The organism is Shouchella oshimensis (genome assembly GCF_002019765.1).
In the GTDB taxonomy this organism is placed as follows: Bacteria; Bacillota; Bacilli; order Bacillales; family Bacillaceae_D; genus Shouchella; species Shouchella oshimensis.
The window spans coordinates 3,116,576-3,231,918 of record NZ_KV917380.1 but is presented as its reverse complement, the minus strand read 5'-3'; the positions used below and the strand labels follow the sequence as shown (position 1 = coordinate 3,231,918).

The 115,343-nt window shown below is 39.6% G+C and carries 123 protein-coding genes, 1 pseudogene and 2 riboswitches (1 of these 126 cut by a window edge); of the genes and pseudogenes, 79 read left to right on the top strand and 45 right to left on the bottom strand.

Annotated elements, in window-relative coordinates:
• From BK583_RS16350 to BK583_RS16310, 10 genes and pseudogenes are all read left to right on the top strand, one after another.
• Positions 1-2,161: the 3' portion of a DNRLRE domain-containing protein gene (locus BK583_RS16350; protein WP_078440226.1), read on the top strand. It extends 4,919 nt beyond the left edge of the window; 2,161 of the gene's 7,080 nt are visible here — the last part of the coding sequence; its start codon lies beyond the left edge, outside the window; it ends in the stop codon at positions 2,159-2,161.
• Between the two features lie 5 nt (positions 2,162-2,166).
• Positions 2,167-2,859, top strand: a complete 693-nt coding sequence (locus tag BK583_RS16345) for a DUF7003 family protein (protein WP_055735779.1) — start codon at positions 2,167-2,169, stop codon at positions 2,857-2,859.
• Positions 2,860-3,173: 314 nt separating this feature from the next.
• Positions 3,174-3,851, top strand: coding sequence for a DUF7003 family protein (locus BK583_RS16340; RefSeq protein WP_055735780.1), 678 nt, complete (start codon positions 3,174-3,176; stop codon positions 3,849-3,851).
• Between the two features lie 308 nt (positions 3,852-4,159).
• Positions 4,160-5,224, top strand: a pseudogene (locus tag BK583_RS16335) (RHS repeat-associated core domain-containing protein); the annotation flags it as partial.
• A 53-nt stretch (positions 5,225-5,277) separates the two neighbouring features.
• Positions 5,278-5,703, top strand: coding sequence for a WapI family immunity protein (locus BK583_RS16330; RefSeq protein ID WP_055735635.1), 426 nt, complete (start codon positions 5,278-5,280; stop codon positions 5,701-5,703).
• Positions 5,704-6,040: 337 nt separating this feature from the next.
• On the top strand, positions 6,041-6,439 hold the full coding sequence (locus BK583_RS20500) for a hypothetical protein (RefSeq protein WP_139366200.1): 399 nt from the start codon (positions 6,041-6,043) through the stop codon (positions 6,437-6,439).
• A gap of 64 nt (positions 6,440-6,503) precedes the next feature.
• Complete coding sequence (locus BK583_RS16325) at positions 6,504-7,436, top strand: hypothetical protein (protein WP_055735636.1); 933 nt, start codon at positions 6,504-6,506, stop codon at positions 7,434-7,436.
• Between the two features lie 244 nt (positions 7,437-7,680).
• Positions 7,681-8,028: a YcnL family membrane protein gene (locus tag BK583_RS16320; RefSeq protein WP_055735637.1), complete on the top strand. Its 348-nt coding sequence runs from the start codon at positions 7,681-7,683 to the stop codon at positions 8,026-8,028.
• A 161-nt stretch (positions 8,029-8,189) separates the two neighbouring features.
• Complete coding sequence (locus BK583_RS16315) at positions 8,190-8,339, top strand: DUF2750 domain-containing protein (protein WP_078440224.1); 150 nt, start codon at positions 8,190-8,192, stop codon at positions 8,337-8,339.
• Positions 8,340-8,350: 11 nt separating this feature from the next.
• On the top strand, positions 8,351-8,773 hold the full coding sequence (locus tag BK583_RS16310) for a hypothetical protein (protein WP_055735638.1): 423 nt from the start codon (positions 8,351-8,353) through the stop codon (positions 8,771-8,773).
• Positions 8,774-8,950: 177 nt separating this feature from the next.
• Here the strand turns inward: BK583_RS16310 and BK583_RS16305 are convergent, their stop codons facing one another.
• Positions 8,951-10,210 (bottom strand): Nramp family divalent metal transporter, encoded by a 1,260-nt coding sequence (locus tag BK583_RS16305; RefSeq protein ID WP_055735639.1) that lies wholly within the window; start codon positions 10,208-10,210, stop codon positions 8,951-8,953.
• Positions 10,211-10,424: 214 nt separating this feature from the next.
• Entirely contained in the window at positions 10,425-11,129 is a 705-nt protein-coding gene (locus BK583_RS16300) for a DUF3270 family protein (RefSeq protein ID WP_055735640.1), read from the bottom strand.
• Positions 11,130-11,282: 153 nt separating this feature from the next.
• Here BK583_RS16300 and BK583_RS16295 point away from each other — a divergent pair, with 153 nt between their 5' ends.
• Positions 11,283-11,960, top strand: a complete 678-nt coding sequence (locus BK583_RS16295; RefSeq protein WP_038477539.1) for a DUF421 domain-containing protein — start codon at positions 11,283-11,285, stop codon at positions 11,958-11,960.
• A gap of 22 nt (positions 11,961-11,982) precedes the next feature.
• Here the strand turns inward: BK583_RS16295 and BK583_RS16290 are convergent, their stop codons facing one another.
• Positions 11,983-13,056, bottom strand: a complete 1,074-nt coding sequence (locus tag BK583_RS16290; protein WP_055735641.1) for a metallophosphoesterase — start codon at positions 13,054-13,056, stop codon at positions 11,983-11,985.
• A 97-nt stretch (positions 13,057-13,153) separates the two neighbouring features.
• Positions 13,154-13,273 carry a YjcZ family sporulation protein gene (locus BK583_RS16285; RefSeq protein ID WP_124741530.1) on the bottom strand — a complete coding sequence of 40 codons (120 nt, stop codon included), beginning with the start codon at positions 13,271-13,273 and terminating at the stop codon, positions 13,154-13,156.
• A 166-nt stretch (positions 13,274-13,439) separates the two neighbouring features.
• Here BK583_RS16285 and BK583_RS16280 point away from each other — a divergent pair, with 166 nt between their 5' ends.
• Positions 13,440-14,156 (top strand): sulfite exporter TauE/SafE family protein, encoded by a 717-nt coding sequence (locus tag BK583_RS16280; RefSeq protein ID WP_055735642.1) that lies wholly within the window; start codon positions 13,440-13,442, stop codon positions 14,154-14,156.
• A 30-nt stretch (positions 14,157-14,186) separates the two neighbouring features.
• Here BK583_RS16280 and BK583_RS16275 read toward each other — a convergent pair whose 3' ends face one another.
• Positions 14,187-14,723, bottom strand: coding sequence for a GNAT family N-acetyltransferase (locus BK583_RS16275; RefSeq protein ID WP_055735643.1), 537 nt, complete (start codon positions 14,721-14,723; stop codon positions 14,187-14,189).
• A gap of 169 nt (positions 14,724-14,892) precedes the next feature.
• Positions 14,893-14,971, top strand: a riboswitch (ZMP/ZTP riboswitch).
• A gap of 41 nt (positions 14,972-15,012) precedes the next feature.
• Here BK583_RS16275 and BK583_RS16270 point away from each other — a divergent pair.
• Positions 15,013-15,855: a bifunctional 5,10-methylenetetrahydrofolate dehydrogenase/5,10-methenyltetrahydrofolate cyclohydrolase gene (locus BK583_RS16270; RefSeq protein WP_055735644.1), complete on the top strand. Its 843-nt coding sequence runs from the start codon at positions 15,013-15,015 to the stop codon at positions 15,853-15,855.
• Between the two features lie 71 nt (positions 15,856-15,926).
• Complete coding sequence (locus BK583_RS16265; RefSeq protein WP_055735645.1) at positions 15,927-16,829, top strand: phosphotransferase enzyme family protein; 903 nt, start codon at positions 15,927-15,929, stop codon at positions 16,827-16,829.
• Between the two features lie 177 nt (positions 16,830-17,006).
• Here the strand turns inward: BK583_RS16265 and BK583_RS16260 are convergent, their stop codons facing one another.
• From BK583_RS16260 to BK583_RS16245, 4 genes are all read right to left on the bottom strand, one after another.
• Positions 17,007-18,311 (bottom strand): acyl-CoA thioesterase/bile acid-CoA:amino acid N-acyltransferase family protein, encoded by a 1,305-nt coding sequence (locus BK583_RS16260; RefSeq protein WP_055735646.1) that lies wholly within the window; start codon positions 18,309-18,311, stop codon positions 17,007-17,009.
• 107 nt (positions 18,312-18,418) lie between these two features.
• Positions 18,419-18,718, bottom strand: a complete 300-nt coding sequence (locus tag BK583_RS16255; protein ID WP_038477557.1) for a hypothetical protein — start codon at positions 18,716-18,718, stop codon at positions 18,419-18,421.
• A 35-nt stretch (positions 18,719-18,753) separates the two neighbouring features.
• Positions 18,754-19,008, bottom strand: coding sequence for a hypothetical protein (locus tag BK583_RS16250; protein ID WP_038477560.1), 255 nt, complete (start codon positions 19,006-19,008; stop codon positions 18,754-18,756).
• A 141-nt stretch (positions 19,009-19,149) separates the two neighbouring features.
• A complete protein-coding gene (locus BK583_RS16245; protein ID WP_055735647.1) occupies positions 19,150-20,022 on the bottom strand; it encodes a LysR family transcriptional regulator in 873 nt (290 codons plus the stop codon).
• A gap of 106 nt (positions 20,023-20,128) precedes the next feature.
• Between BK583_RS16245 and BK583_RS16240 the strand changes: the two genes are divergently transcribed.
• The 6 genes from BK583_RS16240 (at position 20,129) to BK583_RS16215 (ending at position 24,600) form a co-directional block, all read left to right on the top strand.
• Complete coding sequence (locus BK583_RS16240; RefSeq protein ID WP_055735648.1) at positions 20,129-21,115, top strand: YeiH family protein; 987 nt, start codon at positions 20,129-20,131, stop codon at positions 21,113-21,115.
• Between the two features lie 137 nt (positions 21,116-21,252).
• A complete protein-coding gene (locus tag BK583_RS16235; protein ID WP_055735649.1) occupies positions 21,253-21,552 on the top strand; it encodes a lmo0954 family membrane protein in 300 nt (99 codons plus the stop codon).
• Positions 21,553-21,571: 19 nt separating this feature from the next.
• Complete coding sequence (locus BK583_RS16230) at positions 21,572-22,177, top strand: hypothetical protein (RefSeq protein WP_035394879.1); 606 nt, start codon at positions 21,572-21,574, stop codon at positions 22,175-22,177.
• 49 nt (positions 22,178-22,226) lie between these two features.
• Entirely contained in the window at positions 22,227-22,934 is a 708-nt protein-coding gene (gene liaF / locus BK583_RS16225) for a cell wall-active antibiotics response protein LiaF (RefSeq protein WP_055735650.1), read from the top strand.
• Complete coding sequence (locus tag BK583_RS16220) at positions 22,931-23,977, top strand: sensor histidine kinase (protein ID WP_055735651.1); 1,047 nt, start codon at positions 22,931-22,933, stop codon at positions 23,975-23,977. Before liaF ends, BK583_RS16220 begins: the two co-directional genes overlap by 4 nt.
• On the top strand, positions 23,974-24,600 hold the full coding sequence (locus BK583_RS16215; protein WP_055735652.1) for a response regulator: 627 nt from the start codon (positions 23,974-23,976) through the stop codon (positions 24,598-24,600). The genes BK583_RS16220 and BK583_RS16215 overlap by 4 nt, the downstream gene beginning before the upstream one ends.
• Position 24,601: 1 nt before the next feature.
• Here BK583_RS16215 and BK583_RS16210 read toward each other — a convergent pair whose 3' ends face one another.
• Positions 24,602-25,231 carry a copper homeostasis protein CutC gene (locus BK583_RS16210; RefSeq protein ID WP_055735653.1) on the bottom strand — a complete coding sequence of 210 codons (630 nt, stop codon included), beginning with the start codon at positions 25,229-25,231 and terminating at the stop codon, positions 24,602-24,604.
• A gap of 79 nt (positions 25,232-25,310) precedes the next feature.
• Here BK583_RS16210 and BK583_RS16205 point away from each other — a divergent pair, with 79 nt between their 5' ends.
• The 4 genes from BK583_RS16205 to BK583_RS16190 all read left to right on the top strand — a co-directional run bounded on the left by BK583_RS16205 (position 25,311) and on the right by BK583_RS16190 (position 29,791).
• Positions 25,311-26,111 (top strand): GNAT family N-acetyltransferase, encoded by an 801-nt coding sequence (locus tag BK583_RS16205; RefSeq protein WP_055735654.1) that lies wholly within the window; start codon positions 25,311-25,313, stop codon positions 26,109-26,111.
• A gap of 177 nt (positions 26,112-26,288) precedes the next feature.
• Complete coding sequence (locus BK583_RS16200; protein WP_055735655.1) at positions 26,289-27,092, top strand: ABC transporter permease; 804 nt, start codon at positions 26,289-26,291, stop codon at positions 27,090-27,092.
• Positions 27,093-27,106: 14 nt separating this feature from the next.
• Positions 27,107-28,711, top strand: a complete 1,605-nt coding sequence (tagH, locus tag BK583_RS16195) for a teichoic acids export ABC transporter ATP-binding subunit TagH (protein ID WP_078440220.1) — start codon at positions 27,107-27,109, stop codon at positions 28,709-28,711.
• Positions 28,712-28,732: 21 nt separating this feature from the next.
• Positions 28,733-29,791 (top strand): M20/M25/M40 family metallo-hydrolase, encoded by a 1,059-nt coding sequence (locus tag BK583_RS16190; protein WP_055735656.1) that lies wholly within the window; start codon positions 28,733-28,735, stop codon positions 29,789-29,791.
• Positions 29,792-29,813: 22 nt separating this feature from the next.
• Here the strand turns inward: BK583_RS16190 and BK583_RS16185 are convergent, their stop codons facing one another.
• Entirely contained in the window at positions 29,814-30,863 is a 1,050-nt protein-coding gene (locus tag BK583_RS16185; protein ID WP_055735657.1) for a hypothetical protein, read from the bottom strand.
• A gap of 105 nt (positions 30,864-30,968) precedes the next feature.
• Here BK583_RS16185 and BK583_RS16180 point away from each other — a divergent pair, with 105 nt between their 5' ends.
• The 12 genes from BK583_RS16180 to BK583_RS16130 all read left to right on the top strand — a co-directional run bounded on the left by BK583_RS16180 (position 30,969) and on the right by BK583_RS16130 (position 43,895).
• Complete coding sequence (locus BK583_RS16180) at positions 30,969-31,667, top strand: hypothetical protein (RefSeq protein ID WP_055735658.1); 699 nt, start codon at positions 30,969-30,971, stop codon at positions 31,665-31,667.
• A 151-nt stretch (positions 31,668-31,818) separates the two neighbouring features.
• Entirely contained in the window at positions 31,819-33,885 is a 2,067-nt protein-coding gene (locus BK583_RS16175; RefSeq protein WP_055735659.1) for a BglG family transcription antiterminator, read from the top strand.
• 20 nt (positions 33,886-33,905) lie between these two features.
• Positions 33,906-34,382, top strand: coding sequence for a PTS sugar transporter subunit IIA (locus BK583_RS16170; protein ID WP_055735660.1), 477 nt, complete (start codon positions 33,906-33,908; stop codon positions 34,380-34,382).
• Position 34,383: 1 nt separating this feature from the next.
• Positions 34,384-34,668: a PTS sugar transporter subunit IIB gene (locus tag BK583_RS16165; protein ID WP_035394863.1), complete on the top strand. Its 285-nt coding sequence runs from the start codon at positions 34,384-34,386 to the stop codon at positions 34,666-34,668.
• A gap of 67 nt (positions 34,669-34,735) precedes the next feature.
• Positions 34,736-35,995 carry a galactitol-specific PTS transporter subunit IIC gene (locus tag BK583_RS16160; RefSeq protein WP_038477596.1) on the top strand — a complete coding sequence of 420 codons (1,260 nt, stop codon included), beginning with the start codon at positions 34,736-34,738 and terminating at the stop codon, positions 35,993-35,995.
• A gap of 33 nt (positions 35,996-36,028) precedes the next feature.
• Positions 36,029-37,066 carry a zinc-binding dehydrogenase gene (locus tag BK583_RS16155; protein ID WP_055735661.1) on the top strand — a complete coding sequence of 346 codons (1,038 nt, stop codon included), beginning with the start codon at positions 36,029-36,031 and terminating at the stop codon, positions 37,064-37,066.
• A 62-nt stretch (positions 37,067-37,128) separates the two neighbouring features.
• On the top strand, positions 37,129-37,287 hold the full coding sequence (locus BK583_RS20855; RefSeq protein ID WP_166740270.1) for a hypothetical protein: 159 nt from the start codon (positions 37,129-37,131) through the stop codon (positions 37,285-37,287).
• A 3-nt stretch (positions 37,288-37,290) separates the two neighbouring features.
• Entirely contained in the window at positions 37,291-38,349 is a 1,059-nt protein-coding gene (locus BK583_RS16150) for a galactitol-1-phosphate 5-dehydrogenase (protein WP_055735662.1), read from the top strand.
• Positions 38,350-38,775: 426 nt separating this feature from the next.
• Complete coding sequence (gene abc-f / locus BK583_RS16145) at positions 38,776-40,368, top strand: ribosomal protection-like ABC-F family protein (protein ID WP_055735663.1); 1,593 nt, start codon at positions 38,776-38,778, stop codon at positions 40,366-40,368.
• Between the two features lie 343 nt (positions 40,369-40,711).
• Complete coding sequence (locus BK583_RS16140) at positions 40,712-41,719, top strand: ABC transporter substrate-binding protein (protein ID WP_055735664.1); 1,008 nt, start codon at positions 40,712-40,714, stop codon at positions 41,717-41,719.
• A 74-nt stretch (positions 41,720-41,793) separates the two neighbouring features.
• Entirely contained in the window at positions 41,794-42,669 is an 876-nt protein-coding gene (locus BK583_RS16135) for an ABC transporter permease (protein ID WP_309546732.1), read from the top strand.
• A complete protein-coding gene (locus tag BK583_RS16130; protein WP_038477611.1) occupies positions 42,666-43,895 on the top strand; it encodes a quaternary amine ABC transporter ATP-binding protein in 1,230 nt (409 codons plus the stop codon). The genes BK583_RS16135 and BK583_RS16130 overlap by 4 nt, the downstream gene beginning before the upstream one ends.
• A 252-nt stretch (positions 43,896-44,147) precedes the next feature.
• Here the strand turns inward: BK583_RS16130 and BK583_RS16125 are convergent, their stop codons facing one another.
• From BK583_RS16125 to BK583_RS16100, 6 genes are all read right to left on the bottom strand, one after another.
• On the bottom strand, positions 44,148-44,618 hold the full coding sequence (locus BK583_RS16125) for a PaaI family thioesterase (protein WP_055735665.1): 471 nt from the start codon (positions 44,616-44,618) through the stop codon (positions 44,148-44,150).
• A gap of 284 nt (positions 44,619-44,902) precedes the next feature.
• On the bottom strand, positions 44,903-45,829 hold the full coding sequence (locus BK583_RS16120) for a S66 peptidase family protein (protein ID WP_055735666.1): 927 nt from the start codon (positions 45,827-45,829) through the stop codon (positions 44,903-44,905).
• Between the two features lie 80 nt (positions 45,830-45,909).
• Entirely contained in the window at positions 45,910-46,560 is a 651-nt protein-coding gene (locus tag BK583_RS16115) for a hypothetical protein (protein ID WP_055735667.1), read from the bottom strand.
• Positions 46,561-46,576: 16 nt separating this feature from the next.
• The gene (locus BK583_RS16110) at positions 46,577-47,188 is read right to left on the bottom strand and encodes a response regulator transcription factor (protein ID WP_038477621.1); all 612 of its coding nucleotides are present in this window, start codon (positions 47,186-47,188) and stop codon (positions 46,577-46,579) included.
• Entirely contained in the window at positions 47,185-48,303 is a 1,119-nt protein-coding gene (locus BK583_RS16105; protein WP_038477624.1) for a sensor histidine kinase, read from the bottom strand. Before BK583_RS16105 ends, BK583_RS16110 begins: the two co-directional genes overlap by 4 nt.
• A gap of 193 nt (positions 48,304-48,496) precedes the next feature.
• Complete coding sequence (locus BK583_RS16100) at positions 48,497-49,462, bottom strand: alpha/beta hydrolase (RefSeq protein WP_038477627.1); 966 nt, start codon at positions 49,460-49,462, stop codon at positions 48,497-48,499.
• Between the two features lie 201 nt (positions 49,463-49,663).
• Between BK583_RS16100 and BK583_RS16095 the strand changes: the two genes are divergently transcribed.
• The gene (locus BK583_RS16095; protein ID WP_055735668.1) at positions 49,664-50,260 is read left to right on the top strand and encodes a GNAT family N-acetyltransferase; all 597 of its coding nucleotides are present in this window, start codon (positions 49,664-49,666) and stop codon (positions 50,258-50,260) included.
• A 31-nt stretch (positions 50,261-50,291) separates the two neighbouring features.
• Here the strand turns inward: BK583_RS16095 and BK583_RS16090 are convergent, their stop codons facing one another.
• The 5 genes from BK583_RS16090 to BK583_RS16070 form a co-directional block, all read right to left on the bottom strand.
• Positions 50,292-50,678: a TIR domain-containing protein gene (locus BK583_RS16090; protein WP_055735669.1), complete on the bottom strand. Its 387-nt coding sequence runs from the start codon at positions 50,676-50,678 to the stop codon at positions 50,292-50,294.
• Positions 50,679-50,767: 89 nt separating this feature from the next.
• Complete coding sequence (locus BK583_RS16085; protein ID WP_055735670.1) at positions 50,768-51,919, bottom strand: 2-methylaconitate cis-trans isomerase PrpF family protein; 1,152 nt, start codon at positions 51,917-51,919, stop codon at positions 50,768-50,770.
• Positions 51,920-51,931: 12 nt separating this feature from the next.
• A complete protein-coding gene (locus tag BK583_RS16080) occupies positions 51,932-52,366 on the bottom strand; it encodes a tripartite tricarboxylate transporter TctB family protein (RefSeq protein WP_055735671.1) in 435 nt (144 codons plus the stop codon).
• Positions 52,363-53,856 (bottom strand): tripartite tricarboxylate transporter permease, encoded by a 1,494-nt coding sequence (locus BK583_RS16075; RefSeq protein WP_055735672.1) that lies wholly within the window; start codon positions 53,854-53,856, stop codon positions 52,363-52,365. Before BK583_RS16075 ends, BK583_RS16080 begins: the two co-directional genes overlap by 4 nt.
• A 14-nt stretch (positions 53,857-53,870) precedes the next feature.
• The gene (locus BK583_RS16070; RefSeq protein WP_055735673.1) at positions 53,871-54,986 is read right to left on the bottom strand and encodes a Bug family tripartite tricarboxylate transporter substrate binding protein; all 1,116 of its coding nucleotides are present in this window, start codon (positions 54,984-54,986) and stop codon (positions 53,871-53,873) included.
• Positions 54,987-55,128: 142 nt separating this feature from the next.
• Between BK583_RS16070 and BK583_RS16065 the strand changes: the two genes are divergently transcribed.
• The 4 genes from BK583_RS16065 to BK583_RS16050 all read left to right on the top strand — a co-directional run bounded on the left by BK583_RS16065 (position 55,129) and on the right by BK583_RS16050 (position 59,721).
• Complete coding sequence (locus BK583_RS16065) at positions 55,129-55,998, top strand: LysR family transcriptional regulator (protein WP_055735674.1); 870 nt, start codon at positions 55,129-55,131, stop codon at positions 55,996-55,998.
• 90 nt (positions 55,999-56,088) lie between these two features.
• Positions 56,089-57,165, top strand: coding sequence for an isocitrate/isopropylmalate dehydrogenase family protein (locus BK583_RS16060; RefSeq protein ID WP_055735675.1), 1,077 nt, complete (start codon positions 56,089-56,091; stop codon positions 57,163-57,165).
• A complete protein-coding gene (gene tcuA / locus BK583_RS16055) occupies positions 57,162-58,670 on the top strand; it encodes an FAD-dependent tricarballylate dehydrogenase TcuA (protein WP_055735676.1) in 1,509 nt (502 codons plus the stop codon). The genes BK583_RS16060 and tcuA overlap by 4 nt, the downstream gene beginning before the upstream one ends.
• A 202-nt stretch (positions 58,671-58,872) precedes the next feature.
• On the top strand, positions 58,873-59,721 hold the full coding sequence (locus tag BK583_RS16050; RefSeq protein ID WP_055735677.1) for a protein kinase domain-containing protein: 849 nt from the start codon (positions 58,873-58,875) through the stop codon (positions 59,719-59,721).
• 14 nt (positions 59,722-59,735) lie between these two features.
• On the opposite strand, the gene BK583_RS16045 is transcribed toward BK583_RS16050, so the two are convergent.
• Positions 59,736-59,945, bottom strand: coding sequence for a hypothetical protein (locus BK583_RS16045; RefSeq protein WP_038477653.1), 210 nt, complete (start codon positions 59,943-59,945; stop codon positions 59,736-59,738).
• Between the two features lie 56 nt (positions 59,946-60,001).
• Positions 60,002-60,784 (bottom strand): YtvA family blue-light photoreceptor, encoded by a 783-nt coding sequence (gene ytvA / locus BK583_RS16040; RefSeq protein WP_055735678.1) that lies wholly within the window; start codon positions 60,782-60,784, stop codon positions 60,002-60,004.
• Between the two features lie 138 nt (positions 60,785-60,922).
• Here ytvA and BK583_RS16035 point away from each other — a divergent pair, with 138 nt between their 5' ends.
• From BK583_RS16035 to BK583_RS16020, 4 genes are all read left to right on the top strand, one after another.
• The gene (locus BK583_RS16035; RefSeq protein WP_038477659.1) at positions 60,923-61,417 is read left to right on the top strand and encodes a hypothetical protein; all 495 of its coding nucleotides are present in this window, start codon (positions 60,923-60,925) and stop codon (positions 61,415-61,417) included.
• Entirely contained in the window at positions 61,418-62,047 is a 630-nt protein-coding gene (locus tag BK583_RS16030) for an HD domain-containing protein (protein WP_038477661.1), read from the top strand.
• Between the two features lie 131 nt (positions 62,048-62,178).
• A complete protein-coding gene (locus BK583_RS16025) occupies positions 62,179-62,850 on the top strand; it encodes a class I SAM-dependent methyltransferase (protein WP_055735679.1) in 672 nt (223 codons plus the stop codon).
• Between the two features lie 4 nt (positions 62,851-62,854).
• On the top strand, positions 62,855-64,945 hold the full coding sequence (locus tag BK583_RS16020; RefSeq protein ID WP_055735680.1) for a glycosyltransferase family 2 protein: 2,091 nt from the start codon (positions 62,855-62,857) through the stop codon (positions 64,943-64,945).
• On the opposite strand, the gene BK583_RS16015 is transcribed toward BK583_RS16020, so the two are convergent.
• Positions 64,942-65,634 carry a hypothetical protein gene (locus BK583_RS16015; protein ID WP_180316754.1) on the bottom strand — a complete coding sequence of 231 codons (693 nt, stop codon included), beginning with the start codon at positions 65,632-65,634 and terminating at the stop codon, positions 64,942-64,944. The two genes, BK583_RS16020 and BK583_RS16015, sit on opposite strands and share 4 nt — an antisense overlap.
• A gap of 182 nt (positions 65,635-65,816) precedes the next feature.
• On the opposite strand from BK583_RS16015, the gene BK583_RS16010 reads away from it, so the two are divergent.
• Entirely contained in the window at positions 65,817-67,037 is a 1,221-nt protein-coding gene (locus tag BK583_RS16010) for a multidrug effflux MFS transporter (protein WP_055735681.1), read from the top strand.
• 75 nt (positions 67,038-67,112) lie between these two features.
• Here the strand turns inward: BK583_RS16010 and BK583_RS20850 are convergent, their stop codons facing one another.
• On the bottom strand, positions 67,113-67,250 hold the full coding sequence (locus BK583_RS20850) for a hypothetical protein (RefSeq protein ID WP_158318491.1): 138 nt from the start codon (positions 67,248-67,250) through the stop codon (positions 67,113-67,115).
• A 165-nt stretch (positions 67,251-67,415) separates the two neighbouring features.
• Here BK583_RS20850 and BK583_RS16005 point away from each other — a divergent pair, with 165 nt between their 5' ends.
• Entirely contained in the window at positions 67,416-68,267 is an 852-nt protein-coding gene (locus BK583_RS16005) for a methyltransferase domain-containing protein (RefSeq protein ID WP_055735682.1), read from the top strand.
• A gap of 14 nt (positions 68,268-68,281) precedes the next feature.
• On the opposite strand, the gene BK583_RS16000 is transcribed toward BK583_RS16005, so the two are convergent.
• Complete coding sequence (locus BK583_RS16000) at positions 68,282-68,752, bottom strand: NUDIX hydrolase (RefSeq protein ID WP_055735683.1); 471 nt, start codon at positions 68,750-68,752, stop codon at positions 68,282-68,284.
• 246 nt (positions 68,753-68,998) lie between these two features.
• Here BK583_RS16000 and BK583_RS15995 point away from each other — a divergent pair, with 246 nt between their 5' ends.
• From BK583_RS15995 to htpX, 3 genes are all read left to right on the top strand, one after another.
• On the top strand, positions 68,999-69,202 hold the full coding sequence (locus tag BK583_RS15995) for a hypothetical protein (protein ID WP_055735684.1): 204 nt from the start codon (positions 68,999-69,001) through the stop codon (positions 69,200-69,202).
• A gap of 69 nt (positions 69,203-69,271) precedes the next feature.
• Positions 69,272-69,913 (top strand): pentapeptide repeat-containing protein, encoded by a 642-nt coding sequence (locus tag BK583_RS15990; RefSeq protein WP_055735685.1) that lies wholly within the window; start codon positions 69,272-69,274, stop codon positions 69,911-69,913.
• A 96-nt stretch (positions 69,914-70,009) separates the two neighbouring features.
• Entirely contained in the window at positions 70,010-70,918 is a 909-nt protein-coding gene (htpX, locus tag BK583_RS15985) for a protease HtpX (RefSeq protein WP_038477683.1), read from the top strand.
• A 36-nt stretch (positions 70,919-70,954) separates the two neighbouring features.
• Here the strand turns inward: htpX and BK583_RS15980 are convergent, their stop codons facing one another.
• Together BK583_RS15980 and BK583_RS15975 are read right to left on the bottom strand one after the other, a co-directional pair.
• Positions 70,955-71,884, bottom strand: a complete 930-nt coding sequence (locus tag BK583_RS15980; RefSeq protein WP_055735686.1) for an aldo/keto reductase — start codon at positions 71,882-71,884, stop codon at positions 70,955-70,957.
• 62 nt (positions 71,885-71,946) lie between these two features.
• A complete protein-coding gene (locus BK583_RS15975; RefSeq protein WP_051667362.1) occupies positions 71,947-72,777 on the bottom strand; it encodes an N-acetylmuramoyl-L-alanine amidase family protein in 831 nt (276 codons plus the stop codon).
• Positions 72,778-73,155: 378 nt separating this feature from the next.
• Here BK583_RS15975 and BK583_RS15970 point away from each other — a divergent pair, with 378 nt between their 5' ends.
• The 3 genes from BK583_RS15970 to BK583_RS15960 all read left to right on the top strand — a co-directional run bounded on the left by BK583_RS15970 (position 73,156) and on the right by BK583_RS15960 (position 75,275).
• On the top strand, positions 73,156-73,614 hold the full coding sequence (locus tag BK583_RS15970) for a GNAT family N-acetyltransferase (RefSeq protein WP_055735687.1): 459 nt from the start codon (positions 73,156-73,158) through the stop codon (positions 73,612-73,614).
• An 85-nt stretch (positions 73,615-73,699) separates the two neighbouring features.
• A complete protein-coding gene (locus BK583_RS15965; protein WP_055735688.1) occupies positions 73,700-74,272 on the top strand; it encodes a TetR/AcrR family transcriptional regulator in 573 nt (190 codons plus the stop codon).
• Positions 74,273-74,333: 61 nt separating this feature from the next.
• Positions 74,334-75,275: an NAD-dependent epimerase/dehydratase family protein gene (locus BK583_RS15960; protein WP_038477695.1), complete on the top strand. Its 942-nt coding sequence runs from the start codon at positions 74,334-74,336 to the stop codon at positions 75,273-75,275.
• Here the strand turns inward: BK583_RS15960 and BK583_RS15955 are convergent.
• The 4 genes from BK583_RS15955 to BK583_RS15940 all read right to left on the bottom strand — a co-directional run bounded on the left by BK583_RS15955 (position 75,270) and on the right by BK583_RS15940 (position 78,445).
• A complete protein-coding gene (locus BK583_RS15955; protein ID WP_055735689.1) occupies positions 75,270-75,920 on the bottom strand; it encodes a DUF6944 family repetitive protein in 651 nt (216 codons plus the stop codon). The two genes, BK583_RS15960 and BK583_RS15955, sit on opposite strands and share 6 nt — an antisense overlap.
• A 105-nt stretch (positions 75,921-76,025) precedes the next feature.
• Positions 76,026-76,409 carry a thiol-disulfide oxidoreductase DCC family protein gene (locus tag BK583_RS15950; protein ID WP_038485324.1) on the bottom strand — a complete coding sequence of 128 codons (384 nt, stop codon included), beginning with the start codon at positions 76,407-76,409 and terminating at the stop codon, positions 76,026-76,028.
• A 42-nt stretch (positions 76,410-76,451) separates the two neighbouring features.
• The gene (locus BK583_RS15945) at positions 76,452-77,465 is read right to left on the bottom strand and encodes a Gfo/Idh/MocA family protein (protein ID WP_038477701.1); all 1,014 of its coding nucleotides are present in this window, start codon (positions 77,463-77,465) and stop codon (positions 76,452-76,454) included.
• Positions 77,466-77,542: 77 nt separating this feature from the next.
• Positions 77,543-78,445: a helix-turn-helix domain-containing protein gene (locus BK583_RS15940; protein WP_055735690.1), complete on the bottom strand. Its 903-nt coding sequence runs from the start codon at positions 78,443-78,445 to the stop codon at positions 77,543-77,545.
• Between the two features lie 111 nt (positions 78,446-78,556).
• Between BK583_RS15940 and BK583_RS15935 the strand changes: the two genes are divergently transcribed.
• The 5 genes from BK583_RS15935 (at position 78,557) to BK583_RS20845 (ending at position 83,550) form a co-directional block, all read left to right on the top strand.
• Positions 78,557-79,309: a sugar phosphate isomerase/epimerase family protein gene (locus tag BK583_RS15935; protein ID WP_038477704.1), complete on the top strand. Its 753-nt coding sequence runs from the start codon at positions 78,557-78,559 to the stop codon at positions 79,307-79,309.
• A 12-nt stretch (positions 79,310-79,321) separates the two neighbouring features.
• On the top strand, positions 79,322-80,428 hold the full coding sequence (locus tag BK583_RS15930) for a Gfo/Idh/MocA family protein (protein ID WP_055735691.1): 1,107 nt from the start codon (positions 79,322-79,324) through the stop codon (positions 80,426-80,428).
• A 120-nt stretch (positions 80,429-80,548) separates the two neighbouring features.
• On the top strand, positions 80,549-82,114 hold the full coding sequence (locus tag BK583_RS15925) for an acetate--CoA ligase (protein WP_055735692.1): 1,566 nt from the start codon (positions 80,549-80,551) through the stop codon (positions 82,112-82,114).
• 263 nt (positions 82,115-82,377) lie between these two features.
• Positions 82,378-83,352: a mannose-6-phosphate isomerase, class I gene (gene manA / locus BK583_RS15920; protein WP_055735722.1), complete on the top strand. Its 975-nt coding sequence runs from the start codon at positions 82,378-82,380 to the stop codon at positions 83,350-83,352.
• A 27-nt stretch (positions 83,353-83,379) separates the two neighbouring features.
• Positions 83,380-83,550 (top strand): hypothetical protein, encoded by a 171-nt coding sequence (locus BK583_RS20845; RefSeq protein WP_158318492.1) that lies wholly within the window; start codon positions 83,380-83,382, stop codon positions 83,548-83,550.
• A 7-nt stretch (positions 83,551-83,557) separates the two neighbouring features.
• Here BK583_RS20845 and BK583_RS15915 read toward each other — a convergent pair whose 3' ends face one another.
• Entirely contained in the window at positions 83,558-85,075 is a 1,518-nt protein-coding gene (locus BK583_RS15915; RefSeq protein WP_055735693.1) for a BCCT family transporter, read from the bottom strand.
• A gap of 215 nt (positions 85,076-85,290) precedes the next feature.
• On the opposite strand from BK583_RS15915, the gene BK583_RS15910 reads away from it, so the two are divergent.
• The 9 genes from BK583_RS15910 to BK583_RS15870 all read left to right on the top strand — a co-directional run bounded on the left by BK583_RS15910 (position 85,291) and on the right by BK583_RS15870 (position 92,459).
• Positions 85,291-86,133, top strand: a complete 843-nt coding sequence (locus BK583_RS15910) for an ABC transporter ATP-binding protein (RefSeq protein WP_055735694.1) — start codon at positions 85,291-85,293, stop codon at positions 86,131-86,133.
• Complete coding sequence (locus BK583_RS15905; RefSeq protein ID WP_055735695.1) at positions 86,066-86,854, top strand: ABC transporter permease; 789 nt, start codon at positions 86,066-86,068, stop codon at positions 86,852-86,854. The genes BK583_RS15910 and BK583_RS15905 overlap by 68 nt, the downstream gene beginning before the upstream one ends.
• 15 nt (positions 86,855-86,869) lie before the next feature.
• The gene (locus BK583_RS15900) at positions 86,870-87,841 is read left to right on the top strand and encodes an ABC transporter substrate-binding protein (RefSeq protein WP_055735696.1); all 972 of its coding nucleotides are present in this window, start codon (positions 86,870-86,872) and stop codon (positions 87,839-87,841) included.
• 99 nt (positions 87,842-87,940) lie between these two features.
• On the top strand, positions 87,941-88,441 hold the full coding sequence (locus tag BK583_RS15895; protein WP_055735697.1) for a DUF1648 domain-containing protein: 501 nt from the start codon (positions 87,941-87,943) through the stop codon (positions 88,439-88,441).
• 106 nt (positions 88,442-88,547) lie between these two features.
• Entirely contained in the window at positions 88,548-89,417 is an 870-nt protein-coding gene (rfbA, locus tag BK583_RS15890) for a glucose-1-phosphate thymidylyltransferase RfbA (protein ID WP_038485333.1), read from the top strand.
• Between the two features lie 3 nt (positions 89,418-89,420).
• Entirely contained in the window at positions 89,421-89,966 is a 546-nt protein-coding gene (gene rfbC / locus BK583_RS15885) for a dTDP-4-dehydrorhamnose 3,5-epimerase (RefSeq protein WP_055735698.1), read from the top strand.
• Positions 89,967-89,978: 12 nt separating this feature from the next.
• Positions 89,979-90,965: a dTDP-glucose 4,6-dehydratase gene (gene rfbB / locus BK583_RS15880; RefSeq protein WP_055735699.1), complete on the top strand. Its 987-nt coding sequence runs from the start codon at positions 89,979-89,981 to the stop codon at positions 90,963-90,965.
• The gene (gene rfbD, locus BK583_RS15875) at positions 90,962-91,816 is read left to right on the top strand and encodes a dTDP-4-dehydrorhamnose reductase (protein WP_055735700.1); all 855 of its coding nucleotides are present in this window, start codon (positions 90,962-90,964) and stop codon (positions 91,814-91,816) included. Before rfbB ends, rfbD begins: the two co-directional genes overlap by 4 nt.
• A 73-nt stretch (positions 91,817-91,889) precedes the next feature.
• Positions 91,890-92,459: a VanZ family protein gene (locus tag BK583_RS15870; RefSeq protein ID WP_051667366.1), complete on the top strand. Its 570-nt coding sequence runs from the start codon at positions 91,890-91,892 to the stop codon at positions 92,457-92,459.
• Positions 92,460-92,545: 86 nt separating this feature from the next.
• Here the strand turns inward: BK583_RS15870 and BK583_RS15865 are convergent, their stop codons facing one another.
• The gene (locus BK583_RS15865; RefSeq protein WP_055735701.1) at positions 92,546-93,226 is read right to left on the bottom strand and encodes a 6TM ABC transporter family protein; all 681 of its coding nucleotides are present in this window, start codon (positions 93,224-93,226) and stop codon (positions 92,546-92,548) included.
• A gap of 135 nt (positions 93,227-93,361) precedes the next feature.
• Between BK583_RS15865 and BK583_RS15860 the strand changes: the two genes are divergently transcribed.
• A complete protein-coding gene (locus tag BK583_RS15860) occupies positions 93,362-93,613 on the top strand; it encodes an HPr family phosphocarrier protein (protein WP_038477740.1) in 252 nt (83 codons plus the stop codon).
• Between the two features lie 53 nt (positions 93,614-93,666).
• Here the strand turns inward: BK583_RS15860 and BK583_RS15855 are convergent, their stop codons facing one another.
• Positions 93,667-94,539 carry a phosphotransferase enzyme family protein gene (locus BK583_RS15855; RefSeq protein WP_269083161.1) on the bottom strand — a complete coding sequence of 291 codons (873 nt, stop codon included), beginning with the start codon at positions 94,537-94,539 and terminating at the stop codon, positions 93,667-93,669.
• A 242-nt stretch (positions 94,540-94,781) separates the two neighbouring features.
• Here BK583_RS15855 and BK583_RS15850 point away from each other — a divergent pair, with 242 nt between their 5' ends.
• The 4 genes from BK583_RS15850 to BK583_RS15835 all read left to right on the top strand — a co-directional run bounded on the left by BK583_RS15850 (position 94,782) and on the right by BK583_RS15835 (position 98,696).
• The gene (locus BK583_RS15850; RefSeq protein WP_055735703.1) at positions 94,782-96,428 is read left to right on the top strand and encodes a glycosyl hydrolase family 18 protein; all 1,647 of its coding nucleotides are present in this window, start codon (positions 94,782-94,784) and stop codon (positions 96,426-96,428) included.
• Positions 96,429-96,547: 119 nt separating this feature from the next.
• Positions 96,548-97,543: a YdcF family protein gene (locus tag BK583_RS15845; protein ID WP_055735704.1), complete on the top strand. Its 996-nt coding sequence runs from the start codon at positions 96,548-96,550 to the stop codon at positions 97,541-97,543.
• Positions 97,544-97,606: 63 nt separating this feature from the next.
• Positions 97,607-98,371, top strand: coding sequence for a CpsB/CapC family capsule biosynthesis tyrosine phosphatase (locus tag BK583_RS15840; protein ID WP_055735705.1), 765 nt, complete (start codon positions 97,607-97,609; stop codon positions 98,369-98,371).
• 28 nt (positions 98,372-98,399) lie between these two features.
• Positions 98,400-98,696, top strand: coding sequence for a hypothetical protein (locus tag BK583_RS15835; RefSeq protein ID WP_055735706.1), 297 nt, complete (start codon positions 98,400-98,402; stop codon positions 98,694-98,696).
• A gap of 39 nt (positions 98,697-98,735) precedes the next feature.
• Here BK583_RS15835 and BK583_RS15830 read toward each other — a convergent pair whose 3' ends face one another.
• Genes BK583_RS15830 through BK583_RS15815 form a run of 4 tightly spaced genes read right to left on the bottom strand, consistent with a single transcriptional unit; the run spans position 98,736 to position 101,382 of the window.
• Positions 98,736-99,164, bottom strand: a complete 429-nt coding sequence (locus BK583_RS15830; RefSeq protein WP_035398432.1) for a DUF948 domain-containing protein — start codon at positions 99,162-99,164, stop codon at positions 98,736-98,738.
• A gap of 23 nt (positions 99,165-99,187) precedes the next feature.
• Positions 99,188-99,601 (bottom strand): DUF5665 domain-containing protein, encoded by a 414-nt coding sequence (locus tag BK583_RS15825; RefSeq protein WP_236702358.1) that lies wholly within the window; start codon positions 99,599-99,601, stop codon positions 99,188-99,190.
• Between the two features lie 5 nt (positions 99,602-99,606).
• Positions 99,607-100,287, bottom strand: coding sequence for a class I SAM-dependent methyltransferase (locus BK583_RS15820; protein WP_055735707.1), 681 nt, complete (start codon positions 100,285-100,287; stop codon positions 99,607-99,609).
• 57 nt (positions 100,288-100,344) lie between these two features.
• Complete coding sequence (locus BK583_RS15815; RefSeq protein WP_055735708.1) at positions 100,345-101,382, bottom strand: DmpA family aminopeptidase; 1,038 nt, start codon at positions 101,380-101,382, stop codon at positions 100,345-100,347.
• Positions 101,383-101,493: 111 nt separating this feature from the next.
• Between BK583_RS15815 and BK583_RS15810 the strand changes: the two genes are divergently transcribed.
• The 5 genes from BK583_RS15810 (at position 101,494) to BK583_RS15790 (ending at position 107,343) form a co-directional block, all read left to right on the top strand.
• Positions 101,494-102,372 (top strand): ROK family protein, encoded by an 879-nt coding sequence (locus BK583_RS15810; protein WP_055735709.1) that lies wholly within the window; start codon positions 101,494-101,496, stop codon positions 102,370-102,372.
• A 154-nt stretch (positions 102,373-102,526) separates the two neighbouring features.
• Positions 102,527-104,188 (top strand): M20/M25/M40 family metallo-hydrolase, encoded by a 1,662-nt coding sequence (locus BK583_RS15805; RefSeq protein ID WP_055735710.1) that lies wholly within the window; start codon positions 102,527-102,529, stop codon positions 104,186-104,188.
• Positions 104,189-104,352: 164 nt separating this feature from the next.
• Positions 104,353-105,858, top strand: a complete 1,506-nt coding sequence (locus BK583_RS15800) for an MFS transporter (RefSeq protein WP_055735711.1) — start codon at positions 104,353-104,355, stop codon at positions 105,856-105,858.
• 121 nt (positions 105,859-105,979) lie between these two features.
• Positions 105,980-106,987 carry a 3-oxoacyl-ACP synthase III family protein gene (locus BK583_RS15795; RefSeq protein ID WP_055735712.1) on the top strand — a complete coding sequence of 336 codons (1,008 nt, stop codon included), beginning with the start codon at positions 105,980-105,982 and terminating at the stop codon, positions 106,985-106,987.
• A 17-nt stretch (positions 106,988-107,004) separates the two neighbouring features.
• Positions 107,005-107,343, top strand: coding sequence for a hypothetical protein (locus tag BK583_RS15790; protein WP_038477773.1), 339 nt, complete (start codon positions 107,005-107,007; stop codon positions 107,341-107,343).
• Positions 107,344-107,633: 290 nt separating this feature from the next.
• On the opposite strand, the gene BK583_RS15785 is transcribed toward BK583_RS15790, so the two are convergent.
• Together BK583_RS15785 and BK583_RS15780 are read right to left on the bottom strand one after the other, a co-directional pair.
• Positions 107,634-109,160, bottom strand: a complete 1,527-nt coding sequence (locus BK583_RS15785; RefSeq protein ID WP_055735713.1) for a UDP-glucose--hexose-1-phosphate uridylyltransferase — start codon at positions 109,158-109,160, stop codon at positions 107,634-107,636.
• 12 nt (positions 109,161-109,172) lie between these two features.
• Complete coding sequence (locus tag BK583_RS15780) at positions 109,173-110,342, bottom strand: galactokinase (RefSeq protein ID WP_055735714.1); 1,170 nt, start codon at positions 110,340-110,342, stop codon at positions 109,173-109,175.
• Between the two features lie 215 nt (positions 110,343-110,557).
• Between BK583_RS15780 and guaC the strand changes: the two genes are divergently transcribed.
• The gene (gene guaC, locus BK583_RS15775) at positions 110,558-111,541 is read left to right on the top strand and encodes a GMP reductase (RefSeq protein WP_055735715.1); all 984 of its coding nucleotides are present in this window, start codon (positions 110,558-110,560) and stop codon (positions 111,539-111,541) included.
• 56 nt (positions 111,542-111,597) lie between these two features.
• On the opposite strand, the gene BK583_RS15770 is transcribed toward guaC, so the two are convergent.
• The 3 genes from BK583_RS15770 to BK583_RS15760 all read right to left on the bottom strand — a co-directional run bounded on the left by BK583_RS15770 (position 111,598) and on the right by BK583_RS15760 (position 112,909).
• A complete protein-coding gene (locus tag BK583_RS15770) occupies positions 111,598-111,885 on the bottom strand; it encodes a CotD family spore coat protein (protein WP_055735716.1) in 288 nt (95 codons plus the stop codon).
• Between the two features lie 138 nt (positions 111,886-112,023).
• Positions 112,024-112,521, bottom strand: a complete 498-nt coding sequence (locus tag BK583_RS15765; RefSeq protein ID WP_206698863.1) for a phosphatidylglycerophosphatase A family protein — start codon at positions 112,519-112,521, stop codon at positions 112,024-112,026.
• Between the two features lie 28 nt (positions 112,522-112,549).
• A complete protein-coding gene (locus BK583_RS15760) occupies positions 112,550-112,909 on the bottom strand; it encodes a hypothetical protein (RefSeq protein ID WP_055735717.1) in 360 nt (119 codons plus the stop codon).
• A gap of 158 nt (positions 112,910-113,067) precedes the next feature.
• Positions 113,068-113,169, top strand: a riboswitch (purine riboswitch).
• A gap of 76 nt (positions 113,170-113,245) precedes the next feature.
• Here BK583_RS15760 and BK583_RS15755 point away from each other — a divergent pair.
• The gene (locus tag BK583_RS15755) at positions 113,246-114,550 is read left to right on the top strand and encodes an NCS2 family permease (RefSeq protein ID WP_038477787.1); all 1,305 of its coding nucleotides are present in this window, start codon (positions 113,246-113,248) and stop codon (positions 114,548-114,550) included.
• The last annotated feature ends 793 nt before the right edge of the window (positions 114,551-115,343 follow it).

Below are 115,343 nucleotides of genomic sequence, written 5' to 3'. Positions count from 1 at the left end.
AGACGAACTAGGTTTCACAACATCAAGTGTATTTGACACGTACGGAAACGAAACAGAATCCACCGACGCCCTTGGTAAAAAGAAAACATTCACGTATGATCTAGCCAATCAATTAAAGCAGCTAAAGCTTGAAAATGGCACAAGCATTTCGTACACCCATGATAAAAACGGCAATATGCTGACAAAGTCGATTGCGCCATCATCAGGGCAAGCGCAAGTATTCACGTACGAATACGACACAGCTGGCAAGCTGATGAAAACCGTTGGACCGTTTAATGATGTCGTAACGAACCAATACGATGCCAACAGCAATCTCATTAAAACAACAACACCGAACGGGCACACAACCGAATTAACGTACGACGGCACAGACCGGATGGCGACGAAAAGCTACAACGGTCAAATCGCCTACCGCTTTACGTACGATAAAAACGGCAACGAGCTAACGGTGAAAGACGAAAAAGCAAACGGAACGAAAGTCCGCACGTTCGATAAAAAAGACCGCATGGTTACGCTTGCTGAACGAACAGGAAAGCAAGAATGGAATTACTCAGAGACATCCGATAAACTAAATACATTCGTGTTCACCCACGGAACATTCAAACAAACGAACACGTATGAGTACAACAAAAAAGAACAAAACATTCGCATGAAAGACGGCGACGCGACGTACCATTTTGATTACGATGAAAAAGGTAACGTCAAAACGTTCTCATCTGGAAACCGCACAGGCGCAAGCTTCACATATGACCCACGCGGTCTCGTTACCGCCCTGACAGTCGGATCAGAAGCTGGCGCACCATTTTTAGAGGAATTCATGACGTACGACGCGAATGGAAACCGTACATCGATTAAAGATGGTAGCGGTAAGGCGATTTCGTATACGTACGGCGCTCTTGACCAGCTCATGAGTGAAACGTTACGCGACGGCACGAAAAACGAATTCACTTATGACGGCTTCGGCAACCGAACATCAGTCAAAACAACAAAAAATGGGCAAACAACAGAAACAAAAGCAAGTTATAATGTCTATAATCAGCTGACAAGCATGGGCAACGAATCGTTTACGTACGATAAGAACGGCAACCGACTAACAGACGGCACGTACAGCTACACGTGGGATGCAGCCGATCAAATGACCGCTGTCACGAAAAAAGGCGAAACGAAGCCATTCGTCACGTACACATACGATGAAGACGGACGCCGCATTCAAAAAGCGGTAGGCACAACGATTACCAACTACTATTACGACGGCGACAGCCTCAACGTTCTTTATGAAACGAACGGTTCAAACGTCGTTACAAAGTCGTACACGTACTCCGACGCAGGTCAACTCGTCGCGATGAAAAAAGGAAGCGTCAAATACTACTACCACTACAACGCTCATGGCGATGTCATTGGTATCAGTGACAAAGACGGCAACCGACTCGCAACGTATGAATACGATGCGTGGGGCAATCCGCTGAAAGCCGACGAAACCGCAGCGGTCAAAGACAACACGTACCGCTATGCTGGCTACCAGTACGATCACGAAACCGGCATGTACTATCTTATGGCCCGCTACTACGAGCCAAAGCACGGCGTGTTCTTATCCCTAGACCCAGATCCAGGCGATGAAGACGACATCATTACGCAAAACGGCTACACGTATGCGAATAATAATCCGGTGATGTTAGTTGATCCGGATGGGCATTGGGTGTGGCTAGCGGTAAACGCAGGATTTGCGGCATATGACGGATACAAAGCGTATAAAGCAGGTAAGGGCTGGAAAGGCGCTGCTTGGGCAGCCGCATCCAACTTCGGACCAGGAAAAGTATTCAAAGGTGCGAAAAAGGCGTTAGGGTTTGCGAAGAAAGGTAAAAAATATTTTAAACCAGGAGCATACGCTAAAAAGTCTATACCTGCAAGGAGTACAAGTAGTAGATTAAATAAAAAAGAAAGGCGGGTGCTGAATAAAATAGGAGATAAATATGGTTGTCACTCTTGTGGTACTAAAAATCCAGGTACTAAGTCGGGAAACTGGATAGGGGATCATCAGCCAGTCACTGCCCTAAATCGATATCGCAAAAAACAAAAATTATATCCTCATTGTAAAGCATGTTCTAGTAAGCAAGGCGGGTATGCTAGTGCTTATTCAAGAAAAATGAATAAACGTAGGTGATAGTAATGTGTTCAAAAAATCTAAGTGTGTTTGAAGTTCTGGATAACTCAATTAAGGCAGGAGACATAAGTTTATTAGATAATTTTAACTTTGATTTTGCTAAAGGTAAGCTTTCTGTATTTGTGAATGAAAATCATTGGTTAATTACATTTCAATTTCTGGGAATTTCAAAATTAGGGCCAAGCATTGATGTGCAAATTGTTGGTAGTGATGTAACTAGCGGTAGTGATGGAATCTTGTGGGAAGAACCTTTTATTTTTTTAGATAAACAAGGTAACTATATTGACATTGAAGACGTAGAGGCTGGTTTTACAAAAGATAACTTTGAAATTTCAGTGAGAAATAAGACATTTAATTTTAAAGTCGGAAAAGATCTAAAAGAAAGAATTAATGACAAGAATGAGTGGATAACTGCATTGCGTGAAATGGTAAAGAACAAGAATTTTTTAGAGTTGGTATGGTTAACTGAAGAGGAGCAGCTTGAACAAGCTGCTTTATCTTCCAGTTATTATTGTATATATTCAACTGAAAATTGGCCCCATCCTGTAAGTGATACTGATTCAACACAAAATTATTCTTTTTTCAAATCTGTTGCTCATGCAATCTCTAAGAATAATGCAGACTATATAGTGGATAATGAAGAAAGTAATACTTATTGGAAAATATGGGAAAAATTCGATTCTGTTAATTTTTGGTAATTTCAATTACGCAAGCTATTTAAAGGCATTTGTCAGAATCAGTTTGAAGTTTTGTTATTTACAAGTGTGTAAGTTAAGCTTTGTATCTCTTTATTGTTTACTGTAAACTGTATAAGGGTCATATGGCTTGCCTTATGGTATGTTTTTATTGGTATAAAAACAGTGTACCGTATCGGGCTTGTCATATGACCTTTTTACACATTTAAATGGACTCTATCCAGTTTCATCAAAAAAACAAAATTTAATGTTTATAATTAGTTAAAAATCAAGATCTGTAGTGATTTAATATTTTTAGATAAGGGAGAGCTTAATTGATGATTCGTGCTGAAGATGTACTCGAAATATTAGATAGAGAATTTGATGAATTTAATCGACCGATTTTTGAGTGGAGATATACTAATTATATTGGTAGTAGGTGCAGTATTATTAAATTAAGTAATGATGGATGGGTAATTTTAGTACAGTCATTTCTTTTAGATAATAAGGGACCGTTCATTTCTCTCGACATTTACAGTAATTCACTATCAAAATCTTATAAATCTGTTAATGTGGGAGTTAAACTAAAAGATAGGCTTGGACTTGAAATAAATTATAAGCATAGTGAGGTTTCTGAATTATTGAAAATGGACAAAGTTAGCTTGATAAACAAAATCTACAAGGTTAATCAATTTGCACCTCCAACTAATAATTTGAAAGATGAAAATAAAGAAAAGATCCTTACATCTTTTTTCAGACATTTATTTGATACTACGTCTTTAAGTGATTGCTTATGGTACAAACCTAATGAATTACTTAAAGAGATTGGTCTAAATAGCAAGGTCAAAACCTATCTTGAAATTGACGAATGGGAATATCCTGATTATTTGACCGATGCAAGTGAGTCAAAATCATTTCAGTCCTTTGCAAATTTTCTTGAAACAGGTGAAGTACCAGTGGATTTAGGAGAAATAAATAGTGGATGGGAGCAATGGAAAGAGTTTGACATAAATTAGTAGTAGCGTAAAACAATACTTCCATATTTGCGATGGTAAGGATAAAATAGGTACTAAAAACATGCTGAAATATGTGTAATGATAGAGTGAAAGAAGACGGTTACTAATTCAATTAATTTGGAAGAATTTATTAATAGTTGGCTATCTGAATAGAATACTGTTTGTAATGATTAAATTATTAAATTCTGTCGTTTAAAAGTAAAAGGAAAAGTAAAAGGAAAGGTCCGCATGAAGATGCGGGCTTTTGTTAATTAAGGTCTTTTTTTACGTACGGCGCCCTTGACCAGCTCATTAGCGAAACGTTACGCGACGGCACGTACAGCTACACGTGGGATGCAGCCGATCAAATGACCGCTGTCACGAAAAAAGGCGAAACCAAACCATTCGTCACGTACACGTACGATGAAGATGGACGCCGCATTCAAAAAGCGGTAGGCACAACGATTACCAACTACCATTACGACGGTGACAGTCTCAACATCCTTTATGAAACGAACGGTTCAAACGCCGGTACAAAGTCGTACACGTACTCCGACGCAGGTCAACTCGTCGCGATGAAAAAAGGAAGCGTCAAATACTACTACCACTACAACGCTCATGGCGATGTCATTGGTATCAGTGACAAAGACGGCAACCGACTCGCAACGTATGAATACGATGCGTGGGGCAACCCATTAAAAGTTGACGAAACCGCAGCGGTCAAAGACAACACGTACCGCTATGCTGGCTACCAGTACGATCACGAAACCGGCATGTACTACCTCATGGCCCGCTACTACGAGCCAAAGCACGGCGTGTTCTTATCCCTAGACCCAGATCCAGGCGATGAAGACGACATCATTACGCAAAATGGCTATACGTATGCGAATAATAATCCGGTGATGTTAGTTGATCCGGACGGGCATTATGTATGGGCTTTAGTTGGTGGCGCTATTGGAGGAATAAGCTCTTATAAAGCAGCGAGAGCAAAAGGTGCCAGAGGTTGGAAACTGTTTGGTGCAACAGCTGGAGGTGCAGCGCTTGGTGCTGTAGGTGGTGGTGCATTTAGAGTTGGAAAAATATTCTCAGGGGTCACAAAAAAGAGAAAAGCAGTAGCAGGTGTAATAAGAGGGCATACAAAACATGGTCTACATCAATCAATTGGTAGAGATGGTGGAAGAGGAGTGAGCATAAAAGCAAAGTTGGAGGCTGTAAGAAATTCAAAGAAAACTATTAAACAATCAGGTGGTAAAACCAGATATTATGGAAAAAAAGCAAATGTTGTAGTCAATAAAAGAGGACAAATTGTTACGGTTTTTGGTAAATCAAGAGCAAAGGGACCAAAACAAGTTTTTCACAAGTATGGTAAAAGAGAGTGGTATAAAAATAAATAAGGTAAATTACAAGAGAAGCCTTTCTCTTGAATTCTTATTCATAGGAGTATGATATGTCTTTAATCAGAGACGAATTTTTAGAATTTGAACTTACCCCTAGAAAATATTATGAACATGGAGAAGATCCATTTATTGTTTCAAGTTGTAAAATAAGTGATCAAGATAAAGTTATCTTTAAAGACTTTTCTGTACATCTTTTAGAAAGCGAATATAAAGAAATAGTCAGGGGGTTACGTAAATTATTGGTAGGTTGGTCTAAAGAGTTTCAATTTGAATCAGTTGAGCCATTATTAAGGCTAACTTTTTCGAGAATGAAAAAATCAATTATAGTAATTGTTGAAATACTTCATGTGACAGAAAATGATATAGAAGTTGTAAGAGAATTTCAATTAAGAGGTAGTAGTGATTTATTGAAATTATTTAAGAAAGTGCTTCAAAAAGAATTAAAGTTGGTCGAAGATCCCTCCAGCTTACCGTAACAAATCTAGGGATTTTATCAATTTGGTTTTTATACATGTAAGAAGTCCTCACAAAAATGTGCGGGCTTTTGTTTACTCCTACTTCTTCACAAAAAAATGGACCAATATATGCTTAGTATTTTTTGATGTCCTTATGTAAAAGACAATGAAGATGAACGATCAACATAAATTTTTTAGTAATTTAAAAAACTATTGTGTTTTTCTGTTGGTTCAAATAGAATAAAAATGTAATTAATTACAAAAAAAACATTAGTAGGTTTTATATGGAAAAAATGGTGCTGTATTCCGCTTTTGTTTTTTCTTTATCTCTTTTTTGGGTCTTGCCAATGCAGAAGAATTGGGCTCTAAAGATCCTTACGGTGATATCGATTCGCCTGAGTCTATTATAGACTTTTTAGTTAACGAAGCGCATGTGATACCAAACCCACATCATTTTGAGTCAATGGCAACTATAACTGCTACATCACGAGCAGGTGTGTCTGGCGCTATTGGGCAAGTACGTGAAACCGCTACTTCATCGACAACAAGAGTAGTGGATTATGTATACGCAAGAGCTAGAATTTATCAGAGCGGCACGGTTAGAGCTGATGCTTCAGATACTTCAAGAAAAGATAATTATGCTGGAGCTGCAACATCATACGTCAGTAAAAAAAGTTCTGGATACACACGAGGAAACCATGAATACAGACATGCTGGTTATAAGACAATAAATCATGTAACTCGAAAAAATCACTAATATTTAAATAACAGTAAGCGTATAATTTTATGAAATTATACGCTTCTTCTAATAGGAGGCCAAGATGAAGAAACGTTTTCTTATTTTCTGGTTAACAACTACCTTTTTAATCAGTTGTTCCAACAGTATTAATGAAGAAGATTTTCAGCAAGTGCAAGATAATGATTTAAGAAACTATTCAACAGAAAAACAGGACATATTTGCGTTCGGACTTTATGATGATGACAGAAGAATCATTGATACCTATTTAAGCGAAAACCTTAAAGATACGTACCCATTAGAATTCGAGATGGAACAGTATTTTGACGAAGATATTGATTTTGGTTTGCTTGCTTTTGAGAATTTTGAACAGATTCCATTACATTACGAAGGAAAGGATCGTAATTTAATTACATACCATGTACAGTCAAACAAATCAGAAACGGTTGCTTTCAACTTGAAGTTAAAAGCAAATGTGAATAGTGAAATCTCTTTTATTAGTTTTACAGATCCGTATCATTCTTTTGATTCTGAACCTGATAATATAGAAGTAGCTTTCCAATATGAGGATATTTTTTCATTAAGAAGGGCATATAGTTCTTCAGATCCAATAGAAACTAAGTTTATAGAGAATGTTGAAGTGAGTACAAGTCACCTTATAGATGATAACATTATTGAAGGATTAATTATTGATACAGAAGTTGGACAATACAATTACATTACTCAGTTAACAAGTGAAGAAAATGCTTTTATTCATATAGGTAACGGATATGGAGAAGATGTTCCGTATGCGCTAATTGCTTTAAAGAACTGGGAGCAGGTTGATATTAACGGCGAGAGAGTATTGTATTTCACGGTCCCAAAAGATGCTACGAAAGTAATTCAGTTTGAGACACCTAAAGTAAAATCGTTAGAACCTTTTCAGTTTTTTGCCTTCCCATACCCTTACGAGATTGAAGAAGGCTTCTATGAAGCGGATCGTATTTATTCTTCAGCGAGGATATTCGTATCACCTTAAACAAAAAAGTAGTAACATGTTATTCGGACATCTTAACGAGTTAATTGCCAATGTTCTCCAGAAACACTTTTTAGTTTTTTTGATGATATGGTTCATTTATAAATTAATTACAGTCGATCGCGATCGACTTTTTTTGTGAAAACTTTAGAAAAACTTTAGAATTTAGAATTCTAACTGGCTGTATAATGGATATATATTGCTACAAATAGATAATAACCATTTAATCTAGAAAGCAGGAGCCCTAATGAGCCAATTTTGTCCCATTTGCGAAAAGCCCTTTACGGAAGAAGATCTCTACGATGCAAAGACCCCCTTTTCATTTAAATGTCGTGGTTGCCAATCTCGTGTATACGAAGTAAAAACATCACTATTATTGCTTATACCAGCGTTAGGATTTGCTGGACTCCTTATTTTTTTAAGTGAGCAGATTAACGGATGGTTACTGCCTATTCTTCCATTCATTGAAAATTGGCCAATAGCCTTAATTGCAATAGTCTTCTTATTTCCGATTTACTATTTTGGCGAAAATACACTTGTTAAATTAACGTATAAGCACGGAAAGTTTTTCAGCCGAAGAAAACGTGTTGCATAATTCTACTAACAAGTCATGACAAGCCCGCATGTAAGTGCGGGTTTTTAGTGCACAAAATAAGCAGCTTCTCGGCGACCAATCGTTGAATTTCGATTTTATCTTACAGAATCTAATGCAGGAAAACTATCAATCTCTTTAAGAGATTTTATTCTTATGGGGGATTGTTTAGACGATTAACAGAATTTAAAAAAGACTGGCTGCATGGAATGAATGAAGATGGCTTGTTAGTAGGCACGAATTGGAATGCTAAACTAATTGGTCTTGAGGTGGAACCTATGATTTTATATAAAGAGTTAAAAATTGAAACTTAAGCGAGGGAAAAATGGACATTCTCCAATTTAGTAATGAGGAATTATCGATCGCGCTTATACTCGATGATTATCATAAAGAAAAGGGTTTTTCAGCTGATGCTGATTTAACGATAAGGTTAAAGACGAGCACATTAAATTTTTATTGCCATAGTGGACCTTATTATGTTCGAGCTTCTAGCTTGCGGAGATTTCATAAAGAGTTAGTGAAACTGACGGGCACAGGTTGGCTAAATCGCAAAACAACGGCATCATTTAGTGATGGTTCTGGAGAACTGATGCTGACATTTAATGAAGGTGATGAGAATTATGCTGTCGAAATTGAACTAACGCAACATTTACATGAGCAGCGGTACACGGCAACACATGCGCTTTCACTAGAATGTGTAGCTGACTGTAAAGAACAAATTGGTACGTTTTTACAGGTGATGAAATGAGGAAGACGTTCTTGTCACTGGCAGGGCCTAACGTGATGCTCAAAAATTGCAAAGTCTTGGATCTAGTTGTGCATAAAGCGTCTAGTGCCACCTTGTTACTTCCATTGAGACTAATGTAATACTTTATCTGATAGTTGTGCTAAAGACAAAAGCCTTAGTTGAGACTAAAGCTTTTGTTTAAAAGAAACTTATAAACACACGAATGGCGAGTAATGTCACGAGGCCAATTATGAAAAGCGTAATGATGTTGCTTGATGCGGAGTTTTGAAAACGCCCCATACGGTCTTTTTTGTTCGTCAACCTATAGAGTACGACTGTGAGGACAGGTAATAGTAAACCGTTAATCGCTTGGGCCGAAATGATTAGTTCAATAGGTGATCCGCCAAAAGCCCACACAAGTGCAATGGGGAGGAGACCCGTAATAATCAAAATGATGCGGTTAACCGGTGCGTCTGGACTTTCTGATTGGTTAAACGCATGACCGAATAACATTGGTTGCACCGTTAAATTAAATAAGCCAGATGAAAAGCCGGCTGTCCATAGACCGATGGCAAAAAAGATGGTTGCAAATGATCCGAGAATAGGTGTCAGCTGCACAGCCATATCTCCAGCACTGTTAATGGTTTGTCCTGATCCATAGAATGCAGCTGCGGAAGATAAGAGAATCGCAATAGAGATGATAGCTAACAGGGTGAAATTTATTTTTAAATCATTGACTGAGATGCTGCGTATTTGTTCTTTTGTGTAAGCGGAGTGGCGATATTTGTCTTTCATAAAACCTGAAAGTGCTACAAGTGTATTCGGTACAAGGATGGTTGCAATTAGTGCAAGCACGATGAGTAGATCTCCTTGCGGAATGGAAAACGTGAATCCTTGATTGATTGTTGCACCTGCGTTTGGCAGAGCAGCAAGTGCAGTTAAACAAAAGGTTAAGACAAGCATAATCATAACAATTCGGTTAATATTCTCAAGCACTTTGTAGACGCCAAACCAAGCAATCCCCATTGCCGAAACTGAAAGCAAACTAACCCAGGCAAGCATAGGAACGGATGGAAAAATAAGATTCATAGCCATGGAAGCACCGATGAAATTCCCTGCTTGAAAGGCGAGGGCACCGAGCCATAAGCCAAAGAAAATAAGTTTGGACCATAAACTGCTTATTTCATCTCGAATGCCTTCTAATACGCTTGTTCCTGTTGCGACCGTCCAATTAATAACAGGTCGTTGGATAAAGTAGCCAACAAGACAAGCGAGGACAAGAATCCAAGCGACTTGAAATCCAAATTGGGCACCAGCAACGGATACGGTTGTCACAGTACCTGGACCGATAATACATGCAGCGACAATAGCGCCAGGCCCCCACGAACGATACCAAGGAATTGTCTGATTCTCTTCTAACGATGCTACAGTCACTTTCTCTCTAACTACATTCGTCAATCCAACCACTCTCCTCTATCTTGTGATTGTATCAACTAAAACCTAGAATTTTCTGTGTTTTTGTAAGGTAATCTACGATAAATCTTGCTTAAAGATGGCTTCTTTTATGAATGGCTAAAAACAATAAACGGTAAGTGCACCCCTCCTTTGTTTTTATAGAGGTTCCTTATGCTATTAAAAAAAGCCGCTCAACAAAGGTCGAGTGGCTCTTGTATTACCATTGAAAGATGGCTTTTAACGTTAATAGTGAAACTGAAAATAGTAGAGACGCTATTAAAAAGGTTGGTAGGTGAGCATAATCTTCTTCAGGCAATTCTTTACTAATGACGTTAAAAATCATGGCGCCTGAACTAAAGGCGATTAATGAATCGACAAATAGACCAGTTGAAGGGCCAAATGTGCCAGCAATAGCACCTATGAGTGTTGTTGTTGCTAGAATGAAGCGACCGTATTGACGGTGAACGGTTTTATTACCATGACCAATGTGATAGGAGATACCGATAAAGTGAAGCCCAACAGCGACACCATAAAAAAGAGCTTCAACGGTTTTAACGTCTGATGCAAAGACAATATAAGAGATCATAAATGTATAAAAGGCGAAGAAAGAGATTTGTACGAAATAAGATGTATTCGGATGTTGCTCGTGTTTGGTTTTGGCAATTTTATAAACACTGTAATACACAAGTAATCCGAGTAAACCAAGAAAGTAAAGCTCTGAGTCTAATGCAAGATCTCCACCAAGTTGATCCTGCTCTTCATGCATGGTAGGCAAGATGTAGACAAAGACATAAGCAATCGCAACACCTCCTGATAAGGAAAGGATTTTCTGCTCTTTGAAAGGTGTACGATGAATGATGGGTAGTGCAAATAGTTGAATGAGGATAAGCATTACCCCGATAAGAATTGATTCTATTGTCATGTTGTTGCCTCCCCTTGCTTCATGCTTATCTATACCCACTTTTAAACCATCGAAGTTTACAGTTTTGTAAAGAAACCGTGTACAAATGTCTGGGTCTGAAATCGTCGATTTTGGTCTATGCTGTATACGAGTGGTATGAGAGGTGGTTATAGTATGGGAAATTTGTTGCAGACAACGATAGAATTGACGGTAGGACTCTTTGCACTCCTTATTTTAACAAAAGTAATGGGGAAGACGTCTTTTGCGCAAATCACACCGTTTGATTTTATTTCTGCTTTAATTTTGGGTGAACTCGTTGGGAATGCCATTTATGATAACGAAACGAAATTAGGGACCATTCTGTATTCAGTATTAATTTGGGGTATGTTGTTATACATTATCGAATGGTCAACGCAGCGGTTCCGGAAGACGAGAAAGTTTTTCGAAGGAAATCCTTCTATTATTATTCAAAATGGACACTTAAATCGAAGGGAAATGAAACGGAATAAGCTCGACATGAATCAGCTTCAACATCTCTTAAGGCAAAAAGATGCGTTTTCTGTTCGAGAGGTGGCGTATGCGGTTTTAGAAACAGATGGACAAATAAGCGTTTTAAAGAAACAAAAATATGACCAACCGACCTATGAGGATTTTAAACTTAAAGAGGACCCTGTTTATTTGCCTGTTACCTTTATCAATGATGGTGTGGTTGACTGGGAAAATATCAAAAAAGCTGGATTAGACGAAAACTGGTTAGATAAGCAGCTCTATGAGCAACGGATTGATCATTATCGGGACGTGTTTTATTTAGAGTGGAAGTATGATGAAGGGATTTACCTTGAAAAGATGTGAAGAGCCCTCTTCACATCTTTCTTTATGTGCAAGTTTTGGGGATCCAACCGTAATAGCCATCTTTTTTGGCTAAATCATACCCACTGCATTGATCATCAAGTATCGAAACGTGATCACCTTGTTTTACTGTTAAAAAGGAAGCACTGACATCAGTTGTGCACTGCCACTGTTCATCTTGATAGGTTAGATACTCATTTTTAATCCAATAATTCGTCTTGTTCGCTGCACTGTAACAAAGCGTGAAATGTTCTTGTTTTTCTTGTTTTTCTACTAAATAATTCGGCCAATTAATGGTCCCTTGTTTGGATTCATCTGAAAAGGAGTGAACAATTTCTTTTATCTGTTTACACTCATCAACATAGGTTGCTTCAAACAACCCATCTTGGAGGGTGAGGGCATTTAGTTGCCCAATGGATTTGACCTGCAAGCCACCATCTAAACAAATAATACGTCTATCAAAGTCAATGATTGGATTCATGTGACTTTTTTCGCGGCTTAAATAGTTTGATATTGGCCAGTGTCCAACAATGACGGTCTTTTCTTCATCATGCCCATGTTCATAAAAGGATGGGAAGGCATAAGCGTTTGTTAAAGACGTTTCTCTCCAATCGTTCGTTCTCTCGATGCCAGCATGAATGATGATAAAATCCTCGGATTCAAGTGCATGAGGAAGCTGCTGAATCCATTCGAGTTCCGCCTGATAATGGTCTAGGCAAAATTGAGCGATCTCTTTAATAGAAGAAAACTGTTTCCACTCACGATTTTGTTCTCGAAGCATTTCATGAATAAGAGAGTACGGTTGTCGTTCTAAGTAGGGAATCAGTTGTTCGTTTTCTTTTAGAAGATGAAGGAGGATGGCGTCGTTATTTCCTAATGTTGTATAAACGCGATGCGTATGATGAAGATCCATTATATAGCGAATAAGGCCAAGACTATCTTGTCCTTTCTCACAGACATCACCATTAAGAATTAAGGTATCGCTAGCGGAGTACTGTAAGTTGGTGAGCAGTTTTTTAAACAACTTTAAGTTTCCGTGAATATCTGACACCATGTGGGTTTGTTGATTCTTTAAAGAAATGGTTTGCGTGTGTAACATCGAACATTCCACCTATCCACTTTTCTTTCTATTGTGGCAATGTAAATAAAAAAAGACAACCTCGAAAGGTCATCTTTTTACAATCTGGAAGAACAAATTAGCAATATCCGCCACCTACATAAGAAGCTCCGATGATGATAAGCAAGATGAATAATACAACTACTAATGCAAATCCGCCACCAGCACCAGCTCCGTAACCACCGCCTGCGTATGACACTTGGCATGCCCCCTTCCTGCGTTTCTCTATATCAAGGTATGCAGGTGTACCCTAATTGGTTTGTAGTTTCTTAAAAGAAATGAAAAAGTAGGGCAATCGCCTAGACGTGTGCCTACGCATGGAATCATGTTAAAGTTAGTGCATTAGTGAATGGGAGGCAATTAAAGTGGTTAGTATTCTGTATCTTTTCATTGTCTTTTTCGCATCCGTTCTTCAAGCGGCAACGGGTTTTGGATTTTCTATTATCGCAACCCCATTTTTACTGTTTTTGTTTGCGCCAGATGTGGCGATTCAAGTGAATTTATTTGTGTCTATCCTTATTTCCCTTTTATTATTTATTCAAATTCGTAAAGATGTTTATCTGCCACTTATAAAAAGACTTGTTATCGGAAGTGTTATTGGCGCCCCAATAGGTGTCATCCTGGTACAACTTATCAATGAGACAGCCGTAAAAATAAGTGTAGGAACTCTTTTACTTTTTGTTACTCTTCTTCTTGTGTTGCCGGTTAAAATGCAGCAAACAAATAGACGAGATTTGACTATAGGTGGACTTTCTGGAACATTAACGGCGAGCATTGGCATGCCAGGACCACCATTACTCGCCTATTTTGCTGGTGTTAATATGACAAAAGAACAAACACGTGCAACAACACTGGCATTTTTCCTACTCATCTATCCCATTAGTATTGGATTGCAATGGATCACAATAAGCATAAATAGGGACGTGTGGGGGCTTGTAGGTTTGGCACTGCCAGCCGTAATTGCTGGATTAATCGTCGGACATTTTATCTTTAAGAAAATGAATCAAGCTTTGTTTCGTAATGTAACCTACATTCTTTTACTCGTCGCAGGTGTAGGGTTAATAATTGAGTCAATTTGGTGAAAAACTGTAACTAGGCACGAGTGGCAAGCTTTAGAGAAGTCGTTGATAGTGGGTCTGTAGCAATCCCATATAAATAATATCAATCCATTCCCCATTTCTAAAGACGGCTTCTTTTACCCTGCCTTCTTGAACAAATCCTATCTTCTTATATAAATGAATTGCCTTTTCATTTGTTGAGAAGACGCGCAAAGACAACCGGTGTAAATTTAATTCGAGAAATGCGTATGTTAATAGGAGAGACATTGCTTCTGTACCGTATCCTTTCCCCCACTTGCTTTTTTCACCGATATCAAGAATACATTCGGCATTCCGATTTTTGTAATCAATCCCGACTAAAGAGGTTACACCCACCGGAGTGTGTTGTTCAAGCTCTTCGATAATGTAGGATTTTGACTGTGGAGAGGAGAGCATTACGCTTTCAACAAAAGATTGGGTCTCCTCATATGTATAGACGTCCAAGGAAAGGTTAGTAGAAGCCATGACCTCATGGTCGTTTCGCCAACGGTGATAAAGTGATATGTCAGTGCTTTGCATTTTACGCAGTCGTAACCGGGTTGATTCAAACATGGTATTTCCTCCCTTTTTTATTGGCTCTATTGTAACATGAGAAAAAAGCAATCACGGAAAAAATCAAAAATCACGTACAAATAGATTGATAGAGTATATTTTTGTTCGGAAATGGAATGGTTTGAAGTGTTTTTTTTGAAAGTGTATGCTAAAATAAAACGAAAACGTAAAGACTCTATGTAACTGGCGCAATGTGGATAACCACGAGGGAGCATAGAGCGTACTTGCCGTGCGCCTGGGCAAAAGGGTATCGCCCTTTTCACGTTCAAATAACGAAAGGATGGTTTGAATGAAAACGCCCTTACTATTAGATGGAGTAGAAGTATCAAATTGCATAAAGGCTGATCTCGCGAAAAGAGTAACAGCCCTGAATGAGAAAGGCATTACCCCGTCCCTCGCAACTATTTTAGTCGGCGAAGATCCTTCTTCCGCTACTTATGTGCGAATGAAAGGAAATGCTTGTCGTAAGCTTGGAATGGAATCAAAGAAAATTGAGATGCCAACAGAGACAACTACGGAAGAGTTGTTAGCAACGATTCAGCAGTTAAATGAGGATCATACCGTTCATGGTATTTTATTACAACATCCTGTACCTGAACAAATTGACGAACGTGCTGCATTTGATGCGATTGCGATTGAAAAAGATGTAGATGGCGTCACCACTCTTGGGTTTGCGCAAAATGCTTTTAATTTTGCCCAATACCCTTCGTGTACACCTGCAGCCATTATGGCGATTCTCGACCATTATGACTTACCAATTGAAGGGAAGCATGCTGTAATTGTTGGTAGAAGTCCAATTCTTGGTAAACCAGTATCCATGATGTTGCTCAATCGAAATGCAACAGTAACCATTTGTCATTCTCGCACAAGTGAGTTAGAAGCTCATGTCAAACAAGCGGACATTGTTGTTGCAGCTGTTGGTCGCCCTGAATTTATTAAAGGGGAATGGATCAAGCCGGGTGCCGTCGTTCTTGATGCTGGATATAATAAAGGAAATGTTGGCGATTGTGATTACGATGGTTGTGCAGCCAGTGCATCTGCCATTACCCCAGTGCCTGGAGGCGTTGGTCCTGTAACGATTTCAATGTTGTTAAAACACACTGTTGATGCAGCAGAACGTTTAAATCAATAACAATTAAGATCAAGAGGGAAAGATAGATACCCGCTTGGTCTTTTTTTGATAAGATGAAAAAGGGTGATACAATGCAGGCGGTGTTAAAGAAAATCGCACAGTACTATCCATTTACTGCAGATCGTTTTGTATGTTTAGGTGGATTTAATCAGCATGTATTCAAGAACAATTCTTATGTTCTGAAAGTTTTTCGTGAAGATCAAGCTAGTATAGAACAGCTTGAGCACGAAGTGAATGTAACGGCGTTTATGAATCGTGCGGGTGTGCCGAGCGCGAAGATTGTCCAGTCTTTCAATGGGAGGGAAATTGAACATATTCTCTATAGAGGCGTTCATTACTTTTGTTTTGTACAAACGCATATTGCAGGTGATAGTATTCCCATAACAGATTTGAAGAGTACACAAGTTTATCAATGGGGTGCAAGTATTGGGGCCTTACATGAAACTGGGAAATTGTATCCGCATAAGGCAAAAGTACAGCATTGGCATGAAGAATCGCTTTTATCTGTAGCAGAAGGCTTGTTAGAGGAACCTTTACAGAGTAATTGGCGGAACTTGTATAATCAATTAAGCGCTTTATCAACAAATCATCAGTGCTACGGTCTCATCCATCACGATTTCCATCACGAAAACATCCGTTTTTCTAAAAACAAACTGTATATATTAGATTATGAAAGTGCTATCCATCATTGGTATATATATGATCTAGCCATTCCGATCTATCATGCTGCTTTATTTATTGAAAAAGATAAGCGGTGTCAATGGTATGAATCGTTCTCTACAATGTTATTAGAAGGTTATGCTTCAAAAACGACTTTACAGAAGAAGTGGGTAGATAAACTACCTTACTTCGTTTATTATCGACAATGGTACTCTTATCTCTATTTTGAAAAACATCTAGAAAAAAATGAACAGGTTACCCAGATGTTAGAAAAGATGAAGTCTTATCTAGCAGCTGAGAAAACCATTATTTAGAAAAGGATGAAGGATTATTTTTTATGTTGTTGTAATGATAGGACTCATTTGCTACTTTGCTTATCAAATGAGGCAAATAAGAAGAGAAAATGAAGAACTGAAAAAACAGCAGACGCTCATCATTAACATGCTTGAATATCAACTTGAAAGAGATTCGCGTTAAAAAAGACCAGTTGCCTAAGAATAGTGCAAACTAGTCTTTTTCGTATGCTCAAATAAGAAATCTTGCACATAGCGCCACGTTTCTCTGGCGGCATCGGCATTTCCTTTTTTCGTACCACCAAAATCCATTATCATGCCACCTCCAACATGCATATAAGTTGAAGTTGGCATGCCTGGAAGCCCATAGGGGAAGGCAAGGAAATGGCCACCTTCGTCATAATAAAGGTGTTTGTTGTCCGTTCGTTTGCCATGAAGTTCGTGTTGAACCATTCGAGCATAGTCAGCAGATGGCCAACATTCGTCTTTTTCACCTGCTATGGTTAATAAAGGAGCGTTCACTTGCTCAACTGGAATTCGAATAGCATCTAAATCGGTTGCTTTTGCTTGTGAGACAGACCAGATTGGTAAGAAAGAAAAAGGCTTACGGGTAAGTATGCTTTTCCCGATGTTAAGAAAATGCTTTGCTGTGTAAGTAAATTTCAAGTAAGGGAGTGGTGCATTCTGTTGTGTCCAAGCTGGAATGGGTGCATATATCGTGTTACGTAATCCGGATGTTACGTAAGCTCCTGGAGCTCCGGCAATAACCGATTGATACTCGTCGTACGTGGAAGCAAGCAGCAAGGCGAGTTCGCCGCCGCGAGAGTAGCCAATTAGAGAAACAGTATTATCCACAGCATCATGGGCTTTAAGCCAAAGGGTAGCTTTTTGGAAATATTCTAATGGTATGTTTTCAAGGTCTTTCGATACGCCTTCCGTCCCAAAATAAGCAAGAGACAATACGGAATAACCTTTCATTGCGAGGAGTGCAGCGGCATGTTCATTTACACCACCATCGGATCCGCCTACTACTATTACCCCTGGGAAAGCTTGGACGGTATCGGGGTGAAAAAGGGTTCCAACTAGTTCTGCTTCGTGGACAGGCACGCGTTTAACAGTATCATCATAAAATTTTCTATGTACATGAGCTGTATCTAGTAGCTTTCCAGAAGAGTCTTCAAGTGTAAATGAGTAGGTAAGCGGTTCGGCGTTCTGTTTGTTAAAATAATCACCATGCTTTTTTCCAATTCGCTCCATTGACCAGACCAAGCCTTCTGCATCAATGCCTTTGTAACTTCCGGACAAGGGCGCTGTTGAAGCAAGGTGGAGATTCCCGTCTTGATTTGCTTCATATAGAGCACTAGCCTCGAAGATTGCACCAGTGTCATCTGTCGTTTGTGCTTTTATTGTTACGCTTTGCTTTGGCATTAAGTCGTAAGCAGATAATTGTAAGGGTTGATCAATAAGTGCACGAGTAGGTGTTACAACAATACGAGGGGTCATTGTTAAACTCCTTTCAAATGGTCTTTAATCCATCTATACGTTAGGAAAAGTAAAAAAGTTCCCAATACTAAAAAAGCCTAAGTGCTTGGACACTTAGGCCTTCTTAATTAGACTTCTACAGCAACGATTTGGTCACAGCAGATGGTAATGATGCGTACTTTTTTCTTATCACATTTACAGTGATCGTGAGAGTGGCAGTCAGCATTTGCTAATTCAACAGTATCGCCATCAATACCTACAAAGCTACCTGTTACTTTGTCTCCACCTTTTAAAATAACTTTTACATGTTCACCACGCGCGATGTTTCTGAAAAATGTTTCACAACCGCAGTCGCCTGAACCGTAGTTATTTGAACCATAATTTCCGCAGCCACAAGAATTGTAGCCATAATTATTTCCATAACCCATTTTCAAATTGCTCCTTCCGCATTCTCTTATTTTTTTTAAACTTCTACAGCTGCAATGTCGTCACAACAAATTGTAACGATTCTCGCTTTTTTACATTTGTCGTCACAATCAACGTTTGCTAGATTAACAACGTTGCCACGTACATCTACAAATTCACCTTTAATTTTACCGCCGCCTTTAAGAACCACTTTTACGTGTTCTCCACGAGCGATGTGTTTGAATAAAGTAGAGCAGTCACAACCGTTTGAATAAGAATAATCAGAGTAACTTCCTCCGTATCCATAACCCATTAGTGTCGCCTCCTTTCGCTTTGCTATGTTAATACTGTATGTAGAGAATTCATTCATGCATAGGCAATAGAAAGGGGACAAACGCTCGTTTTTACTAGATTAGGTCAAATGCATAGAGGAGAAAGTCGGAATGTAGCGGAATCATTTTGAGGGTAATGCATGTTTGAGAAAGAGGTTTGTGTTTTTCGTAACAGGAACGCCTTGACGATGGATAAAGGAAAATTGTCTTGCTGTATTCATATGTAAATGATTTAACACTTGAAGAGAACCATTACGGAGTTCTTCTTGAATAGCCGATTCCGAAATAAGAGCCAAGCCTAGTCCGTTTTTAACCCCTTCCTTAATACCTTGAGTGGAACTGATGGTAATGGAAGAGTGTATCGTGAGTTGAAAGGTTTCGATTAATGCTTCAAATGATTCTCTAGTGCCCGAACCCTCTTCTCGTATGACCCACCGTTGATTTTGAAGGTCATGTACGGTTTGATAGTTCTCAACATCGTGGGTTGAACAGATGATGACAAGCTGATCATGTTTAAAAGGTGTTTGTTCAATGTTTTTTGCTTTAATGGTCCCTTCAACAAGGCCAAAGTCGACGTCGAAGTGCTGTACCTTTTGCATAATCGTATCCGTATTGGCAATTGTAATAGCAAACGTCAGGTTCGGATAAAGCCCTTTTAAAGAGGCAATCATCTGTGGCAATAGATATTCGCCAATCGTGAAGCTAGCACCAATCTTTAATAGTCCTGAAGCTTCATGGTGACGGGCGTACAAGCTTTCATGGATAGTACGGTAAATGTTTTGGATCTTTAATGCTTCTTTATAAAAGAAATGACCATCCTCTGTAAGAAAGATTTGTCTCGTTGTTCTACGAATAAACTGAGTTTGGAACTGATTTTCTAGATTTTTGATCTGCACGCTCACAGTAGGTTGTGAAAGGGATCGTTTCTCAGCCGTCTTTGTGAAATTTTTTTCTTGGACCAGTGTAATAAACGTCTCTATTTCATCTATATTCATTGTTTGACCTCATTTTTATTAGTTTTTTTAATAAATGTTATTATACTTATTTATTTTACAAATAGCGAGGGGGTTCTTATGATTAAGTAGTTAGGGAGTGAACAACATGACTAAACAGAAGGCTATCGGAGTTGGGTTGACCGCATTACTTGCGACGATCGCCACTTTGCTAGCAAAAGTGCCAGGATTAACAATGGTGGGATCGTTGATTCTAGCAATTGTAATTGGAATGGTTGTAGGGAATTACACAAAGGCAGCTCAGAATGGTGGAGAGGGGATTGCGTTTTCTTCAAAAATTCTTTTGCGGATAGGAATTATTTTACTTGGACTACGGTTAAATTTTTTTGCTATTCAAGGTTTGGGTTTAACCGGTTTTCTTTATGCCATCGTTTTAAGTTCTATTGCTTTTTTTACTGTATATGGACTAAGCAGGAAATTAAAAATTGATCCTTCATTTGCCGTTTTGCTTGCAGGAGGAACAGCCATATGTGGTGCTGCGGCAATTGCTGCTATAGCGCCAGTAGTGAAAGCACAGGAAAAAGCAGTTGCTCTATCCATTGCGACAATCGCGTTGATAGGAACGTTGTTTACACTTATTTATACAGGTCTTTATCCACTTCTTGTACCAGAAGATAAACCGTATGGCATTTTTGCAGGTGGTACGTTACACGAGATTGCCCATGTCGTTGCTGCTTCTTCCATTGGGGGTGCTGAAGCCGAAAATCATGCCATCATTGTAAAAATGCTTCGAGTTATGTTATTACTACCGCTGATGATCTTCATAATGTGGTGGTTTGAACGGAAGAAAAAGGTCGCTCAATCTTTTTCGTTTCGAAAGTTACCAATCCCATGGTTTGTCTTCGGTTTTCTGGCGATGAGTCTTGTGCAAACGTTTGGTTTCTTACATGAAGATGCTGTACAGTGGCTACTTGGCATTGCCTATTTCTTGCTTGCAATGGCCATGGCAGGTCTAGGCTTAAATGTGAAGTTTCGTGCTTTTCAAGAAATAGGACCCCGTTTGTTTTTAGCAGGACTAGGGGGCACAATCGTTTTAGTTCTTTTTGGCGCACTACTTATTCCACTCTTATTCTAAAATCAAACCATTACCATTCAGGTAGTGGTTTTTTCAATATCAGCCTCTAGACTGAGAGCTAAATCGTTCTTCAGCTCGTTTCTAAGGATCGGTCAGAATCGTATGCTAGTAGTAACAAATCGACAGGAGGTGACGTAATGACAACAAAAGGATGGATCATTCTCGGTGCTGTTGCACTTTCTATCATCTTGCTTTCATCACTAGGAGCGATGTTAGGATTAGTAGCAGGTGCTGGACTTGCTTACTTAGGGTGGCGTCAAGCAACATTAAGTGAAGCCATTGTGATGAAGGTACTTTGGTGGTTTGTACTCGTTATTGGTGTCCTAGTAGGCATTAGTAGTTTGCCAGGAATGATTGGAGTCGTAGCGCTTTACTTATTGCTAAAGCTTTATGACAAATGGAAAGAAACAAAAGATTATTCTTATGATAAATTTTAATGAATGCAGGAGGTAGAAGATGTCAATCTTAAAGCAAATAAAAGAGCAAGTATCAGCTGATATTGAAGCAGTATTAGAGAAAAGTAAAAAGAAGCCGGTAATGGATGAAAAGAGAGGTCAAGAAGCTAAGCAGCTTGATAAGCAAATGAAGTTATGGAAAGAAACAGTAAAGAAGCAGCAAGAGCTTGAGCAGTATTTCTATAATGAGTGGCAAGAAGCAGAGACTATGTTAAAGAAGCGAAAAGAACAATTGGTCATTGCTGAACAATCGCAAGCAACGGATTTAATAGAACGAGCGAATTTTGAAATAAACGGCTATCAGGAGTTGGCTCGTGAGTACAAGGAGTCATACGAAGAACAGCGTGAGCGTGTGAATAAGCTCGAAGAAAAAGGAAGAGAGCTTTACTTTCTAAAAAAGAAAATGGAACGAATGAAGCTTACTGATTTTGCAAGAGCTGAAGAATCACGTGCTGAATCGCATGCGTCAAAATGGACGTATTATGCGGAAGAAAACGATGAATTTGAAGCATATGAGGAAGACAAAAGTGACCACGAGCCAAGACAGGTTCTTGATTTTGATAAAGAAATAAAAAAACTTGCTGAAAAGCAGGAGAACGAAAAGTAGTTTGTAGTATACTAAAGGCTGATTATAAACGCAGAGGAGGGCAAAGAGAGTGAAGCGAAACCGAACAGATTATGTTGCCTATATTTTCTTTGCCCTGCTTGCTGCAACGGCATTAGAGCTACTTATTAATGTAGCTCCGTTTATTGTATTAGTAGGATCTGCGGCGATGATTTATTATGGCTTAAAGCGAATGAGCAAGCAAAAAGGAAAAGTCCTGTTCTACGGAGGACTGGTCATCTTTATTTTAACGCTGTTGTCTTCGTTTTTCTTTTTACTAATGGTCTTTGGTGCATTGTTTTACATGCTTTACTTGTTTTGGGAAAAGGCAAGTAAACCAACTAAAATGGAAATAGCGATTAATGAACAAGCTTCGAATGATAATCGAGAGGCGTTTGTTAAAAACACCTTCCTCGGAGATCAGCAATTAAACCATGAAGGGTTTCGCAGTGATGATATTAATATCCACACAGGTATTGGTACAACGGAAATTCATTTTGAAAACACCGTCCTCCCAAAAGGAGACACGATTGTCATTATCCGGGGTTTTATTGGGAGTACCAAACTCTATGTGCCTTATGATGCAGGTGTATCTGTGGAGCACGCTTGTTTATTTGGTCAGACAGATCTATTTGGAAACCATAAAATAGGGTTTAATCAAAACGTAAAAGTCGTAAATGACTCGTATCAAGATGCTCCTCGTCGACTGCGAATTTATACGTCCATTGTTGCGGGAGATATTGAGGTGATGTATCGATGAAGGCTGTCCGTTCTGTTGGTATGATTGTCTTTTTCGTGCCATTACTTCTAGTAGGCTTCCTTTTCTATTATGTTGAAAATAACGGTTTAGTTAAATGGGAACAGCTATTGCTTCGAAATGAATTAACGTATAACGTGCCGATTTTCGTATGGCTTATTCTGTTTTTTATACTCCTTGCACTGATTGTCTACAGCATGCTTGCTGTTATTTGGAAAAAAGACGTTCGTGCGTTACATGCTACGTTAGTGCACGTTGCTAATGGCAATACGAAGGAAAGCAAACAGCAACTTAATCAAGTATCCAGTGATTTTAATGATGCTAAAATGCTCATTGCAGAACTTGAAACAAGAGTTCGTAATCAAGCAGACCGCTCTCAACGTGTGATGGAACAATGGGCGGAGAATGAGTCAAAGCTGAGATCGGAACTTGTCTTTAAAGAGCGACACCGTATTGCAAGAGAACTACATGATTCCGTTTCACAACAGCTTTATGCAGCATCGATGTTATTATCTGCAGCAGTTAATCAAAAGAATGTTGATGTTGTAGCGCTACAAGCTCGATGTGAACAGATTGAAAAAGTTGTGAACGATGCACAAAATGATATGAGAGCGCTCTTGCTCCAGTTACGACCCATTCAACTGGAGAATCAATCGTTTAAAGAAGGCGTGGAACAATTGACATCAGATTTAGCAGAGAAGCACCAGATTGATTTCTCGGTTCGGATTCGTTCTCTTTCTCTTAAACCAGGTGTAGAGGACCAGCTATTCCGCATTACCCAAGAAGCTATTGCTAACGCGTTACGTCATGCAGAAGCAAATGAGATTAGCGTGTTCTATGACCGGTATGATGATTTTGCTTTACTAAAAATTACCGACGATGGGAAAGGCTTTAATCAGACATCTTCGCCACACGGCTACGGTCTACATAGTATGGAAGAGCGTGCAGAAGAAATCGGTGGGATGTTACGAATGATAAGTGTGGAAGGGCAAGGAACGAGTATTGAAGTGAAAGTACCGATTATTGAAGGAGGGGAAACGACGTGATTGACGTATTGCTTGTGGATGATCATGAGACTGTACGCCTCGGTGTTGCGGCTTTTTTATCAACCCAAGAAGACATTTCTGTTGTTGGTGAAGCCAGTAATGGAAAAGAAGGGGTCGAACAAGCGCTGAAACTCAGACCAGATATTATTTTAATGGATTTAGTAATGGACGGGATGAATGGAATCGAAGCAACAAGAGAAATTATTACACAATGGAAAGAGGCAACGATTATTATTGTCACGAGTTTTCTTGATAATGATAAGCTTCGTCCTGCACTAGAGGCAGGGGCGAAAAGCTATGTTCTTAAGACGTCCACAGCGATGCAGATTGCTGATGCGATCCGAAAAACAGCACAAGGGATAGCTGTACTTGATGAAAAAGTTCAGGCTCAAATGATCTCTTCCTTCCGCACCGAGGAATCGTTGCACCAATCATTAACGAACCGCGAAAAAGAAATCTTAAAGCTTATGAGCGATGGGAAAACCAATCAGCAAATTGCCGATACGCTTTTTATTACGATTAAAACAGTAAAAACACATGTATCCCACATCTTATCAAAGCTGGATGTTGATGATCGAACGCAAGCGGTTGTTTATGCTTTTCAGCAGAAGTTATTTAAATAAGCTACCAAAGAATTCTAGTCCCGTGTAGTTCCTTTACACCTGTAGTAGCCGCAATATGAGAAGCATTATCTTTCGTTACACCTCCACCTGGCATGATGACAATGCGTTCGTCTGCATATGTCTCATAAGCGGCTAAAGTTGTAAGGTTTTCTTCAATTTCTTTATGAGGACCATGAGTTAAAATACGTTTTACCCTCCATCGGGAAAGCTGATCAATGGCCTCGAATGGGTTTGCAAGTTGATCAAACGCCATATGAAACGTAACCGTTTGTGGATCCACAAGCTGTAACAATCTTCGCATATGAGGCACGTGAAGTTTATTCTCTGGCGTTAAACAGCCAAACACAAATCCATCCACACCAAATTGTTTAAATGATGAAATGGATGCCTCCATTTCCCTTAGTTCAGCCTCATTGTAAATAAAGTCTCCTCCACGACAGCGAATCAGTGCCATAACCGTTACCCCATTTTCTTTGCATATCGCGACTACTCGTTTACATGTTTCTATTGAAACGGTAGTACCGCCCACATTTAAGTTGTCGCATAGTTCAATTCGTTGTGCTCCAAATTGAATGGCTTTACGAACGTGCGTATCATTCTCAAGACAAACTTCCTTTACCATGTGATTCATTTATCCAAACTCCTTAAAAAAACTAGCTTTACTAACAGAATACTTGTAAACTATAGAATACTTCAAGGGGGGGAGACAAATGATTAGACAATTACATATGAACGATCAAGACATATGCTTAGACTTCGTAAAGAAAAAGCCAGCGGAGAACTTGTTTATTATTGGTGATATTGAAGCATATGGAATGGAAACAGATTTTCAAACGGTATGGGGAGAATTTAATAGAGACAATCAATTAGTCGCTGTTTTGTTAAAGTTCCATACAAGCTATGTTCCGTTTGCAGAAGGCTCCTACGATGCCAAAGGATTTGCCGAAATCATAAACAAGGATTCTTCCTTTAAAGGGTTGTCTGGTTTAAAAGACGTGACAGAACAACTTGAACCGTATTTAAAAAAGTCTCTTCTTAAAAGACAAATGTACTATGCAAAGTGCGCAAGGACAAAGAGTGAGAACGCCCCTTCATTAGAAAAGGTGCAAACAGCCCAACCCCAAGATGCAGCTGAATTACTCATGATGCTGGATCAAATTCCTGAATTTAGTCAGTCCATTCCGAAAACGGCTGAACAAAAACAACGCGAATTAGCGACAGGCTTTTCACGAGCATGCTTCGTACGTCAAGATGATAAAATCGTTTCATCCGCTTCCACTACTGCTGAAAATACTCACTCAGCAATGATTGTTGGTGTCGCCACTTTAGAGGATTATAAAAGAAACGGCTATGCATCGGCTTGTGTTCATCACTTATGTGAGCAATTGTTCACAGAAGGAAAAGAAGCTTGTTTATTTTACGATAACCCAAGTGCTGGGGTGATCTATAAGCACATTGGCTTTGAAGATATTGGTTTATGGATGATGTACAATGAGAAGTCAGAAGCATAAAGCAGAAGGCTTTAAGTATGAAAAACTTGTTAGGACTTTGCTAGCAAGTTTTTTTATTGTCAACAAACGGTAACATCCAAAATAGCGATTTAGAGTTGAAAGTGATATGATAGACAGGTGCAAAAAATGTCGTGCACAAGTTTGAATGGAATTTGAAAAGGTTAAGGAGTACGGATGATGAAAGCCTTATTACAATTGCTGAAAGAGCAATACGAAAATAAGCACTTAATTTGGAGACTTGCAGCGTTTGAACAGAAAAGTAAGTTTCGACTCCATTACTTAGGCGCTTTTTGGCAGTTATTTAGTCCGCTGATGCAAGTCGTGGTCTTTTTTGTTATTTTTGGACTTGGTATAAGACAAGGACAAGATGTTGGCGATACGCCTTTTTTCGTTTATTTAATGTGTGGACTAATACCTTGGTTTTTTATCAGTCCAACAGTACTGCAAGGATCTAACAGCATTCACAAAAAAATTAATATGGTATCAAAAATGAAGTTTCCTGTTAGTGTATTGCCGACCATTACAATTGCTGGTAATTCCGTTAGCTTCTTTGTAATGCTCGGTATATTGTGCATTGTACTTGCCATATATTCGGTTTTCTCAGGGTTGTATTTGCTCCAATTGCCGTATTATTTTCTTTGTTTATATGCATTTCTTTATGTGTTTACCATATTTTCAGCGACTCTAGCTACCGTCGTACGAGATTATTATCAATTTCTTGAAGCAGGAATGCGAATGATGTTCTTTTTAAGTCCAATCATTTGGGCCCCTGATTCAATGCCTGAACGTTTACTTCCAATTTTACAATTAAATCCGTTTTACTATATTTTAAATGGCTTTAGGGACTCATTTATAGGCGGAACGTGGTTTTTTGAAAATATTACGTACATGATTTATTTCTGGACAGTAATACTTTTAATTGGTTTCTTAGGTGCAACAGTCTTTAAGAAATTTAAAAACAGTTTTGTTGATTATTTATAAAGGGGATTTTGTGGATGAATCCTAAAATGAAATTAGACGGTGTAACAAAAAAATATACACTCTTTACAAGCAATAGTGAAAAGCTTAAAGCAATGTTCTTGCCAAAAATGCAAAAAGAAAATCGTGATTTTTATGCACTACGCGACATTTCCCTGGAAATTTTTGAAGGTGAAACCATTGGGATTGTAGGTATTAACGGGTCTGGGAAGTCAACCATTTCCAATATTTTAGCAGGAGTTATTCCTCCTACTGAAGGAACGTTAGATGTGAATGGTGAGACGTCGTTAATTGCTATTAACGTTGGCTTAAACAATCAATTAAATGGTCATGAAAACATTGAGCAAAAATGTCTCATGCATGGTTTCTCAAAAAAAGAAATTGAGCGCTTATTGCCATCAATTGAGGAGTTTGCTGACATTGGTGATTTCATTCAGCAGCCTGTAAAAAATTACTCGTCTGGTATGAAGTCACGGCTAGGATTTGCGATTTCTGCTCATACCAATCCAGATATTTTAATCGTGGATGAGGCGCTGTCTGTTGGGGACAAAACGTTCTATCAAAAGTGTAAAGATAAAATTGATGAATTTAAAGCAGAAGGTAAAACCATTATTTTTATTAGTCATAACATCAAAGAAATAAAAAACATCTCTGATCGGGTTCTTTGGCTTCATAATGGTGAAATGCGCTCGTTTGGCGACAAGGAAAAAGTGATTGAAGAGTACGAAGCCTATATTAAATTTTTTAATTCCTTGTCCAAGCAAGAGAAAAAAGAGCATAAAGAAGAGCTGAAAATGCAGCGCTCGGTTGCCAAAGTCGAACAAAGAGAGAGCGAAGAAGATGGAACAGCTCTAGCGCCACGGGGTACTGGGAAAAAGAAGCATGCTAAACAAAAGGAGCAAAAGAAACATTCCATTGTCTTTTTTAGTCAGCTTGTTCTCTACGCAGCTTTATTTATTGTTGCAGCTTATCTGGTGGCGGTCCGTCCACTTTTTGCTGCTGATGCTGAAGAAAGTTCGACGGTCGTTGAGTCTGATAACCAACCTTCAACAGTTGACGAAGAAGATACGGCGGATTATTGGGTTGATTATGACGAACCAGTACAAGCAGTTATTCATTCAGACGATACTTCTTTATATACGTCGTCTGAAGCGTCTACAGCTCTTATGACGTTACCCTTTGGAACTGAAATCTCTGTACTAAGAGAGAACAGCGATCAAGGGGTCGTCCAAATTGAGAATGAAGGCGACGACTTGTTTATTGAATCGAACGCTTTTCATTTGTTAGAGGATGCTGAGGAAGTGGAGCGGGAACGAATAGAAGAAGAGCTTGTGACCAATGTGGGCTCTTTAGATGAGATTGAATCAATATTGGCTCAACCTTATGAACAGGTCATCCAATCGGTTTCGTTTCAAACAGCAGATGAATTTGGCTATGGGTATTATGCATACTCAGACGAACAAATGTTGAAAATAAACCAGCAAAACGAATTAGCGGCTATCATTCTTCCAATGGATGGGGGATCATTGGTGGAGGAGACACCCTTTTTCATAGTGGATGGAGAGCAGTTTTACTTTTTGTGGAATGAGGAAAGGGAAGAACTACTCGTAGCTGAATTTTAAAAGGAAACGGACTGATGATCAATGAATACGGCGTTTTTGTTTGATCTTCTTAAAACCCCTTCACCTTCAGGGCATGAAGAGGCGATTCAAGAAAAATGGCTGACTTATATGCAAACCTATGTGGAGGATGTAACTACAGATTTAGCTGGAAATGCAATCGCAACGGTTAATCCAAATGCTCCATTTCGCGTACTCCTAGCAGGGCATTGTGACGAAATTGGTTTTATGGTGAAGTCCATTGATGAATCAGGCTTTATCTATGTAGAAGAGCTAGGTCGTTTAAGTCCCTTACCTGCATTAGGGATGGAAGTGGAGATCCATGGAAGGAACGGGGTACTTAATGGCGTGTTTGGGGCAAATGCTCAACACCATGGTGGAGCAAATGCAGACTTAACAATGGATGATCTTTTTATCGATTGCGGTGCTGAGAGCGCTGAAGAGATTCAATCTGTAGTAACTATCGGTGATCCAATTACGTATAAAATAGAACCCTCTCACTTGCGTAATAATCGTGTAGTTGGTCGTGGTTTGGACAATCGAACAGGTGCATTTATCGTGGCTGAAGTCATGAAGCGACTTGCGTCCAGTCTCCCAGAAGTGTGTGTCCAAGGCGTCAGCACGGTTAATGAAGAGACAAATATGGGCGGTGCTTATTTTGCAGGCTCAGCTTTAAAACCGGATTTAGCAATTGCATTGGATGTCACATTTGCAACAGACTATCCCACCGCCGAAATGGGTAGAGTTGGTGATGTAACGTTAGCAGGAGGTCCAGTGCTTGCTAAAGGTGCTCCAATTAATAAAAAGGCAAATGAACACTTGCTACAAATAGCGAAGGAACGAAATATTCCGATACAGTATGAATTAACACCTAGAAGAACAGGTACGGATGCGGATCAACTACGAATAACAGGTGAAGGTGTACCCATCGTTCTCGTGTCTTTGCCGCTACGATATATGCATGCGCCTCGGGAAGTTGTGTCGTTACAAGACATAGAACAAGAAATTGATCTACTTGTGGCATTTATACAAAGCTTACGTCCTGATACAGATCTTCGTCCTCTTATTTGGAACGGACGCTAACTAGGAAAAGCGCGGAGAGCAGTTAGTCTCCGTGCTTTTTCTTTATTATGTCTGGGTTGTTCTCAATCAATGTGCGTGTACAATCCCAAAAATAATCAACGGTAGAAAGAGTCTTTAAGGCAGCTGAATAGAGGTCATCTTCAGTTGTTATACCAATGGATGACAAGACTTGTTTAAAGTAAGGGAGACGTTCCTCATGTAGATGAGGTGCGTCCGTTGCCAAGATGATATGGCAGCGACAGAAAGTGGCGATGATCCAAAAGAAACTCTCTCGGTATTGATTCTTATCAATGAGTGACTGACTCCCTTCAATGACTATAGGTTTCGCTGATGGTGTAATATCACCGGAAAAGAAAAAAGGGGTCTTGGCTTGTTCGGCAGCAAGGGCAAATGTCTCTTCTAACAATTTCAAACTAGATTGAACTGTTGATTTAGCTATTGATTCTACACGCAGTTGCTTAAGAAGTGCTTCATAAACGTCGTCCATGTTAAACCGTTTCAGAACTGCTTGGACTGCTGTATAGCGTTTTCGTACAGTTGGGTTCTCAAGCGCTGCCGTTAAAAACAAATGCGCTAAAACTCCTGTTGGAAAGAGCCAGCTCATCACTTGTTCATGGAATGGAGCAGAGGTTGGTATGGCTGTTAATCCAGCTATGCTTTTTTCTTTTACTTGCTCACAACGACAGTACACCCATTCAATGTGATAAAAGTCTCGCGCTACCTCTTTTTGTAAAGGGACAAGAACGTCGTCTACGTCGTTGAGGATGATCGTATGGGCGAAGCTATAACCTACATGATAGTCTGCGAGTATCGTTTCTTTATGAAGAAATAATGTGTAATCTAACGTCGTCACTTCGAGTAAAAGCCCTTTGTAGAGGAATTTACCTAACTTTTTATCTTGCTTATTTGTTGAGACAATCATCATGTCAATATCCGATGAAAGTGGCCATAGAGCAAGACGTGGATATGTTAGAACAGATCCAGCTAAATATGCCCCTTTAAAGCCACTTTGCTGGGAACCAACATGACGCACCCAGTCACGGGCAATTCCAATCGCTTCCTGCGTATTCATGAACAGTCCTCCTTTCAGAAGGGAGATTGTCATTCAGTTCGACAGCTACTGCGGTGATCCTGCAAACAATCTAAGATTACAGACGAAATAGGGAGGAAAGAAGAGATGAGCGAGTTACATCTTAAACAGATAAGTGAGGAACAAATAGAAGCCTTACTCCGATTGCAGGAAATAGTCTTTATGAATCTTAAACAGAAAGATCAACTCTCCACACTTACGAAGGAAGAATTTAAACGAATACTAACAGGTGAAGGCTATATGGTTGGTGTGTTTTGTAAGGAACAGCTTATCGCCGCTAGAGCCCTTCTAAAACCGAGAAGTGAGGAGTCCGAACATCTGGGACTTGATGCAGGCTTAACGAAAGACCAATTGAATCAAGTCGTATATCAAGAGATTTCACTTGTTCACCCTGAATTTAGGGGGAACCGTCTCCAACAGAGAATGGGCAATTGGTTGATGCAGAATCTTGTTAATGAAGGGAGTTCATACTCGTTCATTTGTGCAACGGTAGCCCCCACCAATTTAGCTAGTTTAATTGATAAGTTCAAACAAGGGCTTGAAGTGGTTGCGTTAAAAGAGAAGTACGGAGGAAAACTTCGATTTGTTTTTTTAAAAGACCTCAATGATACATCTAACTTTACCGTTTTAGAGGAGAAGGAAGTAGAATTGACGGCACTAGAGGAGCAACGCCATTTACTACAGGAGGGCTATCGAGGGAATGAATTAAAAAATGAGGATGGACGACGCTATAGAATTCGTTATCAATTAAGAAGTAAGAACGAGAGCGGTTTTAACATGTTGTAACCAGGTTCACCATTTTCAAGTTTTGGTTAAAGTTGGAATTTGGTTTGTAAAACACAATGATGTACAAAATAAGTTCGATAAGTTGGGATGAAAGCGCATACTTTCCTTTGAGGATCGGTGCTACAATCACATTAAGAAAGGAGGGATTGCATTGGCACTGAATGATCGTAGCCAAAAAATTCTCAATGAGATCATCAGTAATAGGCAAATAACAAGCGGCGTATTAGAGAAAAAACATGATTTAAGTCGACGCCAGCTTGGTTATACCATTCAGAAGATTAATGAATGGCTTGTATCTGAAGATCTGCCTGAGATAGAACGAACAAGGCAAGGTCATTTCATTGTTGATCAGTCTGTTTTTTCAACATTATCACGCCAACCAGCGAGTGTAACAAACACAACACAGGATCAAGGGTTTCTAACGGAAGAACAGCGATGCCACTACATTCTGTTTATGTTACTCGCTAGTGAAGAGGAATTATCGTTATATCATTTTCAATCGGAGTTAGGATACAGCAAGAATACCATTCTTCATGATTTAAAACGTGTCCAAAATCGATTAAAAGACCATAACCTTGATATTCATTATTCACGTCGAAACGGCTATCGTTTAAAAGGAAAAGAGCTTCATATACGGAAGCTGCTCATCTATTTAGTCGATATAGCTGTGCATTCTAGTCAAGATACGACATGGTTGGAAGATGTAGCAAGTATAAAAAAAGAAGAAATTGAAGAGTTAAAAAGAAGAATTGATAGAGTGGAGAAACGTTTAGGTATTCGCTTTACAGATGAAAAATTGTTAGCTATGCCGTACATTTTTCTTCTCGTTTTAAAACGGATTACAAGTGGCTGTGGTCTTGAACCTTTTTCAATTGAATATGAAGAGCTATCCGATACAAAGGAGTATCAGGCAACGGAGTTTATTTTTCAAAACATGACAGACGTACCTAAGCAGGAGCGGCTATTTATAGCCCTACACCTTCTTACCGCAAATGTCCATTGGGCAGATTTAATAGTAGAGGATGATTCTATTCCTGATTTACTACCAGCCCTTTCGACTATGTTACGGTCCTTTGAAAAAAGCGCCTGTATTTATTTACAAGAGCGTGAAATGTTGTTGAAAAAACTTGTTCAGCATACAAAACCAGCGTATTATCGAATCCGCTATCAATTGACGGAGATAGAGACGGTTCAGAATCCGTTTAGCGTTGAATACCGGGAATTGCACCATCTTGTTAAACGTAGTTTAGGTCCTCTTGAAGAGCTGTTTGGCAAAGAGATTCCTGAGACAGAGGCCATCTACTTAACGATGCTCATTGGTTCTTGGATGACGCGTCAAGGTGAGAGCATTTCCAAAAAAACAAAAGCGATTGTCGTTTGTCCACAAGGCGTTTCTGTATCTCGCTTAATGTTAAAAGAATTAAAAGAACTCTTTCCAGAGTTTATCTTTCTTGATTCCTTGTCTGTGAGGCAATTCAATGTCTATGAATTATCGTATGACATTATCTTCTCCCAAACGCCTTTAGCAACCGATAAGCTGGTATATGTGACAAAAGCCTTTTTGAGTCGAGAAGAAAAGCATCGGTTAAAGCAACAAGTGATGCAAGATATTCACGGTTACAAGCCGATGACGATTCAAATTGATCAATTAATGGACATGATTAGCGGCTACGCTACTATTGAAAATGAAAGCGATTTAAAAGAAGCGCTTCATGCATATTTTTTTCCAGAAGATCGTAAAGCGTATCGGGACGAATCCTTTCAGAATGGACTAGAGACTTTTTTAACAACAGACATGATACAGCAAGAGGATACTGTACCGAATTGGGATGAAGCCTTAAAGCTTGCGGCTAAACCCCTTATTGAAAAAGGAATTGTAGAACCTCGCTATGTTGATGCGCTTGTCGCCAATAAAGATCGTGATCCTTATATTATCATTGGACCAGGTTTAGCGATTCCACATGCGGCACCAGAAGAAGGTGTTATCCAAACAGGAATGAGTCTATTGCAGTTAAAAACACCTGTTCATTTTTCAGAAGAAGAACAGATAAGAGTGTTAGTTGTTATCGCTGCTAAAGACAAACATCAACATATTCGAGCATTAAGGCAGCTCATAAAGCTTGCCGCTACAAAAAAAGACCGGGAATTATTTTTAACAGCATCGTCGATAAAAGACATAGAAACGATGATTATGGCTTATTCGATGGATGAGGAGTAGAGAACAGAGGTGAAATCGTAATGCGTTTAGATGAATCAACGATCTTACTCGATATTGAGGCAACGGATCAGGAAAGCGTTTTAAAGCAAATGGCAGACAACCTTGTTCGTGAAGGACTTGTAAAAACAAGTTTCGTTCAAGCGATTATCGCACGGGAGAAAGAGTATCCGACGGGCTTGCCTACTGCTGGAGTGGCAGTTGCTATTCCTCACACAGATGTCGAACACGTCAATGAAAAAAGCATTAGCATTGGTCGCTTAAAAGAGCCGGTTCTGTTTGGGATGATGGGTGGCGATCCTTCTGAGCAAGTGGAAGTTAAGATTGTATTTATGCTAGCTATGAAGGAAGCGCATGCGCAATTATCGCTTTTACAACAATTGATGCAGTTGTTTCAAAATGAACGTAAGCTTATGCAACTTGTTCATGCAGCATCAAAAGAAGAAGTGAAAAAATTAATAGATGACAGTCTAGAATTGACTGCACAAGGAGGAAATTAGTATGGCAAAGAAAAAAGTATTGGTCGCATGTGGCGCAGGTATTGCAACATCAACGGTGGTTAATAGTGCAATTGAAGAAATGGCAAAGGAACATAAAATTCCAGTTGATTTAGTACAAATTAAAATTTCCGAAGTAGGTGCGCATCGTGATACAGCCGACCTACTTGTCACAACAGCAATGACTCAAACAGAATACCCGTTTCCTGTCATTAATGCCCGTTCTTTCTTAACAGGTATTGGAACCGATAAAACGAAACAAGAAATTTTAGACGCGCTAAAGGCGTAAAACAAAGAAGAATGAAAGCGGAATTTCTACCATTTAGAAATTCCGTTTACTTAAAGGAGGACCGACCATGGATGGATTTGTTAACTTCATTCAAGGATTTTTAGACTTAGGTGCAACGGTTATTCTACCGGTTGCTATCTTTATTCTCGGATTAGTATTTGGACAAAAGCCAGGTAAAGCATTTCGTTCAGGTTTAACCATTGGAATTGCTTTTGTAGGTATATTTCTTGTTGTCGACTTGCTTGTTAATAACTTAGGACCAGCTGCTCAAGGAATGGTTGATCGGTTAGGTGTTGAATTAAACGTTATTGATGTAGGGTGGCCAGCTTCTTCATCTATTGCATGGGCATCAGTCGTTGCTGCATTTATTATTCCACTAGGGCTTGCAGTAAACGTTATTATGTTAGTCACAAAAACAACGAAAACAATGAACGTAGATATTTGGAACTTCTGGCATTATACATTTACAGCAGCAATGGTTTATGTACTATCAGGAAACATTTTCATCTCATTACTATCTGCTATTCTATTCCAAGTTGTTTGTTTAAAAGTAGCAGATTGGACAGCACCGATGATGAGCAAATTCTACGATTTACCAGGTGTATCCATTGCAACAGGTAGTACGATCTCATATGCGCCAGGAATCTTTCTTGTAAAAGGGTTACAAAAAATTCCTAAAGTTAAAGATTGGAACGCCGATCCTGAATCCATTGAAAGACGATTTGGTATTTTAGGGGAATCAATGTTCATTGGCCTTGTGCTAGGTGCAACGATTGGTGCATTAGCTGGTTACAGCGTTGGTGAGATTGTTGAGATTGGTATTGCAATGGCAGCCGTTATGGTCTTAATGCCACGTATGGTGAAGATCTTAATGGAAGGCTTATTACCAGTATCTGAATCAGCACGCGAATGGTTAAATAAACGTTTTGGTGATCGAGAAATTTATATTGGACTAGACGCAGCTGTAGCACTAGGACATCCGGCTGTTATCTCAACTGCCCTTATCCTTGTTCCAATTACAGTGGCAATGGCAGTATTGCTTCCAGGCAACGCGCTTTTACCATTTGGTGATTTAGCAACGATTCCATTTATTGTAGCTTTCATCGTTGGTGCTGCCCGCGGAAATATTGTGCACTCTGTTATCGTTGGTACCGTGATGATTGCCATTTCATTATATATCGCGACAGATATGGCACCTCTCTTTACAACGATGGCGCAAGATGCAAGCTTTAATATGCCTGCAGATTCAGCCATGATATCAAGTATTGACCAAGGTGGAAACATCGTGAACTGGATCATTGTTAGATTTTTCGGTCTGTTTTATTAACGGAACGGACTGCTATTAGGAGGATGAACCACTATGAAGGCACTGGTTAAAACAGATCACGGATTCGGGAACTTAGAGATACAAGAAAAACCAGAACCTATACCAGCGGCAGAACAAGTGAAAATTAAAGTACGATATGCGGGTATTTGTGGAACCGATCTTCATACGTATGAAGGACATTATAAAGTGGGTGTTCCTGTTACACTGGGACACGAATTTTCTGGGGATGTGGTTGAAGTAGGCGAAGCAGTTACATCAGTCGCTGTAGGCGATCGTGTGACCTCAGAAACAACGTATTCCATTTGTGGGGAATGTGCCTATTGCCAGACGAAAGATTACAACTTGTGTAGTCGACGAAAAGGGCTTGGCACTCAACAAGATGGCGGTTTTACGAACTACCTTATCGCACGAGAAGCGAGCGTACACAAACTACCTGAGGGAGTCGATTATAAGGCGGCATCAATGACAGAACCACTGGCTTGTACGTATCATGCCGTTGAGAAAACGGAAGTTAAACCAGGAAATATCGTCGTCGTTCTTGGTCCAGGAGCCATTGGGTTGTTAACTGCTCAAGTAGCAAGAAGTAAAGGTGCCAAGGTTATTATTACTGGTTTAAATAGTGATAAGATTCGTTTAGAAAAAGCGAAGGAACTTGGAATTGATTATGTCGTAAATATTCAAGAAGAGAACTTGAAAGACGTTGTTGATAGCATAACTGATGGGTACGGAGCGGACATTGTGTATGAGTGCTCAGGAGCAGTACCTGCAGCGAAGCAAGGGCTCGATCTTCTTCGGAAAAAAGGACAATATTGTCAAGTTGGCATCTTTGCGACGCCGGAAATACCATTTGACTTAGAGAAGATTGTTCAAAAAGAGATTCGTGTGGTTGGCACAAGAAGTCAGAAGCATGCAGATTGGCAGCCATCCCTTGAATTATTAAACCGAGGAGATGTCAATGCAAAAGCACTTGTGACCCATGAATATAACATCACCCAGTGGGAAGAAGCTTATCAAGCCATCAAAAGTGGCGAGGCGATTAAAGTATTACTCACTCCTGTGGAAGAGGGATAACGACAATACGAGGAAGGAAGAGCTTGCTCTTCCTTCTCCCATAATGGATGGAGGAAACAAAGATGACAGATATGTTTTTAGATTTTATGCTTGGACCAATGCGAGGAATCGGTGATTTTTATTTTGAACATCAGATGGTTTTCAACACAGTGGTTGTTGGGATCGCGCTGTTTGCTCTTATTCGAAAGCGTAAAGGAAAACAAGCAAAGGAGCAATCATAGAGGATGGAGTCTTTAAAATTATATGGTGTTCAAGATATTCGTTATGAAGAGGCTCCAATGCCGACGCTTGTTCATAGCGATGATGTACGCATTAAAATCTCAACTGTTGGTATATGTGGATCAGATTTGTCTCGTTATAAAAAACTCGGTCCATACGTTCCTGGTACGATTTTTGGTCACGAGTGTACAGGTATCATTGTGGAAACTGGTTCATCTGTTTCGCATCTTCAAAAAGGGATGCGTGTAGCCGTTTGTCCAACCTTTCAATGTGGCACGTGTCATTATTGTCAAATAGGAGAACCAAGTAGGTGCAGCTCTTTGCACGTTGTTGGTGCTAAGCAGGATGGTGCCTTTGCGGAATATATTGTTTTGCCTTCCACTCAAGTACTTCCTTTACCAGATGAGGTTGATGACGAAACGGCTGCACTTATTGAACCGTCGGCAGTAGTAGCACACGGTTTCTATCGCACGAACATTCAGCCTGGTGCAACGGTGGCAATAATGGGTTGTGGTAGCATAGGACTGTTAGCGATTCAATGGGCAAAAATCTTTGGAGCACGTCAAATCTTTGCGATTGATATTGATGATGAAAAGCTAGAGATAGCGCAACGTATGGGGGCAGATGTGCTAGTTAATTCAAAAGAAAAATTAGCTCATGAACAAATACGAGCGTTAACAGGTGATTTAGGTGTAGATGTTGCAATTGAATCAGCAGGATCTCCTATTACGTCAGCTCAAGTGCTGGCTCTCCCTAAAAAGGGAGGAGAAGTGGTTTATTTAGGCATTCCTTATGGAGATGTGCCAATTGAACGCTTTTATTTTGAACAGATTGTGCGAAATGAGTTAAGTATACATGGATCTTGGAATGCGCTCTCTGCCCCTTTCCCTGGTCGAGAATGGCAAGCAACGATTCATTATATGAAAACAGGCGCCATAAATGGTGCTCCAATGATTAGTCATCGACTTCCCCTCAACGAAGGACCTGACGTATTTAAGAGAATGACTTCTGGAGAAAAGGGCTTCGTAAAAGTTTTGTTTTATCCGCAAGCACAAACGATTTAGTAAGCTGTACAAGCACTGATGTAGAAACGCCCAAAGCGGTGTAAGGGTATATCTTTGTATGGAAAAGGGATCTTATCGAACAAGGTAAGATCCCTTTTCATTATCGGATTTTTCCACGTTACCAAAAAGAGCAATTGACAAAGCGTTTTGCCTATGGCATTATTAGAGCCATCTTATAAGAAAGGAAATTGGTGCCTAATACAATGAAGCAGTAATCGAGTCGACCCAACGTAATGGAATAATCATTTATTCACTCGAATGAGAGTTGGATATTTTTTTTCATGAACGTTAGAGTAGGATTCGTCTGTCTTCATAGATTAGGGTGAAAAAATGCAACCGCCACTAGAAACGGTGGGGTAGTGTCTTTTTGTTGACTAATTTCTTACGGGCGAACTCTCTCTAACTATACTAGAGGGGGTTTTTTGTATGTTATTGCTACAAACAACAAAAATAGAAAAACAGTTCGGTGCCAGAGTCATTTTAGATAGTGAACCATTATTTATTTATAAAGGCCAACGCATTGGATTAGTTGGTAAGAATGGTGCTGGAAAGACAACATTGTTGCACGTTCTAGCAGGCTATAGTAAAGCAGATTTTGGGCAAGTAACTCATTATGAAAAAACAGCCTATATTCCACAACTTCATCAGCAGTCAGCTTCATTATCACCGAAAGAAGCAAATCAATGGCAAGTGTCAGCACACGCTCATAAAAGTGGAGGAGAGCAAACACGAGCAAGAATTGCCAAAGCCCTTGAAGCAAATGCGTTGCTGCTACTAGCAGATGAGCCGACTAGTCATTTAGATTTGGAAGGGATCGAGCAACTTGAACAAGTATTTACCTCATTCTCAGGAGGTCTTTTAGTTACGTCACATGACAAAACATTCCTTAATAATGTGTGTACGTCAATTTGGGAGATTGAAGATGGAAAAATAAACGTATATGAGGGGAACTATGACGCCTATCAAGCTCAAAAGCAAAAAGAATTAGACGAAGCGCACAAAGCCTATCAATCGTATCAATCTGAAAAGAATAGGCTCTTACAAGCTGCACAACAAGCACAGCGTCGTTCCGATCAGATTAAAAAGGCACCGTCAAGAATGGGGAATTCTGAAGCACGTTTGCATAAGCGTAGCAGCAATGTTCAAAAAGCAAAAATAAACCGGGCAGCTGAGGCAATGGTAACACGAGCAAATCAACTGGAAAAGAAAGAAAAGCCAAAAGAAGAAACAAAGATTCAGTTTGACCTAAGTCGCTTTCCAATAGTTCATAGTAAACAGCTTGTTGAATTTAAAGCTTTTCAAGTGTGTATAGAGGGACGATTTCTGAAGGAAGTGAATGGGGTTGTGCCAGCAGGTAGTCGTATTGCCATTTTAGGAAAAAATGGATCAGGAAAATCGACGCTTTTACAGCAAATTGAGCGTCGGCAAATGACAATTGCTAAGCCAGCAAAGCTAGGCTATTTCTCACAGCACCAGCACGATATTTTAGATGATGAAACGATTCTTGAGAATGTAGGGAAAGGCAGTCCTTATTCAGAAACATTTATTCGAACCGTCTTATCTCGGTTAGCTTTTAAACGAGAAGACGTTTTTAAAAAAGGAATGGACTTGAGTGGTGGTGAGCGAGTTCGTACTGCTTTAGCAAAAGTGTTTTTAAGTGATGTAAACCTTTGGCTTTTAGATGAGCCAACGAATTATCTGGATCTAACGACGAAAGATTCTCTTAAAGAAGTGATGAATCAATTTCCAGGTACCATCCTCTTTGTTACACATGATCGGACATTAGTGGAGGATGTTGCGACCCATCAGCTATCCTTCGATGATAAACACGCAAAGATTCGGGAGGTTACTAGAGAGGAGGAAGAATTAGAAAAACCAGACGAGTCTTTATTGACCATCGACTTTAAACTATCAGAGCTGTTGTCACGTTTATCAACTGTGACAGATGAGAGCGAGAAGAATCAATTAGACCAGCAATTTCAAGAACTGTTAAAGAAAAAGCAAGCATTGAAAAGGTAGCTATAGTCAGAGACGAAGCAATCAGTTAGTGTTGTTTCGTCTTTTTTGGTTTAACTTCGACAAAATCCGGGAAAGGGTACCCACGATCTCGTTTAGAGAATTTTTGAAAAAAAGGAGGTTAAAGTCGAATCGTGTCGTAAATGATTGAATCATTGATGATTTGTAAGGGAAAAAAGCCCTACTATTCAATCTCCCCTGTATATGACGGAAAACTCTATAAAACACAAAAAAATCAAGTTTGTGAATAAGTAAACGCTTCACTATAATAAGAAGCAATCTATGCAATCTTAATAGCATCAACACCTATACAAGGTGGAAAATAAAATAAAAAAGGGGTAAATAAATGAAAAAGAAAAGTTTAGGTACGAGTGTAAGTCTAGTAGCGGCAATCGCCCTGCTGTCGGCATGCGGTGATGGCGCTGACAGTGCAAATGAACTCTCGGTCATTACGTTTGCCGATGCAGGGTGGGAGAGTATTCGAATTCATAATGCTATCGCTCAGACTATTATTGAAGAAGGATATGAAATGGATACAGATACAACAATGGGATCTACTGCAGCAACTGTACAAGGGTTACGTGATGGTGATATTAATGTCTATATGGAAGTATGGACAGATAACATTCGAGACCTTTACGATGAATCCATTGAATCAGGCGACATCATTGAAGTATCAACAAATTTTGATGACAATGTTCAAGGCTTATACGTTCCAACCTATGTCATTGAAGGAGATGAAGAAAGAGGGATCGAGCCTTTAGCGCCAGATTTACGTCGAGTGGATCAGCTTGTGGACTATCCAGATGTTTTTCCTGACCCAGAGGATTCTTCTAAGGGACGAGTGTTGAACGCTCCAAGTGATTGGGCGATTTATGATGATATCTCAACGAAATTCGAAACATACGAACTTGGTGAAACGTTTAATTTGTTCGCCCCTGGTTCAGATTCAGGTATGGTAACAGATTTAGTGCGAGCTTATGACGCTGGTGAAGGTTGGGTTGGTTATTACTGGGAACCAACTGGCATTACAGCGAAGTACGATCTAACATTACTTGAAGAAGATGAATACAATCAAGATCAATGGGAAGAAGACCGTTCGACTGAATTTCCGCCAAACGATGTAACGGTTGCTGTGAATCAACACCTTCCAGACCAAGCACCTGATGTTGTTGAATTTCTTGAAAATTACGAAACGAGCAGTGCTTTAACAGAAGAAGCATTACTATATATGGAAGAAGATGGATTGACTGAGGAAGAAGCAGCTATGCGTTGGTTAGAAGAGCATGAAGACGTATGGACAAGTTGGTTACCAGATGATATCGCTGAAAAAGTAGTTAATGCGATTAAATAAAGAAGCGGCTAGCTGTACGCTAGCCTGCTTAGTGTTTTCGAATTTTCCGAAACGAGGTGAATGGATACACCAACGTGTATCGTGAGACGATGAACAATTTTCCAGATATTCGTTTAAATCTAGGGGACTATATCGATGCATTTATTAGCTGGCTAACAGAAGCCGGTGCAGGTGTATTTGATTTTATTTATTTTATAAGCGTCAATACCATTAACGGTATAAATGATTTCCTCGACTTATTTCCATGGTGGCTATTTATATTCATTGTGATTGCACTTGGTTGGTTTTTTCAAAAATGGAGTTCTGGTCTCATCTATGGTGCTTTTATTTTTATCATTGGCGCATTTGGGCTATGGTCTGAAATGATGACGACTTTAGCCATCATAATAGCCGCTGTCTTAATATGCTTAATTATAGGAATTCCACTCGGTATTATCATGGCCTTTAGTCATCGTTTTTCAATCGTGATGCGTCCTATACTTGATGCCATGCAGACGATGCCAAGTTTTATTTATCTAATCCCAGCTATCTTCTTTTTCGGACTTGGGAATGTATCGGCTATTTTCGCAACGATTATTTATGCAGTACCGCCAGTTGTGCGTTTAACTGAATTGGCTATTAGAGGCGTCAGTCCTGCAATGGTTGAATCTGCTCAATCGTTCGGCTCTTCAAAAGCTCAAACATTATGGAAAGTGCAACTGCCGCAAGCCGTTCCAACGATTATGGCTGGTGTAAACCAGACGACTATGATGGCACTAGCGATGGTTGTTATTGCTTCGATGGTTGGAGCAGGTGGATTAGGAGCACAAGTACTAGTAGCCATTAATCGCGTTGACATTTCACTAGGTGCAGAGGCGGGACTTAGTATTGTATTTCTTGCCATTATCATTGACCGAATGACAAATGGATTTGCAAATAAAATTCAAAGACATAGGAGAGTGACGTCATGACCATTCAAATTTCACTTAAGAATGTCTCAAAAATCTTTGGACCAAAGCCGAAATCTGTGATTCCTATGATTAAACAAGGGATGACAAAGGAAGAAATACTAGCAAAAACAAACCATACTGTTGGTGTTTATGATGCTTCTATGGATATAAAGAAAGGAGAGACCTTTGTTATTATGGGTCTTTCTGGAAGTGGTAAATCAACGCTCATTCGATGCTTTAATTTATTAAACAAACCTACAGATGGAGAAATTGTATTAGATGGAGAAAACATTGTCGCTTACTCAAACAGCCAATTAAAAAAAGTACGTCAAAATAAAATCGCAATGGTTTTCCAGCATTTTGGACTGTTCACCCATCGAACCATTTTATCAAATGTCGAGTATGGATTAGAAATTAAACAAATGCCTAAAGCAAAAAGGCGCGAAATTGCGATGAAAAATATCGAAATCGTAGGGTTAAAGGGGTATGAACATAAGTATCCAGACGAGCTATCAGGAGGCATGCAGCAACGGGTAGGGCTTGCTCGAGCATTAACAAATGACCCTGACATTTTATTGATGGATGAACCGTTTAGTGCACTTGACCCACTCATTCGTAGAGAGATGCAAAGTGAGCTTCTTGACATTCAAGAACGCCTTCAAAAGACGATTATTTTTATTACCCACGACGTAAATGAAGCCTTTAAAATTGGTGACCGAGTAGCCGTTATGAAAGATGGAAAAGTAGTTCAAATTGGAACCCCAGAAGAAATTATGGAAAGCCCTGCAAATGATTATATTTCCGAATTCATAAAAGACATTGACCGTTCAAAAGTGTTTCAAGCCTCACATATTATGATGAAACCAAACGCGGTGGTATCTGTAGAAGACGGTTTGAATGTGGCAGTAAAAGAAATGAAGCGAAATGGGCTATCAAGTGTCTTTGTTGTTGACGATCATCAGTTGTTAAAAGGCATTCTTACAATCGATCAAGCTATTAAAGGCATTAAAGAAAAGAAAGCTTTAAGTGACGTTATGTCAAAGGATATTCAACGAGTTAGCAAAGATTGCTATGTGACGGACTTAATACCTAAAGCACTAACATCTGCTTTTCCGTTAGCTGTGGTTACAGAGGAAGGGCAATTAGAAGGGATTATTTTGCGAGTGCATGTATTATCTGGATTAATCTCTGAAGAAGTAGACGAAACAGAAGAGTACCATCCAAGAGAAGAATTAAGCCCGGTATAAGATCAAAAAGAGGCTGGGACAAAAGTAGATAGACAGACCAAAATGACGAACATTCCTGAAAATAGGAACGTTCGTCGTTTGTTTTATATGAACATAAGCGGAAGGAGAATCCGAAGACTCCTGGGGGATCAGCACGTGTCTGAAGACTCTGGAGTGGCGGTTTTCCACGGAGGAGGCTGAGGCCGTGTCCCCGGAAAGCGAAGGATTCTCCTGTAGCGGTGCTACTCAGCATATTTTAGACTATTCCTCTTTTCAAATACTACTTTTATTTATGTCCCAGCCTCTTTTTTTGTTGCTAGTTAACTTTTTTTTCCTTACAGATACAGTACAACGCGAAATACAGATGGTTTCTCCTTCTTCATTTGTTAGTTCAATATGCCAGACCATTGTAGAGCGACCTTTGTGAAAAGGAGTGGCTGTGGCAATAAGGAGACCGTCAGCCATAGTACGAATATGATTCGCGTTTATTTCCATACCAAAACAAACATGGGTTTCTTGATCAATGTTAATGGCTGTAGCAATAGAAGCGGCTGTTTCGGCAAGCACAACAGAGGCGCCACCGTGGAGAACCCCATAGGGCTGATGCACATTTGGCCCTACTGGCATGGTCATAACGACTTTATCTAGGGAAATCTCCTTATATGTAATGCCAAGATGTTCAATTAAGGTATTCTTTGCAAGTTTGCTTAGTTGTGAAAGTTGATCGTCAGTAAAAGTAGTCATGTCTAGCCTCCATTCTATTTTTAAAGCGCTTACATAAAAGTATACAGAAATTGGCTCTATGAAGAAAGAGGTTTACTAACGTATGAGGTTACGAGTGATTAGTTTAAAAAGCAATTTGAGACATTATAAGGATCTTAGACCATACCTGCATAGTGAGTTCACTGCTGTTGCTGAAAAAAGAAAGATGAATCTAGCCCAAATTAGAAGTCCCTTTTTTATAGGTAGGGAGGGTATTCACAGGGCCTATTCACCTTTCGTTTCGCTGTCTCAGCCGTGTTTTTTTATTAGCGGTCGGCTACAGTATTATCTAGGACGGTAATGGTTCCATTGGTACCATCAACTCGAACATTCGCACCAATAGGTAATGTTCCTTTGTAATAATTGTGCGCCGATTGAACATTGGTCACTAAAGGTTTGCCTAAAGGGACAATAAACGTTTCGATTAAGTCTTGGTAACTTGTATTGTAGGAAACTGGACAATCAGTACATGTCCCCATCAGAATAGCTTCACAATCCTCAAATTTCCCTGCTGCTTCTAAGTGAGCTAAATAGCGATAAATCGTATTCGTTGCTTCGTGTGTATCTTCAAGAAAGATGACTTTTCCCCTCGTATTGATTTCATAAGGTGTACCCAACGAATCAACAAAAGACGTTAAATTACCGCCAATGAGTTCACCTGTTCCGACTCCATCAACCTTTCCTTGCAAAGGTATCCCAGGGGGGTTGAGGAATAAGTATGGCGCATTCCCATTCATTGTCGCTGAAAAAAATTGATCAAAATTATAAGCCGGTGTACTATCACGAAAATCAATTAAAAGTAACCCTTGAAATGTAATAAGATTGGCAAATTGATAGAGTGCATTTAAAAGGATTGTTATATCACTGTAGCCAGAAATAATCTTAGGATTATCGCGAATTTGTGTGAAATCAAGATAAGGGATCATACCTGCGACGCCTACCCCCCCTCGGGTTGGCAATATCCATTTTACGTCTGGATTTAACACCATACTCATAAAGTCATTCGCTCTACTCTCGGCAGACCCAGCTAAAAATCCTGTTCGATTAAACACACTTTCGCCTAAAAGGGTGTTAAAACCAAGCTGTTCTAAATAATCAATTCGAGTACGAATGGTGTCAGCTGAAAGTGGACTACCTAACGTAACAATACCTACCGTGTCACCTTGATTGAGTCGTGGCGGCGCAATGCTCATGTGTTGATTTCCCTCCTCGTATCGCTTCTATAATGAAGTATATGGATCGAGAGAAGAAATAGACAGACAAAATAAGACTGCTAAAACGTTTTTGTCTTTTGTGGAAAAAGGGTGTATGACCATGAATAGATCATATCGACGACAAAGACAATGCCCCAAATCATGGAAATACTATAAATGGTTTCATTTGGATAGGGGGTAGATTGAATCGGTGTCTCCCCGTTTAACCAGGACCAATCTTGAAGATAAGAAAAGGCTTCAACAATGGATTCTGTTCCTAATGAAAAGAAAATCACTTGTGCACTTAAGAAAATACCGATATGAATAAAAGCAGTATGTCGATAGTGCTTTGCTTTGTATGCGGGATCTTTTTGTTTTTCAACTGCGCGATGATCGTCAGCCGTTAGTAAGTTGACTCCACGCCATTGACCAATTTTTTTCTTCATCCAACGATCAAGTTTTCGAAAATCTTGGTAACCAAAAGTAACGGCGTAAAGAACAAAGATGGTAATAATAATTTGTAAAGAAGAGATTTCTCCTGTTTCTCGATAAAGTAACCAAGCGAGTACCGCTTCTAAAACCGTAATAAAAATAAATAAAAATATAAAGAGAGTGCTTAAGGCTTTGCGGTTGAACCAATATCGTGTTAAACCGAACAACAACAGACAAAGTAAAGAGAGAACCTCTAGAGTAATAAAAACAATTCCTCCATAGTTCACAATTAAACTCATTCCAACATAACTCCTTTCATGATGTTAACCAACCTTTCTCATTTGCTTTTTGCGCTGCTTCAAATCGATTTGTTGTTTGTAATTTTTGCATAGCAGTAGATAAATAATTTCGGACAGTACCAATAGACAGAAAGTGTTCTTTTGCCATCATTTCGGTCGTTTTCCCAATCAATATGGAAGATAGTAGTTGTTGTTCCCGCTCTGTTAAAGGATTGTGTTGAAGTTGAAACAATTGCTGGTGAAGTGCTTGTGAAACAACGGTGTCACCCCTGTACACCCGACGTATGCCATGAACAAGATCTTCAATCGCTTCATCTTTTAGCAAATAGCCATTTACACCAATTCGCATGGCAGATTCGATATAGCCTGCACGAGAAAAAGTGGTAAGTAACGCAATTTTACCGTTAAAACCAATGTCTTTCAGTTTAGCTGCTGTTTCAAGACCTGTTCCTTCTGGCATTTCAATGTCCATTAAGAGAACATCTACCTTTTGAATGATGGGAGATGCTAGTACCTCTTTTCCAGTCCTAGCTTGACCAATGACGTTCATATCGGCCTCTAAATGAATGAGAGAAGTTAATGCATCCCTCAGAATCGTTTGATCCTCAGCAATGAAAATGTGAATCATAGAGCGTTCCCTCCTTTATCAATTATTGGCAAGAGTAGAGTGATCGTAACACCATTCCCAGTGGTAGGTTGATTCCATTCGCTTTTCCCATTAACGAAAGCCATTCGTTCTTGAATAGATTGTATACCTGTGCCATCAAGATCTCGTTCTTGCGGCAGTCCAACGCCGTCGTCTTTTATTTCACACGTCAGGGTAGCATCTTTTAGTGAAAAATGGACATGAACGCGATCGGCTCGACTATGCTTGTAACAATTTAACAGAGCTTCTCGAATGCTAAGCGCTAGCATGGACTCTGTTACTTCTGATAACTGGGGAATGGAGTGCTGACCAGTAATGAAGTAGTTGATATAGGTTCCTTTGAAAAGTGAATCACCGTGTAGTAGTTCATCTTGAATGCGTATGTGCTTTAATTCTGATACTACCTCTCGTACTTGTTTAGAAGCACCCTTTATTTCCTCTAGCACAGCTTTCATTTCAAGTTTTGCTCGTTTCGAGTCTTGATCCATTAGGCGAATGGCTAGCTCACTTTTAAATTTAATCACTGCCATGGTATGACCAAGAGTGTCATGTAGATCCCTTGCTATTCGGTTTCGTTCTTCTTCTTTAATTAGGGACTCAATTTCTTTATTAACAACAGCTAGATCCCTCTCCAAACTTTGTGTACGCTTAATCATTCGAATAACGTATGGTAATGCTAGCTGAAGAAAGAGAAAGGGGAAGAACATCGTTGTAAGAAAAGCAAAAGGGTCCCCATAGGAAATGCTAGATACGGTTACGTAACTCAATACCAATCCGATTTGGGTAAGCAAAATATAGGGTGTAATCTTTACATTCCCGCTGGCATCTGAAAAAACAAATAAGTAGATAAGCAGATTTGGACTTGTTTGAATAGCTAAAAAGGTGAACAGCAAAATGCCTAGTAAACTACTTAGAACATGTAGCCACTTCTTGAAGTTCAATGTGATAACATATAAGAAGAGGATAAGGATAAAGGCAAGTATGCGAATGAAATAAGAAAGTTCAGACTCATCTTGAAGCAAGATAAACAATAAAAAAGCAAATATACTTAAGTCTAAAAAAAATAATTTGAGCTGATTACGCGGGTAAAAAAACAAAAGCAAGCCATCCTCTCTAGGGTCATCATTCACTCCTTTTAGTATAGCTTGAGTATCAGTATAAAATGTAGCTTTAAGTGAAACTAGACACGGCTGTCATTAAAAATAAATGACATGTGTCATTTAAGTGGTTGAATGAATTTTATGAGAAAATGAAAACAAAACCTTGTTCACCAATTAGGTCAACAAGGTTTTAAGAAAAGTATATCGGATCAGAAATAAATGGTTCATGCTTAATGAAATGACGGTCTAGAAAGTTCAATACCCGTTCTTCGTATTCACTTTCGAAATGAAAGTAACTACGGATATGTCCGCCTTTTTCAGGGAGCCAAAGTTCGCTTCCAGAAGCACTCTGATGAATAGCTTCAGATTCGGAATAAGGAATGGCGCCGTCTTGCATAGAGTGAATCAGAAACAACCCTTTATCTTCTGGATACGACTGAGCAGCGTATAACGGGGTGACATCAGTTGGGTTAAACCCAGGTACCATGACACCGATGGCACGAGTGGTTCCTGTTGCAAATGATTTTGGTAACCCAGTCCAATATTGAAAACTTTCAGCAGCATATTCACTTAAGTTGGCAAAGGGAGAGTCCGCAATAACCGCCTTCACTTGTTCAGACTCTGCTCCTGCCATAATGGAAGTTACGGCGCCCATAGACCAACCCATCAAGGCGATATCCTCTACTTCGTATGTGTCACTTACATAATCAATGGCGCTTAATAAGTCTGTTTTTTCATTCCCACCAAATGTTGTCGGTGCTTGCTCAGACATACCTGAGTTTCGAAAATCAAACATAAACACGTGGTACCCTTCTTTATTTAGGCGGCTGGCTAATTGTAGTGGGCTAAATGGCATTTCAGTACGATTGTATCCATACCCATGAGCAAAAATGACAGCTTTATCCGTATTAAACAAGGAATTATGCTCCGATGGAATCCACCAACCACTTAAGGAGATTTGGTCAAATTTATTTGAGAATTGAACTTCCTCATAGGCAAGATCGTAATGACTAGGATTGCTTTCAAGGAGTCGGATTGCTGGATTCGTTGCTTTATAGCCAACGAACACAAGTGCACCTGACAATAGGACGAGTAGAGCCGCAAAGGTGGTGACAGCGTTCATTAGCCAACTTTTAAAATTGAGGCGTTTCTTCATCCTTTCCACTCCCTAGATGTAGTTCGTTCTTTAGATGGTTTAGAGATAACCAGTTTACTAGATTGGATTGTAGCATTATTATACGTGCTTCGAAAGTTGATTACAAATGCTATCAAATAAATTAATCCTGAGAAAACCCGCTTTTTAGCGATCAGAACGTGAGATTACATTTTCATAACAAGAAGAAATGGAGAGAATGCAATGGAGCGACAAGAACGAGAAAGTGAAAAATCGAATCAAACCTTACCGAACGAGTCGAATCGACAAACTCAGTCTATCCGAACAGTCCAAGAGGAGTTGAAATTAGAAAGACTTCGCAAAGAACATGAAACAACGTTATATTCGTTTGAACAATCGAATCGCATATATTTTGAAACGATGGTACCGAGTCGCGGAGAAACCTTTTATCAAAAAGAAGTATTTCGTCATAGCTTAGTGCAATTATTAAAGGAAGAGGAAAGAGGGCAAGGTCTTTTCTATCTGATTTTCAACAAGGAAGGAACACTTATTGGTCGTCTTAATCTAACGATAAGTGGTGAAACGGCAGATGTAGGGTATCGGATAGGAGAAGCATTTTCAGGTCGAGGTTATGCTAAAAAAGCCCTTGCGTTAGCAATAGAAGAAGCGCAGCGTCATCTTCATTTGCAAAAACTAACAGCGAAAACCACTTCGGCTCATATAGCGTCTCAAACAGTACTAGTAAAAAACGGTTTTTATGAAGTAAGGCGTGACAAAGAAATATTTATGTGGAAAGGGAAGGAACAGCAGTTTGTTTACTACGAGCGATTATTAACCTAGCTAAAGTACCTTAAAAAAGGAAATGGGCTCGTTACGTTGAACGAACCCATTCGTCAATAATGGCAGGAAGATCGTTTAGCTCACTTTCACGATGTGTAACACCGCTAAGATAATAGAACGTTGAAGGGTCGACGACTGTTCCTGGGGGAGAGTAAATCAAAATCGGCTTATGATGTGCAAGCGCAAGCCCTAATTCCACATGGCTCCCCTTTCCTGCAGGCAATAGTAAAATAAAAAAATCGGCTCGTTCAACAGCTTGCTTTTCAAGCTCGCCAATCGCTTTTAACTCATGAACTTCTGAGGCACGCTGGTGCTGAGTCCAGTCGTATGTTTGCGTGTAGCCAAGCTTTTTTAAAGAAGTAGCTAGCATGCGGACAGCTTCCACGTTACGAAACGATGATGCCAAGTAAAATCTCATCAGAACACCCCTTTAGAACAAATGATAGATGTTGACCCTAAGGGCGTCAATGTAAACAAGTGCTATTCATCCTAACATAACAGACAAGCTCATGAGGACTGCCAAAAAATAGAACGAGGGACATACGTATAGCCTTCCATTAACCTTCGAGACGTTCGTGCAACAGCAGCTTGTTTAATAATCGGCTCTCCATATTCCTGTTCTTCCACTTCTGCAGAAAACCCCATCGTGCCAGACGGATGACCAATCGTTATACTGGAGGATGGTTTAGCATGATTCACATCTGCTACTACAGTCCCTTTTAGCTTCGAGGCGATAGCCGTGCATAAACCACCCGTTACAGGAAAGGCATGATGCATTTTTTGCATAGACATAGCACGACTAACAAATGAAACCTCATCTTTTCTAATCATCGCATTTGCTGTGGTTTGATACGCACATGGTTCACGTACAAGAATCAGCTTAGGGCTTGCTGGTGTAACCGCTGTTGCTTCATCTCTCTTTTTAACAAATCCGAGCAGTTTGGCACCCTCGCTCCGAATTTCTTCAAGCTGGTAAAGTTGCTCAACGGTTAATTGTGCCGGCAATTCAGTTCCCTTTAGCCCAATGGACTGAGCATGCATAAAAACAACAGCAGTCGTCACATCGAGAATGCTTACTTCAACATCTCCAGTTGAAATAGAGAGAGTGTCTTTGCGATTTCCTGTTGGAAACAGCGAGCCTGTTACGGCTCCCGCCGCGTGCTCGAATTCAAGCAAAATCTCGGCTCCAGTACCAGGAACACCATCAATGGAGAAATCACCTGTAAAAACAGATCGTCCATTAAAGACAGGAACATGAGCGATAATGATTTTATTTGTATTCGTATTGTAAATGCGAACCTTTGTAATTGGTTCGACTGGAGGAACGAGGCCTTCATCAATCGCATAAGGGCCAACGCCACTTAAAATGTTCCCGCAATTTGTCCCGTAATCAATTGTTTTTGTGCCAATTCCCACCTGTCCAAATGTATAAGCAATATCCGCATCCTCTCTTGTAGAGACCGATACCATTGCGAATTTGCTTGTTAAAGCATCTGCCCCACCTAATCCATCTATTTGGCGCTTATCATTTCCATAGATCGAAAGAATGACTTGGTCACGAACAACGGGATTGCTAGGTAGTTCATGTTCTAATATATAGACACCTTTACTTGTGCCTCCTCGTATGATGGCTGCACGGATACGTTCAAATTCTCTCACATCTATCACTCCTTAAAAACCTAGAATATTTGTTGGCCAATAAACACCGAGCAAACGGCTGGCAGTGGAAATAGCGACAAGCACACACACTACAGAAATGAGCGATTTCCACCAAACCATCGTTGTTTCTATGAGCAGAAAGCTAAGAATAAACAAGCTGGTTGCGATAAACATACCAAAGACGTAAATAACCCCGATATAACCAACGATCCAGCCGATGTATCGCAACGGTTTAATAAAAGCAATCCGTTCGTGTTCGTGACGATTTTTATTGTATTGAATTAGCAAAACGATAAGATAAATAATGGACAGTATGGTCCCGGCTACCGATACATAAAGTGGAAAAAACTGAGCAAGTCGAGAAAATTCTAAAGCAAGAATGGCGGCGCTCCCAAAGACAATGCAGAGAAATAGTGTAAAAACAATATTTAAAATGTCTTTATTCATAGCGACATATCTCCTCCTTTTGACTCAACGGATTTACTAAACCGTTTCATTAACATCCCTCCAGTTAAGAGAAAGGCGATAACAAGACCAATTCCAATAACAATAGGGTTTGTAAGCCATTCCCATCCATAGCGCTCAATGGAAATCCAATAGTATCTTTCAGCTGAAATCGCAAGGACAAACCCAATTAATAATGGAGGTCTTGGCCAGTCTAAAATGGTCATCATATAGCCTAATAGACCGATCGCGATAAAAACGATAATATCGCCCCATGAGAAATTAGATTGATAGGCACCTAGAATAAGCAACACAAGTAAAAACGGCACAATCTTTTCACTTGGAATAAAGCTAATTTTCGATATAGGTCGTATTAAAGCCATGCAAAGTAATGCCCCGAAAATATTTGCGAAAACAAGTGTCCAGACAATGGATAACGTAACAGGCAAGTCGGCACCAAGCATTCTTGGACCTGCTTCTAGTCCCATAAGTGTTAAACCACCTAACAGAATAGCGGTTGTCCCTGATCCAGGTATTCCAAATAATAAAGTAGGTACTAATGAGCCTCCTTCTTTTGCATTGTTCGCACTTTCTGGCGCAATCACTCCTCTTATATCCCCTTGACCAAAGGTATTGTTTTTGACTGTTTTTTGGGCAGCACCATAAGCAATCCAGTCGACAACACTACCTCCAAGACCAGGAACAAATCCAATTAATGTGCCAATAACAGCACTACGAAACACTAAAAACTTATTTCGAAGAGAGTCTATAACACCTTTCATAATTCCGCCTTTAATCGGTCGATTGTTTGTAATGCTTCCTTTACTTGAAAGCATTGTGATCATAATTGGAAAAGCGAAGATAGCAAGAGCTACGACAGGCAATGAAACACCATTCGATAAATACAAAGAACCAAATGTATAACGATACTCAGCCACGGCTGGCGCACTGCCAATAGAGCCTATTAAAAGACCGAGTAAGCCAGAAATGATGCCTTTAATAGGTGATTTTCCAGCGAGTAAACCAGCCATACTTAAGCCAAGCATGGTTAACATAAATAATTCTGGAGAGCTAAAAGCTGAAATTAATGGGCGGGCGAAAGGAATCATTAAGTATAAAGAAATCCCACCAACAACTCCACCTACCATTGAGCAAAAGAAGGATGCTCCCATAGCTCGAGAAGCCTGCCCTTGCTTAGCTAATGGATAGCCATCCATAATCGTAGCTTGAGAACCTGATGTACCAGGGATGCCAAGTAAGATAGAAGGAAAGGTATCACCAGTGTGTACAACGGCGACCATACCAATTAACAAGGCCATACCAACAAAAGGATCTAAACCGAATACGAAGGGAAGGAGTAAAGACATCCCAACTGTTCCACTTAATCCAGGGAGTAAACCGACAAAGATTCCAATAAAAATGCCTAAGAACATAAATCCAATACGTGATGGATGCAAAACAATCAGTAACGCTTCCCAAGCAGCCTCTAGCATGAACAGCACTCCTTTTACAGACGATTAACATCGACGTCATAATTTTCTAACAAAAACTCTCGTACCCAATTAATCGTACTTTCGTTGACGTCTAGCATCGCGTTAATGCGATCTTGTAAATCGTCTCCAATAAACGGTTGATAGTTCTCTAATATTTCTTCGGATTGGGCTTGAAACTGTTCGTCTTCTATTAAGGAAACCATGGAGGAGTGAAGCTCCTGTTTATGGGCTTCTGGTGCGTCATCATGAACCCAAACGGCTTTCTGTAAAGTAAATCCAGCACCGACAAATTGTTTGTATGCTTCCCAGGCCTCACCAGAGGGAACCTCATCATGTAAGTCAATGTACAGCTCTTCAATAGTAGGTAAATCTGGGAACTGAGGATCACGAATAAGCTCGCCATTTTCATCGATTTGACCAAGACTATAAAGGGGAACCGCTCTACCCTCTTCAACAAGTGGCACAACATTTCGGTTATAGGCAGTTGTGGTTTGATAATCAATATTGCTTTCACCTTGTTCAAAGGCTACGCGTGAAGGACCTTTCCCTTCATAGCCAAGAACGGCTTTCACATCTAAATTTAAAACCTCGAAAGAAAGAAGAGTGATAAGGTCTAAACCAGTTGGAGACATTCCTGCATAGAAAAGTTCTCCTGATGTCTTAACAAGTTCATGCACACCTTGAGCGGCTTTTTCCGGATTGGTGTAAACAACGCCACCTGATGGGGAACCAATAATCGGCGTCATATTCGATAAATCGTATTGAACCGATCCTTGACCGAGAATATAAGGAATATGGGATGATCCACTTGTTGTTAAAATGTTTCTGCCATTTGGTTTACGTGTTTGTGCATATTCGTTCGTACCTGTAATGCTGCCTCCTCCAGGAATATTCTCAACTTGAACACGAGGAGAGCCACTAATATGTTCCGAGAAATAGGGGGTCATAAACCGAGCAAATACATCAGTTCCTCCTCCAGCTTGAAAAGGAACAACAAAGGATATCACACTATCCTTGTATAAAGCGCCAGTTGTGGTTTGGTCACTTGCATCGTTTGCTTCTATGGTATTGCATGCGGTAAAGAGTAAACAGGATGAAACAATAAAAAATGGTAGGTATTTTGTCTTCACAGCTGAAACCCCCTTGAATTGGTTCTTGAATCGAATTGTAAGCGATTGCAAAACATAAGTAAAATAGTTGTATTTTATAAAACACTATAAATTTTTTCTATGAGCGGTATAATGAGGACAATTTAAAAAAGGAGTGAAAGTGTTGGATCAAAAAGATTGGCATCTCATACATGAGCTTTATAAAAATAAAAATATTACAAAGACAGCAGAAAAGTTGTTTGTTTCACAACCATCGATTAGCTATCGTTTAAAACGTATTGAGCAAGATCTAGGGGTTTCGCTTTTCTTTAAAACAAAAAAAGGGATTGGCTTCACATCTGAAGGGGATTATTTGGCACAGCAAGCACGTGACATGATTCAATCGTATCAGCAAATGAAAGATCAGCTGCTGAATATGCAAAATGAAGTGAGTGGCACGTTACGAATTGGTGCCTCTAGTAATTATGCACAATATTTACTACCACAAATGTTGAAAGCGTTTTCTGATCAATATGAAAATGTCCGGTTTCAAGTCCGGACGGGGTGGAGTACACAGATTCTGGATCTGTTGCAAAACGATGTGGTTCATGTAGGTATTCTTCGTAGTGATTTTTCATGGCCAGGCATCAAGTTGCTTTTGAAAGAAGAACAACTCGCGCTCATATCGAAAACGAAATTGAAGATTGAGAGCCTGCCGATGCAACCGTATTTAAGCTATCGAACGGATACGTCATTAACGGAGTCTATTAAATCTTGGTGGAATGACCGCTTTGAAGATCCTCCCTATACAGAGATGGATTTAGATCGATTTGAAACGTGCAAAGAGATGGTGAAACAGGGGTTAGGATACTCTATTGCTCCAATGATTTCTTTATCTGAAAAGGACCAACTGTATATTAAACCATTACATTTTAAAAACAAGAAGCCTGTTATTCGCCGCACATGGTTACTTGCCAGTGAAGAAGCTTCAAGATTAGCAGTTGTGGAACGCTTTATTCATTTTATACAGACGATGGAGCTAGATCATAAATAATTTTTATTGAAAATGCAAGAAAATTAATATTTTATTTCATGATCTAACGCTAGTAAGCTAAAAGCATGAACGAAAAGGGGAGGTGCTTTTGTGCTTACGTTAGGTGTACTACATGGTGATGGGATTGGTTACGAAATAGTTGAATCTGCTAAAGCTATAGCTTCCGCAGCTGCTTTGCATGCAGGAGTAGCAGTTCAATGGAAACCGTTACAAATGGGAGAAGAAGCGATCAAACAATTTGGTACAAGTATGCCAGATGAAACAATTTCTTGTTTATCCGAATTAGACGGATGGTTAATGGGTCCTCACGATTCACTTTCTTACCCAGTTGACTTACAGGAACTGAGAAATCCAAGTGGAGAACTAAGGCATCATTTTGATTTATACGCGAATATACGACCGATTCAATCGAATCCATTTGTTCATGGGGTGATAAAAGAAGCAGACCTCGTGATTTTTAGGGAAAATACAGAGGGGTTTTATGTTGATCGAAATATGTATCAAGGTGTAGGGGAAATGATGTTGACGCCAGATGTTGTGCTAACGACAGGCGTATTTACTAGAAAAGCTATTGAACGAATTGCCCATGCTACATTTCAAAAAGCCCAGCAACGACGTAAAAGGGTAACGATTGTGCATAAAGCAAATGTAATCAAATTAGGGAGCGGTTTCTTTTTATCTCTTTGTCAGGAAGTGGGCAAACAGTACCCAGATGTCATAGTGGATGATTATCATATTGACGCGATGTGCGCCCATTTCGTTAGACGTATGGCTGATTTTGATGTGGTTGTGACTGAGAACATGTTCGGGGATATCCTTTCAGATTTAGCAGGTGAACTTGTTGGAAGTTTAGGGTTAGCAGGCTCCATTAATGCAAGCGCTTCAAAAGTGATGGCTCAAGCTGCACATGGTTCGGCACCTGATATTGCTGGGAAGGGCATTGCCAACCCTATTGGGATGATTGACTCTACTGCACTGTTGTTTGAATGGCTTGGTGAACAAAAGAACGACCGTGATTTAACTTTACTGTCTTCCATAATGCGCGAGTCTGTAACAGCCACATTGAAAAGTAGCATAGCAACACCAGACCTTGGAGGTCAAGCGACGACAAAAGAATTCACTGATCACGTAATAAACCTCATGACAGAAGGGACGACATGTAAATGAATAGAATACATCAGAAACAACAATGGCCAGTCGTTGTTGTTGGCGCAGGGAACGCAGCTTTATGCGCAGCGATTGCAGCAAAAGAAAGTGGTCAAGAGGTACTCGTTCTTGAGCGCGCGCCGAAACAAAAACGAGGCGGCAATTCATATTTTACAGATGGTGCAATTCGGACCGCATATGGGGATTGGAATTCTTTAAAAGAAGTATTGTCAGATGACTCAAAGGTAGAAGATAAATTGATTCAAATGCCAAATTACGGAACAGATGAATTTATGGACGACCTGCAACGTGTGACAGAAGGACAAACCGATTCTCAATTAGCACAACAGCTTGTGACTCGCTCATTTGAGACGATTAAGTGGATGAAACGTAACGGTATTCATTTTGAATTAAACGAAAACCAATATTACATGAATGGTGATAAAAAACAGTTTTGGGGTGGGCTCCCGTTAAAAACAACGAATAAAGGTGTTGGACTTATTTCGTCATTGCTAAAGAGAGTAGAAGAACTAGGGATCTCGATTACCTATAACACTCGATTAAAAGATCTGCATAAGCCATCACCAAATGAATTTACATTGATCGTCGACACTGCGCAGGGAGAAGAGACAATTACTGCAAAAACCGTTATCTTAGCGTGCGGTGGCTTTGAAGCTAACGCAGCAAAGCGGAAGGAAGAATTAGGTGACGAATGGGAACATGCCATTGTACGTGGAACGGAATATAACACCGGTGATGGCTTAGAATTAGCTTTAAAACTAGGTGCCGTAAAATATGGTCAATGGGAAGGTTGTCACGCGCATACAACGGATTATTATGCACCGACGACGGGGGATTTCTCTAAACCTGGAGACATTTACAAAAAATCTTCCTATCCATTAGGTCTAATTGTTAATACCGCTGGAGAACGATTTGTTGACGAAGGAGCAGATTTTAGAAATTATACTTATGCCAAATATGGAAAAGAAACGTTGAAACAACCGAAACAAAAAGCGTTTCAACTATTTGATGGAAACGTTTTTCAAAATTTGCGAAAAGAATATCGGCTTGAGGAAGCCTCGGTTTATAAAGCGGATACCATTGAGGAACTAGCTCAAAAAATGGGTGTTGACGGAGATGTATTGGTTAAAACGATCAATAACTATAATCAAGCTGTACAGCCTGGAGAATACAATCCGGCCATAAAAGATGGCAAAGGAACGAAGGGGATACACCCGGCAAAGAGTAATTGGGCACTACCATATGATCAAGCTCCGTTTTTAGCATTTCCTGTTACTTGCGGTATTACGTTTACATTTGGAGGTGTAAGAACAAGTCCAAATGGTCATATTCTTGATCAACATGGAGACGAAATTCCGGGATTATTTGCAGCAGGTGAAATGATTGGAGGACTGTTTTATCATAATTATCCGGGTGGTTCTGGTCTAATGTCTGGTGCGGTATTTGGTAAGCTTGCAGGTGAGCATGCAGGAAAGTATATAAGTGAGCAGTCAGTCGAAATCTAGCTTTTACAGAGGTAACTAGCGATAAGGAAACGCTAGTTGCTTTTTTTTGAAAAGCTTGCTATCCCTTTATCCTGTTGAGATAATAAAAGGGTGATGACTTAACTAGGAGAAGGGAATGTCAGAATATTTCTATTAGGAAGAAAAGAAATTATGACAGAGGATAGTAAACGATTTTTAAAGACTAAATAAATGGGGGAATCATATGTTGCAAGAAGTAAATGGGTATGCCATACAGTTGAAAAAAGCGCATGATTTTAGTTGGCTACAAAGCTACGGTAAGGTCTTTGCCGTTTTTGATCAACAAGACTCTGGCAATATCAGCTTTGGGATTGAAACGGAGAAAAAGCGCTATTTTATAAAGTATGCAGGAGCAGAAACCGTTTATGGTATGAATTCAACAGAAGAAGCCATTCAACGGCTAAAAGAAGCAAGGCGAGTGTACGAAGATTTGCATCACCCTACATTAATTGAGTACGTTGAAGCCATTGAGCGACCAAATGGCTATGCTCTTGTCTTTAGTTGGGCAGATGGCGAAAACTTACACCCACATTGGAAATTTCCTCCACCAGAAAAGTACACCCATCCTGATTCACCCTTTTATCGTTTCAAGCAGCTATCCTTTGAAAAAAAGAGAAAAGCGTTTATACAAATTTTATCATTCCACCAACTTGTAGCAGATAAAGGCTATGTATCTATCGATTTTTATGATGGAAGTTTATTGTATAACTTTAAAACGGATACGTTGAGTATATGTGACATTGATTTCTATCGTAAGACACCATATGTTAATAAAATGGGACAGATGTGGGGATCAACACGTTTTATGTCACCAGAAGAGTTTGTTAGAGGGGCTAAAATTGATCAACAGACGATGGTGTTTACAATGGGTGCAATGGCATTCGCGCTATTTGGAGGAGAGCAAGATCGTTCGAGAGAAAAATGGGATGCTTCAGAAACGCTCTATCAAGCATCTTTAAAAGCCGTGCACACAAATAGACAAGAGCGTTTCGCAACAGTTCAAGACTTCCTTACTTACTGGGAAAAAGAATAAGAGTGTATACGCTCTTATTCTTTTTCCTGTTCCTTTCTTTCTTCTAATGCATCTAAACGGGCAAGAATTTGATCAAGCTTCTGATCAATCTCGTCAAATTCAGGACCAGCACCTTGCCTCATTTCTAATTCTTTCAATTTCATTCGGTTATTTATGAGAGTAGTAAAAACAGGGAATAGAATAGCAGCCAAAGGGATAAGCACCCACCAAGGAAAATCACCCATATTGTAGCCTCCTTATTATATACGTACTCTCTCTACGGATACCATTCAATAATGTTTCATGTTTGATTAAAATAATGACGAAGAAATGATTTTACAGAGCTTGCTGTTTTCATGCCTTTTAATGTAGTTTCTTGAAGACCCACTGATTGTTTAGCGAGAATCGGAGACATGCCTGTTAAGATTGTATCTGTACCTACAAGCTGGATAATATCGCGTAAGCGGAAAATGCCTTCAACAACGTACTCATCAAATTCCTCTAATCCAGATACATCAACAATTAATGTTGATAAGTCTTGCTCGGAAATTTCCTTTGTAACGGTTTCAAACATATGATCAAAGCGTGCTTTCCCAAACTCACCCACTAGTGGGATAACTGCAATGCCGTTTACAAGTGGAACAATAGGCGTCGAAATCGTGTCAATTCGCTGTACAGATTCAAAATAATTTAATTCAACTTCTTTTTGAACCGTAACGTCTTTCTGAATGCCTATAAAGTATTTTACATCTGGTCGATCAAGGGTGACGCACTCAATATTTAATTCGTTCCAAAAATAACTTCCGTCTTTTCGATAATTGATAATTTCTACTGAGATTGATTCTTCATTGTCTATAGCTATCCTAATTTGGTTTACTTTTTCTTGATCGGTCTCTTCCCCTTGAAGAAAACGACAGTTTGTTCCAAGAACGTCAGCCTCTTCATATCCAGTCATATCTGTAAACCCTTGATTTGAGTAAACAATGGGGTTATCTTTCTGAGATGGGTCTGTTACGAGTACCCCTACTTTCGTCCGATCTAGCAGCCGTGTTAAAAGCTGAGATTTATTAAACAAATGATCCATACCATTCCCTCGATTCTATTCAGAGTAGATAAAAAATAGTTCCCCGAAAATGAATGATTTAAACTATGACTGATGAACGCATATTGATTGAAAATCATGTAAAATAGAGAGGAATGTTAGTAGAGTGAGGTACTTAAGATGAAAGACTTTCTTCAGCAAGTAAACGTTAGTGCACAGCTTCCTAAAAAGAAAGCCGTGTTTCAACTGAACCGAGTGAGAATTGGCGTCCCGTTCTTTTACATAGGCATTTTGCTTATTTTTATTTGTATTCCGCTACTGGTTCAATCGTTTTCAAATAGGGAGGGAGCGCTAGGAGATTTAGCATTGCCCATCTACCTAGTCTATTTTATGTTTGTCTTCTTCCCTATTTTTTCTGGCGCTGTTTATTTTTTAATAGCTGCCATCTCTGCAATCGCTTTGTCAGTAGCAAAATTACTAGATCGGAAATTAACATTTCTAATGATGTATAAGTTGGCTTCATTTGCTGCTACATTTCCACTTATCGGCTATGGGATTCTACTTTTACTTAATGAATCATTGGCAACACGTTGGATTTGGCCGAGCGTGATCTTTATTTTCTTTATAGTATGTCGTTCCATTTTTTACTATCCAAAGCAAAGAAGGAGGATTTAGATGATACTTCAACACACAGAGAATTGGGTAAGACAAAGGTTAGAGAAGGATACAACTGGACATGACTGGTTTCATACAGAACGAGTAAGGAATGTAGCCAAAACAGTCGCCCATGTGGAAGAGGCAGATGTATTTATTGTTGAAATGGCTGCATTGCTCCATGATACGATTGATGACAAACTTGTAGCAAACGAAGAACAAGCGGTACAAGCAGTAGAGCAGTTCTTGGAAGAACAACAATTAGAAAAGAAGCAAGTGGATCATATTCTTGAAATTATACAGTCTATCTCGTTCAGCAAAGGGATGGAGCTACGCACGATAGAGGCGAAAATTGTGCAAGATGCTGACAGGATTGATGCGATGGGTGCAATCGGTATTGCTCGTGCGTTTCAATATTCTGGCTCTAAGCAGCAAGCTATCTACGACCCAGCCATTGCAGTTCGTGAACAGATGACGAAGGAAGAGTACCGTAATGGGCCATCATCAGCGATCAATCATTTTTATGAGAAGTTATTAAAGCTAAAAGACGGATTACATACGAATGCTGCCATAGAGATAGCAGAAAAACGCCATCATTATATGGAACAATTTTTAACACAGTTTAGCCTTGAATGGGAAGGAAAGGCTTAAAGAAAACATGTAGAAGTAGAACAGTAAATATGGTTTAAAGTCAAACATCTGCCTAGTGTAGATGTTTTTTTCATGAGAACAAGCAACATGAACATATACTAAAGCACCTGACTAAAGGAAGGGGCTAGAGAATGTCAAATGAAAAAGGCATTCAGTATTACCGCGTGCTAAACCATGCGTTACTTCATTTAATTCCTGTTACCGATACAAGGGTGTTAGATATTGGTTGTGCAGCTGGCTATTTAGGAGAAGCAATAAAAGCAAAGACTGGTGGTGAAGTCGCGGGCGTTGAGCTTGTGCAAGAAGCAGCAGAGGAAGCAAAAAAGAGGCTTGACCAAGTGGTTTGTGCAAACATTGAAACGGAAACATTACCATTTTCACCAGGTTCGTTTGATAGCATTGTTTTTGGAGATGTGCTTGAGCACATGCTTGATCCATGGGGAGTTCTGGAGACAGCTTCGGCCTTATTAAAGCCAGCTGGTTCAATTTATGCAAGCATCCCAAATGTTGGTCATATCACGATTATGGAACAATTGTTAAGCGGTACGTGGACGTACACAGAATCAGGATTACTTGATAAAACTCATTTTCGTTTTTTTACAAAAACAGAGATTTATGCACTTTTTAATAGCCAAGGATTTGATATTAAATCCATTAGTCAATTGATGAACACAGGTGAACGGGAGAATCGAATGATTCGAGCGTTACAATCGGTTGGAGAAGCATTTCAACTTCCTGTAGAAGATTTACTTGAGCGGGCGACTGCATTTCAATACATTGTCCATGCTCAAAAAAAGGAATAAGTTGATGCAGTTAACATACAGTCACACAGCTGCTAATCAACATGCTATTTATGATGTTAATGGGATCATTTCAAGCGGTTGGCAATACCTGATGATGACGTATCAAGGAAATCAGTCTGTTCCAGTTCGCCTTTATTGGGATATTGAAGGAACGTTTCAACTGAATCATAGTGAGGAAGTGGGCTTATTTGATTGTAAAAAAACTGATCTGCATGTTTTTCCAGTCTATATAGCACCACAAACGAAGCGGCTACAGCTCTCATTGGAGTTTGAGATAGCCAGTGAACATAGCATTGAGTTAAAGCAAGTTGAGCAAATGTCATTAGCAACCTTTCTCTCTCTAGCTTGGTCAAAGAAGTATCAATCTTTTTCTTTTGATCTAAACGCTAACAGTTATTCAATGAGCTACAATCGGTATCGCGGACTAAAGTTATTAGAAAATAAACGTGAGCTAACGTCGTTAGAGAATCTAGCAAGTGCTGAAATTAGTGAGGAACAAGCATGTTACTTACTGGATGAAAACGAGCCACCGCTATTCACATCGGGGGAACTTGTGTCAGTCGTTATTCCCGTATCCAATGGGAACAGTAACTATTTACTAGAGTCTGTCCAATCAGTAAAGGGACAGTCGTATAGATCGGTGGAATGCATCGTTGTTGTACATAGCGACATTCCTCAAGAACTAGAAGATTTGTTAAAAAGAGAAGGAAATGATATTCAGCTAGTCATCATCAAGGGAGAAGACCCCGGAACGTTTGCTCATCTAGTCAATCAAGGCATAAAGCAAGCAAAAGGTACACGTTTACTCATTCTTCATCCGGATGATCTTTTGAGTACGAACAGTGTTGCGTGGTTTATGCAAGAAGATGCGGACATCGTCTATTGCAATGAAGTGTATGTCAATTCACTAGGTCAGTTTATGACTAGTTATCAAAAGCCTAATTGGTCGCCCGAACTATTATTGGCGCACAACTATTTAAGCAAAGGCGTCTTATTCAAATTGAGCGTCATTAAAGCGGTGGGTGAGTGGAATTCCCGCTTTGAACACGCAGCTGAATACGATTACTATTTGCGAAGCACAGAACAGGCTTCTTCCCTCGTAAGAATAAAAAGATTCGGATATAAACAACGATTAGCTAACGACTTAACTCAATGGGCAACAGTGACCACTACACCAACAAGTGAACGGGGAAAGCAAGCAATAGAAGAAGCGCTTATTCGAAGAAAGTTACATGGCAATGTGACGATAAAAGATGCTGAAGCCAATTTGTATTCGGTTTCTTATCACCTACAGAGAGAAGAGAAAATTAGTATTATAATCTGTACTAGGGATCAACCACAATTACTCGATCGCTGCTTAACATCTATTTTTGAAAAAACGGATTTTCCAAATTACGAAGTCATTGTGGTAGACAATGGATCTAGGGAAGAGAAGACGTTTCAATTATTCAATACGTGGAAAGCAAAGGAGGAAATGAGGTTTAAGGTTGTGCGAGACGAACGGCCGTTTAATTTCTCAGCCTTAAACAATCAAGCTGTGCGTCAATCGTCAGGCACGATACTAGTCCTTCTGAATAATGATATTGAAGTTATCTCGCGTTCATGGTTAAACGATATGGCAGGCTATGCCATTCAAGAAGATATCGGTGCTGTTGGAGCTTTGCTTTATTACAGTAGCGGCCATGTGCAACATGCAGGAGCAGTTTTTAATGATGTAGCGCCCATTCATTCTTATTATAAGGGGTGGTTAACAAACGATTCGGTTTCAAAACTCGTTCAACTACAACGCAATTTTTTAGCTGTTACAGGAGCGTGTTTAATGGTAAAACGAACACTGTACGAAGCCGTTGGTGGTCTTGAAGAAGCATTTGAATCTTCCTATAACGATATGCATTTTTGTATGGAACTTTATCGTTTAGGAAAAAGAAATTTATTTATCCCGGAAGCATCATTGTACCACCACGAATCGATTTCAAGAGGCCGCTTGCAAACCATTGAAACTCAGGAAGAATGGATGAAAGAATTGGGCCAGTTTCGTTCATTATGGGGCTATTATTTTCAGGAAGATCCTTATGTGGGAACCCATACCTATTAAGAGAGGCGTTGCGATTCCTCTCTTTTCGTATGGTCTGAAAAATTCTCCTCTTTTTCCTCACTATGAGCAATCGTTTCTTTTTGTTCTTTCGTATAACCGTCTCTATGGTCATCTTGATCGGGGTCTGAATGATCTTCACGTTCCCGTTTATCTTTATCACGATTTTGCATCGTTTTTTCTTGAGAGCTTGTGTAAGAACGCTCTTGATTCTTTACATAATCAGATCGCTGACCGTGCCAAATTAAGTCAAAAATCGCTCTTCCGTTCGTTGGTTGCCCATCTGGAAGATAAACGGGTATAAGGTCAAAAAAGACAAAGTAAAAAACATAAAACATGAAAGTGCTCCAAAACATATTGTCGGGAATAAGTTGTGCTGCTAAGAGTGCATTCACAATTATCCCTACGATGGTGCTCGATAAAATAGGAGAAGCGTAGATAAACCCATGCCAAAAACGATTTCTTGGGTTGAGTTCTTCATACTCCATCCAGCTATACATAAAAAAATAACGGCGTACCTCTATGGTTTTTAGGGAAAAAAGCTTAGGTCCACTTCCAACGACTAATTTTTTATTCGAAGCTCCTAATAAAACCGCTGTTAAGTAGTAACCGGACTCACGAATGACGGTGACAATAGGTAAAATAATGATTGCAGACATAATCAGCTGTGCTAAGTCAATGAATGTAAACATTATAATGTACTCCTTTCATTAGTACCCCTACTAACGTACCCGAATGAGAGTGAGAGCAATCTTCTTTTTTAAAAACCAGAAATTAGTTCTTTCTTTTCAGCTACAACAGTGGCAAAATAGAAAGGAATCTACTTACGGTGGCTTTATGAAATCGATTTCATTTCTTGGAGAGAAGGGGTAGCTTGGAACAAACATCCATTATAGGACGTAAACGGTTTGGCTTAGCCTTATTGCTTGGAACATTGGCAGCCTTTGGACCGTTAACGATTGATATGTACTTGCCTAGCTTTCCTTCTATTGCTTCAGACCTTCAAGCACCAGCTTCACTTGTGCAGTTAAGTTTAACTGCCTGTTTATTAGGGTTAGGAGCAGGTCAACTCGTTGTTGGACCAATGAGTGACGCAAAAGGAAGGAAAAAACCGCTTGTAATCTCAATCTTTTTTTATGTTCTTGCTTCTCTAGCGTGTGCGCTTGCACCAAATATAGGGACGTTAATTGTGGCAAGGTTTATGCAAGGCTTTACTGCTGCTGCTGGAATTGTGATTTCCCGGGCAGTTGTTCGTGATTTGTTTAATGGAAGAGAATTAACAAAGTTCTTTTCTTTACTCATGCTCATTAATGGGTTGGCCCCTATTCTAGCGCCTGTTTTTGGAAGTGGAGTGCTATTAATACCGGGAGCAAACTGGAACTGGATCTTTATCTCGTTGGCACTACTTGGTCTGATCATCGTGCTTATTGTTATCAACCGATTAACGGAAACATTGCCAGTAGAAAAGCGAACACAAAGTAGTATCGGTCATACATTGCGAACATTCAAAAGCTTACTTTTAGATCGAACTTTTATGGGGTTTGCTTTTACTCAAGGTTTAATGATGGGTGGGATTTTTGCCTATGTATCAGGAACGCCTTTTGTTTACCAAGGGATTTACGATGTGTCACCGCAAGTGTTTAGCTTACTATTTGGTGTAAATGGTTTAGGAATCATTGTAGGAACCCATTTAGTTGGTAGGTATGCAGGTATTATTCCTGAGCGCTCCTTTTTACGCTTTGGCTTAGTAACCGCTACTGTTGCAAGTAGTGTCTTACTGATTATGACCATAATTAATGGGCCGTTGTTTTCAATTGTTGTTCCTATTTTCTTGTTCGTATCAATGATTGGAATGATCGGGACAACATCATTTTCATTAGCAATGGAGTCACAAGGTGGCAGAGCTGGTAGTGCTTCGGCATTACTCGGATTATTACCTTTTGTCATTGGTGCTATTACGGCACCACTTGTCGGTATAGCTGGTGAAGATACAGCAGTACCAATGGGGGTTATTATGTTTCTTTCTAGCGTTTCTGCTTTAGCAGCTTTCTATTTGCTAGCTAAAGGAGGAAAAGACGTACAAGAGTTCAATTAGCGTACGGAAAAATAAAGAGGCAGGAGGATGGCGTATCCTTCTGCCTTTTGCATGTTAGAAGCATTGATAGCTCCATTATTTCATAGATTGACTATTCTTTTTTGAAAGTTCTTGAAGAAATTTCTTTTCCTCTACTGTTAGCTCTCGATTTAACTTCGCTTCCATATCTTTTTTTAATGAAACAAATAATAATTTTGCTGTTTGATCGAGCATAAGAGGCCTCTTTTCATTCATGCTTTACAGTATATTCGTACTAATTTTAACAGATTGCAACGAAAATAGAAAGATTTTCACTGCTTTTTTAGTCTCAAAAAGAGAGCGTAATATTCTTTTTTTAGAATACATGTGGTACAGTAAATAGTTGAAAGAAGGTGACGTATGGGGGAATTGAAGAGTAAACGAGACATGGCCTCGTCTTTACTAAGACAATTAGAAGGGCGATTAAGATGCCCTTATTGTCAGGAAACATTAGTAGTAGTAGGTATGTATAAACTAGTTTGTGTTGAAGCTCATTCATTTGATTTATCGAAGCAGGGAACCCTTTATACCCTAACTCAATCAGGATCAAGTCAGTATGACAAACCTTTATTCCAAGCAAGACGGTCCATTATACAACAGAAACAATTGTATGCGCCATTGCATGAAAGACTGGTACAAGAGCTTGATGAGGGGAATCTATTACTTGATGCAGGAACTGGTGAAGGATCTCATCTAAATGAGATTAAAAGGCGATTTCCTACTATTCTTCCAGTAGGACTTGATATTTCAAAAGATGGTATTCAACAAGCCGCTAAGGCGTATCAGAATCATGTGTGGATAGTTGGGGATCTTGCAAACGTTCCTTTTTGTAACCAAACCGTCGACATCATTTTAAACATATTATCGCCATCAAACTATGGCGAATTTAAGCGTGTGTTAACATCTGGAGGTAAGCTAATTAAGGTTGTTCCAGGAACTCGCTATCTACAGGAATTACGTGCCTATACTGCTGAAGCGTCAGAACAGCAGTATTCAAATGCAAAAACGATTGACCTGTTTAACCATCATTTTAAAAACACGAAATTGCATACTCTTTCCTATCAAAAAGAGGTTACATCAGAGGAGCGTCAGTGGATTGCTGAGATGTCACCACTTGGCTGGACCGTTCAAAAAGAAGCAAGGTGCGACTATATCAACAATGGATGTTCGTTTATCACAATTGATTTAACGATCTTAATAGCAAGAGCGTAATCCGATTGCTGAATTTATGTGGATTCAGACGATCGGATTGTTGCTAGTATGGATTGGTAGTAAGGCAAGATATAGTCCTTATATTCATCCTTTAAGGTTGAAGGAAGGTTTTTTACAAATCGAACTTCTTTCGATTCATTAGAGTTCACTTTGAGGGTACCACTAAAATGATTCGTCCAATAAACAGCAGTGACGGAGTATAGTTCATCACCGTTGTCGAATGTAAAATGGTATGCTTCACCTGAGAATACGCCAAGAAGTTGAAGATCTTTTACATCTAGTCCAGTTTCTTCTTTCACCTCTCTTATTGCTGTTTGTTCTAAAGACTCTCCTAATTCCATTAATCCCCCTGGTAACCCCCAGCCCCCGTCATTTCGGTTTTCAAGCAGAAGTTCCCCTTGGTTATTCACAATTAGCACAACAGACCCAGGCAAAATTAAAGGTTGTGTTCCCACTTTTTGTCGTAACGATTGAACATAGTCCAATGCAATACCTCCTCTTTTAAGTAAAAGAAACCATGTCTATTTTTCATTTTATTGATTTTGATAGAAACATCGCAGTATAACCCTTTGTTTCTTTATAAAGACTTCATTCTCCTTCCAAGAAGTCTATTTAATTCTATTTGATGAACAATCGAAGAATTAGGTATACATATCAGGACCTTTGTCCACGCAATCCCCTATCCCAATGCATATGGTATACAAGACCCTTAGGTTTGGGAGGTGAATCTTATGAGTTATTATGAATCTGGTAGAGACGGCCACTACAAACCTGCAAAAGGCTTTTCAGCAAGAATTTGTCCAGGTTGTCGCTGTAAAAAACGATGTAAATCTTGTAACGAACGACCAGTAGAACGACCAGTAGAACGGCCTGTAGAGCGTCCAATTCGCCCAATCATTGATTTAAGTGAGCTTATAAAAACAGAGGAGAAGTAATTCTATACAAGGCTAAGCCGTTGTGTAACAATGAGCTTAGCTTATTTTATTGACAGGTGGTGAAACGAAATGAAGAAGGAAACCCCTAAAATTCCAGAAACCCTTGTAGAACAATCACTGCAATGGGTGCTTGATGAAGAAGACCGAGAACTTGTCTGTTCGAACATAAGTCAAGAAGACCTGAGTGATTCATTTTTAGAAAAGCTAATCCTTTCTAAATGTGTCGTTACTCGTTGTACATTTGCACGCTCGCACATGATGAAAGCGGATTGTACCGATGTACGATTTGTAAATTGTGACTTCTCAAATGTAGATCTATCAGAAAGTCTATTTCATCGCGTTGAGTTTATTGACTGTAAATTTATTGGTAGCCAATTTACTAACGCTCATATGTCGCATTCTACTTTTACCAATTGCGTCTTAAACGTAAGCAATTTTATTGATGTCACGCTAAAAGGAACGCAGTTTGTTCGCTCTTCGTTAAGACAAGTCAACGTGGCCCACGCAAAAATAAAACAATTGACTCTTGATACGTGTGATATTGATGAATGCTCCTTTCACGAAACCTCTTTAAAAGGAGTCGACATTAGCACTTGTACATATCATTCTTTTCAAGCCTCACAAGACCTACTTGCAGGATTAATCGTCTCGAAAGAACAAGCCATTGGGTTTGCTCGATTATTAGGGCTTACCGTTAAAGATGAAATGTAACAGAAATGTGAACATCGCTTAAATTGCGGAGATTCTATTCTGCAAGAAGGGGAGCCATGGTAAACTAGATAAAAGAAGTTATTTTGGAGGGGTAGTATGGGGAAACGAATTATGTTGTTCATCGGAACAAACATTCTTGTTCTAACAACGATCTTTATCGTTTGGTCACTCATTATACAATTTACTGGGATTGATGGGTCGTTTGTTTCAAGCGATGGTTCAATTCAATTTGCGGTTATTTTATTATTTAGTGCAATTGTTGGTTTTGCTGGTTCATTCATTTCATTAGCCATGTCTCGTTGGATTGCTAAAATGATGATGAAAGTGAAAGTTATTGATCCAGATGGACCAATGTCAAGAGAAGAACGTGCTGTTGTAGAGAAAGTCCATCGTTTATCGAGAGCTGCAGGACTTGTGCACATGCCTGAAGTTGGGATTTACCAAAGTAGTGAAGTGAACGCATTCGCAACAGGACCGTCAAAGAAACGTTCATTAGTTGCGGTCTCGTCAGGATTATTACACACAATGGATGAGGACGCCGTTGAAGGTGTTATTGCCCATGAGGTGGCTCACGTAGCCAATGGTGATATGGTAACAATGACGTTGTTACAAGGAATTGTAAACACATTCGTTGTCTTTTTCTCTCGTGTTATTGCGATTGTGTTGTCTCGTTTTGTTCGTCCTGAACTGCAGTTTATCGTTCAATTTGCATCCATTATTATCTTACAAATTTTATTCTCAATATTAGGTAGTCTTGTTATTAGTGCGTATTCGCGTCATCGAGAGTACCATGCTGACCGAGGTGGTGCAGATTTGGCTGGGCGAGACAAAATGGTCCATGCCTTGCGTTCACTTCAACAGTACGTAAATCGAGCGAAAGCAAACGATCATACCGATGACACAGCTGTGCAAACAATGAAAATTAATGGTGGGAAATCAATGATGAAATTAATGTCTACTCACCCTGATTTAAATGATCGAATTGCTCGTTTGGAAGAACGTTAGGAAAAAGAAGCCGTCGTATAATCGACGGCTTCTTTTTTATGGGATACGATTTCCTGCAGCGGCATATAATTCTGTCCATTCTCCACGTGTTAACGGGATTGAAGATCCTGCACATGCTTCTTTTACTCTGGTAGGTTTGGTTGAACCAACAATCACTTGAATGTTGGCTGGGTGTCTTGTTATCCAAGCTGTGGCAATAGCTGTTGGAGTAACGTGATAGGTCTCAGCTAAGCGTTCTAAAACAGTATTTAATTCAGGGAAATCTTTTTTATTACCAATAAACGTGCCAGCAAAGAACCCATTTTGATACGGTGACCAAGCTTGAAGCGTTATGTCGTTGAGGCGACAGTAATCAAGCGTACCTGCATCGCGGTTAACAGCTTCGTCTGTTTTCATATTGAGAGACATACTTGAATCAAGTAAGGGTGTATGCGCAATACCAAATTGTACTTGATTCACAACAAGCTGCTGCTCAACGGAACGTTGTAATAGCTGAATTTGATAAGGGGTATGATTCGACACACCAAAATGACGGACTTTTCCACTTGTATGAAGGTGATGAAAAGCTGCAGCTACTTCATCAGGCTCCATAAGTGGATCAGGTCGATGTAATAACAAAATATCGAGATAGTCGGTATTTAAGCGCTTTAAAATTCCATCAACAGAAGTAAGAATATGATCGTTTGAGAAATCGTAGTAACCGGTCGCACCTTTACGAATCCCACACTTACTTTGTAAAATAAGCTTTTCCCGGGAAATGTCTGTATGTGATAAAGCTTTGGCAAATAAGGATTCACATTCTCCTTTGCCATAGATATCGGCATGGTCATAAAAATTAATACCTTGTTCATAAGCGGTTTCTAGCAATTGTTGAATACCGCGATCATCAAGGGAATTAATACGCATGTTGCCTAAGATTAAGTTGGAAACTTCTAAGTTTGTTCCTGGTAAGGTGAACGTCTTCATCTTACACTCTCCTTTCTTTCCTATATTCATAGTTTAAGTGGAGAGAAGAAAAGAGTACAGTATTATTGTTCGACAATGCCTTTTGCAATGGCATGGGCAATGGTTTTTTGGTACGCCTCATCACTTAATTTAACCGCTTCTTCAGAATGTGTGATAAACCCTACTTCAACAAGGACGGCTGGAATTTTACTGTTACGTAGAACGTGAAATGTTTCTGATTTAACCCCTCTATCTATTTCACTTGTAGCTTGAAGTAACGCTTGTTGTGTAGACTGAGCCAACACTTGACTACTTGAACTAGAAGGGTGATAAAAGGTTTCAATTCCTCTCGCTTCTGTATTGGTATGGCCATTTGCATGAATACTAACAAATTGATCGGCTCCCCAAGAAGAAGTGGCGGAGACTCGTTCTTCTAAGGAAAGAAACACATCTGTTTCCCTTGTCATATTGACAACATACCCTAACTCCTCTAATCGCTGTTTTGTCTTATGAGCAATAGCTAGTACGATATCTTTCTCCATTAACCCATTTGCTGCAGCACCACTATCGTGGCCGCCGTGACCAGGATCGAGCATAATGCGCTTTGGTTCTACCTCTGAACTCGTAGACGCTGCTTGTACATCAATTTTTTTGATCCAATCCAGACTAACGTAGCCTGAGCCATTAACAAGACGACCCCAGCCTTGCCCTTCATCAATAAACTCGACGATATCGCCGTTGTATTTTACACCAATAACCTCGGCAGATGTAGATGGGCCACTTCGTACATTTAACGTTGTATTAACAGTCACCTCGCCTTGTTCGACTGCATAGGCCGGTGTGATGGCAAGCAAGATACAAGCAAGGGTGAAAATAAGTAGAAAACCATTGAGTTGCCTTCTATTTGTGTTCATAAGAATGTCCTCCTCACCAACGGTATAGGAGACATTCTGACCAAACTAGTAATCTTTTAAACACAGGATTGAAGTGAATCTTGCAAAATAGGGTAATTTCACCAACCGTATTGGTTTTAAGTAGATACGTAAGAAATGTCTATTGGTGGAACTATGACTGAGCCACAATTGATGAATGGTTGATTATACGAATCGCGAGCAGTGACATACGTAAATGTTTTATTCTTTTAGCCTGAAATGGAATCGCGTTAATTGCAAACCTAGTATAAAATGGAGAAAAACCATAAAGAAGGGATTTGAAGGAAACAACATCTGTTAAAAGAGCGTCAAGAAAATGGACAGTTGAAGAATTCGTTGCCATTTAGTTGGGGGTAGAAGATGATACGTGAACTACAAGTGAAAAATAATGAGCAATCAAAAGCTTTATACCGACTGCAAAAGGTAGCTTATCAAATTGAGGCAAATATGCTAGACTTTCATGAAATTCCTCCATTGATGGAGTCGTTTGCACAATTTCTTAAGACGACAGAGGTTTTTTATTTATACATAGAAGAGGATTCTATTCTAGGAGCAGTTTCCATTGATGATAATTCTGACAAAGTGATTGAAGTCACAAGGATGATGGTCGACCCGAGGTGTTTTCGTAGAGGTATTGCAAGGAGGCTACTACAGCATATTGAAACACTTCCGAATGAGCCCTGTGTGTTAAAAGTGGCAACAGGCGCAAAAAATGCACCGGCTATTCAGCTTTATCAATCTCAAGGCTATCAGCTTATGGAACGTAAAGTTGTTAAAGGCGGCGTTGAATTAGTTTATTTTGAAAAAAACGTAAACTAACCTTTAATTTTCAGAAAAATATTGACAACAGTTAATCGTAACGATAAAGTATTATTTAACCAGTGGTCAATTAGGTGGGGTAAGAATGACGCCAAGACGAACAACAGTTAACGAATTGACAAAAGAGATGATCATAGAAGTTGCTAATCAACAGTTTCAAACAAAGGGCTATCAACATGTGTCGATGCGTTCACTTGCAAAAGAACTTCAGTGTAGCCACGGTGCACTTTACTATCATTTTAATAATAAAGCTGAGCTTTTTTATGAGGTTGTGTCTCGTTATTTTGAGCTATTAAATGGCATGATAAAAACGGTACATACCAAACCAATTAGAAATGAAGAGAAACTAATGGAACTGCTTTTTAGTTACCTGAAGTTTGGGCTGCACTATCAAGTTCATTATGAATTCATGTTTATGATAAAAGATCCAGCTATTGACGCACTATCCAAACGAGCGGCAAATGAAAGCTATGCTCTCTTTTCTGAAGCGTTAGGAAATTTCTCTAATAACGATGCGTCAATCGGAGATGTCTATTCAACATTTGTATCTCTTCATGGATTTGTTGCACATTATATACATCGTGTGAACGACTTCACGGAGGTAGAAGAAGCTGCTAAGAAACATGTTCAATTTCTAAAGAAAGCGATTTTGTCATAAGAAAGCCGTGTAGGCTTTTTTATACCATTAATTGACCAGTGGTCAGAAAAGGGGATGTAGGATGAAACAAGTAACGGTTTTAGGGGCAACAGGAGGAGTTGGCTATGCTTTAACAAAGGAATTGTTAAGTCGAGGAATAGAAGTGGTCGCATTTGCAAGAACAAAAAGCAAACTAACTGCTTTGTTTGGGGAGGAAAAAAAAGTAAAACTTATTTCAGGAAATGTATTAAATGAAACCGATCTCATTGAAGCGATTAGAGGATCAGATGCCGTCTATCATGCCGTTAATTTCCCTTATCAGCAATGGGAAAAAAAGCAGATGGTCTTTCTTAATCGGTTAATAGCTCTTGCTGAAAATATAAACATAAGCTTAATACTTTGTGACAATATTTATGCTTATGGTGATAAAGATAGCTATGTAGCAGAAACGTCAAAAAAAGAGCCTTCCACGAAAAAAGGAAACATTCGTTTGGAAATGGAGCAACGGTTATTGGAGAGCACTATACCGACACTTATCGTTCATCTGCCTGACTTGTATGGTCCCAATGCAGTAAATACGCTGTTGCATGAAACACTGCGCAATGCTGTGATAGGAAAGAAAGCCAACTACATTGGCTGTCCAACAGTCGAACGAGAATTTCTTTATACGCTTGACGCGGCTAAGGCGATTGTCGAACTCTCCTTGCGTAGCCGTGTGTACAATCAAGTTTGGAATGTAAGCGGTGTGTTAATAAGAGGGAAAGATCTATTTCAGCTTATTCGGAGAGAAACTAGGACCACAAAAGAGTTTCGCGTTGTAAAGAAAAGAATGATCCAGTTTTTAGGTATTTTTTCACCTCAAATGAGAGAGCTTGTTGAAATGATGTATCTAACTGAACGTCCTGTTTATTTGAACGGTGAGAAATTAGCTAAAGAGTTGGACTCTTGGCTGCCAACATCCTTTAAAATTGGCTTGAGAGAAACGATTGATGGATTAAGGAACGAAAGCATTCACACATTATAAAAAGCGCTCGCCTCCCTCATAAAAAAGCCCAGTTAAGACTGCACCGATTGCTTGAAGGATTGTGCCAATTTCGTAAAAGGCTTCGCCATTTCCTTCGCGAAGCTCTGTGATGCCAGCAAAGGCTTCAAAGCCGTTCCCAAAAAGTTGTAACAGTGCAGAATAGATTGTGTAGATTTGAAAGCGCGTAGGATTTTCCGGTGGATCAACACCAAAAAGAGCATAAGAAGTACCAAGCGCTTCTGTGAGTGAACCTTTGACTTCGGTCTGTAAGACTTCCGTTTCTGTTAAGTTGCCAATATCCGCATAGAGAGCAAACAACGCACCAATTGTTATAATATAGCTTCCATATTTATCGGGTCCGCCTGTTACAAACCCTTCTGCGACTAATGCATTACCTGTTGCTTCAAGAGTGTTGCCATAAATAGAGAAATTCGAACGAAGTGCGTCTTCTAAGTCTGCTTGTGTTGTGGATGCGATCGCATTGAAGATCGTTCCAACTGCAGTCACCCATAACCCAAAAAAGATAAGAGAATGATTGTCTTCAAGTTGATTGTCATTGGCAACTTGAGGTTGATCAGGGTAGCGCCTTTTCTTTTCATCTCGAAGTAAATCAAAAAGAGACGAAGAGCGGTTATCTGTAGACAAGGAATAACCCCTCCTTGTGTTTATAGGCTGATGAGCTATTATATGCAAAATAGGAGGAAGGGTAACGATAAAAAACGGTTTGGCACAAAATGTGCTAACCGTTTTTTAAATCGTATCAGGGCGTCTATATTCAGTTTGACCAAACCATGCGTGTCGTCGATGGGAAACAAATTGGTAGACGATCTGACCGATTGCTTCAACTGCTGCTGGTCTCATTAACACGGCAACCCATATTAGACTAGGTAATGACGAAAGGATTTCACGAATGGCTGGGAAACCAACGAGCACATGGCCGTGTTTTGTTAATACATAGATTTCTTTTTCCATATCAGCAAAAAAAGTACGAGCCTTTTGCCTTGTTGAAGGTCGGACTTCTTGAACAGGGATCCAACGTAGACAATTGTCTCGATCCAAAAAACGTAAACTTTTTTTGATGTTCTGGCATAAAGGGCACTGTGCATCGTAGAAAACGGTATGTTGCTGGCTCATAATTTTCACCTCATCCATCCTGTTTCCCTTAGGGTGTTTACTTTAAACAGTCGTATGCTTTTTATTCCCTAATTCAATCCGTTTACCAGCTTCTGATGATTGAATAGCTGCTTCGTTTATACGTGTAAGTAAGCGCATATCCTCTCGAGTTATGCGTGGTTCTTCTCCGTCCTCAATGTGCGCAACCCATTGGCTCATAGCACTTGGAGCTTGCTCAGGTAAATCAGGCGTGATCCAGCCATTTTCATCTAGATGAGTAGATTGGATGCGTAATGAACGCTCTTCAACGAGAATCGTTCCATCTGTACCATGTAGTTCAAGAATAAATGGACTCTTTGATGCGATAAAACCAGCTTCAATTGTTGCGGTCGCTCCTGAAGTATAGCGAACAATTACCGTTGCATGATCATCTACAGGTCTATCTGTGTAGGATGCCATATCGGCATAAAGGGATACAGCATCGCCACCAAATCGGTTCGTTAAATAAATGGGATGCGCGCCAAGGTCAATTAAAGCACCGCCGCCACATTGTTCTTTATTGAAAAAGTGAGCAGGGAGCCATCCGTCAGGGTTTGATTCTGTAGGAAGCGCTCCACCATGCTCAAGGCGACAGCGAATCGAGGTTAGCTTCCCAAGTAAACCTTTTTGTACCGCTTGTTCTGCATAGAGATAGGTTGGATCATTTAAACGTGGTAAAGACAGCATTAACGAAACGTTGTGCTCATCCACACTAGCAAAAATGTCTTCAACATCTTCCTCCGTAAGCGCTAACACTTTTTCGGAAAAAATATGCTTCTTTGCTTTAGCTGCCGCAAGAATGACTTCTTTATGCATGGCGGTAGGTGTATCGACGATAACGGCATCAACATCTTCTCTTGATAAGGTGTACTCTAGACTGTTTTCAAAATCGACACCAAGCTCATCGGCCCATCTTTTTCCTCTGGCAGGGTCTTCATCCCAAACGACTGTAATAGCAATTGATGGATTCTTACTTGCTTCTCTAGCATAGTCATCAGCATGAACATGCCAACGGCTTAATAAGGCAACTCGTATCATTATAACTCCTCCTCGTTTTGAATTACCATTCATACTAGCTATCGATATCAAAACTGTCAAGACAAAAAAGTTTTATTTTATAATGACTTACTTGTAACTTTTTTGAAGCGCAAGGGAGATATGTGCTTTGCTTGCTTAAACTGTGAAATAAAATAACTTGTGTTTGTATAGCCAACAGAAGTGGCAATATCCGTAATCGATAAATCTGTAGTTGTAAGTAGTTTTTCGGCTTCAGTAATACGAACGTAGTTAAGTAATTCAGTAAACGATCGCCCAGTAGTGGCTTTAATTTTTCTTGAGAAATAGCTATAGCTTAAGTTACAGGCAGTTGCTGCTTCTTTTGCTGTTAAAGGAGTATGGTAGTGACTTTCAATCAATTGAAAGGTTTGTCGCATAAGCTGAAGGTCATCTTCACTCAAATCATCGTTTATGCCGACGGTTATGCCAACATTCCGCCAATGTCTTAGGACAGCTAAGAAGATGGAACAAATATGAATACGGATAGCAAAATCAAACCCGAAGTCTTGCTTCGAAAACTCAGTCATAATGTTCGTAATGCTTTTAGGAATACTTGTATTAGCAATTTCTCCTTTTTGTAGAAGGGTTTGTGGGCTTGATTTACCCATTGTAAACGGTAATACATATTTAGATTCAAATAAAGAACGAGATGTAGAATATAACACTTCAGGTTCAAGTTTGATAACGATGTATTTTACGTTTTCCCCTTTCTCAGCGTAAATGCCATGGACTTCCTGAGCATTGATAATAATTAAATCACCAGGTTTGAGCCTAAATGATTGGCCACTAACAAACACATACGCAGTTCCAGAGAAGCCATAAAGTAATTCGATGGCATCGTGAAAATGGGGACTTGCAATACGTCGATCTGGGAGGCTTTCTTCAATGTGACAATGAATCGGTTGTTTGATTTCATTTTCAAGTAATTTTTTTTCCTTGTATGCTTTACTTTGATCAAACATAAAAAGACTCCTTCATGACAAAAATTTTATATAATTGAATAGTTTTAGTATATAATCAATTAGTGAGACATGGTAGTCTAATATTAGATTCAGTACATTGGAGGTGGATTGATGCCAAAAATTGGGCTGCAACTTTATTCTATAAAAGAACGATGTGCAGAGGATTTTTTTGGTGCGTTAGAGAAGGTTGCGGAAGCAGGCTATGATGGCGTTGAATTTGCAGGGTATTATGAGAAAACAAGCAAAGATCTCTTTAATACGTTAAAAGGTATCGGTTTACAAGCAGCAGGCAGTCATATATCAATTGAACAGCTTGAATCAAATCTAAACCATGTGATTGAGTACTCACACAAAATTGAAAGCCCTTACATCGTTTGTCCAGGTTTACCTGATTCGTACCGAGATAGCGCCGATGCTTATAAACGAACGGCAGAGTTATTTACTAAAATAGGTGAGAAAACATCAGAGGCAGGCATCGCATTTGGCTATCATAATCATGATATTGAATTGAAGAAATTCGAAGGCGAATACGGGTTAGATTTGCTCTTTCGCTATTCAGATCCAAAAGCTGTATTTATGGAATTGGATACCTTCTGGCTAGAAGCAACAGGGTTAAAATCTGTTGATTGGATTCGCAAATATAAAGAACGTGTGAAGTTACTTCATATGAAAGATATGAATAATGCCGAAGACTTGAAAAATGTAGAGGTTGGATCAGGCATAATGGATTTTCATGCTATTCACCAAACGGCAAAAGCATACCAAGTTGACTGGTATACAGTGGAGCAAGAGGAATTTGATAAAGATGAGTTTGTCTCAATAAAAGAAAGTGCTACATTTTTGCAACAACTACTTAAAGCATAGAGGTGATGTTGAATGGAAAACCGCACGATTCGAATTGGAATAATTGGTTGTGGTGGTATTGCGAATGGGAAACAAATGCCAAGCCTGGTTAAGCAAAAAGGAGTTGAACTTGTTGCCTTTTGCGATATTGTGAAAGAAAAAGCAGAGAAAGCGGCTGCTGATTATGGTGTTGAAGGCGCAGATGTTTACACGGATTACCAAGAATTATTAAAGGATACATCAATAGAAGTTATTCATGTATGTACACCAAATAAATCTCATGCACCTATTTCCATCGCTGCTCTTGAATCAGGGAAACATGTTCTTTGTGAAAAGCCTATGGCTAAAACAGCCGCTGAAGCAAGGGAAATGGTTGAAACGGCAAAACGTACAGGTAAGAAATTAACAATTGGTTACGACAACCGCTATCGTCCAGATTCACAGTACTTAAAGCAGTTAGCAGAAGAAGGCGAATTTGGGGATATTTATTTTGCCAAGGCTCATGCGATCCGTCGTCGGGCAGTTCCCACTTGGGGCGTGTTTTTAAATGAAGAAGAACAAGGCGGGGGTCCGTTAATTGATATTGGTACACATGCACTTGATCTAACGCTTTGGACACTGAATAACTACAAAGTTAAAAGTGTTGTTGGAAACGTGTACTATAAATTATCAGATACAGAAAATGCTGCAAATGCGTTTGGACCTTGGGACCCTAAAGAATTTACTGTTGAAGATTCTGCCTTTGCTTTTATTACAATGGAAAATGGAGCAACGGTCACATTAGAAGCAAGCTGGGCGTTAAATACGTTAGATGTGGATGAAGCGAAAACGACCCTTTGCGGTACTAAAGCAGGTGCAGATATGCGCGATGGTCTGCGAATAAATGGTGAGAAATTGAGCCGCTTGTATGTAACAAAGCCGGACCTACAAGCTGGAGGTGTTGCGTACTACGATGGTGGCAGTGAAACGCAAGCAGACAAAGAAGCTAGACTGTGGATAGATGCGATTCGAAATGACACAGAGCCAGTTGTGAAAGCGGAGCAAGCGCTTGTTGTAAGCGAAATTCTAGAAGCGATTTACGAGTCAGCTAAAACTGGGAAAGCGATTTACTTTAATGAGAAAAATCAAGCTCTCGTCTAACGAGTAGAGCAGGTCGGGTTTAAACCGACCTGTTTTTTTTCTTTGTAAACATGAAGAGTGTTTTATTCTTTCAAAAAAACTGAATTATTTATATAATGAATACAAAGAGGGGTGATAAGAGTGGTACAGGACACATTAGTTATTCCTGAACAGTACAATGTAGCCGTTGAAGTGGAGAAGAATGCGAACATGAATCAGAAAGCAATACTATGGCGAGGTCAGAATGGCAAGCAGGTTGAATGGACATACAAGAGATTAATTGAATCCATGAACCAATATGCGAATACGTTCGCGTCTCTTGGATTATGTAAAGGAGACCGGGTTCTATTGTTATTTCCGCGTGTTCCAGAGGCGTACGCCACTTATTTAGCCTGTATAAAAGCTGGATTGGTTATCATTCCTTGCTCTGGTATGCTCCGTGCAAAGGATTTAACCTATCGAGTCCAACATGCAGAAGCCGCTGCTGTTATTGCTTATACTGGCTTAACAGAGGAAGTTGACAAAATGGATCCTACTCCGACATTGAAGGTTAAGCTAGTCGTTGGCAATCAAAAAAGTGGTTGGGAAGATTTACGTTCGTTAGCAAAAAATGAAAGCGTTTCCTTTGAGTGTAGCACGCACAAAGATGATCTTGCTTTTCTACCCTATACGTCTGGTACAACGGGAAATCCAAAAGCAGTTGTACATACACATAGCTGGGCTTATGCCCACCTTCGAACGGCTGCAACTGAATGGCTTGGAGTGAAGTCACATGATGTTGTATGGGCAACGGCTGCACCTGGATGGCAAAAGTGGGTATGGAGTCCGTTTTTATCCGTTATTGGAAAAGGAGCAACAGCCTTTATCTATGACGGATCATTTGATGCCAAAACGTATTTATCTCTTATCGAGGAGCATAACGTTTCTGTTTTTTGTGCTACACCGACCGAGTATCGAATGTTAGCAAAAGAAGAGACGTTACCTTCGTATCGTTTGTCTTCCATTCGTGAAGCTGTTTCAGCAGGGGAACCACTTAACCGAGCTGTAATCACTACCTTTAAAGAGTTGTTTGATATTACCGTTCGAGACGGTTATGGACAAACGGAAAACACGCTGTTAATCGGCACAATGATTGGTATGGAAGCGAGACCTGGATCAATGGGGAAGCCTACAGTAGGGAATGGCGTTACTATTATTAATGAAGATGGACGAGAAACAGAAGTAGAAGAAATAGGCATGATTGCCGTTCATAAAGATTCACCAGCGCTGTTTAAACGATATGATAAAGATGAAGAAAGGACGAAAGCATCTTTTTTAGGAGATTATTATGTAACAGGTGATCAAGCAAGAAGAGATAAGGACGGCTATTTTTGGTTTGAAGGAAGAGGGGACGATATTATTATCTCTTCTGGGTACACAATTGGTCCGTTTGAGGTGGAAGATGCGTTAACAAAACATCCTGCAGTAAAAGAATGCGCAGTGGTCGCAAGTCCTGATGAAATAAGAGGGAGTATCGTGAAAGCATATGTTGTGCTTAATAAAGAACCGGCTTCATTAGACGAACTCACTAGTACATTACAAGAGTTTGTGAAGCAAGAAACAGCGCCATACAAATACCCTCGTCAAATTGAATATATTAAAGAACTGCCAAAAACAATATCAGGAAAAACAAGAAGAGTAGAGTTACGTATGCGGGAACAAGGATAAGGAGTAGTGACCCTAATTAGGGCTGTGTGATAAGGGTGAGAACCTTCGAGCATAGCTCTTTTTTTAATGATTGAAGAAGAATAAAATGAATTCAAGCTTTCACTTAAACCGAGCTTTGATCATGTTAAGCAGATGTATCCGAACGACATCGAGGTTGAGTAACTGTGGATTTTTCCGTTTTAAAGCGAAGGAGAAAGCTCTCTACAGATGATGAGGAAACAAGTATGGCAAAGACAAAGAATATGGTAGTCTTAAAGAGAGAAATGGTAGAAGGAGTGAGTGAGTTGACAACAGAACCATTATTTTTTTCACCCGTTCTGCAAGAGAGAATTTGGGGAGGACAAAAGTTAGCCCAATTCGGGTATGATTTACCTAGTTTACATACAGGAGAGTGTTGGGGAATATCCGCGCATCCAAATGGATTAAGTACAGTTCGTAATGGGCACTTTAAGGGAAAGTCATTGCTTGAGCTATGGGAAAATCATGAGGAGCTTTTTGGAGGTAACACAAAAGGAAGTTTTCCACTATTGGTTAAACTGTTAGATGCCTCGGCGGATTTGTCTGTTCAGGTTCATCCGAACGATGCCCAAGCGGCGGAGCTTGAAGAAAATGAAGCATATGGAAAAACCGAGTGTTGGTATGTCATTGAAGCAGAAGAAAATGCGGAACTTATTATTGGTCATACAGCACAATCAAAAGCGGAATTTAATGAAAAAATTGAAGCCGGAGAATGGAATGAATTATTTAATCGAATTCCAATTCAATCTGGAGACTTTTTTCACGTTCCTAGCGGGACAATTCATGCGATTGGAGCAGGGACCCTTATTTTAGAAACGCAGCAAAGTTCAGATACAACCTATCGTGTATACGATTTTGATCGTACAGATGAAAAAGGAAATAAGCGTCCATTGCATCTTGAGAAAGCGAAGCAAGTAACGCGAATCCCAGATAAAAAAGCACAAACACAAACAAAAACAGTAAGAAAAGATAAGGGTTGCACAATCACAGAACTGATTGCATCAGCCTATTTTACAGTGTACCATGGTCAAATTACATCTCATTGGAATGCGTCTATTGCAGCCGATTACCTCTTATTATCTGTCATTAAAGGATCTGGAGAATTAATGGTGCGAGATAAGTCTTATCCATTAAAAAAGGGAGACCACTTGCTTTTACCAGTAAATGCAACAACGTTTGAGATAAATGGAGAGCTAGACATCATCGCTAGCCATGCGTAAAAAATGAAGTGATAGGGGGATATAAACATGAATGGCTCGCTTATCATCGGCATGTTAGTCGGGATTGTCTTAGGGTTTATAGCAGCTGGATCCCTCGGTGCTTTAATAGGGTTATGTGCAGGTATTCTTTTTCATATTGCGAACGGGCTTGATTCCTTAAATCAATTCATAAAAGAAAAGGAAAAAAGAAGCGAATGAGGGTGCCTCATTTCGCTTCTTTTTTCTGTTGCATGTTTAATAATCGTTTTGCCGTTATGGGTGCTAGCCAGAGTGTTGGCAGCATAAACAGAGAGACCGGAACAGCTGTAAGAACGATGAAAGACTGAAGCGAGTCAATGCTACCTTCACCAATATAAAGAAGTGCTACAGCAACGGCTCCGAAAATGATTGCCCAAAAAATACGGATAAATCGATCTGGTGTTTCCTTCCCAGTTAGAATCATTGAAATGGAATAAGAAATTGAATCTGCCGTTGTTGCTACAAATATGCATGTGACAAAAATGAATAAAAATGCAAACATAGCACCTAGTGGTAGCTGATTAACAATGGCAAAGATGGAAGCAGGAAGCCCACCTTCATTTAATGGATTACTAACAGATCCATGTTCATTGATTTCGTAAAAAATTCCTGTACCTCCAACGACAGTAAACCAGAAGTTTGTCACAACAGGTGCTAAAAATGCAACCGTTAAGAATAGCTCACGTATGGTTCTTCCGTCGGATATTCTAGAAATGAAGATTGCCATAATCGGCCCATATCCAATAAACCACCCCCAGAAGAATAGAGTCCAGCCTGAAAGCCATCCTTCATCTCCTCTATACAAGCTCATTGGTAAGAAGTTTTGCACGTAAGAGCCATAGCTCGATACAAATGAATCAATAATAAAACGGGCTGGCCCCAGAATTAAAATGGCAATAGCAAGAATCACTGTAATCATGACGTTAAAGCGACTTAACCACTGAATTCCTTTGTGGATTCCAGTTGCTGCTGATACTGCTGCAATCCCCACCAAAAAGAAAATCATTGCAAAATGAATAGCGAATGTATCTGGGAAGCCAAAAAGCATATTTAAACCATATCCAGCTTGTAATCCTAGAAATCCAATTGGCCCAATTGTACCTGCACAAGCGGCTAAAATTGAAAAGACATCAATTAGTGTGCCTAAGACACTTTTGTGCATAATCTTTTCTCCAAAGATTGGATATAACAACGCTCGTGGTTTAAGGGGCTGTCCTTTCTTTTTTGCATACATGAGAACAACAACGCCAAGGGTACCTAAAATACTCCAAGCAAGAAAGCCCCAATGCAAGAAGCCAGTCGATAAGCCAGCCTGAATGGCTGTAGCTGTACTACCGGTCTCACTATACATAGGTGGCGTATCTAAATAATGATACATAGGTTCGGCTGCTGCCCAAAATACCCCACCGCCAGCGAGAAGGGTAATCATGATCATTGAAAACCATTTAAAGAAAGAAAACGTTGGCTTGGAAGAGTCGCCTAATCGTACCTTCCCTAGTTCGGTCAAGCTCATAAAGACGGCGATTAGAAATGTAAGAATCATCAGTACTTGCCAAAACGCACCAAAGTTTAACGATGACCAGGCAAATGCTGTATTAATTAGATTACCGACGAAGTCTGCATTTGCGAGTGAAGCAATAACAAATACAAGTAAGAAACCACCAGATATCGCAAAAACAGGCCAGTCTAGTTTTAAATTTCTCAATTGTTCCTCCTAAATTCAGTCATAAGTTTCGAATCTTACCATATATCCATAGCTGTGACAAGCAACTATAAGAGATCCCATTATGTGGTACGAAAAACACGATTTTGTTCGATGTAGACGATTCTAATTGACGATTTTCTTGACTTCCCTTACACTTAAAAAAACTATAATTCTTATTATATTAGTAGGTATTATTGGTATTTGGGGGTGGAAAGATGCAAATTCAATTAAAACATGTAGAGAAATCTTTCGAAAAAAATAAAAAACAATCGCTACATGTATTAAGCGATATTAATCTAACCATTAATGAAGGAGATTTTATTTCATTATTAGGTCCTTCTGGTTGTGGGAAATCAACGATCCTTAATCTAATTGCCGGACTTGATACACCCTCTACCGGAGAAGTCATTGCAGGTGGGAAACAGGTGAAAAAACCAGGCAATGACAGAGTGGTTGTCTTTCAAGAATCTGGCCTTTTTCCATGGATGAACGTCCTTGACAATGTGACGTACGGCTTACGACTGAAAGGGATATCAAAAGCAGAAAGTGAAGAAAAGGCGATCGAGGGATTGAAAACGGTGCATTTAGGGAATTTCACTAAATCGTTTCCACATGAGCTTTCTGGGGGAATGAAGCAGCGGGTGGCGATTGCTCGGGCACTCGTTATGGATCCAGATATTTTATTAATGGATGAACCGTTTGCTGCGTTAGATGAACAAACACGAATGGTCTTGCATAAAGAATTGCTAGAAATTTGGGCAAATACAGGTAAAACCATTCTATTCATTACTCATAATATTCGGGAAGCGGTGATGCTTTCCAATCGAATTGTTCTTATGGGGACGCGTCCAGGAAAAATAAAACGAGAGTTCCCTGTTCAAGCTGCACTCCCAAGAGATCCTGCTGACAGCAATTTAGTTGATTTAGAACGAAGAATATTAGCTGAACTTGAAGAAGAAATGGAGAAAGTGTTAAAGGAGGAGTTTGGAGATGACTACAGCTATAAGACGGATCGTATTCATCGCGATGATCGTGGCTATATGGGAGATAACATCTAGGGTAGGTAACTTCCCACCAGGCTCATTTCCACCTTTACTATTTCCGTTAGATCCCGGTGGTACAACGGTTATAAATACATTTGTAAGTGGACTCATTTCTGGACAGATTTTAACAGCCACAGGAATTACATTAGGACGATTGTTACTCGGGTTTACCATTGCCATTATTGTCGGTCTTACATTAGGATACTTAATTGCTCGATATAAGCTCGTTGATGATACCCTTGGCTTTTTAGTAACGGCACTTCAATCAATACCAAGTATTGTCTGGCTCCCACTTGCTATTATTTGGTTTGGATACGGAAACGCCTCTTTACTATTTATCGTTACAATAGGGGCTACATGGACGGTCACAGTTAGTTCGAGCACGGGCTTTAAAAATGTTCCGACTCTCTATATGAACGTTGCCAAAACCCTCGGATCAAGAGGAAGTCATTTATTGCGAACAGTCATTTTACCCGCTTCAGTCCCTCATCTCATTTCAGGTGTAAGGACAGCATGGGCATTTGCGTGGCGTGCTATTATGGCCGGCGAACTATTTGTAGCTGCTGGTGGTCTTGGCTATTTATTAACAGTTGGCCGTTCGCTTGGTCAAATGGATTTAGTGCTTTCTGTGATGATTGTTATTGGTATTATTGGAACTATTGTTGATAACCTTGTTTTTTTACGTGTAGAGAGATCGGTACAGAAGAAATGGGGACTAAAACCAGGTTTACATTAAAAGGAGAGACATGCTATGAAAAAAGGAATACAAGGATCTTTACTTGCTTTAGGAGCTGGCATTACACTTACAGCTTGCGGTAATAGTGCGACGGAAGGGGAAGTACGCATTGCATATTTTCCTAACTTGACACATATTTCTACCATTGTTGCGTTAGAAAATGGCTATTTTGAAGAAGAATTTGGTGAAGATGCTCGTTTTACAAAAATGACTGTACCAGACGGAGCGCAATTTATGGAGGCAATGTCGGCAAATGAAATTGACATCGGTACAGTGGGACCAGTACCAGCAATGAATACGTACACAAGAAATCCAAGCCATTCCATTATTGCAGGAGCTGTGAACGGTGGAGCCGTTATTATGGCTCGTGCTGATTCAGGGGTAGAGTCTGTTGCAGATTTAGCAGGAAGAAATGTTGCCATCCCGACCATTGGCTCCACTCAAGATATCATGTTACGAAAAGAATTAGCAGATGCAGGTATTGACGCAGACGATATTAATTTTGTTCCGCAAGCACCGGCAGATACATCGATTTTATTTTCACAAGGTGACGCAGATGCTGCTGCCACTCAAGAGCCTTGGGGGAGCTTTCTTGCAGATAATTTAGACGCTGCTTTTCTAGTTGATGCAGACGAATTTGCTTGGGGAGAGGATTCCACTAATACGGTGGTAACCGCAAGTCATGAGTTTTTAGAGATTAATGAAGATTTAGCACGTGCCTACTTACGTGCACATACAGATGCGGTAGAGTTTGTCGCTAACAATCCTGATGAAGCGGCACAAATCTTCGTAGACCATATTCAAAGAGAAACTGGGAACGAATTAGACTACGACGAAATACGTCTTTCTCTTGAACGCTTATTCCCAACTGTGGACGTAAATGAACAGGTGCTTCAAGAAATGGCTGCTATTAGTGAAGAAGCAGGGCAAATGGCTAGTACGGACATTGATGGTCTTGTAGATTTACAGTATTTAGAAAATGAATAACGAATAAAAACGCTTTGGCGAAAGCTAAGGCGTTTTTATTTTATAAAAATGAAACGTTGAGCAAACGGAGGCGTACATTAGGTAGGGGGGGAGTTGTATATGATTAAAAGAGAGGTATCAAATGTTCGGGCAACGAGACTTGAAAAAGGGATGACGACGATAGCCGCTTTACTATTAATAGTTCTTTGGGTTCTGTTTATCATTATCTATCCTAAGTTGCCGACGGAGGTACCCATTCATTCAACTTCGTTTACTTCAGAGGCTTATACATATGGCAACAAAGGATTATTCTTTTTACTGCCAGTTCTCACAACAGGTCTCTCACTTATGCTGTTTGCAGTACGTTTTGTTCCCTCACTCTTTAATTTTCCAATTAAAGTAACAGAGGAGAACAGTACGATCCTTATACAGTTAACACGAAATATGGTCGCTCAAACGAATGTCATCATAGTGATGTTATTTTTATGTGTATTGATCGATTTTTCATTTGTTGCATTTGATCAACCGATAGCTGGACTTGACTTCCTTTTAATTGGATTGCTTGTGTATTTAGTGGCACTTATTTTCTATTATTTCGTTATCATCCTAAAGAAAGGTTGACGTCAAATCCAAGTAAAAACGAAAAAATCTGCATAAATGATGCAGGTTTTTTGTTTTGCTTGCATAGATTCCTCTATATGGATTTTTTCTAAGGGCGGTGGTTAATCTGAAAGGAATTATACTGGCAGGAGGAAGTGGAACAAGGCTTTACCCTATAACGAAAGCTACGTCCAAACAGTTACTTCCAATCTATGATAAACCAATGATTTATTACACCTTGTCGTTACTTATGCTCGCAGGCATTCGAGAATTTCTAGTTATTTCCACACCAGCAGATACTGGTCGCTACAAGCAAGTGTTAGGGGATGGTGCTCAGCTCGGCATTTCAATTCAGTATGAAATTCAACCAGAACCTGGAGGATTAGCGCAAGCGTTTATTATTGGTGAGAGGTTCATAGGGACATCCAATGTCACCCTTGTATTAGGGGATAATTTGTTTTACGGGCATGGTTTACCAGATCGGCTAAAGAGGGCAATGCAACAAAACAAGGGAGCAACCGTATTCGGCTATTACGTAAGCGATCCAGAGCGCTTCGGTGTTGTTGATTTTAATGAGGAAGGTGAAGCCATTTCCATTGAAGAAAAACCTGCTCACCCGAAATCAAATTATGCAGTAACAGGGCTTTATGTCTTCGATCATCGTGTTGTTGAGTATGCAAAAGCAATCAAGCCATCAGCTCGAGGCGAATTGGAAATTACAGATGTAAATGTCATGTATTTAAATCAGGGGCAATTACATGTAGAGAAATTAGGAAGAGGAACAGCGTGGTTAGATACTGGCACCCATGAATCGTTGCTCGAAGCTTCGCAATTTATTCATACTGTGGAAAAACGTCAAAGTTTAAAGATTGCATGCATTGAGGAGATTGCTTTTCGAATGAAGTATATATCAAAAGAAGATTTACTTACACTTGCACAACCGTTAAAGAAAAATGAATATGGCCAGTATTTGTTGCGGATAGCAAAAGGAGGGTGAACAATGGAAATACATCAAACAAAACTAGAAGGTGTCTATTTACTAGAACCAAATGTGTATGCAGACGATAGAGGGTATTTCGTAGAAACGTATAACGAAAATGTGTTTAAAAAGGCAGGCATTAAAGAAGCGTTCCTACAGGATAATCAATCATTATCGAAACAAGCTGGGACGCTGAGAGGTCTCCATTATCAGTTAAACCCTAATTCACAACAAAAAGTCGTTCGATGTGTTACAGGAGCAATCTTTGATGTAGCCGTTGATATTCGACAAGAATCACCAACGTACAAACAGTGGGTAGGGGTCGTTTTAAGTGAGCACAATCAGAGACAGCTCCTCGTGCCAAAGGGATTTGCCCACGGTTTTTGCACGCTAGTCGATGATACAATCGTTGCTTATAAGGTCGATCAATTATACTCCTCACAGAATGATCGTGGCATACGCTGGAATGATCCAGAACTTGCAATTGAGTGGCCTTGTAGTCAACCGATCTTGTCTAAAAAAGACCGTGCGCATCCATTGCTTCACAAAGCAGAAAATAATTTTTAAAGGGGAATGATCATGAATCTACTTATTACAGGAGGAGCAGGCTTTATTGGTAGTGCATTCGTACGGTTACTCGCTAAAGATTATCCAGAAGACAATCTGATTGTATATGACAAGCTAACGTATGCTGGTAATCTCGCTAATTTAAAACGAGTGCGTAACGCTATTCAATTTATACAAGGCGACATATGCGATAGTCAACAAGTAGAAAACGTATTTTCAGTTTATGACATAGATGCTGTTGTACACTTTGCTGCAGAGTCTCACGTTGATCGTAGTATTGCCGATCCAGGTGCATTTGTACATACGAATGTGTACGGCACGCAATTACTTTTACATGCAGCCAAACGCGCTGATGTGAAGAAGTTTGTACAAGTATCCACCGATGAAGTGTATGGTAGTTTAGGAGAGACCGGGCTGTTTACAGAAGATACCCCATTGCAACCGAATAGTCCTTATTCAGCAAGTAAGGCAGGCGCAGATTTATTCGCGCGCTCTTATTATGAGACATTTGGAATGAATGTAAACATTACACGGTGCTCAAATAATTATGGACCTTTCCATTTTCCTGAAAAATTAATTCCACTTATGGTGACGAATGCCTTACTAAATAAGCCGCTTCCTATTTATGGAGATGGTCATCAAGTAAGAGATTGGCTTCATGTAGACGATCATTGTCGAGGTATCAATAAAGTATTACGTGATGGCAAACCTGGTGAAGTATACAATATTGGTGGGCGAAACGAACGAACGAATATGGAGATTGTCCAACGGATCGTTCAGACTTTAGGTGTATCAGAAGCCCTTATTCATCATGTAGATGATCGACTCGGTCACGATTTTCGCTATGCCATTGATGCTTCAAAAATTGAAAGAGACCTTGGCTGGAAAGCAACGTACTCTTTTGATGAAGGGTTAGCGGAGACAATTGATTGGTATATTCAAAACAAAAAGTGGTGGCAGGATGTGTTATCAGGTGCGTATCGGAGGCATACGCTATGAAGATTCTTGTAACAGGAGCGGGAGGGCAACTAGGATCAGCTATTTTAGCCTTAGCAGCATCACAACAAATACCTTCTATTGGATTGACAAGGGAAGAGCTTGATATTACAGATGTTGGAAAGGTTGAAAGCGTGCTGAACACCATTCAACCTGATGTCATCATCCATTGTGCTGCATACACACAAGTGGACCAAGCGGAAGAGAATGAGATAGAAGCGTATCGAGTAAACGCAGCTGGAACTCGGAATCTCTGTGTTGTAGCAGAGCAACTGGGCGCGGTTTTTGTGTACGTAAGCACAGACTATGTTTTTGACGGTAGCGCAAATGAGCCAATAGACGAATGGACCCCGCCTGCGCCTCTCGGAGTATACGGGCGATCCAAGCTTGCCGGTGAACAAGCTGTTCAACACTTTCATTCAAGGTTCTTCATTGTGCGGACATCATGGGTTTTTGGTCATCATGGAAAAAACTTCGTGAAGACCATGATGGCTTTGGCCGAAAAAGAGTCTCCTTGCAAAGTTGTGGATGACCAGATAGGTTCGCCAACTTATGCAACGGATCTTGCTGAAATGCTTCTCGTCCTAATCGGAACCAAACGATATGGCATTTACCATGTGTCTAATAGCGGTAACTGTTCATGGTACGAGTTTGCCCAAGAGATTTTTATGAAGCAGGGAGTTCCTCAATTAGTAAAACCTTGCACAACAATGGAATTTCCTACTGTAGCTTCCCGTCCTGCATACTCTGTATTCGCTCATAAAAATTTGCAGTTAAATGAATTCCCACCAATGCGACACTGGCGCGAGGCTGTGCATGCATTTCTTGATTGTGAAAAAGATAAGAGTTTGTGAGAAAATTTACATTTATAAACGTTTCAGTGCCAAAAAAGCGTATAATGGACGGAACAAAAAATGAGGTGAGTCTTTGTCACGTCCCATAAAAGTTACGATTTATAGCCTTTTTCTATTAATTGCTGTGTCTATTATTGCTTTTTCAAGTTCGACGCCATATGGAAATCAAGATATACGTGGTATGTTAAGTCAACTACCAATTCATTGGATTGAACAAACGAGGATTGCTCACATTTCGTTTCCATACGGTGAGCGAGTGATTAGTTTAGAGTCTTTGTCAGTAGAATCATTTGTAGAGTTTTTTCTTCGAAAAGCAGCTCATTTCTTTTCGTTTTTATTTATTGGTTTGATCGGTACACGATTGCTTGGTTATTTTACGCGTCTACGTTACGCTAGTGCATTAACGTTTCTTTTTGTTGTTTTGTACGCAAGTATAGATGAGTACAGACAGTCTTTTACCCCGGGCCGATCGCCAATGGTTGAGGATGTGTTAGTTGATACAATGGGTGGTATTGTAGGGATCTTGATTGCTATGTTTTGGATCTTATATGTACGTTCAATTAAGTCATGTAAAGTATGTGGGAATAGTCAAACAAAAACCCATGTTCATAAGAAATGGGATGATATAAGAAAACAAGCTTAGTGGTTACTCTCTCTTGTAAAGGAGGGGGTAATGTTTGTTTATACAAAAAAGACTTACCGATCACGGATCGATAAGTAGCAAGTCATTTAGGAGCTAGAGCTAACTTGTTTCTCAAACTCTGCTGCTTTTTCATACATTTTCGTAAAACGGCGTTCTCCATTGTATTGGTAAAACCGATATTGCTGAAGTACATGCTGTTGTTCCAATTCAAATAAATTGATCGCTTCTTTCATAGAGTCTGCCCGTTGACGAAGAAAATAAGTTTCGAATTTTGCTAGCGCATACGTCTTTAAATAGTACATGGGAATAGTGGTTTGGTTGCTTAGCGTTTGCTTCAGCTCCTGTTCTACTTCTCTTGCTTCTTTTAATGCTAGCGATACTTCGTGTACTTTATGATCATAGTGAAGCCACCGCTTAAACAGTTGATTCATACTCCAAATAAGAAGGAAATATACGAAAATAGGCATGCACACGAAAAGAATAAACATACTGATAAAAGAGATGAACAATACATCAATAGTTGAAAAGAGTTGATAAAGAGTGATAAGCGCGGCTGAAAAAACGGTATGGAAGACAAATAGGTACACTAAGATGCAAACGGCAAACAGACTGTTTAAGTCTTTAACGTGATACAAATGGCGTAATGGACCGCGTTCAAGTTGTTTTTGTTTTGCTTCCAAATGGTTTTGTTGCGCTAGAGTGTCTTCAATCTTTTTGACTAAAGGGCTAATACGTTGAATATGGGAAAGGCATTGTGTGTCTTCCATATTGCCACCTTCCTTCTTGTCCTAGTTATTCTATACGTATGTGGAAAAGATTCTTACCATGACTGAAAAGAAACTTTCATATGAAGAAGTTTTTCGCATATATATGGAAGGGCAAATAAAGAGGAGGTAGGCTTTATGGAGAAGACAATAAAAGTAGGGTTACCCCAAGGGTTGCATGCTTCTAATGCTGCGGCACTAGTAGAAAGAGCAAGTCATTTTAAAGCTGATGTTCATTTGAAAAAAGGGAATTCTATTATTAATGTTAAGAGTATTCTTGGCTTAATGAGCATTGTGTTAAAGCTAGGAGATGAGGTTCAGTTAACGGCTGAAGGACCTGATGAGAAAGAAGCAATAGCAGCTATTGAAGATTTTCTCGCACACACATAAATGCTGAAACCGTAGGAATAGCCTACGGTTTCTTTTGTTAAGGGAGATGTTTATTAGCGAAGGTGGATAAGTTCATCAAAAAGTTGTTTGTTTTCATAGAGCCATAGAAACATGGAACGATTCTTCTCCATACGCTCTTCATCATGACTAAAGAACGCGATCAGAACGGCTTCAATACTTAAAAGCGTTAGCCAGAGAGCCTTGCGTTCTTGGATTGTGAATGGGTTTTCCTGATGGTAGGCACGGAAAAACTCTTTTATAGCTGGAAACCAACGATCCACATCTGCAGGACTTGAATAGAGATCACTTAACAGACTGGTGGCGAAGTAACATGGGTCTAAAATTCGTATATTCTCTTCCACTAATTCTAAATCAATAATTCCGCTTACTTTATCCTTGAGATAAAGAAAGTGACGATAGTGGGGATCTCGATGAATAAGCTGAGTTGGAAGTTGTTCTAACAAACGCATTTCGTCTGTAAGTTCTGTTAAGAGATGAACAACATCAAGGGCAATCGTTTCTTTCTTCATAAATGGAATAATATTATGGTATAACGATGTGTAAACGTGACGTTTCCTGAACGTATGATAGTCGCTTACTTCGAGCAACGCATTGTCTAGTTTTGCTAGTGCGTAGCCAGATTGTTTTACGAGTGCAGGCTGATCTAAAAGGGTTTCCGCTGTAAGTAAGTGACCGTCTAAATAAGAGTAAACGACATAAAAGCTGTCATTACTTTTAACGGTGAATTCATTGGAGGTTGTTTTTAAAGGAACTGGCACAGGTTGTTCTTTTCCATGCAAGTCTTGAAGAAGTTGAGCTTCCATTCGTGCTCGCTCTTGATCAGATTTCTTTTTTAAAATAAACGTTCTCTTTTGGTTTGTATAAATGTAGTCAACTCGATTTGTTAGTTTATCTGTGTATCGAATGGATAGTTGGAATGCTTGATCAATTTTTCGAATAGGTCATCCCTCGCTTAGCCGCAGAACTAAATAGATATAAAGACTATTCTAACACTATAGTCTTGGAAAAACGAAGAAACAATAGCTATTTAGACACATTTCATGAAATTAAGATGAGAGATTCATAGTTAAATCTAATTATTTGGAAATAAAAAGGAGGATTTTTGAGAATCATTGTGCAATTGGTTTAGTAAAAGGAGGAATGGATAATGAGAGTAAAACGTACTTCTCTACTATTAATCGTTATAACGTTATTATTTTTCAATGGAAGTGATCAAGCACTATGGGCAAAAGAACAACAAAATGAAGCATTAAAAGTTGTTGGGTATTACCCATCTTGGGTAGCAGAAGAAAGAGGCTATGAAGTAAAGGATCTTCCAGCTGAGCAAATGACTCATATTATGTATGCGTTTGCTAATGTTTGTTGGGAAGGGGTTCACGGTAATTTAGATCCATCGGGGCCAAATCCTAGAGAATGGGTCTGTGAAGATGAAGTAGGACCGGTTGACGTACCGAATGGAACAATTGTGTTAGGCGATCCAGAACAAGATGTGCGTAAAGTGTATCCAGGTGATGATGAAGAAGAGATTATTAAAGGGAATATTAATCAGCTAAATCAATTAAAAGAAGAATATCCTCATTTGAAAACGGTCATTTCTGTTGGGGGATGGACGTGGTCGAACCGTCTTTCATTAGTGGCTGCATCTGAAGAAACGAGAAACACATTCGCTCAATCTGCTGTTGATTTTGTAAGAGTGTATGGATTTGATGGACTAGATTTAGATTGGGAATATCCAGTTAGTGGCGGAATGCCTGAAAATGAGCGTAGCCCAGAGGATAAGCAAAATCATACGAAGCTTTTAGAGGCAACGAGAGAGGCTTTGGATAAAGCCGGTGAAGAAGATGGTAAAGAGTATCTTCTTACGATTGCGTCTTCAGCCTCACCTAGTTATTTAGAAAACAATGAACTGGAAAAGCTTGCGAACATTTTAGATTGGATTCAAATTATGACTTACGATTTAAACGGCACTTGGCAAGCACAAAATGGGCACAACGCGCCTTTATTTTATGACGAAGAAGCAACTGTCCCATGGGCAGATGCATTAAACGTTGATGCTGCGATTACAGGTCATTTACAAGCAGGCGTTCCGAAAGAAAAGTTATTGATGGGGATGCCTTTCTACGGATATGGATGGACAGGATGTGATTCTGAGAATAATGGTGAGTATGCTTTCTGCGATGGTCCTGCTCAAATTGGGACATGGTCAAATGCTACGTTTGATTATCAAGATTTAAAAGACAATTATGTAAATCAAAATGGCTATAAGCGTTATTGGAATGATGCATCTAAAGTTCCTTTCTTGTTTAATGAAACAGATGGAACCTTTATTACCTATGATGACCCAGAATCCATCGCTCATAAAGCTCAATATGTTGTTGACAAAGGGTTAGGCGGGGCCATGTTCTGGGAAGCAAGCAATAACCGTGATGGTGATTTAGTTCAGTCTATTACCACTGTTTTTAACGGGGATGAACAACAAGCTTGTGAAGTTCCTGAATGGTCTGAAAGTACGATTTACGTAAAAGGGGATCGTGTATCAAAAAATGGAATAATTTATGAAGCGAAATGGTGGACACAAGGAGATCAACCGCAACTCTCAGGAGAATGGGATGTTTGGAAAAAAGTAAAAGTTTGTCAGGGAGAAACAGAAACGAGCAGCTGGTCCAAAGATTTAACGTATACGAAAGGTGATCAAGTCGAGCATAATGGCATGTGGTACGAAGCGAAATGGTGGACACGCGGAGAAGACCCTAGTCAATCAGGAGAATGGGATGTCTGGAAGCATGTTAACTAATACATTTTAAGAAGCCGTTTAGAAGCGGCTTTTTTTGTTTACAAGAAGAATGTCCAATAGGGTGTTTGAGACAAGCAAAAAAAAGGAATGAATGTAAAAATGGATGAAGGTGAAGCAGCATGAATATGTTTTTATTGTTTGGAATTGTTTGTGGGATCGTTTTTTTACTGAGTATGCGGATTGAAAAACGTAGTATCTTTAATGGAATGTTTTTAACCTTAAGCTTACTATTGTTTTTAGGAAGTGGACTAGCGGTTGTAACAACTGGTCCTGTGAGCAAATATGATCATCTTATCCTTATACTTTATTTACTATTTGGGCTTATGCTTTTGTTATTTTTACTTTTTGTCATAGGCTACGTTATACGTAATACGTGGAAGCTCATACGAAAAGAAGGACGAAGCCGAAATAATTTCTTTTCCCTTCTAGCGAGTGTAGCTATGTTTAGTTTTCTTCTGCTGATCCCAACAACGTTTCTTACAATTGAGCCTATTGCCATTACAATGACGATCTATATAGGATTTTATGGGTTTCTCTTTTTATCTTTTCTCGTTTCTTCTATCCTTTATCGCTTTAATCGACCGTACTACAAGCAACATTATATTGTCATTTTAGGGGCTGGCTTGTTAAGGGGAAACGAGGTTTCACCTATTTTAGCAAGTCGATTAGAAAGAGGAATTTATTTCTATACGATGCAAAAAAAAGTGGCACCTCCTCCACGTATTATTGTAACAGGTGGACGAGGGGAAGATGAGATTAGAAGCGAAGCAGAGGCGATGAAAGCCTATTTGGTTCGCAGAAACATTCCACCCCAATCGATCACTTTAGAAGATCGAGCACGTAATACGTACGAAAACTTTTTATACACAAAAAAAATGATACCCGACCATCAAAATGTCGTGTTTGTTACGAATCATTTTCATGTGTTTCGATCAAGTTTAATTGCAAAACAGTTGTCTATGCCAGCTGAGGGAATTGGCTCTCCAACAGCTTGGTATTTTCAGCCTAATGCATATACCCGTGAATTTATTGCTGTTTTAGCAATGAATAAAAAAACCCATCTTCTATTCTTTAGTTGCTTTCTTCTACTACTTGCTTACTTTTCATTCTCTTAATCGAGGAAAGAAGGAACTTATAAGAACAATGTCTAATAGGTGATAATAAAAGGAGGAGTGCATATGTTTGATGTATGGAACGAAGGACTACCGGAAATTAGTGGTGTTTCTCGATCACGCTCAAAGTTACTTGAACAAATCCATTTTCTGCGCGACCGACACATGCAATCGCTCTGTTACATTCCACTTTTTAAACGCGACGATGCTGCTACTTGGGGAGACGAGGTTACAAAGACGGTAAAAGCCTATAATGAAAAATTGAATGGCATCACGTTATTACAAGGACAAGTCTTGCCACTTGATGACGATCTTCTTACGGACTTACAAGCAGGAAGAGCCATTCCACTAAATAAAACATTATTTGTACTTGTTACCCTTGATGGAGAAGATTTGCAAAACGCAGCAGAGAAGCTGTACCAATTGGCTGTAGCCGGTTATTACCCGGTATTGCTCTACCCAGAGAAAGACACCCGCATACAAAAGCATCCTGATTTATTATACAAATTAGTGAAGCAAGGGGCATATACCATGATGGACGCAACAAGCTTATTATCAACAACAGATAAAGGAAGAAAAAAATGCACCCGTGCATTAGTAAGCGGGAACTTAATTCATATGATAGGAAATTATTCAGAAATTTTTACAAAGTGGGATGAAAATAAGATGGAAGAAGTAGACACTATACTGTCAAAAATAAATCCTGCTCAACAAAAATCGATAAAAGAAAACTTCGCGAATTTGCTTTCTTCTAAGACCATTCGTATCGAGGAACCACTTCATGTTGATAAACGATCCATTTCCTCCTTTTTTAGTAAATCAAAGGCGTGATACACTAAAAAGGTAAGGAGGCCAGGAGATGGAAGAGCTTGCAGAAAGTATTATAGCAACCATTCAAGCAAATGAAAAAGACTGGCTAAGAGCGTGGGACGTACAAGGGTATATTCCAATGGATCATGGTTTACTCTTGTATGTAACGCGTAAAGACGGTCAAAAGGTTGTGGTTAGTATTCAAACGAAGGATCATTCGGTTTACCAACTAGAGCTTTTACGTAATAATGATAAGTTTGATCGCATTGTTCTAGGTGGGACTTACGATGTAAAGAAAGATCAACTGGGAGAACAAATTGATCAACTCTTAACTGTGTATCATTAAAAAGACGAGTCATCCTCATAAAGAGGAGACTCGTCTTTTTTATACGTTGTTTTGCTGTTTCTTTGCTTTTCGAAAATAATAGAGAAAGGCAATGCCTTTAATAATTCCAGAAACTTGATCAGGTTGAGCCGTTACAGCTTCTTGTTTAGCAGCATTGACTCTTGTAAGCGTATATGTAGATAATGCGCTTGAAGCTCTGTGTGCAGCTTCTCCAGAATCATGAATGATATCAAAAAGCGGATTGAGCTTTGACACTTTTTCGTTTACATCCATAATCGTTTCGTTTGTATTATGGAGAGTTACTTTTACTTCACCTGTAATATCGTCTAAACTTTTTTCAAGCTGGGCAACGGTTGTAGCGGTTTTATCAAGTGTTTTTGCTAGATTACGCATAGCTGGTAACAAGCAAATAACGGCAATAAGAAACGCAACCGCAAAAACTAGTACGCCAATTCCTAACCAATCCATTCTAAAAAACCTCCTCTGTCGACTTATCGATTTGCTTCAATGATGTTCGCTAAATTGGCGAGCCATTCTCCAATAATCGGTAATGGTTCAAACAAATTAAGTATAGCAAGAAGTAGAGAGACGAAAAGTGCTACGCCAATCGTTAATCCTACACCTCTAGCAATACCAGCGATTAAGTTTGATTTTACCACTTGTTTTGTATCTGTAAAATGAAAAGCCATATCTTTAAGCCTTCCGTTCGTGGTAACGTCTTCTAGTTTGTCCAATAACGCGTGGAATCGGTCATTTTCATCCGATTGTTTTTCAATTTCACGCTGGCGGTGCTTCGATGGCAACATTCTACTTTTTTGGTCATCGGTGAGCGGCAAGTGAATCCCTCCAATTCGTTCATCTACTTTACTATAACCGTTAGTAGGGAGGGTTAAACCAAAAGCCATCCACCTTAAACGGATGGCTTTGCTTTTAGCATATATTGATATGCAGTTGTTCTTTCAAAGAAGTGTGTTGTATTTAGACCAGCTAATTGTCCAGCCTCAAGTATTTTTTGCATGAGCAGCTGTTGGTGGGGGAACAATACTTGGTTATTCACAATGATCTCTATTTGATAACCACTGGTATGAAATAACTTTTCGATTTCTGATTTCGTGAAAAACCGAAAATGTGTCTTATCAAGTAAACCTGCATCTACATAATTCCAAGTGCCTTGAATTAACTCCTCTATAATAGATATGTGACCAACATTTGGAATGCTTGCGTAAATGGCACCGGTTTGTTTTAAGTATGGCTTTACTTTTGTTAACACTGACCAAGGATCTAACGTATGTTCTAATACGTCTGCAAAAATAATCGCATCAAATTGTTCTTGTTCAAATGGTAATGGATCCGATTCAATATTCCCTACCGTAACGGAGTCAAGTTTTTGTTTAGCTTGGGTAGCAGCTTGTTGAAACAGTTCAAAGCCATGTACGTCTGCGCCATACGAGTCTTTTATTGCAGCACCGAGGGCTCCTTCAGCACAGCCAATATCCAATACCGTTTCGACTTTTGGATCAATTAAAGAAAACAGTTGTTGATTAATTCCTTGATAGTAAGCAGTTGCTTTCTTTTCATATTCTTTATCCACTATTAACGCCTCCATTCCTGCCTATTGTATGCAGTGATAAAGGCTATGGTGAAGGAACTATTTTGTTAGAGCATCGTGTATGCTTAAGCGAGTATGCTTGTTGTAACCTGTAGTGGTTGTGGCCGAACATAACGAATTAAGTATAGCTTCCTCAACACATTCGGCGGCAGCTGCAAACAGTAGAGACATGGATGCGTCGCTATCATGTAAGAAAGTATAGGTTTGTAAAGGTTCAAGTGGGTAATGAGGCACCCGATTTGCTGTTGAAAAGGCAATAGCAATATCACCACTTCCATTAGCGGCAAAAGAAGCCGTACGTCCGAGTCCAAGAGTCGCTCTTTTTGCTAATCGTTTTAATTGGCGAGCGTCTAATGGAGCGTCTGTTGCGAGCACAATAATAATGGATCCATCAGGCATAGGTGTAGAGCAATGACCATCTTGAATGTTTAATTTGGTACGATGGCGACTATAAATCCAGTCTTCCTTTTGTCCATAATTCGTCAGGACGAGGCAGCCAACCGTATACGAAGAAACAAGACGTGAACTTGTGCCAATTCCTCCTTTAAACCCAAGACAGGACATACCAGTACCTGCCCCGACAGCCCCCTCTTCAACAGCTTCTCCACTCGCGGCTTTAATCGCAGAAATCGCGTCTTTTGGTTTAACGACCATTTGTCGAATATCATTTAGGAAACCATCGTTACATTCCGCTGTTAAAACATTAACGGTGCTCGTTGTGGTACCGATCTCTTGATTGTGAGCAAGTAGATAGGATAGTGTTCCTTCTGTAACGGCAGGAACGGAAAAGGTGTTTGTCAGCATGATCGGGCTCTCAATAACACCAAGTTCTTCTACTTGTACAAGGCCAGTTGTTTTTCCGAAGCCATTGAGCACAAAGGAGCTGGCAATGGTCTTTTTCGTAAACAGATTTTCGGTATGAGGAATAATGGCAGTTACGCCTGTTCGAATTTGTTCCCCCTCTATGAGAGTGGAATGTCCCACCTGTACACCAGCTACGTCCGTAATACCGTTCATTGGTCCAATAGGCAGACCTGGAAATGAAAAGCCTGCTTGTCTTGCAGATGAATGATTCATTGGAGACTCCTTTTTCTCTCATTTTGCAAAAAAACAGATAAAACGTAAAGAAAAAAAAGATGTAGAATGCTATAATCTTTACTAGCTAGTTCACTAGGAGGAGAGAAGAAGATGAATAGTGCTCGATATGGTGGGTTGGAAGCAGGTGGAACAAAAATGATCTGCGTGGTGACAGATGAAAACGGGAAATGGCTCGATCAACGAACATTGCCAACACTGTCGCCTGAAGAGACAATTTCCCAAATTGTTGATTTTTTTAAGAAAAATGCCATTACTAGTTTAGGAATTGGTAGCTTTGGTCCGCTTGATCTTAAGGAAGGATCTCATACATATGGTTCTCTTGCTAGTACTCCAAAAAAAGGTTGGAAAGGCTATCCGTTATTGGAAGCGTTTAAATCCCTTGAAGTACCAATCTCATTAACAACTGATGTAAATGGTGCCGCACTTGCTGAAGCAACAAAAGGAGCTGCAAAAGGGTTAGACAGCTGTCTGTATATTACAGTTGGAACAGGGATCGGAGCAGGAGCTGTAGTAAACGGAACTATTTTAGAGGGGTTCTCCCATCCTGAAATGGGTCATGTGCCTGTCAAGCCACACGAAAACGATACGTTCGAAGGTCACTGTCCGTACCATGGGACATGCGCAGAAGGTATGGCCGCAGGACCTGCTATACAGGCTCGCTGGGGGAAAGCTGGAGTAGAGTTATCCGAAGATGACCGCGTATGGCAATTAGAGGCTTATTATCTAGCTCAAGCCATTGCGGCATATACCTATATTTTATCCCCTAAAAAAGTAATTCTAGGTGGCGGGGTAATGAAACAGAAGCAATTGTATTCTCTTGTTCGTGAGGAATTAATTCGTCAGCTAAACGGCTATGTGGACATTGGTGACCCTGATGAATACGTTGTAGCTCCAGGATTAGATGAGCACGCAGGTATAGAAGGTGCGTTACTATTAGCGAAACAAGCCGAAAAAATGGCGCTATCGTAAAACAAAAGGCTGCAATGAACCATTTAGGTTCTTGCGGTTTTTTTATTTCCATAAGAAATAAAGGAAATTGTCGAATTAAGAGCGTATTTGTAAGAGGAACAGCACTTAGAGAAATTCATATAATACGTTAGCATAGTCACAGGAGGTTTCGCTTATGTCTTATTCTCATTTTAGCGCTTACGCTTTTTCTGATCGGGTTCTAGCTTTAACAAAAGAACTCGTACAGCAACCTAGTATTTCTGGCACAACACAAGAAAATCAAATGGCAGATTTAATTTGCACCATTTTACTGCGAAATCCTTATTTTAAAGCGTATCCATTATCCATTAAACGCATTCCCCTTAAAAATGATCCCTTAAATCGTTGTGCCATCGTCGCTATGCTGGAAAAGAAGCCATCTACAAAGCAAGCAACGATTTTACTTAGCCACTATGATGTAGTCGGTGTGGATGATTTCGGGCTATACAAAGAAGAAGCATTTCATCCCGAAGCATTACAAAAGCAATTAAAGGAAGAACAAGAAGGATATTTAGATGAAGCCGCAAGAGTCGATTTGCATTCAAATGATTATTTGTTTGGAAGAGGCTCGATGGATATGAAAGCCGGATTGGCAATGCAGCTTTCAATCATGGAGGATATTGCACGTGATGAAGAATCAACTGAGAATATTTGCTTAGTAGCTGTACCAGATGAAGAAAAGTTATCACTTGGCATGTTTGCAGCGGTAGAGGAACTTGCAAAATTGCAGGAAAGTGGCTGGCAATTTTCTGCATGTATTTGCTCCGAACCGAATTTCTCTGCCTATCCTAATGATTTCAAAAAATATGTTTATACTGGTTCAACAGGAAAGCTACTCCCGTTTATTTATTGCTTAGGGAGAGAAACTCATGTTGGGCAACCGTTGGAGGGAATTAATGCCTCGGTTATGGCAGCGCAGCTTGCTGTAGAAATGGAATGGTCGGACGCATTTTCTGATCAATTAAATGGAGAATCCTCCCCATCTCCTACTTGTTTACGCATTCGAGACTTAAAAGAAACGTACGATGTGCAAACGCCGAATGAATCCTATTTGTTTTACAATGTCTTAACCCTACATTCTAGTCCAGAGCTTGTTATGGAAAAAGTGAAGCGAGCATGCGAACAAGCGAGTGAAGCAATCTATAAGCGTCTTGTAAAGCATAGGCTTGCGTTTGGAACAGATGCACTAGCTCAGGCTGTTCCACAACCAAAGGTCTATACAATTGCTGAGCTGTATCAAAGAGGAATCAAAAAATTTGGCACGGGCTTTAAGCAGTCGTATGAAACCATTTTACATGACAGTATTCGAGATAACGAGACTTTTACAGAACAAACGTTATCTATTGCTCGTCATTTATCAACCTATTTTTTGGATCAGGCACCTTTTTATTTATTGCTTTTACAGCCGCCCTATTACCCACATGTAAAGTTAAATGAAAAGGAAGACCAATTGTTGCTAACGTTAACAAATGATTTACAAAAGATTGGTACTGAATCCTTTCAAGAGTCGATCGTGTTAAAAACCTTTTTTCCAGGTTTATCTGATGTTAGCTACTTACGTTCTCATGGAGAGACGCAAGTGGAAACAACCCTCGACACATTTATGCCACTATATCAACAAAATTATCATATTCCAATGGCAGCCATACAACAGTTGAACATTCCAACAATAAACGTTGGGCCGTTCGGAAAAGATGCTCACAAGCGAACCGAACGATTGCAACTTTCTTATTCAACAAAAGTAGCACCAGTTTTGTTACGCTATGCTACAAAACAACTCGCGAATAATCGTTTTTAGTAGAAAGATTTTCACGTACGGTTCTCATGTAAAACCATGTGAGCTGTACCATTCTTTCTATAAGAAGCCAATCGATCGTTTATTTTGTGTAGGATGTGCAGCTTGTCTTAGTGTAAACTAATAGGGTGAAAAGATTGTAGTGTGATTAAGTAAGGAGTATACATATGAGAACACCATCACTTGTAACAGCAGGACTTTTACTCGGGATCTTTATGGCGGCAATAGACAATACAATTGTCGCTACAGCAATGGGCACAATAGTAGGTGATTTAGGGAATTACGATCAATTTGTATGGGTAACAGCTGCCTATATGGTAGCCATGATGGCAGGTATGCCAATTTATGGGAAGTTATCTGACATGTATGGACGAAAGCGATTCTTTTTATTTGGTTTAATTGTTTTTGTATTGGGTTCCATACTGTGCGGATTAGCCAATTCTATGAGTCAGTTAATTGGGTATCGGGTGATCCAAGGAATAGGTGGCGGTGCGTTAATGCCTATTGCATTCACCATTATTTTTGATATTTTTCCTCCTGAAAAAAGAGGCAAAATGACCGGATTAATTGGAGCTGTATTCGGTGTATCAAGTGTATTCGGTCCTCTAATGGGAGCCTTTATAACGGAAACATTAAGCTGGCATTGGATTTTTTATATTAACGTACCGATTGGTGCTGTGGCACTCTATTTAATTGCTCAACATTATAAGGAAACTCTTGAACCACAAAAGCAAAAGATTGACTGGCTTGGTGCTTCAACGTTAGTCATAGCTGTTGTTTGTTTAATGTTTGCATTGGAACTTGGCGGAGAAGCCTATAGTTGGACTTCACCATCACTTATTAGTTTATTTGGCTTCGCTTTTGCTGCTTTTATTGTATTTATTTTCGCAGAAAGACGGGCAGATGAGCCAATCATTTCGTTTTGGATGTTTAAAAGAAGATTATTTGCTACATCGCAAATTATTGCTTTTATTTACGGTAGTACATTTGTTGTGTTAGCTATTTTTATTCCCATCTTCGTGCAGGCAGTCTTTGGAGGATCGGCATCAAGTGCTGGTACAACGTTAATGCCGATGATGATTGGCTCAGTTGTTGGAAGTATGACAGGAGGGCTTTTGCAAACGCGTATTCCGTTTCGAACCATGATGATCTTTTCAGCGGTTTGTTTTTTTACAGGTATGAGTTTGCTCGCAACAATGACTCCTGAAATATCTAGAGTCATGTTAGGTGTTTATATGTTTCTAGCAGGAATAGGTGTTGGGTTCTCATTTTCGTTACTGCCAGCAGCTTCGATTAATAATCTGCCGAAGCGCTATCGTGGCTCAGCGAATTCTACTAACTCGTTTCTTCGTTCATTTGGGATGACGGTTGGAATTGCTATCTTTGGCACGATTCAAACGGTGACGTTTTCCAATCGCATGAGAGAATCCATAACCGATGTAGAGGCAGACGGGGTTGCGCTTGATCCTCAAGAACTCTTTACCCCAGAAGGTCGTGCGCAAATTCCAGAAGATGCACTAGCGACGATTACAGCGACAATGTCTGATTCCATTACCTTTATCTTTACTCTCGCACTAATACCGATTAGCTTAGCACTTATTACAACATTTTTTATGGGTGGCGATAAAGTGGAAACGAGTAAAGATTTGAAGATAGAAAGGTTATCTGAGTAACGTTTCACCTAATATGTTTTCATGAGCCTTTTTCTTGAAGAATTTACATCGAGAGCTATTAATGATTCTCGAAACCTGTCGATATGTATAGTGTAGGTTTTTGAAGAGAGGAGAGCTTTGCTTGAGTAGTGTAATCGTTAGAAATGTCGCTAAATATTTACCTGAAACCGTTAAGAACCGCGAAGAAATGCGTACTCATTTTGCATCTGTTGGAGCCCAAATTGACGGTCTTTTCGATGTGGGTGGTCGTGAAAATCATCCATATATACAGGACTACCGGGAAGAGACATCGGTTACGATGGCGACGAAAGCATGTGAAGCATTGCTTGAAAAGGAAGGACTTACTTTAGAAGATGTACAAGGTTTTTTCTTTGTGTCAGATGCGCCAGAGTATACGGTTCCTTCAAATGCCATTACAATTGTGAATTCATTAGGAGCTGGAAATGATGGTGCCGTTAAATTTGTAATGGATTTAAACCAGAACTGTACAGGATTACTTTCTTCATTTGATATGGTAAGCGCATATATGAAAACAAGAAAAGATCTTAAGCGGTGTGTGCTTGTAAGTGTGTTTAATTCGACTCATATCTCTCACAAAGAAGATCCTGCGACGTATGGGTTTTTAACAGATGGCTCTAGCGCGTTACTACTAGAAAAGATTGACCAAAAGGGAAAAGGTATCCTCGATTCCGATACGTTAATTGGTTCAGACGGCTGGGAGCTGATGAGCTTTCCTTCTGCTGGCTATTCGAAAGTTTTTAAAGAAGAAACCTCATTACGTGAGAGAACGTTACGATGGGATGTTGGGCCGGCAGGATGGATTCCAGATAAATATATGGAAGTGCTTCCCGGTTTACTAGAACGCAATGGCTTAGCAGAATCAGATGTTGACTACTTTATTTGTTCACAATTCCACGAAGGGCTTGTGAAACGAACGTGTGAATTAATGGAATCTACAATGGACAAGTGGTTATTTGTTAGTAGATCCTATGGTTATGCAGGAAATGCATCTCCAGGCTTTGCATTTGAAGAAGGGTTGCGTTCAGGCAAATTTACTGAAGGAAAAACAATTGTATGGTTTTCCTTCGGTGCAGGCTACACACTTTCTGCGTTGTTATACAGATTTTAATAAGGAGTGGAATAATTATGTATTCAATGAGTATTGATGAAAGAAAAAAACAATTTACAATTGTCGTAAGCGGGTTTATTACAGAAGAAGAAGCGGATGCGTATAAGAAGGATTACATTATGCACGCTGCATCTATAGATTGTTCAGATTATACCCTTATACTAGATGGAAGCGATATGATGGTTTCAAAGCAGTCTATGCTAGATGGGTTAAAGGCATTGATTCAATCATATGTAAATCATGGCTACAAAGAAATTTTGTTTGTACAAGCTAAGTCACCTTCTGCTCGTGCGCAATTACGCCGTATTGACATATTAATGAACAATGTTCGCTTAATTGAAGTAAACGATGTTTAAGTTTGAAAAGAGGCTGGGACATAACGAAAAGTAGTATTTGAAAAGACGAATAGTCTAAAATATGCTGAGTAGCACCGCTACAGGAGAATCCTTCGCTTTCCGGGGACACGGCCTCAGTCTCTTCCGTGGAAAACCGCCACTCCAGAGTCTTCAGACACGTGCTGATCCCCCAGGAGTCTTCAGATTCTCCTTCCGCTAATGTTCATATAAAAGAAACGACGAACGTTCCTATTTTCAGGAATGTTCGTCATTTTGATCTGTCTATCTACTTTTGTCCCAGCCTCGTTTTTTTATTTTGACCAAGATTCTTGACAATGCGCCCAGAATCGTAAAAAACCCTTTTCGCCTTCAGAAGAATGTTTAAAAATCCCCGCGTGTTCGAGGACTGTTGAAAAAATCGTACCAACCTCTTGTTTTAATTCTTTCATTAAGTTTTTTTCCTTCAAATTTTCACCTAATCGATTCTTTAATGTTAACGCCCAACGAGTATGTTTTTCTGTTGAAGGGGATTCGCTTAATAGTTGCTCAGCGTGCTCACTTAGAAGACAAGTAGAAATCTCCTCTAATTCCTGTTTTAATCGTCCTGGCAAAATGGCTAAACCCATTACCTCAATTAAGCCGATATTCTCTTTTTTTATAGCATGTGTTTCTTGATGTGGATGAAAAAGACCGAGCGGGTGATCTCGGGTTGTTCGATTATTTCGCAAAACTAAATCAAGCTCATAGTTGCCATCTTTCATTCGTAACACAGGTGTAATCGTATTATGTGGTTCATCTCCTGAATAAGCAACTAGTTCAACATGAGAATCTGAATACGAGCGCCACTCTCTAAGAATATGACTAGAGGTAGCAATAAGTGCTTGGCGATTTTGACTGGTTAAGCGTATAACAGACATGGGCCAGTCGACGATACCTGCTTGTATAGATTCGTTTCCAAAAGGCAATAGGTTTTGTTTCAGGGGAGCCTGTGCCATTGGAAAATCATACACTCCGCCTTGATAATGATCATGCTCAAGAATGGATCCGCCGACGATAGGTAAATCCGCATTTGATCCAATAAAGTAATGAGGAAACTGATCAATAAAATCAAATAAACGGATAAACGTTTTTTCGCTAATTTCCATTGGTTGTTGTTCACCAGAAAAAACGATGGCATGCTCGTTGTAATAAACATATGGAGAAAACTGAAAATACCATTGTTCACCTGCTAATGATAAAGGAACATAGCGCAAGGTTTGTCGGGCAGGGTGAGTAAGGGAGCCTGCAAATCCAATGTTCTCTTTCGCAAGCGGGCCAGAAGGGTAGACCTTTTCTGTTTTCTGTTTTCGAGCTTCAGCAAGGGCAATAGGATCTTTTTCTGGTTTAGACAAATTGATTGTCATTTCTAAGGAACCAAATGGCGTTTGCACATCCCAACTTTCATTTAAAGCAATACGGTCAACTCTTATATAATGAGCATCTTTGTTGAACTGATAAAAGGCTTTGGTTGCATAAGACGGATCGTATTGTTGATAGTGTAAAAAAAACGTGTGCGAGACAGTACTCGGTCTCGCTAACATAAGATCCATTAAAGCAGTGTCAAATAAATCACGTTGTGTCGTTGTATTTGGTGCAAATAACCCTTTATTATACGCCCAATCTAAAAGAGGCGTCAGAATGTTTTCAAGCTGATCTTCGGATTTGACATGTGTTTGTTCAGGTGCATGTAACCCTAGAAAATGAAGGAGACGGTTATGGATGTATAGTTTATCTTCTGGTAAGAAAAGTTTTCGATCTAATCCATACAAAAGTAACTTTTCAATTAAATCGTGAATCATAAGACATCACTCCTAATCCAATTTTTTTACGCCGTCACCAGCTAGACTGACATAAAAATCGGGTTTAATGGATGTTTTCTGTTCATACAGGAAAGAAACATTTTCTTTAAAGGCATCAATATAATCATGATGGACTAAGCTGACTGTGCAACCTCCAAATCCTGCCCCAGTCATTCGTGTGCCGATACAACCTTCCTGGTCTTTTTGAATCATATAAAGCAAATCGAGTTCGTAGCCTGTTACTTCATAGTCATCAGCAAGTGATCGATGAGACTCATTCATACATGCCCCGAGGCTTTTTAAGTCATGTGCTTTTAAAAAAGTTACAGCCTGTTTTACTCGTGAATTTTCGGTCACAACATGATTCACGCGTTTTTTTAAAGTGTTATTTGTTACTACTGTTTTAGCTTGCGCCCATGTCGCTGTAGTTAAATCACTTAATGAGTCCAAAGGGTAGCCTTCTTTTTGCAGGATGTGTAACCCTTGTTCACATTCTGAACGGCGTTCATTGTACTTTGAATCAGCAAGTCCACGTTTTTTGTTCGTATTGGTAATAACAATGGAGTAAGCACCTAACGCAAGTGGAACAAGCTCGTGTTCAAGGGTGCCTGTATGTATAAATAGCGCATGTGCCTCTTTTCCAAGACCTACAGCGTATTGATCCATAATGCCACTATTTACACCGATGTAGTCATTTTCAACCTTTTGGCACAGTTGAGCAAGTTCAGAACGGCTTAGCCCGGCATCGAGTACGTCGTTTAAGAAAAACGCTGTAACCATTTCAATGGAGGCAGAAGAAGAGAGCCCAGCTCCGTTAGGAAGTGTTCCATAATAGAGTAAATTCATTCCCGGTAAAGTATAACCAAGCTCTTGAAATGCGCGCATAACCCCTTTGGGATAGTTACTCCAGCTATGGTCACTTGAATAAGACAAAGAACTTGTCACATGAGTAAAGGACTCTGGGAAATTTTCGCTTTTCATTTGAATCAATTGATCAGGTCTAAAGCGAATCGCTAAATAAGTTCCCATAGTAAGGGCGGCTGGAAATACATAGCCATTGTTATAATCGGTATGTTCGCCAATTAGGTTCACGCGACCAGGAGAAAAGTAGATACTTGAAGGTTCTTCGTTAGCAAATGCTTGAAAAGCTTTCGTAAGAGAATGTCGTTCAATGGTTTCCATGTTATCACGCTCCTACCGTTAATGTTACTCATTCTAACGGGAAAAGATATGGATAAAATTGCGCTTTTTCACCATTATATTGTCAGCCTAATCGTAAACGCTTTCGTAAATTGTACGAAAGCTTTGACTTCCAGTAGAAAATCATGTATATTACCAAATGGGCGAACGTTTAAATCGTCTTTTGAGTTTAATATTCGTTTTTAGGGGTGTCATAGATGGAAAATGTATTTGATTACGAAGATATTCAATTAATTCCCGCTAAATGTGTGGTGAATAGTCGATCAGAATGTGACACAAGTGTAGAATTAGGTGGTCGGACATTTAAGTTACCTGTTGTTCCGGCAAACATGCAAACCATAATAGATGAGAACATTGCACTGTATTTAGCAGAAAACGATTATTTTTATGTAATGCACCGTTTTCAGCCAGAGAAACGGTATAATTTTGTAAAAGAGATGCAAGAACGAGGACTATACGCATCGATTAGTGTAGGAGTGAAAGAGGAAGAGTATGGATTCGTTGAGCAACTAGCAGCTGATCAAGTTGTTCCTGAATACATTACAATTGATATTGCCCACGGTCATTCAAATGCCGTTATTCAAATGATTCAACATATAAAAAAGTACTTACCGACTAGTTTTGTCATCGCTGGGAATGTTGGTACGCCTGAAGCAGTACGTGAGTTAGAGAACGCAGGCGCAGATGCAACAAAAGTAGGTATTGGACCAGGAAAAGTATGTATTACAAAAATTAAAACAGGGTTCGGTACAGGTGGCTGGCAATTAGCAGCATTACGCTGGTGTGCCAAAGCTGCAAGCAAGCCAATTATTGCTGATGGCGGTATTCGAACAAATGGGGATATTGCGAAATCCGTTCGATTTGGCGCTTCCATGGTTATGATCGGTTCGTTATTTGCAGGTCATGAGGAATCTCCAGGTGAAACAACGGAGATAGACGGGAAACGTGTTAAAGAATATTTTGGCTCTGCATCTGAATTTCAAAAAGGCGAGAAGAAAAACGTTGAGGGCAAAAAAATGTTCGTAGAGCATAAAGGCTCTTTAAAGGATACATTAGATGAAATGCAACAAGATCTTCAATCCTCCATTTCCTACGCTGGAGGCACTAAGCTTGAATCCATTCGAAATGTTGATTATGTGGTAGTGAAAAACTCTATTTTTAATGGCGACAAAGTCTATTAAAGCGTAAATAGAAAAGCCCTGTAGAGAATCTTCTTTATAGGGCTTTTTTTCGTATATTAAAGAAACCAGTCCCAGCCTCGTCTTGGAGGACGAGTTTGGTGGTTCTGACTGCACGAAACATTCTCTGTACGTTGTTCTTCTTCGACAATGACTTTTTCTGGATAGTGATGAACATGGCGATAAATTTTTTTGCGTTTGACGATGGTTTCGATTGGATGTACTTCAGGCACGATAACGACTTCAACTTCTTCCACAATTCTTCTTTTCGGAGAGTGGATAATAGGATCGGTTTCAGATATGTGGACATTTTGCCTGTTGCCGCATTTCGAGCATCGATGATCCATTTTATATACCTCCTTATAGCGAGTACTACTGTTAGACTATGTATGAAAGTAAGAATTCGACTGGTTAGATGTCTCGCAAAACAAGAAACAGGCGCACAAAAAAAGCAGTGAGAACATTTTCACTGCTTTTTACTGTAATTAATCACGCACGCCAGCGCCTTCTTCGGAATGGGCAAGACGGCTTGACGCAGCTGCTGCAATAGCTCCAACAATATCGTCAAGGAAAGTATGGCACTTTTCTTGATTATGATCGTTTAATTTTGCCAGTATACCGGGCTTAATCTTGTCTACATAACCAAAGTTTGTTAAGCCGATCGAACCATACACATTCACGATGGAAAGAGCAATAATTTCATCAATTCCATAAAGTCCTTCATCAGATTCAATAATTTCTTGTATAGGAGATGACAGCTTTTTTTGTTCTGCTAAACGATCCAACTCAATTCCTGTTAATAAAGCATTCTGTACTTCGCGCTTCGCAAGCACCTTCATCACATGGTTGCGACACATTTCCTTCGTTAAGTTCGGAACATAAGGTGTTTGAAGATCATAGACAAGGTCCATAATGTCTTCAATGGTCACGCCACGATCTTCTAAATTTTCTATCGCTAATTCGATTGTAATATTGTGAATCAACGTAAGTACCCCCTTTTTTATCTACTATTTAATTACTATACCCTTTTTTACGGCTTGGCCATAACCATTCACTAGAAATAATTTGAATCCCCGAACCTTTAGTCGGAAGTATTCTTCTGACAGTTCGACAGGCCATTGATTCATAATCCTCTATATAGCGGGTTGTTTTTAAATCCGGCACTAGTATTTCAATAGTCGCAGTCGCAGCTACTTCATCGTATTGGTTTCGCCAATATTTGTAGTTTTCAAAGCGAAGAATTTTCACCGTATTGGTAATGGTTTTTTTATAGCGAGTTTCAAATAACTGTTTTGTTTCTTCTATATTCATATCTTGTTTGCCAACATGAATATAGAGAGTCGTTTTACATGTTGCTTTGCAGACGTACATGATGTTCCTCCACACGTTTATGGTACGGCAAGTATACAAGAAAACCTGAAAAATGGAAATCAATAGGTTAATAACGAATGTTATTGCTTAATAACTAAATAATGTTCGTATTTTTTATTGACAACTTTGAAGCCTCTTGCTACACTAAATTTCGTACTAAATCATATAAGCATTTCAGTCGTATATACGCAGAGATAAGGTCTGCACGTTTCTACCGAGCTACCGTAAATAGCTTGACTACGATGTGAGAGGCATTGTTTGCATAAAACAACCTTGTCACGTCAACTCTAGGTAGAACATCCTAGGGTTATTTTATTTTAGGGGGAAAAGAAAAGAATGGATCGATTCTTTCAATTAAGTGCAAACAAAACATCAATACGACAAGAAGCAATAGCAGGGTTAACAACATTTCTTGCAATGGCTTATATTTTGTTCGTAAATCCAGATATATTAGGTGCAGCTGGAATGGATCAAGGTGCTGTCTTTGTAGCTACTGCATTAGCAGCAATGGTCGGATCGATCATCATGGGCTTACTAGCTAATTATCCAATTGCACTAGCACCGGGAATGGGCTTAAACGCTTTCTTCGCATACACAGTCGTTATCAATTATGGTATGTCTTGGCAAGCGGCATTATTTGCTGTATTTGCTTCTGGTGTTATCTTTATTTTTATTACGATTTTCAAACTTAGAGAAAAAATTATTAATGCCATTCCAGAGGAACTTAAGTATGCTGCTGGAGCGGGTATTGGATTATTTATTGCGTTTATTGGTTTAAAGAACGCTGGAATTGTTGTTGGAGATGAAGCAACACTTGTCACAATGGGAAATCTTCAAACACCCGGAACATTGCTTGCGATCTTCGGGATTGTCGTGACGATTATTCTTGTTGTTATGAATATTAAAGGCGCTGTTTTTTACGGTCTTGCTTTAACGGCATTAGTAGGTATTATTACTGGAATGAACAGTTTGGATGGTGGAATTATTTCCATGCCACCAAGCTTAACTACATTCGGAGCTGCATTTCAACCTGTAAGCTGGACAGATGAAATCTTTACGCTACAGATGCTGATTGTCGTTTTAACATTCTTATTCATTGTATTCTTTGATACAGCAGGAACATTGTTTGCAGTTGCGACACAGGCAGGTTTTGTAAAAGATAACCGTTTACCGCGAGCTGGAAGAGCGTTATTTGCAGATGCTAGTGCGACAACAGTTGGAGCAATCTTCGGAACATCTACAACGACTGCTTATGTTGAATCGACATCAGGTGTTGCTGTTGGTGGTCGGACAGGACTTACCGCTATTTTTACGGGGTTGTTTTTCTTAGTTGCATTATTCTTCTCGCCACTTTTATCCGTTATAACAGGAGAAGTGACGGCACCTGCATTAATCGTAGTTGGTGTGATGATGGCTACGTCATTGCGTCATATTGATTGGACTAAAATGGAAATTGCCGTTCCAGTGTTCTTTACTGTTGTAACGATGCCGTTAACATACAGTATTGCAACTGGTATTGCACTTGGATTCGTTCTTTACCCATTAACAATGGTTGTAAAGGGCCGAGGGAAAGAATTGCATCCGTTAATGTACTTGTTATTTGTAGCCTTTGTTCTTTTCCTATTTTTCTTACCACATTAATAGAACGAGTAAATAGAAACGGCTTGCCTTTAAGGCAGGCCGTTTTTTGCCTTTATAAAGGTGTGTAGGAGTCTATACGAGGAACAAATTGTGTATCCTACATCCTTAGGACTAAGTTATCTTTGAGACTTTATTTCCAGACTAAGATGAATGACTTCGAGAAGTTACTTATTACTCTAACCTTATCATGTAGAGTTTTAGAGGCTCGCTAAAAAGAAAAGATGGCGAGTAAAGAGAGCGAGAGGAAATGGTGCAACACGTTCGTTTGCTGCTATTATTTAAGAAGAATCAGAGGTTGGTAAAAGTACTCAATTATTGATGTGGAACAATTTTAAAAAAACTTTTAATATTTTTTTGTGAAATAGTATTGACGATATATGTTGAATCTTGTTATTATATCTAAGTCGCCAACAGATGGCGCAACCGAGTTCTTTGAAAACTGAACAAAAGCCAAGCGTAAAAAGAGATACAAGGTATCTCGTCAATGAAGTTAGACACAGCTTTAAATTGTGCAACAGCTTAGGATCTTCGACTAAGATCGCAACGTCCATGTTGCAACGTCGAAGTCAACACATCCGTGTGTAAGTAAACACTTTTAACGGAGAGTTTGATCCTGGCTCAGGACGAACGCTGGCGGCGTGCCTAATACATGCAAGTCGAGCGGACAGAAGGGAGCTTGCTCCCGGACGTTAGCGGCGGACGGGTGAGTAACACGTAGGTAACCTGCCCCTTAGACTGGGATAACTCCGGGAAACCGGAGCTAATACGGGATAATAAAGAGAATCACCTGATT

Bases quoted from the DNA above. Each gene is read 5' to 3' on its own strand.
- BK583_RS16345 (WP_055735779.1), top strand. From the start codon at position 2,167: ATGTGTTCAAAAAATCTAAGTGTGTTTGAAGTTCTGGATAACTCAATT.
- BK583_RS16340 (WP_055735780.1), top strand. From the start codon at position 3,174: ATGATTCGTGCTGAAGATGTACTCGAAATATTAGATAGAGAATTTGAT.
- BK583_RS16330 (WP_055735635.1), top strand. From the start codon at position 5,278: ATGTCTTTAATCAGAGACGAATTTTTAGAATTTGAACTTACCCCTAGA.
- BK583_RS16325 (WP_055735636.1), top strand. From the start codon at position 6,504: ATGAAGAAACGTTTTCTTATTTTCTGGTTAACAACTACCTTTTTAATC.
- BK583_RS16320 (WP_055735637.1), top strand. From the start codon at position 7,681: ATGAGCCAATTTTGTCCCATTTGCGAAAAGCCCTTTACGGAAGAAGAT.
- BK583_RS16310 (WP_055735638.1), top strand. From the start codon at position 8,351: ATGGACATTCTCCAATTTAGTAATGAGGAATTATCGATCGCGCTTATA.
- BK583_RS16300 (WP_055735640.1), bottom strand. From the start codon at position 11,129: ATGACAATAGAATCAATTCTTATCGGGGTAATGCTTATCCTCATTCAA.
- BK583_RS16295 (WP_038477539.1), top strand. From the start codon at position 11,283: ATGGGAAATTTGTTGCAGACAACGATAGAATTGACGGTAGGACTCTTT.
- BK583_RS16290 (WP_055735641.1), bottom strand. From the start codon at position 13,056: ATGTTACACACGCAAACCATTTCTTTAAAGAATCAACAAACCCACATG.
- BK583_RS16275 (WP_055735643.1), bottom strand. From the start codon at position 14,723: ATGTTTGAATCAACCCGGTTACGACTGCGTAAAATGCAAAGCACTGAC.
- BK583_RS16270 (WP_055735644.1), top strand. From the start codon at position 15,013: ATGAAAACGCCCTTACTATTAGATGGAGTAGAAGTATCAAATTGCATA.
- BK583_RS16265 (WP_055735645.1), top strand. From the start codon at position 15,927: ATGCAGGCGGTGTTAAAGAAAATCGCACAGTACTATCCATTTACTGCA.
- BK583_RS16260 (WP_055735646.1), bottom strand. From the start codon at position 18,311: ATGACCCCTCGTATTGTTGTAACACCTACTCGTGCACTTATTGATCAA.
- BK583_RS16255 (WP_038477557.1), bottom strand. From the start codon at position 18,718: ATGGGTTATGGAAATAATTATGGCTACAATTCTTGTGGCTGCGGAAAT.
- BK583_RS16250 (WP_038477560.1), bottom strand. From the start codon at position 19,008: ATGGGTTATGGATACGGAGGAAGTTACTCTGATTATTCTTATTCAAAC.
- BK583_RS16245 (WP_055735647.1), bottom strand. From the start codon at position 20,022: ATGAATATAGATGAAATAGAGACGTTTATTACACTGGTCCAAGAAAAA.
- BK583_RS16240 (WP_055735648.1), top strand. From the start codon at position 20,129: ATGACTAAACAGAAGGCTATCGGAGTTGGGTTGACCGCATTACTTGCG.
- BK583_RS16235 (WP_055735649.1), top strand. From the start codon at position 21,253: ATGACAACAAAAGGATGGATCATTCTCGGTGCTGTTGCACTTTCTATC.
- BK583_RS16230 (WP_035394879.1), top strand. From the start codon at position 21,572: ATGTCAATCTTAAAGCAAATAAAAGAGCAAGTATCAGCTGATATTGAA.
- BK583_RS16220 (WP_055735651.1), top strand. From the start codon at position 22,931: ATGAAGGCTGTCCGTTCTGTTGGTATGATTGTCTTTTTCGTGCCATTA.
- BK583_RS16210 (WP_055735653.1), bottom strand. From the start codon at position 25,231: ATGAATCACATGGTAAAGGAAGTTTGTCTTGAGAATGATACGCACGTT.
- BK583_RS16205 (WP_055735654.1), top strand. From the start codon at position 25,311: ATGATTAGACAATTACATATGAACGATCAAGACATATGCTTAGACTTC.
- BK583_RS16200 (WP_055735655.1), top strand. From the start codon at position 26,289: ATGAAAGCCTTATTACAATTGCTGAAAGAGCAATACGAAAATAAGCAC.
- tagH (WP_078440220.1), top strand. From the start codon at position 27,107: ATGAATCCTAAAATGAAATTAGACGGTGTAACAAAAAAATATACACTC.
- BK583_RS16190 (WP_055735656.1), top strand. From the start codon at position 28,733: ATGAATACGGCGTTTTTGTTTGATCTTCTTAAAACCCCTTCACCTTCA.
- BK583_RS16185 (WP_055735657.1), bottom strand. From the start codon at position 30,863: ATGAATACGCAGGAAGCGATTGGAATTGCCCGTGACTGGGTGCGTCAT.
- BK583_RS16180 (WP_055735658.1), top strand. From the start codon at position 30,969: ATGAGCGAGTTACATCTTAAACAGATAAGTGAGGAACAAATAGAAGCC.
- BK583_RS16170 (WP_055735660.1), top strand. From the start codon at position 33,906: ATGCGTTTAGATGAATCAACGATCTTACTCGATATTGAGGCAACGGAT.
- BK583_RS16165 (WP_035394863.1), top strand. From the start codon at position 34,384: ATGGCAAAGAAAAAAGTATTGGTCGCATGTGGCGCAGGTATTGCAACA.
- BK583_RS16160 (WP_038477596.1), top strand. From the start codon at position 34,736: ATGGATGGATTTGTTAACTTCATTCAAGGATTTTTAGACTTAGGTGCA.
- BK583_RS16155 (WP_055735661.1), top strand. From the start codon at position 36,029: ATGAAGGCACTGGTTAAAACAGATCACGGATTCGGGAACTTAGAGATA.
- BK583_RS20855 (WP_166740270.1), top strand. From the start codon at position 37,129: ATGACAGATATGTTTTTAGATTTTATGCTTGGACCAATGCGAGGAATC.
- BK583_RS16150 (WP_055735662.1), top strand. From the start codon at position 37,291: ATGGAGTCTTTAAAATTATATGGTGTTCAAGATATTCGTTATGAAGAG.
- abc-f (WP_055735663.1), top strand. From the start codon at position 38,776: ATGTTATTGCTACAAACAACAAAAATAGAAAAACAGTTCGGTGCCAGA.
- BK583_RS16140 (WP_055735664.1), top strand. From the start codon at position 40,712: ATGAAAAAGAAAAGTTTAGGTACGAGTGTAAGTCTAGTAGCGGCAATC.
- BK583_RS16130 (WP_038477611.1), top strand. From the start codon at position 42,666: ATGACCATTCAAATTTCACTTAAGAATGTCTCAAAAATCTTTGGACCA.
- BK583_RS16125 (WP_055735665.1), bottom strand. From the start codon at position 44,618: ATGACTACTTTTACTGACGATCAACTTTCACAACTAAGCAAACTTGCA.
- BK583_RS16120 (WP_055735666.1), bottom strand. From the start codon at position 45,829: ATGAGCATTGCGCCGCCACGACTCAATCAAGGTGACACGGTAGGTATT.
- BK583_RS16115 (WP_055735667.1), bottom strand. From the start codon at position 46,560: ATGAGTTTAATTGTGAACTATGGAGGAATTGTTTTTATTACTCTAGAG.
- BK583_RS16110 (WP_038477621.1), bottom strand. From the start codon at position 47,188: ATGATTCACATTTTCATTGCTGAGGATCAAACGATTCTGAGGGATGCA.
- BK583_RS16100 (WP_038477627.1), bottom strand. From the start codon at position 49,462: ATGAAGAAACGCCTCAATTTTAAAAGTTGGCTAATGAACGCTGTCACC.
- BK583_RS16095 (WP_055735668.1), top strand. From the start codon at position 49,664: ATGGAGCGACAAGAACGAGAAAGTGAAAAATCGAATCAAACCTTACCG.
- BK583_RS16090 (WP_055735669.1), bottom strand. From the start codon at position 50,678: ATGAGATTTTACTTGGCATCATCGTTTCGTAACGTGGAAGCTGTCCGC.
- BK583_RS16080 (WP_055735671.1), bottom strand. From the start codon at position 52,366: ATGAATAAAGACATTTTAAATATTGTTTTTACACTATTTCTCTGCATT.
- BK583_RS16075 (WP_055735672.1), bottom strand. From the start codon at position 53,856: ATGCTAGAGGCTGCTTGGGAAGCGTTACTGATTGTTTTGCATCCATCA.
- tcuA (WP_055735676.1), top strand. From the start codon at position 57,162: ATGAATAGAATACATCAGAAACAACAATGGCCAGTCGTTGTTGTTGGC.
- BK583_RS16050 (WP_055735677.1), top strand. From the start codon at position 58,873: ATGTTGCAAGAAGTAAATGGGTATGCCATACAGTTGAAAAAAGCGCAT.
- BK583_RS16045 (WP_038477653.1), bottom strand. From the start codon at position 59,945: ATGGGTGATTTTCCTTGGTGGGTGCTTATCCCTTTGGCTGCTATTCTA.
- ytvA (WP_055735678.1), bottom strand. From the start codon at position 60,784: ATGGATCATTTGTTTAATAAATCTCAGCTTTTAACACGGCTGCTAGAT.
- BK583_RS16035 (WP_038477659.1), top strand. From the start codon at position 60,923: ATGAAAGACTTTCTTCAGCAAGTAAACGTTAGTGCACAGCTTCCTAAA.
- BK583_RS16030 (WP_038477661.1), top strand. From the start codon at position 61,418: ATGATACTTCAACACACAGAGAATTGGGTAAGACAAAGGTTAGAGAAG.
- BK583_RS16025 (WP_055735679.1), top strand. From the start codon at position 62,179: ATGTCAAATGAAAAAGGCATTCAGTATTACCGCGTGCTAAACCATGCG.
- BK583_RS16020 (WP_055735680.1), top strand. From the start codon at position 62,855: ATGCAGTTAACATACAGTCACACAGCTGCTAATCAACATGCTATTTAT.
- BK583_RS16015 (WP_180316754.1), bottom strand. From the start codon at position 65,634: ATGTTTACATTCATTGACTTAGCACAGCTGATTATGTCTGCAATCATT.
- BK583_RS20850 (WP_158318491.1), bottom strand. From the start codon at position 67,250: ATGCTCGATCAAACAGCAAAATTATTATTTGTTTCATTAAAAAAAGAT.
- BK583_RS16005 (WP_055735682.1), top strand. From the start codon at position 67,416: ATGGGGGAATTGAAGAGTAAACGAGACATGGCCTCGTCTTTACTAAGA.
- BK583_RS15995 (WP_055735684.1), top strand. From the start codon at position 68,999: ATGAGTTATTATGAATCTGGTAGAGACGGCCACTACAAACCTGCAAAA.
- BK583_RS15990 (WP_055735685.1), top strand. From the start codon at position 69,272: ATGAAGAAGGAAACCCCTAAAATTCCAGAAACCCTTGTAGAACAATCA.
- htpX (WP_038477683.1), top strand. From the start codon at position 70,010: ATGGGGAAACGAATTATGTTGTTCATCGGAACAAACATTCTTGTTCTA.
- BK583_RS15980 (WP_055735686.1), bottom strand. From the start codon at position 71,884: ATGAAGACGTTCACCTTACCAGGAACAAACTTAGAAGTTTCCAACTTA.
- BK583_RS15975 (WP_051667362.1), bottom strand. From the start codon at position 72,777: ATGAACACAAATAGAAGGCAACTCAATGGTTTTCTACTTATTTTCACC.
- BK583_RS15970 (WP_055735687.1), top strand. From the start codon at position 73,156: ATGATACGTGAACTACAAGTGAAAAATAATGAGCAATCAAAAGCTTTA.
- BK583_RS15965 (WP_055735688.1), top strand. From the start codon at position 73,700: ATGACGCCAAGACGAACAACAGTTAACGAATTGACAAAAGAGATGATC.
- BK583_RS15960 (WP_038477695.1), top strand. From the start codon at position 74,334: ATGAAACAAGTAACGGTTTTAGGGGCAACAGGAGGAGTTGGCTATGCT.
- BK583_RS15950 (WP_038485324.1), bottom strand. From the start codon at position 76,409: ATGAGCCAGCAACATACCGTTTTCTACGATGCACAGTGCCCTTTATGC.
- BK583_RS15945 (WP_038477701.1), bottom strand. From the start codon at position 77,465: ATGATACGAGTTGCCTTATTAAGCCGTTGGCATGTTCATGCTGATGAC.
- BK583_RS15940 (WP_055735690.1), bottom strand. From the start codon at position 78,445: ATGTTTGATCAAAGTAAAGCATACAAGGAAAAAAAATTACTTGAAAAT.
- BK583_RS15935 (WP_038477704.1), top strand. From the start codon at position 78,557: ATGCCAAAAATTGGGCTGCAACTTTATTCTATAAAAGAACGATGTGCA.
- BK583_RS15930 (WP_055735691.1), top strand. From the start codon at position 79,322: ATGGAAAACCGCACGATTCGAATTGGAATAATTGGTTGTGGTGGTATT.
- manA (WP_055735722.1), top strand. From the start codon at position 82,378: ATGGTAGAAGGAGTGAGTGAGTTGACAACAGAACCATTATTTTTTTCA.
- BK583_RS20845 (WP_158318492.1), top strand. From the start codon at position 83,380: ATGAATGGCTCGCTTATCATCGGCATGTTAGTCGGGATTGTCTTAGGG.
- BK583_RS15910 (WP_055735694.1), top strand. From the start codon at position 85,291: ATGCAAATTCAATTAAAACATGTAGAGAAATCTTTCGAAAAAAATAAA.
- BK583_RS15905 (WP_055735695.1), top strand. From the start codon at position 86,066: ATGACTACAGCTATAAGACGGATCGTATTCATCGCGATGATCGTGGCT.
- BK583_RS15900 (WP_055735696.1), top strand. From the start codon at position 86,870: ATGAAAAAAGGAATACAAGGATCTTTACTTGCTTTAGGAGCTGGCATT.
- BK583_RS15895 (WP_055735697.1), top strand. From the start codon at position 87,941: ATGATTAAAAGAGAGGTATCAAATGTTCGGGCAACGAGACTTGAAAAA.
- rfbC (WP_055735698.1), top strand. From the start codon at position 89,421: ATGGAAATACATCAAACAAAACTAGAAGGTGTCTATTTACTAGAACCA.
- rfbB (WP_055735699.1), top strand. From the start codon at position 89,979: ATGAATCTACTTATTACAGGAGGAGCAGGCTTTATTGGTAGTGCATTC.
- rfbD (WP_055735700.1), top strand. From the start codon at position 90,962: ATGAAGATTCTTGTAACAGGAGCGGGAGGGCAACTAGGATCAGCTATT.
- BK583_RS15865 (WP_055735701.1), bottom strand. From the start codon at position 93,226: ATGGAAGACACACAATGCCTTTCCCATATTCAACGTATTAGCCCTTTA.
- BK583_RS15860 (WP_038477740.1), top strand. From the start codon at position 93,362: ATGGAGAAGACAATAAAAGTAGGGTTACCCCAAGGGTTGCATGCTTCT.
- BK583_RS15850 (WP_055735703.1), top strand. From the start codon at position 94,782: ATGAGAGTAAAACGTACTTCTCTACTATTAATCGTTATAACGTTATTA.
- BK583_RS15845 (WP_055735704.1), top strand. From the start codon at position 96,548: ATGAATATGTTTTTATTGTTTGGAATTGTTTGTGGGATCGTTTTTTTA.
- BK583_RS15840 (WP_055735705.1), top strand. From the start codon at position 97,607: ATGTTTGATGTATGGAACGAAGGACTACCGGAAATTAGTGGTGTTTCT.
- BK583_RS15835 (WP_055735706.1), top strand. From the start codon at position 98,400: ATGGAAGAGCTTGCAGAAAGTATTATAGCAACCATTCAAGCAAATGAA.
- BK583_RS15830 (WP_035398432.1), bottom strand. From the start codon at position 99,164: ATGGATTGGTTAGGAATTGGCGTACTAGTTTTTGCGGTTGCGTTTCTT.
- BK583_RS15825 (WP_236702358.1), bottom strand. From the start codon at position 99,601: ATGGCTTTTGGTTTAACCCTCCCTACTAACGGTTATAGTAAAGTAGAT.
- BK583_RS15815 (WP_055735708.1), bottom strand. From the start codon at position 101,382: ATGAATCATTCATCTGCAAGACAAGCAGGCTTTTCATTTCCAGGTCTG.
- BK583_RS15810 (WP_055735709.1), top strand. From the start codon at position 101,494: ATGAATAGTGCTCGATATGGTGGGTTGGAAGCAGGTGGAACAAAAATG.
- BK583_RS15805 (WP_055735710.1), top strand. From the start codon at position 102,527: ATGTCTTATTCTCATTTTAGCGCTTACGCTTTTTCTGATCGGGTTCTA.
- BK583_RS15800 (WP_055735711.1), top strand. From the start codon at position 104,353: ATGAGAACACCATCACTTGTAACAGCAGGACTTTTACTCGGGATCTTT.
- BK583_RS15790 (WP_038477773.1), top strand. From the start codon at position 107,005: ATGTATTCAATGAGTATTGATGAAAGAAAAAAACAATTTACAATTGTC.
- BK583_RS15785 (WP_055735713.1), bottom strand. From the start codon at position 109,160: ATGATTCACGATTTAATTGAAAAGTTACTTTTGTATGGATTAGATCGA.
- BK583_RS15780 (WP_055735714.1), bottom strand. From the start codon at position 110,342: ATGGAAACCATTGAACGACATTCTCTTACGAAAGCTTTTCAAGCATTT.
- guaC (WP_055735715.1), top strand. From the start codon at position 110,558: ATGGAAAATGTATTTGATTACGAAGATATTCAATTAATTCCCGCTAAA.
- BK583_RS15770 (WP_055735716.1), bottom strand. From the start codon at position 111,885: ATGGATCATCGATGCTCGAAATGCGGCAACAGGCAAAATGTCCACATA.
- BK583_RS15760 (WP_055735717.1), bottom strand. From the start codon at position 112,909: ATGTACGTCTGCAAAGCAACATGTAAAACGACTCTCTATATTCATGTT.
- BK583_RS15755 (WP_038477787.1), top strand. From the start codon at position 113,246: ATGGATCGATTCTTTCAATTAAGTGCAAACAAAACATCAATACGACAA.